115 protein-coding genes and 1 riboswitch (1 of these 116 running past the window's edge) are annotated in these 115,343 nt (G+C 43.9%); of the genes, 51 read left to right on the top strand and 64 right to left on the bottom strand.

Translation table 11 applies throughout. The features are described from left to right. From zupT to AE2B122_RS05855, 7 genes are all read right to left on the bottom strand, one after another. Nucleotides 1–233 carry the 5' portion of a zinc transporter ZupT gene (gene zupT / locus AE2B122_RS05885; protein ID WP_095219175.1) on the bottom strand. Its footprint begins 568 nt before the window's first position, so only the first 233 of its 801 coding nucleotides appear in the window; the start codon lies at nt 231–233; its stop codon lies off the left edge, out of view. Nucleotides 234–405: 172 nt separating this feature from the next. Then, on the bottom strand, nt 406–1,413 hold the full coding sequence (locus AE2B122_RS05880; RefSeq protein ID WP_175073362.1) for an ABC transporter substrate-binding protein: 1,008 nt from the start codon (nt 1,411–1,413) through the stop codon (nt 406–408). Between the two features lie 10 nt (nt 1,414–1,423). Further along, nucleotides 1,424–2,239, bottom strand: a complete 816-nt coding sequence (locus AE2B122_RS05875; protein WP_175073361.1) for an ABC transporter permease — start codon at nt 2,237–2,239, stop codon at nt 1,424–1,426. Further along, complete coding sequence (locus AE2B122_RS05870) at nt 2,226–3,002, bottom strand: ABC transporter ATP-binding protein (protein ID WP_175073360.1); 777 nt, start codon at nt 3,000–3,002, stop codon at nt 2,226–2,228. Before AE2B122_RS05870 ends, AE2B122_RS05875 begins: the two co-directional genes overlap by 14 nt. Nucleotides 3,003–3,690: 688 nt before the next feature. Continuing rightward, the gene (locus tag AE2B122_RS05865; RefSeq protein ID WP_175073359.1) at nt 3,691–4,413 is read right to left on the bottom strand and encodes an amino acid ABC transporter ATP-binding protein; all 723 of its coding nucleotides are present in this window, start codon (nt 4,411–4,413) and stop codon (nt 3,691–3,693) included. Continuing rightward, complete coding sequence (locus tag AE2B122_RS05860; RefSeq protein ID WP_095219170.1) at nt 4,352–5,065, bottom strand: amino acid ABC transporter permease; 714 nt, start codon at nt 5,063–5,065, stop codon at nt 4,352–4,354. Before AE2B122_RS05860 ends, AE2B122_RS05865 begins: the two co-directional genes overlap by 62 nt. A 78-nt stretch (nt 5,066–5,143) precedes the next feature. Continuing rightward, a complete protein-coding gene (locus AE2B122_RS05855) occupies nt 5,144–5,953 on the bottom strand; it encodes a basic amino acid ABC transporter substrate-binding protein (protein ID WP_175073358.1) in 810 nt (269 codons plus the stop codon). 211 nt (nt 5,954–6,164) lie between these two features. Between AE2B122_RS05855 and AE2B122_RS05850 the strand changes: the two genes are divergently transcribed. After that, nucleotides 6,165–7,409, top strand: a complete 1,245-nt coding sequence (locus AE2B122_RS05850) for a M20/M25/M40 family metallo-hydrolase (protein WP_175073357.1) — start codon at nt 6,165–6,167, stop codon at nt 7,407–7,409. A gap of 39 nt (nt 7,410–7,448) precedes the next feature. Here AE2B122_RS05850 and AE2B122_RS05845 read toward each other — a convergent pair whose 3' ends face one another. Further along, nucleotides 7,449–7,745 (bottom strand): HesB/YadR/YfhF family protein, encoded by a 297-nt coding sequence (locus tag AE2B122_RS05845; RefSeq protein WP_095219167.1) that lies wholly within the window; start codon nt 7,743–7,745, stop codon nt 7,449–7,451. Nucleotides 7,746–7,930: 185 nt separating this feature from the next. Here AE2B122_RS05845 and AE2B122_RS05840 point away from each other — a divergent pair, with 185 nt between their 5' ends. Then, the gene (locus tag AE2B122_RS05840; protein WP_175073356.1) at nt 7,931–8,548 is read left to right on the top strand and encodes a DUF47 domain-containing protein; all 618 of its coding nucleotides are present in this window, start codon (nt 7,931–7,933) and stop codon (nt 8,546–8,548) included. 10 nt (nt 8,549–8,558) lie between these two features. Next, complete coding sequence (locus AE2B122_RS05835; protein WP_095219165.1) at nt 8,559–9,557, top strand: inorganic phosphate transporter; 999 nt, start codon at nt 8,559–8,561, stop codon at nt 9,555–9,557. 43 nt (nt 9,558–9,600) lie between these two features. Here the strand turns inward: AE2B122_RS05835 and AE2B122_RS05830 are convergent, their stop codons facing one another. From AE2B122_RS05830 to AE2B122_RS05815, 4 genes are all read right to left on the bottom strand, one after another. After that, nucleotides 9,601–10,263, bottom strand: coding sequence for a methionine ABC transporter permease (locus AE2B122_RS05830; RefSeq protein ID WP_095219164.1), 663 nt, complete (start codon nt 10,261–10,263; stop codon nt 9,601–9,603). Further along, complete coding sequence (locus AE2B122_RS05825) at nt 10,260–11,273, bottom strand: methionine ABC transporter ATP-binding protein (protein ID WP_175073355.1); 1,014 nt, start codon at nt 11,271–11,273, stop codon at nt 10,260–10,262. Before AE2B122_RS05825 ends, AE2B122_RS05830 begins: the two co-directional genes overlap by 4 nt. A 12-nt stretch (nt 11,274–11,285) precedes the next feature. Beyond that, entirely contained in the window at nt 11,286–12,095 is an 810-nt protein-coding gene (locus AE2B122_RS05820) for a MetQ/NlpA family ABC transporter substrate-binding protein (RefSeq protein WP_095219162.1), read from the bottom strand. A gap of 94 nt (nt 12,096–12,189) precedes the next feature. Then, nucleotides 12,190–12,297, bottom strand: a riboswitch (SAM riboswitch). 497 nt (nt 12,298–12,794) lie between these two features. Beyond that, nucleotides 12,795–13,121: a MerR family transcriptional regulator gene (locus AE2B122_RS05815; protein ID WP_038563668.1), complete on the bottom strand. Its 327-nt coding sequence runs from the start codon at nt 13,119–13,121 to the stop codon at nt 12,795–12,797. Nucleotides 13,122–13,317: 196 nt separating this feature from the next. Here AE2B122_RS05815 and AE2B122_RS05810 point away from each other — a divergent pair, with 196 nt between their 5' ends. Then, entirely contained in the window at nt 13,318–13,458 is a 141-nt protein-coding gene (locus AE2B122_RS05810) for a hypothetical protein (protein ID WP_175073354.1), read from the top strand. Nucleotides 13,459–13,496: 38 nt separating this feature from the next. On the opposite strand, the gene AE2B122_RS05805 is transcribed toward AE2B122_RS05810, so the two are convergent. Further along, a complete protein-coding gene (locus AE2B122_RS05805) occupies nt 13,497–14,309 on the bottom strand; it encodes a glycerophosphodiester phosphodiesterase family protein (RefSeq protein WP_175073353.1) in 813 nt (270 codons plus the stop codon). Nucleotides 14,310–14,576: 267 nt separating this feature from the next. Between AE2B122_RS05805 and AE2B122_RS05800 the strand changes: the two genes are divergently transcribed. The 5 genes from AE2B122_RS05800 to AE2B122_RS05780 all read left to right on the top strand — a co-directional run bounded on the left by AE2B122_RS05800 (nt 14,577) and on the right by AE2B122_RS05780 (nt 19,220). Then, on the top strand, nt 14,577–14,828 hold the full coding sequence (locus AE2B122_RS05800; protein ID WP_095219160.1) for a GlsB/YeaQ/YmgE family stress response membrane protein: 252 nt from the start codon (nt 14,577–14,579) through the stop codon (nt 14,826–14,828). Nucleotides 14,829–15,015: 187 nt separating this feature from the next. Then, nucleotides 15,016–16,140 carry an ABC transporter ATP-binding protein gene (locus AE2B122_RS05795; RefSeq protein WP_095268899.1) on the top strand — a complete coding sequence of 375 codons (1,125 nt, stop codon included), beginning with the start codon at nt 15,016–15,018 and terminating at the stop codon, nt 16,138–16,140. Next, on the top strand, nt 16,137–17,063 hold the full coding sequence (locus AE2B122_RS05790; protein WP_175073352.1) for a carbohydrate ABC transporter permease: 927 nt from the start codon (nt 16,137–16,139) through the stop codon (nt 17,061–17,063). The genes AE2B122_RS05795 and AE2B122_RS05790 overlap by 4 nt, the downstream gene beginning before the upstream one ends. Beyond that, nucleotides 17,060–17,872 (top strand): carbohydrate ABC transporter permease, encoded by an 813-nt coding sequence (locus tag AE2B122_RS05785; RefSeq protein WP_095219157.1) that lies wholly within the window; start codon nt 17,060–17,062, stop codon nt 17,870–17,872. The genes AE2B122_RS05790 and AE2B122_RS05785 overlap by 4 nt, the downstream gene beginning before the upstream one ends. A gap of 19 nt (nt 17,873–17,891) precedes the next feature. Then, nucleotides 17,892–19,220 carry an ABC transporter substrate-binding protein gene (locus tag AE2B122_RS05780; protein ID WP_175073351.1) on the top strand — a complete coding sequence of 443 codons (1,329 nt, stop codon included), beginning with the start codon at nt 17,892–17,894 and terminating at the stop codon, nt 19,218–19,220. Between the two features lie 195 nt (nt 19,221–19,415). On the opposite strand, the gene AE2B122_RS05775 is transcribed toward AE2B122_RS05780, so the two are convergent. The 3 genes from AE2B122_RS05775 to AE2B122_RS05765 all read right to left on the bottom strand — a co-directional run bounded on the left by AE2B122_RS05775 (nt 19,416) and on the right by AE2B122_RS05765 (nt 22,339). Continuing rightward, entirely contained in the window at nt 19,416–20,159 is a 744-nt protein-coding gene (locus AE2B122_RS05775) for a ZIP family metal transporter (RefSeq protein WP_175073350.1), read from the bottom strand. Between the two features lie 109 nt (nt 20,160–20,268). Next, nucleotides 20,269–21,216 carry a bile acid:sodium symporter family protein gene (locus tag AE2B122_RS05770; protein WP_245840361.1) on the bottom strand — a complete coding sequence of 316 codons (948 nt, stop codon included), beginning with the start codon at nt 21,214–21,216 and terminating at the stop codon, nt 20,269–20,271. 103 nt (nt 21,217–21,319) lie between these two features. Then, the gene (locus tag AE2B122_RS05765) at nt 21,320–22,339 is read right to left on the bottom strand and encodes a PTS transporter subunit IIC (RefSeq protein WP_095219154.1); all 1,020 of its coding nucleotides are present in this window, start codon (nt 22,337–22,339) and stop codon (nt 21,320–21,322) included. Between the two features lie 415 nt (nt 22,340–22,754). On the opposite strand from AE2B122_RS05765, the gene AE2B122_RS05760 reads away from it, so the two are divergent. The 5 genes from AE2B122_RS05760 to AE2B122_RS05740 all read left to right on the top strand — a co-directional run bounded on the left by AE2B122_RS05760 (nt 22,755) and on the right by AE2B122_RS05740 (nt 26,510). Beyond that, nucleotides 22,755–23,438: an ABC transporter permease gene (locus AE2B122_RS05760; protein ID WP_281252940.1), complete on the top strand. Its 684-nt coding sequence runs from the start codon at nt 22,755–22,757 to the stop codon at nt 23,436–23,438. A 13-nt stretch (nt 23,439–23,451) separates the two neighbouring features. After that, complete coding sequence (locus AE2B122_RS05755) at nt 23,452–24,423, top strand: ABC transporter ATP-binding protein (RefSeq protein WP_095219153.1); 972 nt, start codon at nt 23,452–23,454, stop codon at nt 24,421–24,423. Between the two features lie 13 nt (nt 24,424–24,436). Further along, nucleotides 24,437–25,186 carry an ABC transporter permease gene (locus AE2B122_RS05750; protein ID WP_095268904.1) on the top strand — a complete coding sequence of 250 codons (750 nt, stop codon included), beginning with the start codon at nt 24,437–24,439 and terminating at the stop codon, nt 25,184–25,186. A gap of 19 nt (nt 25,187–25,205) precedes the next feature. Next, nucleotides 25,206–26,105 carry a glycine betaine ABC transporter substrate-binding protein gene (locus tag AE2B122_RS05745; protein WP_095267113.1) on the top strand — a complete coding sequence of 300 codons (900 nt, stop codon included), beginning with the start codon at nt 25,206–25,208 and terminating at the stop codon, nt 26,103–26,105. 78 nt (nt 26,106–26,183) lie between these two features. Continuing rightward, a complete protein-coding gene (locus AE2B122_RS05740; protein ID WP_095219150.1) occupies nt 26,184–26,510 on the top strand; it encodes a YnfA family protein in 327 nt (108 codons plus the stop codon). Between the two features lie 33 nt (nt 26,511–26,543). Here the strand turns inward: AE2B122_RS05740 and aguB are convergent, their stop codons facing one another. The 4 genes from aguB to AE2B122_RS05720 form a co-directional block, all read right to left on the bottom strand. Beyond that, entirely contained in the window at nt 26,544–27,419 is an 876-nt protein-coding gene (gene aguB / locus AE2B122_RS05735; protein WP_095268906.1) for an N-carbamoylputrescine amidase, read from the bottom strand. Between the two features lie 5 nt (nt 27,420–27,424). Further along, nucleotides 27,425–28,456, bottom strand: coding sequence for an agmatine deiminase family protein (locus AE2B122_RS05730; protein WP_095268908.1), 1,032 nt, complete (start codon nt 28,454–28,456; stop codon nt 27,425–27,427). 77 nt (nt 28,457–28,533) lie between these two features. Further along, complete coding sequence (locus AE2B122_RS05725; RefSeq protein WP_095268910.1) at nt 28,534–29,349, bottom strand: DUF2785 domain-containing protein; 816 nt, start codon at nt 29,347–29,349, stop codon at nt 28,534–28,536. Nucleotides 29,350–29,409: 60 nt separating this feature from the next. After that, nucleotides 29,410–30,021: a YitT family protein gene (locus AE2B122_RS05720; protein ID WP_095219146.1), complete on the bottom strand. Its 612-nt coding sequence runs from the start codon at nt 30,019–30,021 to the stop codon at nt 29,410–29,412. A 213-nt stretch (nt 30,022–30,234) separates the two neighbouring features. Between AE2B122_RS05720 and AE2B122_RS05715 the strand changes: the two genes are divergently transcribed. Then, a complete protein-coding gene (locus AE2B122_RS05715) occupies nt 30,235–30,678 on the top strand; it encodes an Lrp/AsnC family transcriptional regulator (protein ID WP_095219145.1) in 444 nt (147 codons plus the stop codon). On the opposite strand, the gene AE2B122_RS05710 is transcribed toward AE2B122_RS05715, so the two are convergent. The 5 genes from AE2B122_RS05710 to AE2B122_RS05690 all read right to left on the bottom strand — a co-directional run bounded on the left by AE2B122_RS05710 (nt 30,672) and on the right by AE2B122_RS05690 (nt 34,623). Next, complete coding sequence (locus AE2B122_RS05710; RefSeq protein WP_254593431.1) at nt 30,672–32,222, bottom strand: polyamine aminopropyltransferase; 1,551 nt, start codon at nt 32,220–32,222, stop codon at nt 30,672–30,674. The two genes, AE2B122_RS05715 and AE2B122_RS05710, sit on opposite strands and share 7 nt — an antisense overlap. Before the next feature lie 27 nt (nt 32,223–32,249). After that, nucleotides 32,250–32,645, bottom strand: coding sequence for a DUF350 domain-containing protein (locus AE2B122_RS05705; RefSeq protein WP_095219143.1), 396 nt, complete (start codon nt 32,643–32,645; stop codon nt 32,250–32,252). A gap of 26 nt (nt 32,646–32,671) precedes the next feature. Continuing rightward, a complete protein-coding gene (locus AE2B122_RS05700; RefSeq protein WP_175073349.1) occupies nt 32,672–33,322 on the bottom strand; it encodes a DUF4247 domain-containing protein in 651 nt (216 codons plus the stop codon). A 96-nt stretch (nt 33,323–33,418) separates the two neighbouring features. After that, nucleotides 33,419–34,087: a PspA/IM30 family protein gene (locus AE2B122_RS05695; RefSeq protein WP_095219141.1), complete on the bottom strand. Its 669-nt coding sequence runs from the start codon at nt 34,085–34,087 to the stop codon at nt 33,419–33,421. A 23-nt stretch (nt 34,088–34,110) separates the two neighbouring features. Then, complete coding sequence (locus tag AE2B122_RS05690) at nt 34,111–34,623, bottom strand: DUF4178 domain-containing protein (RefSeq protein ID WP_095219140.1); 513 nt, start codon at nt 34,621–34,623, stop codon at nt 34,111–34,113. A 191-nt stretch (nt 34,624–34,814) separates the two neighbouring features. Between AE2B122_RS05690 and uvsE the strand changes: the two genes are divergently transcribed. After that, the gene (gene uvsE, locus AE2B122_RS05685) at nt 34,815–35,771 is read left to right on the top strand and encodes a UV DNA damage repair endonuclease UvsE (protein ID WP_095219139.1); all 957 of its coding nucleotides are present in this window, start codon (nt 34,815–34,817) and stop codon (nt 35,769–35,771) included. A 311-nt stretch (nt 35,772–36,082) separates the two neighbouring features. Here uvsE and AE2B122_RS05680 read toward each other — a convergent pair whose 3' ends face one another. Beyond that, nucleotides 36,083–37,999, bottom strand: a complete 1,917-nt coding sequence (locus AE2B122_RS05680) for a S8 family serine peptidase (RefSeq protein ID WP_175073348.1) — start codon at nt 37,997–37,999, stop codon at nt 36,083–36,085. A gap of 159 nt (nt 38,000–38,158) precedes the next feature. Continuing rightward, complete coding sequence (locus tag AE2B122_RS05675; RefSeq protein ID WP_095219265.1) at nt 38,159–39,748, bottom strand: SulP family inorganic anion transporter; 1,590 nt, start codon at nt 39,746–39,748, stop codon at nt 38,159–38,161. Between the two features lie 480 nt (nt 39,749–40,228). Between AE2B122_RS05675 and AE2B122_RS05670 the strand changes: the two genes are divergently transcribed. Together AE2B122_RS05670 and AE2B122_RS05665 are read left to right on the top strand one after the other, a co-directional pair. Continuing rightward, entirely contained in the window at nt 40,229–40,537 is a 309-nt protein-coding gene (locus AE2B122_RS05670; protein WP_095219137.1) for a metalloregulator ArsR/SmtB family transcription factor, read from the top strand. Nucleotides 40,538–40,555: 18 nt separating this feature from the next. After that, nucleotides 40,556–41,524: a cation diffusion facilitator family transporter gene (locus AE2B122_RS05665; protein ID WP_095268920.1), complete on the top strand. Its 969-nt coding sequence runs from the start codon at nt 40,556–40,558 to the stop codon at nt 41,522–41,524. Nucleotides 41,525–41,642: 118 nt separating this feature from the next. Here AE2B122_RS05665 and AE2B122_RS05660 read toward each other — a convergent pair whose 3' ends face one another. The 3 genes from AE2B122_RS05660 to AE2B122_RS05650 all read right to left on the bottom strand — a co-directional run bounded on the left by AE2B122_RS05660 (nt 41,643) and on the right by AE2B122_RS05650 (nt 45,109). Further along, entirely contained in the window at nt 41,643–42,893 is a 1,251-nt protein-coding gene (locus tag AE2B122_RS05660) for an MFS transporter (protein WP_175073347.1), read from the bottom strand. A gap of 100 nt (nt 42,894–42,993) precedes the next feature. Beyond that, entirely contained in the window at nt 42,994–43,959 is a 966-nt protein-coding gene (locus AE2B122_RS05655; protein ID WP_175073346.1) for an alpha/beta hydrolase, read from the bottom strand. A gap of 52 nt (nt 43,960–44,011) precedes the next feature. After that, nucleotides 44,012–45,109 (bottom strand): FAD-binding oxidoreductase, encoded by a 1,098-nt coding sequence (locus AE2B122_RS05650; protein WP_095268926.1) that lies wholly within the window; start codon nt 45,107–45,109, stop codon nt 44,012–44,014. 109 nt (nt 45,110–45,218) lie between these two features. On the opposite strand from AE2B122_RS05650, the gene pepT reads away from it, so the two are divergent. The 3 genes from pepT (at nt 45,219) to AE2B122_RS05635 (ending at nt 47,625) form a co-directional block, all read left to right on the top strand. Continuing rightward, on the top strand, nt 45,219–46,454 hold the full coding sequence (gene pepT, locus AE2B122_RS05645) for a peptidase T (protein ID WP_095219132.1): 1,236 nt from the start codon (nt 45,219–45,221) through the stop codon (nt 46,452–46,454). A gap of 98 nt (nt 46,455–46,552) precedes the next feature. Continuing rightward, on the top strand, nt 46,553–47,005 hold the full coding sequence (locus tag AE2B122_RS05640; RefSeq protein WP_095219131.1) for a MarR family winged helix-turn-helix transcriptional regulator: 453 nt from the start codon (nt 46,553–46,555) through the stop codon (nt 47,003–47,005). Nucleotides 47,006–47,019: 14 nt separating this feature from the next. After that, complete coding sequence (locus AE2B122_RS05635) at nt 47,020–47,625, top strand: alpha/beta hydrolase (RefSeq protein ID WP_095219130.1); 606 nt, start codon at nt 47,020–47,022, stop codon at nt 47,623–47,625. Between the two features lie 71 nt (nt 47,626–47,696). Here the strand turns inward: AE2B122_RS05635 and AE2B122_RS05630 are convergent, their stop codons facing one another. Both AE2B122_RS05630 and AE2B122_RS05625 read right to left on the bottom strand, forming a co-directional pair. After that, nucleotides 47,697–49,181 (bottom strand): aldehyde dehydrogenase family protein, encoded by a 1,485-nt coding sequence (locus tag AE2B122_RS05630; protein WP_175073345.1) that lies wholly within the window; start codon nt 49,179–49,181, stop codon nt 47,697–47,699. Between the two features lie 162 nt (nt 49,182–49,343). Further along, nucleotides 49,344–50,279: an alpha/beta hydrolase gene (locus AE2B122_RS05625; protein ID WP_095219128.1), complete on the bottom strand. Its 936-nt coding sequence runs from the start codon at nt 50,277–50,279 to the stop codon at nt 49,344–49,346. A gap of 111 nt (nt 50,280–50,390) precedes the next feature. On the opposite strand from AE2B122_RS05625, the gene AE2B122_RS05620 reads away from it, so the two are divergent. The 3 genes from AE2B122_RS05620 to AE2B122_RS05610 all read left to right on the top strand — a co-directional run bounded on the left by AE2B122_RS05620 (nt 50,391) and on the right by AE2B122_RS05610 (nt 54,322). Beyond that, nucleotides 50,391–50,999: a TetR/AcrR family transcriptional regulator gene (locus AE2B122_RS05620; RefSeq protein ID WP_095219127.1), complete on the top strand. Its 609-nt coding sequence runs from the start codon at nt 50,391–50,393 to the stop codon at nt 50,997–50,999. Nucleotides 51,000–51,072: 73 nt separating this feature from the next. Continuing rightward, nucleotides 51,073–53,271: an MMPL family transporter gene (locus tag AE2B122_RS05615; RefSeq protein WP_175073344.1), complete on the top strand. Its 2,199-nt coding sequence runs from the start codon at nt 51,073–51,075 to the stop codon at nt 53,269–53,271. A gap of 118 nt (nt 53,272–53,389) precedes the next feature. After that, complete coding sequence (locus AE2B122_RS05610) at nt 53,390–54,322, top strand: aldo/keto reductase (RefSeq protein ID WP_175073343.1); 933 nt, start codon at nt 53,390–53,392, stop codon at nt 54,320–54,322. Nucleotides 54,323–54,357: 35 nt separating this feature from the next. Here AE2B122_RS05610 and AE2B122_RS05605 read toward each other — a convergent pair whose 3' ends face one another. Next, entirely contained in the window at nt 54,358–55,404 is a 1,047-nt protein-coding gene (locus AE2B122_RS05605; protein WP_175073342.1) for a 2,3-butanediol dehydrogenase, read from the bottom strand. A gap of 127 nt (nt 55,405–55,531) precedes the next feature. On the opposite strand from AE2B122_RS05605, the gene AE2B122_RS05600 reads away from it, so the two are divergent. Continuing rightward, nucleotides 55,532–56,494 carry a LysR family transcriptional regulator gene (locus AE2B122_RS05600; protein WP_175073341.1) on the top strand — a complete coding sequence of 321 codons (963 nt, stop codon included), beginning with the start codon at nt 55,532–55,534 and terminating at the stop codon, nt 56,492–56,494. A gap of 16 nt (nt 56,495–56,510) precedes the next feature. On the opposite strand, the gene AE2B122_RS05595 is transcribed toward AE2B122_RS05600, so the two are convergent. The 4 genes from AE2B122_RS05595 to AE2B122_RS05580 form a co-directional block, all read right to left on the bottom strand. After that, nucleotides 56,511–57,278, bottom strand: coding sequence for an SDR family NAD(P)-dependent oxidoreductase (locus AE2B122_RS05595; protein WP_095219122.1), 768 nt, complete (start codon nt 57,276–57,278; stop codon nt 56,511–56,513). Nucleotides 57,279–57,397: 119 nt separating this feature from the next. Next, nucleotides 57,398–58,144 (bottom strand): amino acid ABC transporter ATP-binding protein, encoded by a 747-nt coding sequence (locus AE2B122_RS05590; RefSeq protein WP_175073340.1) that lies wholly within the window; start codon nt 58,142–58,144, stop codon nt 57,398–57,400. Between the two features lie 12 nt (nt 58,145–58,156). Continuing rightward, nucleotides 58,157–58,855 (bottom strand): amino acid ABC transporter permease, encoded by a 699-nt coding sequence (locus AE2B122_RS05585; protein WP_095219120.1) that lies wholly within the window; start codon nt 58,853–58,855, stop codon nt 58,157–58,159. Further along, entirely contained in the window at nt 58,842–59,663 is an 822-nt protein-coding gene (locus AE2B122_RS05580) for an amino acid ABC transporter substrate-binding protein (protein WP_175073339.1), read from the bottom strand. The genes AE2B122_RS05585 and AE2B122_RS05580 overlap by 14 nt, the downstream gene beginning before the upstream one ends. A 392-nt stretch (nt 59,664–60,055) precedes the next feature. On the opposite strand from AE2B122_RS05580, the gene AE2B122_RS05575 reads away from it, so the two are divergent. The 3 genes from AE2B122_RS05575 (at nt 60,056) to garD (ending at nt 63,291) form a co-directional block, all read left to right on the top strand. Beyond that, on the top strand, nt 60,056–60,283 hold the full coding sequence (locus AE2B122_RS05575; protein WP_095219118.1) for a hypothetical protein: 228 nt from the start codon (nt 60,056–60,058) through the stop codon (nt 60,281–60,283). Next, nucleotides 60,280–61,638 (top strand): MFS transporter, encoded by a 1,359-nt coding sequence (locus tag AE2B122_RS05570; protein WP_175073338.1) that lies wholly within the window; start codon nt 60,280–60,282, stop codon nt 61,636–61,638. The genes AE2B122_RS05575 and AE2B122_RS05570 overlap by 4 nt, the downstream gene beginning before the upstream one ends. 123 nt (nt 61,639–61,761) lie before the next feature. Next, a complete protein-coding gene (garD, locus tag AE2B122_RS05565) occupies nt 61,762–63,291 on the top strand; it encodes a galactarate dehydratase (protein ID WP_175073743.1) in 1,530 nt (509 codons plus the stop codon). 42 nt (nt 63,292–63,333) lie between these two features. On the opposite strand, the gene AE2B122_RS05560 is transcribed toward garD, so the two are convergent. Both AE2B122_RS05560 and AE2B122_RS05555 read right to left on the bottom strand, forming a co-directional pair. Further along, on the bottom strand, nt 63,334–63,657 hold the full coding sequence (locus AE2B122_RS05560; RefSeq protein ID WP_175073337.1) for an AzlD domain-containing protein: 324 nt from the start codon (nt 63,655–63,657) through the stop codon (nt 63,334–63,336). Further along, nucleotides 63,654–64,382, bottom strand: coding sequence for an AzlC family ABC transporter permease (locus tag AE2B122_RS05555; protein ID WP_175073336.1), 729 nt, complete (start codon nt 64,380–64,382; stop codon nt 63,654–63,656). Before AE2B122_RS05555 ends, AE2B122_RS05560 begins: the two co-directional genes overlap by 4 nt. A gap of 313 nt (nt 64,383–64,695) precedes the next feature. Between AE2B122_RS05555 and AE2B122_RS19415 the strand changes: the two genes are divergently transcribed. After that, nucleotides 64,696–65,619 carry a methyl-accepting chemotaxis protein gene (locus AE2B122_RS19415; protein WP_371809507.1) on the top strand — a complete coding sequence of 308 codons (924 nt, stop codon included), beginning with the start codon at nt 64,696–64,698 and terminating at the stop codon, nt 65,617–65,619. A 182-nt stretch (nt 65,620–65,801) separates the two neighbouring features. Continuing rightward, nucleotides 65,802–66,155, top strand: coding sequence for a hypothetical protein (locus AE2B122_RS05545; RefSeq protein WP_095268955.1), 354 nt, complete (start codon nt 65,802–65,804; stop codon nt 66,153–66,155). Here the strand turns inward: AE2B122_RS05545 and AE2B122_RS05540 are convergent. After that, complete coding sequence (locus AE2B122_RS05540) at nt 66,152–67,477, bottom strand: MFS transporter (protein ID WP_175073334.1); 1,326 nt, start codon at nt 67,475–67,477, stop codon at nt 66,152–66,154. The genes AE2B122_RS05545 and AE2B122_RS05540 overlap by 4 nt on opposite strands. A gap of 148 nt (nt 67,478–67,625) precedes the next feature. Here AE2B122_RS05540 and AE2B122_RS05535 point away from each other — a divergent pair, with 148 nt between their 5' ends. Together AE2B122_RS05535 and AE2B122_RS05530 are read left to right on the top strand one after the other, a co-directional pair. Continuing rightward, nucleotides 67,626–67,958: a hypothetical protein gene (locus tag AE2B122_RS05535; RefSeq protein ID WP_095268960.1), complete on the top strand. Its 333-nt coding sequence runs from the start codon at nt 67,626–67,628 to the stop codon at nt 67,956–67,958. Nucleotides 67,959–67,990: 32 nt separating this feature from the next. Further along, a complete protein-coding gene (locus tag AE2B122_RS05530) occupies nt 67,991–68,650 on the top strand; it encodes a DUF4396 domain-containing protein (protein ID WP_254593430.1) in 660 nt (219 codons plus the stop codon). A 43-nt stretch (nt 68,651–68,693) separates the two neighbouring features. Here AE2B122_RS05530 and AE2B122_RS05525 read toward each other — a convergent pair whose 3' ends face one another. The 4 genes from AE2B122_RS05525 to purT all read right to left on the bottom strand — a co-directional run bounded on the left by AE2B122_RS05525 (nt 68,694) and on the right by purT (nt 71,669). After that, entirely contained in the window at nt 68,694–69,578 is an 885-nt protein-coding gene (locus tag AE2B122_RS05525) for a hypothetical protein (protein ID WP_175073333.1), read from the bottom strand. Continuing rightward, complete coding sequence (locus AE2B122_RS05520) at nt 69,563–70,084, bottom strand: hypothetical protein (protein WP_175073332.1); 522 nt, start codon at nt 70,082–70,084, stop codon at nt 69,563–69,565. The genes AE2B122_RS05525 and AE2B122_RS05520 overlap by 16 nt, the downstream gene beginning before the upstream one ends. A gap of 84 nt (nt 70,085–70,168) precedes the next feature. Continuing rightward, entirely contained in the window at nt 70,169–70,510 is a 342-nt protein-coding gene (locus tag AE2B122_RS05515) for a n-acetylglutamate synthase (protein ID WP_095219108.1), read from the bottom strand. Then, a complete protein-coding gene (gene purT / locus AE2B122_RS05510; protein ID WP_175073331.1) occupies nt 70,497–71,669 on the bottom strand; it encodes a phosphoribosylglycinamide formyltransferase 2 in 1,173 nt (390 codons plus the stop codon). Before purT ends, AE2B122_RS05515 begins: the two co-directional genes overlap by 14 nt. A 126-nt stretch (nt 71,670–71,795) precedes the next feature. Here purT and AE2B122_RS05505 point away from each other — a divergent pair, with 126 nt between their 5' ends. The 3 genes from AE2B122_RS05505 (at nt 71,796) to AE2B122_RS05495 (ending at nt 76,922) form a co-directional block, all read left to right on the top strand. Then, a complete protein-coding gene (locus tag AE2B122_RS05505; protein WP_175073330.1) occupies nt 71,796–74,153 on the top strand; it encodes a bifunctional diguanylate cyclase/phosphodiesterase in 2,358 nt (785 codons plus the stop codon). A gap of 68 nt (nt 74,154–74,221) precedes the next feature. Further along, the gene (locus tag AE2B122_RS05500; RefSeq protein WP_371809500.1) at nt 74,222–75,916 is read left to right on the top strand and encodes a DUF6044 family protein; all 1,695 of its coding nucleotides are present in this window, start codon (nt 74,222–74,224) and stop codon (nt 75,914–75,916) included. Between the two features lie 13 nt (nt 75,917–75,929). Beyond that, entirely contained in the window at nt 75,930–76,922 is a 993-nt protein-coding gene (locus AE2B122_RS05495; protein ID WP_254593429.1) for a glycosyltransferase family 2 protein, read from the top strand. A 139-nt stretch (nt 76,923–77,061) separates the two neighbouring features. Here the strand turns inward: AE2B122_RS05495 and AE2B122_RS05490 are convergent, their stop codons facing one another. From AE2B122_RS05490 to msrA, 9 genes are all read right to left on the bottom strand, one after another. After that, the gene (locus AE2B122_RS05490) at nt 77,062–78,852 is read right to left on the bottom strand and encodes a solute:sodium symporter family transporter (protein WP_095268972.1); all 1,791 of its coding nucleotides are present in this window, start codon (nt 78,850–78,852) and stop codon (nt 77,062–77,064) included. A 106-nt stretch (nt 78,853–78,958) separates the two neighbouring features. After that, nucleotides 78,959–80,149, bottom strand: coding sequence for a hypothetical protein (locus tag AE2B122_RS05485; RefSeq protein ID WP_175073328.1), 1,191 nt, complete (start codon nt 80,147–80,149; stop codon nt 78,959–78,961). Nucleotides 80,150–80,234: 85 nt separating this feature from the next. Continuing rightward, nucleotides 80,235–81,089: a VOC family protein gene (locus AE2B122_RS05480; protein ID WP_175073327.1), complete on the bottom strand. Its 855-nt coding sequence runs from the start codon at nt 81,087–81,089 to the stop codon at nt 80,235–80,237. A 106-nt stretch (nt 81,090–81,195) separates the two neighbouring features. Further along, nucleotides 81,196–82,380, bottom strand: a complete 1,185-nt coding sequence (locus tag AE2B122_RS05475; protein WP_175073326.1) for a NupC/NupG family nucleoside CNT transporter — start codon at nt 82,378–82,380, stop codon at nt 81,196–81,198. A gap of 197 nt (nt 82,381–82,577) precedes the next feature. Then, complete coding sequence (locus tag AE2B122_RS05470; RefSeq protein WP_175073325.1) at nt 82,578–84,653, bottom strand: Na+/H+ antiporter; 2,076 nt, start codon at nt 84,651–84,653, stop codon at nt 82,578–82,580. Between the two features lie 103 nt (nt 84,654–84,756). Then, nucleotides 84,757–85,635 carry an aldose 1-epimerase family protein gene (locus AE2B122_RS05465; RefSeq protein ID WP_175073324.1) on the bottom strand — a complete coding sequence of 293 codons (879 nt, stop codon included), beginning with the start codon at nt 85,633–85,635 and terminating at the stop codon, nt 84,757–84,759. Further along, nucleotides 85,632–86,453, bottom strand: coding sequence for a sugar-phosphatase (gene yidA, locus AE2B122_RS05460; protein WP_175073323.1), 822 nt, complete (start codon nt 86,451–86,453; stop codon nt 85,632–85,634). The genes AE2B122_RS05465 and yidA overlap by 4 nt, the downstream gene beginning before the upstream one ends. Before the next feature lie 73 nt (nt 86,454–86,526). Then, nucleotides 86,527–87,258 carry a GNAT family N-acetyltransferase gene (locus tag AE2B122_RS05455; RefSeq protein ID WP_175073322.1) on the bottom strand — a complete coding sequence of 244 codons (732 nt, stop codon included), beginning with the start codon at nt 87,256–87,258 and terminating at the stop codon, nt 86,527–86,529. Further along, on the bottom strand, nt 87,252–87,920 hold the full coding sequence (gene msrA / locus AE2B122_RS05450) for a peptide-methionine (S)-S-oxide reductase MsrA (protein WP_254593428.1): 669 nt from the start codon (nt 87,918–87,920) through the stop codon (nt 87,252–87,254). Before msrA ends, AE2B122_RS05455 begins: the two co-directional genes overlap by 7 nt. A gap of 257 nt (nt 87,921–88,177) precedes the next feature. Between msrA and AE2B122_RS05445 the strand changes: the two genes are divergently transcribed. Both AE2B122_RS05445 and hisA read left to right on the top strand, forming a co-directional pair. After that, on the top strand, nt 88,178–89,695 hold the full coding sequence (locus AE2B122_RS05445; protein ID WP_254593427.1) for a glycosyltransferase family 2 protein: 1,518 nt from the start codon (nt 88,178–88,180) through the stop codon (nt 89,693–89,695). Between the two features lie 80 nt (nt 89,696–89,775). After that, nucleotides 89,776–90,531, top strand: a complete 756-nt coding sequence (gene hisA / locus AE2B122_RS05440) for a phosphoribosylformimino-5-aminoimidazole carboxamide ribotide isomerase (protein ID WP_175073321.1) — start codon at nt 89,776–89,778, stop codon at nt 90,529–90,531. Nucleotides 90,532–90,561: 30 nt separating this feature from the next. Here the strand turns inward: hisA and AE2B122_RS05435 are convergent, their stop codons facing one another. The 6 genes from AE2B122_RS05435 to AE2B122_RS05410 form a co-directional block, all read right to left on the bottom strand. Then, complete coding sequence (locus AE2B122_RS05435) at nt 90,562–90,900, bottom strand: hypothetical protein (protein WP_095219095.1); 339 nt, start codon at nt 90,898–90,900, stop codon at nt 90,562–90,564. Nucleotides 90,901–90,991: 91 nt separating this feature from the next. Next, a complete protein-coding gene (locus AE2B122_RS05430) occupies nt 90,992–91,885 on the bottom strand; it encodes an NAD(P)-dependent oxidoreductase (RefSeq protein WP_175073320.1) in 894 nt (297 codons plus the stop codon). Nucleotides 91,886–91,897: 12 nt separating this feature from the next. Then, nucleotides 91,898–92,521: a DUF1796 family putative cysteine peptidase gene (locus tag AE2B122_RS05425; RefSeq protein WP_095219093.1), complete on the bottom strand. Its 624-nt coding sequence runs from the start codon at nt 92,519–92,521 to the stop codon at nt 91,898–91,900. A gap of 88 nt (nt 92,522–92,609) precedes the next feature. Further along, the gene (locus AE2B122_RS05420; RefSeq protein ID WP_175073319.1) at nt 92,610–93,512 is read right to left on the bottom strand and encodes an NAD-dependent epimerase/dehydratase family protein; all 903 of its coding nucleotides are present in this window, start codon (nt 93,510–93,512) and stop codon (nt 92,610–92,612) included. 15 nt (nt 93,513–93,527) lie between these two features. Continuing rightward, on the bottom strand, nt 93,528–94,736 hold the full coding sequence (locus tag AE2B122_RS05415) for a glycosyltransferase family 4 protein (protein ID WP_175073318.1): 1,209 nt from the start codon (nt 94,734–94,736) through the stop codon (nt 93,528–93,530). Between the two features lie 116 nt (nt 94,737–94,852). Further along, nucleotides 94,853–95,350: a hypothetical protein gene (locus tag AE2B122_RS05410; protein ID WP_175073317.1), complete on the bottom strand. Its 498-nt coding sequence runs from the start codon at nt 95,348–95,350 to the stop codon at nt 94,853–94,855. Nucleotides 95,351–95,520: 170 nt separating this feature from the next. On the opposite strand from AE2B122_RS05410, the gene wecB reads away from it, so the two are divergent. Genes wecB through AE2B122_RS05395 form a run of 3 tightly spaced genes read left to right on the top strand, consistent with a single transcriptional unit; the run spans nt 95,521 to nt 98,424 of the window. Continuing rightward, a complete protein-coding gene (gene wecB, locus AE2B122_RS05405; protein WP_175073316.1) occupies nt 95,521–96,612 on the top strand; it encodes a non-hydrolyzing UDP-N-acetylglucosamine 2-epimerase in 1,092 nt (363 codons plus the stop codon). Beyond that, on the top strand, nt 96,605–97,591 hold the full coding sequence (locus AE2B122_RS05400; RefSeq protein WP_175073315.1) for a polysaccharide biosynthesis protein: 987 nt from the start codon (nt 96,605–96,607) through the stop codon (nt 97,589–97,591). Before wecB ends, AE2B122_RS05400 begins: the two co-directional genes overlap by 8 nt. Then, nucleotides 97,591–98,424, top strand: a complete 834-nt coding sequence (locus AE2B122_RS05395; RefSeq protein ID WP_095219087.1) for an SDR family oxidoreductase — start codon at nt 97,591–97,593, stop codon at nt 98,422–98,424. Before AE2B122_RS05400 ends, AE2B122_RS05395 begins: the two co-directional genes overlap by 1 nt. Here AE2B122_RS05395 and AE2B122_RS05390 read toward each other — a convergent pair. Next, nucleotides 98,403–99,491 (bottom strand): glycosyltransferase family 4 protein, encoded by a 1,089-nt coding sequence (locus AE2B122_RS05390; protein ID WP_175073314.1) that lies wholly within the window; start codon nt 99,489–99,491, stop codon nt 98,403–98,405. The two genes, AE2B122_RS05395 and AE2B122_RS05390, sit on opposite strands and share 22 nt — an antisense overlap. A 90-nt stretch (nt 99,492–99,581) precedes the next feature. Between AE2B122_RS05390 and AE2B122_RS05385 the strand changes: the two genes are divergently transcribed. From AE2B122_RS05385 to AE2B122_RS05365, 5 genes are all read left to right on the top strand, one after another. Further along, on the top strand, nt 99,582–100,313 hold the full coding sequence (locus AE2B122_RS05385) for a glycosyltransferase (RefSeq protein ID WP_175073313.1): 732 nt from the start codon (nt 99,582–99,584) through the stop codon (nt 100,311–100,313). 126 nt (nt 100,314–100,439) lie between these two features. Next, a complete protein-coding gene (locus AE2B122_RS05380) occupies nt 100,440–101,681 on the top strand; it encodes a glycosyltransferase family 4 protein (RefSeq protein ID WP_371809499.1) in 1,242 nt (413 codons plus the stop codon). Nucleotides 101,682–101,778: 97 nt separating this feature from the next. Next, nucleotides 101,779–102,210 carry a hypothetical protein gene (locus tag AE2B122_RS05375; RefSeq protein ID WP_095219083.1) on the top strand — a complete coding sequence of 144 codons (432 nt, stop codon included), beginning with the start codon at nt 101,779–101,781 and terminating at the stop codon, nt 102,208–102,210. Nucleotides 102,211–102,307: 97 nt separating this feature from the next. Beyond that, the gene (locus tag AE2B122_RS05370) at nt 102,308–102,499 is read left to right on the top strand and encodes a hypothetical protein (RefSeq protein ID WP_095219082.1); all 192 of its coding nucleotides are present in this window, start codon (nt 102,308–102,310) and stop codon (nt 102,497–102,499) included. A gap of 199 nt (nt 102,500–102,698) precedes the next feature. Next, on the top strand, nt 102,699–103,025 hold the full coding sequence (locus AE2B122_RS05365) for a four-helix bundle copper-binding protein (protein WP_095219081.1): 327 nt from the start codon (nt 102,699–102,701) through the stop codon (nt 103,023–103,025). Between the two features lie 52 nt (nt 103,026–103,077). Here the strand turns inward: AE2B122_RS05365 and AE2B122_RS05360 are convergent, their stop codons facing one another. Beyond that, nucleotides 103,078–103,377 carry a hypothetical protein gene (locus AE2B122_RS05360; protein ID WP_175073311.1) on the bottom strand — a complete coding sequence of 100 codons (300 nt, stop codon included), beginning with the start codon at nt 103,375–103,377 and terminating at the stop codon, nt 103,078–103,080. Nucleotides 103,378–103,542: 165 nt separating this feature from the next. Between AE2B122_RS05360 and AE2B122_RS05355 the strand changes: the two genes are divergently transcribed. Genes AE2B122_RS05355 through AE2B122_RS05340 form a run of 4 tightly spaced genes read left to right on the top strand, consistent with a single transcriptional unit; the run spans nt 103,543 to nt 107,302 of the window. Next, a complete protein-coding gene (locus AE2B122_RS05355) occupies nt 103,543–104,640 on the top strand; it encodes an ABC transporter ATP-binding protein (protein WP_095219079.1) in 1,098 nt (365 codons plus the stop codon). Continuing rightward, nucleotides 104,630–105,439, top strand: a complete 810-nt coding sequence (locus AE2B122_RS05350) for an ABC transporter permease (RefSeq protein WP_095219078.1) — start codon at nt 104,630–104,632, stop codon at nt 105,437–105,439. Before AE2B122_RS05355 ends, AE2B122_RS05350 begins: the two co-directional genes overlap by 11 nt. After that, entirely contained in the window at nt 105,432–106,238 is an 807-nt protein-coding gene (locus AE2B122_RS05345; RefSeq protein ID WP_095219077.1) for an ABC transporter permease, read from the top strand. The genes AE2B122_RS05350 and AE2B122_RS05345 overlap by 8 nt, the downstream gene beginning before the upstream one ends. After that, a complete protein-coding gene (locus AE2B122_RS05340; protein ID WP_175073310.1) occupies nt 106,235–107,302 on the top strand; it encodes a PotD/PotF family extracellular solute-binding protein in 1,068 nt (355 codons plus the stop codon). The genes AE2B122_RS05345 and AE2B122_RS05340 overlap by 4 nt, the downstream gene beginning before the upstream one ends. Before the next feature lie 94 nt (nt 107,303–107,396). Here AE2B122_RS05340 and AE2B122_RS05335 read toward each other — a convergent pair whose 3' ends face one another. Together AE2B122_RS05335 and AE2B122_RS05330 are read right to left on the bottom strand one after the other, a co-directional pair. Continuing rightward, entirely contained in the window at nt 107,397–108,836 is a 1,440-nt protein-coding gene (locus AE2B122_RS05335) for a glycoside hydrolase family 1 protein (protein ID WP_175073309.1), read from the bottom strand. A 22-nt stretch (nt 108,837–108,858) separates the two neighbouring features. Then, on the bottom strand, nt 108,859–110,757 hold the full coding sequence (locus AE2B122_RS05330; protein ID WP_095219074.1) for a beta-glucoside-specific PTS transporter subunit IIABC: 1,899 nt from the start codon (nt 110,755–110,757) through the stop codon (nt 108,859–108,861). A 405-nt stretch (nt 110,758–111,162) separates the two neighbouring features. On the opposite strand from AE2B122_RS05330, the gene AE2B122_RS05325 reads away from it, so the two are divergent. Then, entirely contained in the window at nt 111,163–112,575 is a 1,413-nt protein-coding gene (locus AE2B122_RS05325) for a hypothetical protein (protein WP_254593426.1), read from the top strand. A 252-nt stretch (nt 112,576–112,827) separates the two neighbouring features. Here AE2B122_RS05325 and AE2B122_RS05320 read toward each other — a convergent pair whose 3' ends face one another. Then, nucleotides 112,828–113,751, bottom strand: a complete 924-nt coding sequence (locus AE2B122_RS05320; RefSeq protein ID WP_095219073.1) for an alpha/beta hydrolase — start codon at nt 113,749–113,751, stop codon at nt 112,828–112,830. Between the two features lie 126 nt (nt 113,752–113,877). Here AE2B122_RS05320 and AE2B122_RS05315 point away from each other — a divergent pair, with 126 nt between their 5' ends. Next, nucleotides 113,878–115,059 (top strand): CynX/NimT family MFS transporter, encoded by a 1,182-nt coding sequence (locus tag AE2B122_RS05315; protein ID WP_245840354.1) that lies wholly within the window; start codon nt 113,878–113,880, stop codon nt 115,057–115,059. Nucleotides 115,060–115,343: the final 284 nt, after the last annotated feature.

The following is a 115,343-nucleotide window of genomic DNA, read 5'->3' as shown; positions in this document are numbered from 1 at the left end:
ACAGTTGCCCAGTTACCTGCCTGGATGCCCATGGCACCAGTTAAAGCGTCTTTCGCTTTTATGAAGATTTCGACCATCGAGACATAAATCATTACCCCGGCAGAAAACCCGAGACTGAGTGATAGAAATTTTGTATTTGTTGTAGAAGTAAAAAATCCCATCAGACTGCCTATACCTGTTGCAAGGCCAGCCATCAAAGTCAAACCTAAGGCTAGTAATACATTTTCGTCCATCATTGCCCTCCTTGTTCTGCTGTCATTCTCTATTTCTCTTATTATGCACTATAACAATAAAGTTTCCTAGTAGAAACTTTTAAACATGAAAAAGCCCTTTCCATCCATACTATATGGCGATGTCCTGCCTAAGTTTCCAAGAAAAAAGCTGGCATCAATTGCCAGCCACAATTTATTCCAACGCCTCGACAAACTCCATATTAACCAGCTCTTCGTATTTATAATCTCCCTTGTACACACCTGTCTTCGTCACTACATCCATCGTCTTATCAGTTGCTTCCTCCGTTATATAGCCATCCTTGCTCCATAGCTCATCAGCATATGCTCGATCCAGTGATGCTTGCAGGCTCGCTTCTTCTGTTGTAGGGAACTCCTTCTTTAATACCCGCATCGCCAGCTCTTCATCCTCATCCACCGCTTTTAAAGCCTTTGTAATAGCTTCTACAAATTTCTGGACAGTTTCAGGATCCTCATCGATAGTGGATTGCTTTACACTGATAACGCTGTACGGATAATCTCCTAAACTAGGAAACCCATAGAAAGGTTCATTCCAAACCCCTTTTTCAATACCTTCGTATATTTGAGGTTCCGCTCCATTGGCAATATCCGCCTGACCATTCTCTACTAACGATACGACTGCACTTGCATCGGCAGGCTCCTCAAGCAAAACGTCTTTACCTGGCTCCATGCCAAGTTCCATGATTAAATAACGCGTCAGTAAGTTAGGGCTGCCGCCGTAGCGTCCAGCTGCAATCGTTTTTCCTTCCAGGTAAGCTGCCAATTCTTCCTCTGATGCTCCTGCGGGAGGTGTGTCTCCGTCTGCCATCAAGTAGACATTAGCACGGTTAACAACGTTAACGACTGATACGATTGGGTCATTAGAATCAATATTAGCAAGGGCATTCGAATCCGGACCAGCGATATTACCCCAGGCATCTCCGCTTACAACGGTTGTCACGTGCGCTCCGCCAGTTGCGGTTACTACTTCTACATCCAGTCCTTCTTCCTCAAAATATCCTTCATGGATTGCTGCATACAGTGGCAGGTAGCCAGTCAAATGCACTGGTTCTGCAATAGTAATTTTCTTCAGCTTCTCTTCCTCACCGCCACCCGTACATCCTGCCAGAATACCAAGCAAAACTGCCAAACAAATAACACCAAACAACCGTACTTTACTCATTGGACACCTCCTATTGTTTCGGCTCTTGACCGCGAAGCAATAACTTTTCTAAACTGACTGTCCCTGCGTACATGAGCATAGATAATAGAGACAATACAACGACACCTACCCAAACAAGGTCAATATCTAAAATCTGTCCTGCATAAAGGATCATCCTGCCGATCCCTTGGCGGGAACTGATGAATTCTCCGACAATTGTCCCTGCAAGCGCCAATGCGATATTGATTCGCAGACTGCTGACAATCCAAGGCATCGTTGTCGGGACAACTACTTTCATAAACACGTGTCTGCGTTTTGCTCCTAAGGAATAGAGCAGCTTTTCCAGATCATTATCAATTGCTTTGATTCCGCTATGAGCTGCCAGTGCAGTGACAATGACAGTCATCAGGAAGGCGAGCATCACTTTGGAAAAGAACCCGATGCCGAAAAGAATGACGATGACTGGACCAAGTGCCAGCTTCGGTATCGCATTGAAAGCAATCAGGTATGGTTCAGATATTCTGGAATAGTAAGCAGACCACCAAAAAGACAGTCCAATCAATGATCCAAAAAACGTTCCTGACACAAAGCCAGCAAGTGTGGCAAGCGACGTATAGACTAAATCATCCCAAAGCGAGCCTTCCAAAAAGGCGACCTTGGCAGTTTCATAGATTGTGCTTGGACTGCTCCAATAATAAGGATCCATCACTTCGTATCGTGTCAGAACCTCCCATAGTACAATCACCAGTATCCCAAGACCAATCTGACCGCCAAAAACAATTCGCTTCATTCGCTGCTGGCGTTTTTTCTCATCCTCGATGTATCGTTTCTTTTCAGGTTGTGCCATTGTCTTTCGGTTCCTCTCTAAGCAAATCCAGCAATTTTTGCTTTAATGATATGAAATTGTCCGACAGCAATGTCTCTTCCCCGCGCGGCCGCTCCAATTCCACGTGAATCTTTGCCTTCAGCTTGCCGGGGCGATGGGACAGAACATAAATATCATCTGATAAGTAAATAGCTTCATCTATATCGTGAGTGATGAATAGAATAGTCTTCTGAAAGTCTTCCCAAATACGGAGCAGCCACCCCTGCATCTGCAGCCTTGTCTGTGCATCCAGTGCCCCGAATGGTTCATCAAGCAGGATAACATCCTGGTCATAAAGCAGCGTTCGCAATAATGCTGCCCGCTGTCTCATACCGCCTGATAACTCTGGCGGATAATTGTTTTCAAATCCCTTTAAACCATATCTTTCTAGTAATGGCTGTGCCTTCTTTCTTGCCTCTCGTTTCGAAACACCCTTGATTTCCAAACCGAGAATCACATTATCCAAGATTGTCCGCCATGGCAGCAGCAGATCTTTTTGAAGCATATAACCAACATAACCACTCTTACCGACAATATTCTGCCCATCCAAAAGGATTTTTCCAGTGGTCGGTTTGATAAGCCCGGCAATCATATTAAAGAGTGTCGACTTGCCGCAGCCACTGGGGCCAATAATACCGACAAAGCGTCCAGCAGGTATTTGCATTGTTGTCTCTTGCAATGCAACAACTTCCTGTCCGTCGCGTCTGAATATCTTGCTAGCATCAACGACCTTTAATTTATACATTGCGCCACTCCTGTCATTTCTATAGACCCATCATACGCAGGAGTGTGCTAAATGATTACAAATTTATAGCATGTCCAGCACAATTTTCCTTATTTCTGCAAAAAGCACAAAAAAAACAGCCTGCACAGTCGGATATGCCACGCAACATATCACCTGTACAAGCTGTAAGACAAGCCGAACAATGCATTCTGCTTGCAAATGAGAGGGATTAACCGAGAACATGACGAATGTTGCCTATTGGTTACAGTTCGTTTGTTACCCGAAAATCTTACCCTTACTTTAGCATAGGAAATATAGGATAACAGTAATCTTGTAAGGTAATTTGACATCCTTTTTATAAAAAAACATGACTGATTCACAATAGTCACAACATGATTTTCACTCTGGATAAGAACCTAACAGAAGTTTTATAGATGGAGGAGCCGCTTCGGCAGAATCTCCGCTTTCCTGCGGGCGGCTGGTGAGCCTCCTCGCGCTTCGCACTCCGGGGTCTCACCTAGGCCTTCTTCACGCGGGAGTCTCCGTATACTGCCTGCGCTTATCGAGTGTATTTTCCTAAACCATAGAATCCTTCTACGAAATATAATAAAAAACAAAAAAACCGAACTCTAGGGCGATATCAATTCAGATTTCCCCTAAATTTCGGTTTTTAATGAGCTAGATTACTTTTTTCCCAGCATTGTAATTATCATAATACTTTACTTAAGAAAGCCTTTGTCCGTTCTTCCTTCGGATTATTGAAAATATCCTCCGGTTTTGCTTCCTCTACGATATAACCGCCATCCATGAATAGCACTCGATCGCCGACTTCGCGCGCAAAGCCCATTTCATGCGTCACAACAATCATTGTCATGCCTTCGTTCGCAAGCTGCTTCATGACTTCAAGCACCTCTCCGACCATTTCTGGATCTAGGGCAGATGTTGGTTCATCGAAGAGCATCACCTTCGGCTCCATGCACAAGGCGCGGGCAATAGCCACACGCTGCTTTTGTCCTCCGGAAAGCGATTCCGGATATACGCCAGCTTTATCTTCCAAACCGACCTTTCGAAGCAGTGATAATGCCTTTTCTTCCGCATCCTGCTTTTTCCACTTGCGGACGACCATCGGAGAAAGCATAATATTTTCCATTACTGTCTTATGTGGAAACAGGTTGAACTGTTGGAATACCATCCCAACATCTGTCCGCACTTTATTGATGTTCACTTTTCTCTGAGAGATATCAGTTCCTTCTATATAAACATGACCACCCGTAATATCCTCGATTCGGTTGAGACACCGAATGAAAGTGGACTTCCCGGAACCGGAAGGGCCGATAACGACGACTACTTCTTTTTCCTCTATTTCGACGTTAATGTCCCGCAGCACCTCGAGATCGCCGAACGACTTTTTTAGGTTTTTTACGCTGATCATCTGTCGCATACTTCCTTTCTAAAAAGCTCTGTACATATGATAATACTAAACAAACAACGAAATATAAAACGGCAACCGCCAAATATGGCTCCCAGACTCTCGAATACGCTCCAACTGCTACTCTTCCCCAGTAGAACAGTTCCGGTGCAGCAATGACAGCTCCAAGTGAAGAATCCTTCACCAACACAATAAATTCGTTGCCAAGCGGCGGAATCATCCGTTTGAATGCCTGCGGCAGCACGACATGCCGCAGCACCTGTGCATGGTTCATTCCAAGACTATATGCAGCTTCTCGCTGCCCCTTATCGATGGAGTTGATACCAGCGCGGAAGATTTCTGCAATATAAGCTGCTGAATTCAATGCCAATGCAACAATTAATGATATAAGCGGCTCCGGCGGCTTAATGAAAATCGGCATCACCGCAAAGTGAATCAAAAAGATCTGTACTAACAGCGGGGTACCTCTGAAAATATTCACATACCAAATGAACGGCAGCCGAAGTATTGGGTTAGACAAGCTTTTCCCCATCCCGATCACTAATCCAATTAAAGCCCCAACGAGGAATCCAATCAAGGACGCCAGGATTGTATATCCGAGACCTCTCATAAAGAAAGGTAAATATTCGCTAATGATTTCCCATCTAAAATCCATTTCTCTCACCTCAGTATAGCTGATAAATCAAAACATAAATATAGCGTAACGGTTATTCGTTACGCTATATGATTCTTCTTATGGCTGTGCGCTTTCCAGCGCTTCGATATCCGGTGTGCCTTCAAACCACTCTTGATAGATTTCCTCATACGTTCCGTTTTCCATGATCGTTTGAATAGCTTTATCTATTTGTTCTTTATACTCACTGTCCTTCGGAAGCAGCATACCGTAGTATTCCTGATCAAAGTTCTCGTCATCTTCAACTAAAGTAAGATTGGCATCAGGATTATTTTTTACATAATGCTGAGCTACTGCGATATCGGTCACTACAGCCTCTACGTCACCGTTTTGCAATGCCATCATAGTTGCTGCTGATGAATCATACTTAGAAAGATCGCTGCTGTTCTCCCCAACGAGTTTCTGTGCAGCTTCATCACCAGTAGTACCGTTCTGTACGCCGATCTTCATCCCTTGAAGATCCTCGGCTGATTGAATATCCGTTCCTTCCGGTACAGCGATAACCTGTGTTGCTTCGAAATAAGGCGCAGAGAAGTCATATGTTTCTTTTCTCTCATCCGTTATTGTAATACCAGCCATTCCAGCTTGCAGCGTCTCATCATCTACTCCGACTAGCATTGGATCCCAGCCAGTGTTTTCGTATTCATAATCGAGACCTGCTTCTTTCATAACCGCATCCAGCAAATCTGCATCAAATCCAACAATCTTATCACCTTCCATTGATTCAAAAGGAGCGAAAGTTGCTTCTGTTCCGATAGTAAGCTTCTCCTCACCGCCAGAACCGCTTGATTCGTTATTAGATATACATGCACTTAAGAATAAAACACTAACAAGTCCAGCAGCTGCCATAAGCTTTTTTACTGATTTCATAGTTGATCTCCCTTTTCTATCTATATTGTAAACTTACAATAAAATCTATAATTATTCATTCTGGTTCATTTATTTTACATAACATCTTATGCCTTGTAAATATAAAATTAGAACAAATCGTTACTTTTCGACTATTTACGCATTTTAAATTGTCAGTATATTGCGATTTTGTGTTACAGTACACGTATACCACAGGAAAGCAGGGGAATATATGACATCATCCAGCAAGGTATTTGCAAAGGAATTCGAGCAGCTTTTGGATCTGCAGCAAGTACGCGACGCACTGTATTTTCTCAAGCAAGATAATGAACAGACGACAAGGGATCAGATAGAAGTAACGGAAGTGGAGGCGCCTCCATTCAAAGAAGAAATCCGTGCATCCTTTTTTAAGGAGAAACTGGCAGCATTCGGCTTGGAAGACTTAAAGACTGATGACGAAGGAAATGTATATGGCATACGAAAAGGCAGCGGCAGCGGACCCACGGTTGTTATAGCAGCTCATTTGGATACCGTCTTCCCTGCAGGTACAAATGTGAAAGCCAAAGTAGAAGAAGGAATCGTCTACGCTCCTGGAATCGGTGATGACGGACGTGGTTTAGCAGTATTACTGACCTTGTTGCGTACTTTGGAAGAAAATAAGATCGAAACAGAAGGAGATATCGTCTTTCTCGCTGATGTCGGCGAAGAAGGTCTAGGCGATTTACGCGGTATGAAAGCATATTTCCGGGACAATACATATGTGGATGGCTTCATTTCTGTGGAGCCAGGTGCTCCTGGTGACTTGATTTATTGCGGCGTCGGCAGTAAACGCTATAACGTAACCTTCAAAGGAAAAGGCGGACACAGCTTTGGAGATTTCGGTACTTCAAGTGCCATCCATGCAGCAGGGCGCGCGATCGCTGCGTTAGCAGATTTGACTGTTCCTAAAGATCCGAAGACAACATATAATGTAGGCACGATTCATGGCGGTACATCCATCAATACTATTGCCCAGCACGCAGGATTTCAGCTGGATTTACGTTCTGTTTCTAGTGATGCTCTTGCAGAGTTAGAGGCTAATGCACTTGCAATTATTGAAGAAGCAGCACAAGCTGAAGGCGAAGCACGACAGCAGCCGGGCAGCATTTCAGTTACGACAGAGGTGGTTGGAGACAGACCTGCAGGCAGCCAGCCAAAAGATGCCCCGATTCGTCATATTGCTTTGCAAGCTGCTGAAGTTCTTGGAATTGAGGTCGAACGGGAAGAACCGCTAAGTACCGATGCAAATGTTCCGATCAGCCTGGGTATTCCTGCACTTACACTCGGCGGTGGCGGTAACAGCGGTGGACACCATACGCTGGAGGAGTTCTTCGATCCGACTGATGCCTTTTACGGCCCGCAGCGAATTCTGCTTGCCCTGCTTGGAATGGTTGGCATAAAAGATTCTGTCGCTTCCATGCTTCCTGTCCGAAACTAAAAAATGAGCAGGTGCCTCTTATGGCCCCTGCTCATTTTTTCAATTATGCGGAGGATATTCGTATTGGATATCGTCCCACTTACGTGAATACTTAACACTCAAGTCTACCCCTTCAAAATACCATGCATCTGATCGTTCGACGAAGAATGTGATTCCTTGTACTTCCTCGGTCGTAATTGGGTCATTTGGCTGTTCCGCAGTAATACCAAGTGAAAATCCTTCTTTAATGCCGCCAATTCCGCCATAACGAACATAAAAACGCACAGCACTGCCAGGTTCAAGGTCCATTTCTTGAACAAACCAGTTTGATGCGGGTTTTGTAATGGAGATCTGCATAATTTCACCCCTTCTATACAACTATAACAAATAGTGACAAAGTGTACCTCATTCGACAAAAATCAAAGTAAAACATTGATAATTATTAATAAAAAGTTTACAATCTCTAGAGGATAGTTTACAAAAATTTATCATTATATGTTCCCGGGAACATCCCTATTTAAACACCATTCGGAGGTTTTGTAATGTTCAAGAAGAAACAAGACAAATTCTCTTTGCTTTTATCCGATATAGCAAAGAATATTGATGAGACAGCTGACTTTTTTGTTACGTATAAAGTGAAGGATGCAGCGACTTTATCCGAGTTCTCCAATAAATTGAAGGAATTTGAGACAAAGGGTGATCAGCTTGTACATACGATCATCAAGGAATTGAACCACGCCTTTATCACACCTATCGAGCGCGAAGACATCCTTCAGCTTACGAACAGCTTGGACGATGTACTTGATGGAATAGAAGAATTCTCTGGAATGATGGATACATACGGCATCTATTCTTCCGATAGCTTCATCGATCAATTCACAGAAGAAATTCGTGCTTGTGCAAAAGAAATCTTGATTACAATCGATTTACTTTCTCACAACAAATTAAAAGAAATCCAAGAACATGCAATAAAAATCAAGGAACACGAGCAAAACTGTGACACAATCTTCCGTAAATCCTTGAAACAGCTATTCCAGAACGAAAAAGATCCAATCAAGGTAATTCAGTACAAAGAGTTGTACTACATCCTGGAAGAAATCGCAGACAGCTGCCAATCTGTTGCGAACAATCTTGAGACAATCATCATGAAGAATTCGTGAGGCGTAAACAATGGATGTTTTATTAGTATTAACTATTCTAACTGTCATTTTCGCTCTTGCATTCGACTTCATCAACGGATTTCATGATACTGCCAATGCTATCGCAACATCTGTTTCGACAAAAGCCTTGAAACCAAGACATGCTATTATCATGGCTGCAGTCATGAACTTCGTTGGTGCCATGACTTTTACTGGAGTTGCTAAAACAATCACTAGTGATATCGCAAATCCTAACGACATTGTCAACGGCTCTGTCGTTATCCTAGCTGCCTTGATTGCAGGAATTGCATGGAACTTGATTACATGGTATTACGGAATCCCGAGCAGTTCTTCCCATGCCATCATTGGTTCTCTTGCAGGTGCAGTCATTGCGTCAAGCGGATTTGCTATTCTTAATTTAGACGGATTCCTAAAGATCTTGCAAGCATTGATCATTTCTCCGATTTTGGCTTTTGTTGTAGGTTTCATATTATATAACATCATCAAGCTAATTTTCCGGGAAAAGAACTTACCGAAGACGAACAAGAATTTCCGTCGGGTACAGATTTTTACTGCGGCACTGCAATCATTCACCCATGGTACGAATGACGCCCAAAAAGCAATGGGAATCATCACGATGGCGTTAATTACAGCAGGTCTGCATACAACATCTGATATTCCATTCTGGGTTCAAGCTGCCTGTGCGACTGCTATGGGACTTGGTACTTCAATAGGTGGCTGGAAAATCATCAAAACTGTTGGCGGTAAGATCATGAAGATCCGTCCAGTGAACGGCGTTGCAGCTGATTTGACTGGAGCCTTCATCATTTTCGGTGCCACTTTTATTCACTTGCCAGTAAGTACAACGCACGTTATTTCTTCCTCTATCATGGGGGTTGGTGCAGCTCACCGACGTAAAGGTGTTAACTGGGGTACTGCGAAACGCATGATCATCACGTGGTTCATTACACTGCCGATTACAGCTTGTCTGGGTGGTCTGATTTATTACATCTTGAACATTTTCTTTTAAATATAACGAAAAGCACGCTTGGAATTAACCAAGCGTGCTTTTTTTAATCTTTTCGCAAGCGTCTTGCTAACACATTTCCGAATGTCTGCATTGCCTGTACAAGTATGATCAGGATGATGATAACGACATACATAACGACAGGCTCGAAACGCAAATGTCCATATTGATATGCCAAATCTCCAAGACCGCCAGCTCCGACAAGACCCGCCATTGCTGTGGCTCCAATCAAACCGATTGTCGCAATCGTCAAACCAAGGATCATCGTTGATCTGGCTTCTCTTATGATAACGCTCCAAATAATTTTAGTTGTGGAAATTCCCATCGATTCATAAGCCTCGATGACTCCTTTATTCACTTCAAGTAATGCTGACTCCATTAAACGCGCAATATAAGGCGCTGTATAGACAACAAGCGGAAGGATAACTCCTTCAACACCTATTGTAGTTCCGACCAAGGCTCTTGTCAGAGGCAATAGCAAGAACAAAAGGATGATGAAAGGAATAGATCGGATAACATTGATGATTGTATTCACTATTGAATAAAATACCCGGTTCTCTGCTTGTCCGCCTTTTCTTGTCATGACCAGTAAAATACCTAATGGCAATCCAATCAGGATTGAAATAGCTAAAGAAATACCTGTCATTAGCAGTGTCTGCCAAAATGCCTCGGTGATGTCAGTGCCCCATTCTGTCCAGAACTCAATCATGACGCCACCTCCTCAACCGTTACGTGCTGCGACTCCAAGTACGATATTGCTTTCTCCACTTCTGCTGGATCTCCTTGCAAATGGATAAGCAATTTACCAACGGAGCTAGCTTTCAGCTGATCGATTCCGCCCGCCAGTATACTTGGAACAACTTCAAATTTCTTTGTAATCGCTGCAAGAAACGGCTCATTCGAAGCTTCTCCGATAAACGTCAGTGAAACGAGACGCCCTGTAGCAGAAAGTCCTTTCTTCACGCTGTCCGGAACTTGGAAATTTGCATCATCAAAGACAAACTTCCGTGTCTGCGGATGTTGCGGTTTGGTGAAGACATCGATAACGGATCCTTCTTCCACCAGTTCTCCATGGTGCATAACACCAACACGATCGCAAATACGCTGGATGACATCCAGTTCATGTGTAATCAGGAAGATAGTGATGCCAAGTTCCTTGTTCACTCTGAGCAGCAGTTCAAGAATGGAAGACGTCGTATTCGGGTCCAAAGCACTTGTTGCTTCATCACTTAACAGCACTTCAGGTTCTTGAGCAAGTGCCCTTGCGATAGCTACCCGCTGTTTCTGACCACCTGATAATTGGGCCGGATAGACATTTTTCTTTTCTTCCAGACCTACAATCTTCAGATATTTATCAACACGTTCTTTAATTTCATGCTTCGGCACTTTACTAAGCTTCAGCGGTCTAGCAATGTTCTCATAAACTGTTGCTGTCGACAGCAAATTAAAATGCTGGAATATCATACCGATTTTCCCTCTTGCTTTACGAAGCTGCCATTTTTTAAGCTTAGTAAGATCTACACCGTCGATGAATACTTCGCCTTCAGTGGGACGCTCCAGTAAATTGGCACAGCGGATCAGGGTACTTTTCCCTGCTCCGCTGAATCCGATTACGCCATAGATTTCACCTTTATTTATTTTCAAGGAGACGTCTTTCAACGCCTCCACTTTCTTCTTGCCCGTGGTAAAGGTCTTCGATACATTTTTCAGTTCAATCATATTGCTTCCCCCTTACCAGCTTGGAACAACGGATCCTTGGAATTCATCTTCCACAAACTGTTTTACTTCATCAGATTGATAGATTTCTTGAATCTTCTTCACAACTTCATCGTCCGTGTTCGCTGATCTTACAACAAAGTAGTTGGACCATGGGTTGTTTGCAGATTCCTCTGCAAAGATAGCATCATCATTGATATTCAAATCAGCACCCATTGCAAAGTTCGTGTTGATTGCCGCTGCTGCTACTTCCGGAAGCTGAGCTGGCAGCTGAGAAGCATCCAATTCAACGATTTCCAGATTCAGTGGATTTTCAACGACATCTTTAGCCGTTGCAGAGTTCTCTGCTTCTGGATCTACTTTCAATACTCCTGCTGTCTCAAAGAGTTTCAACGCACGATATTCGTTGGCAGGATCATTCGGTACAGCGATTTTGTCGCCTTCTTTCAATTCGGAAATATCCGAAATCTTATCTGTATAGATACCCATTGGGAACGTAAGTGTCTTAAATACTTCTTTTAGTTCATATCCTTGATTCTTTACTTGATCTTCTAGAAAAGGAAGTGTTTGATAGCTGTTCGCATCCAGGCTTCCATCATCTAACGCACTGTTTGGTGTATTATAATCATTGAATGTTTTGATTTCTACATCGATACCTTCATCGGCTGCTAGTTCTTTCACTTTTTCCATCACTTGCTCATGAGGTCCGCCGCTGACGCCGACCAATATTTTGTCATTTGCTAGTGCAGCAGATTTATCATTGCCGCATGCCGCTAAGAATAATGCTAATAATCCGATAAGTCCAAAGCTTAAGATTTTTTTCATGTTGCTCTCCCCTTTTTTCTTCGCTGTCATCAACTACAATAAAAAAGCGCCTCTCTAGATTAAGAGAGGCGCATGGTATTCGTATGCACTAATTCTCTTATCTCTCAGTACGGCTTTCACCGTCTGCAGGAATTAGCACCTAGATCATTGATCTGGTTGCCGGGCTTCATAGGACCTGTTCCTCCACCGCTCTTGATAAGAATTTCATTATACTTTTGTTGTTGATCTGTTTGTTACTTTACCTTCCAATCTAGTTATTGTCAATATAATTTTAAAATTTATAGAAAAATCAATCTGTTTTTTTGTATTAGGATAGCAGGAGAGTATGCAGTCATTTGACTCAGCCGAAGAATACGAGAATATACGACCACAGACCTTTAAAACAAGCGATTGATCAAGCGGCAAAAATCAACAGAAGTTTACATCTATCCTTTGTTACCCCCTTAGATAACGCTTCCTCCCAAGTGAATTATGGCGATTTCAACGGATTTTTAAATCTATATATGTAATCTGAACATTTTACTTGGAGTATACTATTTCTCATTAAAAATTATTTAAAACTGGTTTAAATCACAGCATGCTTGAGAACTATGAATGATTTTAAAGACCGCAAATTATAATTTTTAACACAATAAAAAGCCGGATGAAAACATCCGGCTTTCCTGTGTACAAGGCCTCCCAACACATACGTACACACACTTACTCTCTCTGTATACCAAAGCGGGCATTGATTTGCCCACGCAGCATTTGCTGGCGGCTCTCTCTTTCCGCTTCCTTCCTTTTGTCTCTCAGCATCTGCTGACGGATTTCGAAGGTTTGCACACCCTCTTCCCTTTTGTTGGCGATCTCGATCAATTGCTCTACATCCGAAAAAGAGTACTTGCGATTTCCCTTCGCTGAACGTTCAGGAAAAATGAGCTTGCGTTCCTCGTAATAACGAATTTTACGTTCAGTCAGACCAGTCAGTTCACTCACAATTCCTATTGTGATCACTTTCCTGTTCTTGTAAGAAGGCTCATTACTCATCTGTTCACCTCATCACCATGTGCTGTTACTACACATTATACCGTATTTATCCAATCATCCTAGTGTTGTGTGAGGAAACCTAACAAACAACAAAATAGTTCGTCAGCATCGCTTACATGTTTAATGCAAAGTAATTCGGCTATAAGTATACTGAACGTAACAGTAAATAGGAAACACTGAAAGGAGCGTCAAGCACGTGGCACATGATCAGGAAGCCCTTGATTTAGCCCAACAGATTGTAGAACTCGACCTGAAGCGCGATGAGTACTGGGAGGATCTTGCAGCCCTTGCAGGAGACAGAGCATTCGAACTGCTTCGACTCGTTCAGAATAGATGACATGAAAAAAGGAGACCTGCGAAATAGGTCTCCTTTTTTTATTTCACGTAATTTGGATAGTCTGTAATGATACCATCGACACCTGCTCGAATTAAGGGTTGTACTTCGCCAGGAGCCCGAATTGTCCAAGGCATAATCCGCATGCCACGTGTATGAATCCTGCCAACCAACGTATCATCCTGCGTAACATTAGTGAAATGCGTATTCACATAGTCTGCATACGTAGATATTTTATCAAGTTTACGATTTGTAAGGTCTGCACTTCTTGACGTTAGTACACCAAGCGGAACTTGCGGCAACAGCTGCGACAGATATGCAACAGATCCGAAGTTAAAAGATTGCAGAATCACTTCTTCATAAAGAACATTAGCTAATTTATATCTTTCCAGCAGCTCAGCTACTGCTTCCTCTATTCCATCGTAAAGCTCTGGTGACTTTAATTCGATAAGGAATTTTGTTTTTCCTTTATACCTTCTGATTATATCTTCTAACAGTGGGATGCGCTGACCTTCATATACGGAATCATATCCAGCGCCTACATCATAAGATTGTAAGGCGGTAAATGCAAGATCCTTCACATATACAGTCTCTTCCGGGGCATCAGCAGCTGTACGATTGATTGATGTGTCATGTATGACGACAAGCTGACCATCCTTTGTCATTTGAACATCCAGCTCGATGAAATCGGCTTGCATCTCTACAGCCAAGTCAAAGGCTGCAATTGTATTTTCAGGTGCAAATCCGGAAGCACCGCGATGAGCAATGACTGGCAGGATACCATTTTGCACGGACTGACTATCAAGCGATCTTGTAGTTACGGACTCGTACGATGGACTAATCTGATTCATCATTCGATCATCTCCCTGTAAGTATCTGGATTGTAATCTTTGCAATATGGAAAGTACAAGAATTGGACGGTGATCTTTATTCATCTTCTTTGTACTTTCAATATAACGACCTTTTATTAAGGGGATGTTGAGCTGCTGTGTAGAATGATGCAGCTTATCTTAAGAACATGTAAACATGCAACAAAGCAATAGATGTTTGCAATCTTGTAAGTTCGGGAATGCTATTTCTACAACACACTAAATCACATCACTTATTTGGAGGTAGTTATTATGAGTTTTATCTTATATCTAATTATCGGTGGTATTATCGGCTGGCTAGCAGGCTTGATCCTTGGACGTGACGTTCCAGGCGGCATCATTGGTAATATCATTGCCGGTATTGTCGGAGCATGGCTTGGCGGACTTATCTTTGGAGACTTCGGTCCAGATCTAGCGGGGATGGCAATCATTCCAGCTTTAATCGGTGCCATTATCTTCGTCTTTGTATTAAGCCTTATCTTACGCAAAATGCGTAGAAAGTAATAGAACACAAAAAAAGGACTTGCAGGCAATATTGCCTGCAAGTCCTTTTTTTTTTCTGAGATTGTATGAGCTTTGTAAAATAAATAACCATTCCCCTCTTCTCTGTAAACGCTTTTTCACCCACACTTCACGTTAACTCAATTTTCACTCGTTATAGTATAGATGAATTCGCGGAAAGGAGCAGATTATGACACATGTAGAACTGGCTGGTTTAAAAAAGTCATATGATGGCAAAAAAAATGTAATTGAGCAAGTGAATCTGCAGCTGCAGCAAGGTGAGTTCTTCGTCCTTGTCGGGCCTTCAGGCTGCGGGAAGAGCACAATTCTCCGCATGATAGCTGGTCTTGAGCCAATAACGGACGGGGAATTGTTTGTGAATGGCAAGAGAATGAATGATGCACCACCGAATAAAAGGGATTTATCTATGGTTTTTCAAAATTATGCACTGTATCCGCATTTGAATGTAGAACAAAATATCACCTTCGGCTTACATACAAAGAAAATCTCACGCGAGGAACAAAGACGCCGCTGTCTTGAAGCTGCCGAGATGCTCGGCTTAGCTGATTACTTAAGACGTAAACCACGTCAATTATCAGGCGGCCAAAGACAGCGAGTTGCTCTTGCAAGAGCTATTGTGACGCAAGCTCCTCTTTGCCTCATGGATGAGCCATTATCCAATCTCGATGCGAAACTTCGAACCCGGATGCGCTCTGAAATCAGGCAGATACAGCGGAAGCTGGGAATTACGATGATCTATGTCACGCATGATCAGACCGAAGCGATGACGATGGCAGACCGGATGATGATCCTTCATGAAGGCGAAGCCATGCAAATCGGCAAACCGCTTAATATCTACAATCACCCTGCCAACACATTCGTTGCATCATTTATCGGATCACCTGCCATGAATGTAATGGAAGCTGACGTTTCTCCGAGCGGAATCGGTCTATCACCCCACTGCACATTGCCTAACCCGATGAAAGGCAATGTGAAAGCAGCAAGCAAAAATGTTCAAGTTGGTATCAGGCCAGAGCACATCCTGTTTTCCGCTCCCGAGCAAGCAGATGCTGTGGTAGAGGTCGTTAATACTGAGGTACTTGGTACAGAGACGCTCATCACTTTCATCCTGGATAATGCCAAAGATCAATGGATTGCCCGATGGAACGGTCAATGGCAATTCTCTGTCGGGGACAGGATACCAATCCGTTTCGACTTAGACGCTATCCACCTCTTTTCAAAAGACAATGGACGGATTCTATGGGCAGCCAATGATGGACAGCCAAACCAGACAGCCAGAGAGGTACTCAGATGAATGACAGCCGGGACCTGCAGCCTGTTCCATCTCAAGAAAGCCGCCGCCCAATGCGGAACCTATTCACCTTCCTTGAGGGCTGGCTCTATTTGCTTCCTTCTATCATCCTGTTCGGCGTGTTTGTTTTTTACCCCATGTTCCGAACTATATACTTGAGTTTCTTTTTAGCTGACCAAATGGGTCCATTCGAATTCGTCGGATTAGAAAACTACCAGTATATACTAAGCTCAGACAGTTTTCAGAGCAGCGTTAAAGCTACCATTCTTTTTGTACTATACACAGTACCTGCAGGTATCCTGCTCGCTCTCTTCCTTGCATTGCTGACAAATGAAAAAATTAAGGGAATCGGCATATTCCGTACGTTGTTTTCCTCCACAATGGGGATGAGCGTTGCCGCATCCAGTGTCATTTGGATGTTCATGTATAATCCTTCAATCGGCGTATTCAGCAGAATTGCTGAATGGTTAGGCTTTCCAGCCATTCAATGGCTGCAGGATCCTGATTATGCCTTGCTCGCAGTATCTTTATCCACAGTGTGGATGAATGCAGGCTTCGCATATCTGATCATACTTGGCGGATTACAGAACATCGATACCCATCTATACGAAAATGCAAAAGTAGCAGGTGTAAGTTATCTTTATCAGCTCCGCCGAATCACACTGCCCATGCTGTCCCCTACATTATTCTTTATCGTGACAGTATCGTTTATCAACTCTTTTCAGACATTCGGGCAAATTGACATTCTTACCAAGGGCGGACCAGTAGAATCAACAAATGTAATCGTCTATTCCATCTATAAGGATGCCTTCATTAATAATGATGTCGGCTCGGCGAGTGCACAGGCAGTTATCCTATTCTTCTGTGTCCTGCTGCTGACAGCCTTGCAGTTTAAGCTTGGCGAAAGGAAGGTGCATTACCAATGATTCTTGCAAAGCGGATCAGTCTTTATACCGTCCTGGTCATCTGCGCTATCATCATGATGTTTCCGATTTTCTATGCTTTCAGCATCTCCTTCATGGATGGCGGAGAAGTTATGGGCGGACAACTTCTTCCTAGCAGTCTATCATTGGATAATTACTTAGAGGTATTTCAAAAGGTGCCGCTGCTAACCTATCTGCTAAACAGTTTTGTCACATCTGCCATCGTTATGATCGGACAGCTGCTAGTCAGCAGTTTAGCTGCCTTCGCCTTTGTTTTCATGAAGTTCAAAGGCAGAGACTTTGTCTTCTTCCTGTTTATTTCAACCATGATGATACCTTGGGAAGCGACGATGGTACCGAATTTCATGACAATACAAAGCCTAGGTTGGACAAACAGCTATCTCGGGTTGACAATTCCGTTCTTTGCTTTGGCATTCGGAACCTTTCTATTACGCCAGCATTTCAAGACAATACCACAAGAACTCTATGAAGCTTCTCAGGTAGCTGGTATTTCCAGATTTCGTTTCTTCTGGAATGTCATCCTGCCCGTCAGCAGGTCGAGCTTAATCACCTTAGGTATTTACAGCTTTCTGACCAATTGGAACATGTATCTTTGGCCGCTGTTAGTCACAAACACAGAATCGGCAAGAACCGTCCAGATCGGGCTTAAGCAGCTGCAAACACAAGAAATCGCATCCGATTGGGGTATCGTCATGGCTGGTGTAGTCATCGTAATCCTGCCTACGCTGCTGCTGTTGTTCGCCGGACAGAAAAAACTGCAAAAAGGTCTCACGCAAGGTGCAATCAAATAAAATCGAAAGAGGTTATATGATGAAAAGACTATTAGCTGTTTTATCTGTTTTATTTGTACTGTTCCTTACCGCTTGTTCCAGTACGGATTCTGCGAGCGGTACAACTGAGGATGGCAAGACAGAAATCATCTTCTGGCATGCCATGGGCGGAGAATTAGAAGCAAGTGTCAATGAAATCGTAGACGAATACAATAGTTCACAGGATAAATATACTGTAAAGCCGGTTTATCAAGGTTCATATGAGGAATCTTTGACAAAATTGAATACTGTTGCGGGTACTGCAGATGCTCCCGCAGTTACACAGATTTTTGAAGCAGGTACAAAGCAAATGATAGACAGCGGAAATATCCAGCCTGTACAGAAATTCATCGATGAAGAAAACTACGATACATCACAATGGGAAGAGAATATTTCCTCCTATTATCAAGTGGATGGCGAGCAGTATTCTATGCCATTTAACTCCTCCACTCCTGTGCTTGCCTATAACAAGGATGCATTCAAGGAAGCCGGCCTTGATCCTGAGCAAGCGCCACGCACATACAGCGAGCTGAAGGATGCTGCAGAAAAGCTAACGATTAAAGAAGGAGATAAAACGTCACAATATGGTCTTTCCATTTTGAATTATGGATGGTTCTTCGAAGAATTGCTTGCCACACAGGGAGGTATGTTCGTCGATAATGAAAATGGACGCGAAGGCGAAGCAACAAAAGCTTCATTCAACGATGAAAAAGGTCAAAAGGTATTTGAATTAATACGTGATATGTACGAGGAAGGAACTTTTTATAATAGCGGTCAAAATTGGGATGATATGCGGGCATCCTTCCAAACTGGCACGATGGCAATGATGCTTGATTCCTCTGCCGGTATAAAAGGACTCGTCGATAATGCCGATTTCGAGGTTGGCGTAGCTTATCTGCCGCACCCGGATGATGTTGATCCGCAAGGCGTTATCATCGGAGGAGCTTCCCTCTGGATGGCGAAGGATATAGAAGAGAATCAGCAGCAAGCTGCTTGGGACTTCATGAAATACTTGTCAACAGCAGAGGTTCAGGCAAAATGGCATGTTGAATCTGGTTATTTCGCCATCAACCCAGCTGCTTATGAAAAAGATATCGTAAAACAAGAGTGGGAAAAATACCCACAGTTAAAAGTAACTGTTGACCAGCTGCACGATACAGTGCCAAGTACGGCAACACAAGGTGCTTTAATTTCCATCTTCCCAGAAGCACGGCAGCAGATTGTAACTGGTATGGAGAGTCTATACCAAGGTGAAGATCCAAAAGCTGCACTAGATAAAGCAGCCGCTGAAGTGGACACTGTCCTTGAAAAAGGCAGTCGCAGCAGATAAAGAAAACCGTGAGAGCATATGCTCTCACGGTTTTTTAATACGAAGCTCTTCCAGAACGCTTCGCTTTGCGTTTATTGATAATTTTCTTAACGATAGGATAGACGACAGGTCCATACTTGATCGCTTTCCGAATAAGGTTTTTCATGTTGAAACGCCTCCATTCTTTTGTTTGTATATCCCCTGCGTAAGCTATGCTTAAACATGCGCCAATGAAAAGGCGATGAACATCCCTACTGCAGTTACAATTCCTACAGCTGGTCCTCCCTCTTCATATGCCTCAGGCGCCATAGTGGATGCCACCATAGCAATAATTGCTCCTCCTGCAAATGAATTAAGTATCGCTCTTGTACTAGCGCTTGTATCCTGAAGTAATGCAGCTCCGATTAATGCACTCAAAGCGGAGATAACCATTACGGCTATCCACATGATAATGATGCGCTTCCGGCTATAGCCGCTGCTTTGCATTCCCGAGGTACTGGAAAGACCTTCAGGAAAGTTACTGATGAAAATGGATACGATCAAGGCAGTACTTGCACCTCCCCCGCTTGCCAAACTCAAGCCGATCATGGCCGATTCTGGTATCGCATCCATTACAGTTCCCGCAAATATCGCCAAGCCTGAACCTTTCTCCTCTTTATTATGTGTCTCGTGCAGACGGCTGCTTTTGCGATTCTTCCCGCCGCTGCGTGATATAACAATATCCAATATTGTAAAGATAACTGCTCCTCCAAGAAATCCTATTGCCTCTTCTTGCAAGCCACCGCTGATTTCATATGCTTCCTCCAATAGCTCATAGGAGGTAGAACCGATCAGCGCCCCTGTACCTAAGGCCATGATAAAACCGATAATTCGCTTCTTTACTGGAACAAGCATCAGTACAGCTGCACCGATTAAACTGGCAGATCCGGCGATGGCTCCCCATAAAATAGCTTCCCACATATGCATCTTCCTTTCCGTATCATGTAGAGCCATTGCCATAATGGAAAGAAATTAAACATGGGTGAAGCATTTCCAACATAAGAAAAGAAGACCGTCGAACGGTCTTCTTTTAAGCAGCTGCTTGCTGCGGTTCATATTTTTTCAGGAGGCTAGTGAATACTGCAGCCAATACCTGCTGAAACAGCATTCCAATGACAACAGGGATAGCGACAGGAGCTGGAAAAAAACTCACAGCAAGGACCACACCCGCGCTGATATTCCGCATCCCCCCAATAAAGGTTACACTGACAATCTCGGTTCTATCGTAACGGAATAATTTTCCGAGCAGCCAGCTTAGCAGATAGCCACAGAAGGATAAACAGAATACAAGCAACACAATTCCTAAGACTGTCATATCCATTCCCTTCAAATAAGGTGCGACTACGGAAGCATTAATGGAAACGACAGCCATGAGGCCAATCTTTGAAAATGGTGCCAGGTTCTTACTCAATGTGCTTGTAACGCTTTTGCTGCAGAGTTGATTGACAAGCATGCCTGCTATCGAAGGAATGACAATCATCCATAATAAGCCTTCCATCATCGGTAATATGTCCAGCTGGACGTCTCCTCCGACTAAGAAATGCAAGATCAAAGGAACTAGCATAGGAGAAAGCAATGTTCCTAAGAGTATTGTCGACAACGTAAGACCTATATCTCCTTTCTGCATGGCAACCCAGACAAATGCAGTAATACCAGTCGGAATGGCCGTCAGCAGCACAAGCCCCGTGATCGTGTTTACATCTCCAGAAAAGAACACGTGACCTAAACCAAGTGCAATCAAAGGCATGATGAAATGAAGCACGCCAAAAGCAAGCAGCATCGGTCCTGGCCTTTTAACAGCATGCAGCAGACTGTTGAAATTGGCTGATAGGCTTCCTGCGAATGTCATACATGCAAATATCCAAGGTACCAATGCTTCACCATAATGGAGAAAATCCGCGAAGAGAAAACCTGCCAGTACGCTTGCCGGGGTCAGAAAAGGCATGTATCTTGCAAGTACACGATTCAGTTGATCCATGGAAGGATATCCTTCTTTCTAATTTTGTATCTCCCATCAGTATATCAATAATATTCATAGCTGTATGATAAATAAAAACCGCAGCTTTAAGCTGCGGCTTTTATTATTGAATTTCCATACGCAAATCGCCGACCTTAGCCCATCCAATCGATTTCATCACATGATAAAGGCCAAGTGAAATGATCAGAGGCATGATAACGCCTGTTACTAAGTAGATCAAGAAAGCTTCCCAGCCTTGGCTGGCCAAGATATTAAGCGGGGCAATGAATGAATTCAAGCCCAATCCTGCCAGTTCGTAGGATGTTGTAAAACCTAGCAGCACTGTTGCAATCGGTGCACAAACAACTGCCGCTACAAATGGCGGGATGACGAGTGCTGGATTCTTTATTAAGTTAGGAAATTGTACTTTTGGTGTAATGACGAACTGTGCCAGGAAACCACCTAAATCGTTCTGACGGATACTCATGAATGTGAATCCGACAAATTGTGCCGTACAGCCGATCAAAGCTGCCGCACTGGATACCGGATCCAGCTGCAGTGCAATAGCCAATGCTGCTGAAGACGCCGGTGTCATCAACAAAATACTCCATACTAACGAAATGACAATAGATGCTAGCAGCGGCGAGCCAGTAACAGAGTTGGTAATCTGTCCGCTCATCCATGTCAGCAGCGGTGTTGTAACGGCAGCAAGTCCCGCTCCAGCGATCCCTCCTACAAGTACTGCTGCAAATGGGATAGCCATCATATCAAGCGGTGTCTTCCCTGCTACCCGTTTTCCTACAAATGTTGCAACGACAGCAGCAAGCACAGCACTGATTGGCTGTCCTGAGACCATCGATGTCAGTAAACCGTCATCGCCTACAGTCATTGCAGCTCCGCCGATAGTCGCACTGATCATAGCACTGAAGACAACTAACGTATTACCGCCTAGCTGAACAGCTATTCCTGCCCCTAAGGCTGGTGCTAACAACGCTTTTGCAACAGTACCGACAGCAATTAATGTTGGCCAGTTTAAAAATTCACCAAAAGTCTCCATTAATAAACCAATACCGAGGGTCACGAGGACTGCATTCGCCATTCCTTGTGATGCTTTGTACATTCGTTCGATAAAGTATTCCTTCATTCTTCTCGCTCCCTCTCCACTAAATAGTTATTAAATTCTGACTATTTAGCATTCCATTCTCTCTTTTTTTGTGTATAAGGGCGTGACTCCTTACAATCTTGTACATATTAAATGAGTACATATTAGTATTTAGATATACTACCATCATTTTTAGGAGGAAGTAAATATATTTTTTATAATGTTATTTAATTTTCAGTTTTTTTATATTTTTCCTTAGTCAAAACTTTGAGCTTATGTCGAGAAGGAAATCCCTTGATTTACAATGCTCAGCTATCCTCAAGCCTATTTTCCTCCTGTTTACTCCACCATACTTAGTGTTATAAGTTAATCCTATCTTTGTAATGGTTATTTTTTCATGTTAGGATGTTGGTTTATCTGGGTATAACAATAGGTAGCAAAAGTCTGACAAGAACCTTTGCATGACAAATTTAGGAGGTGCCCTCCCATTACGGATTTAATCGATTATTTCACTAGTAATTTTACATTTATACTTGGATATACATGGGATCACATCAAACTTGTTGGTTTAGCCATTATCATCGCGATTGTGATCGGTGTCCCATTAGGTATTTATTGCTCCGTCAATAAATACGCAGCCTCCACTATTCTCCAAATTGCTTCTATCATGATGACTATTCCAAGCCTTGCTTTATTTGGAATCATGATTCCAATTCTTTCACTCATAAACGAAGGAATCGGTACGTTACCGGCTGTCATCGCACTTGTACTTTACTCACAGCTGCCGATCATCCGGAATACGTACACAGCTATCAGCAATGTCGATCCTGATCTTCGCGACGCTGCAAATGGTATTGGACTGACTACATTCCAGCGTCTCTACAAAGTGGAGCTTCCAAACGCCATGCCATTAATAATGGCTGGTATCCGTACTGCTACCGTTCTAAATATCGGTGTCGGTGCTATCGCTACATTAATCGGTGCTGGAGGTCTGGGAGGCATTATCTATCAAGGAATCCTTCGTACGAACAATACGATGATCCTGGCAGGAGCAATTGCGGTTGCTGTTTTAGCATTGATTGCTGATTTGTTCCTTCGCTTAATCGAAAATATATTTACGCCTAAGGGTGTTAAAAAATAATAAGGGTGACATTATGATACATTTTAACGATGTAACAAAGGTATACAACGGCAATGTGAAAGCTATTGAAAATATGAATTTTACGGTCGAAGATGGTGAACTGGTTATCATGCTAGGTCCTTCCGGCTGCGGAAAGACGACTTTGCTTCGGATGGTGAACCAGCTGGAGAGCATTACTGACGGCGATATCATGCTCAACGGCAAGAGCGTGCGGCATTCCAATAAAATTGAAATGCGCCGCAATATTGGGTACGTCATTCAATCAAACGGACTATTCCCCAATATGAACATCGAGGATAATGCAATGATTGTTCCGAACCTGCTCGGCTGGGACAGAAAAAAAATGCGTGATCGCTTCAATATGCTAATGGAACTTGTAGGCTTGAAACCTGATGAATATCGGAAACGATACCCACATGAGCTTTCCGGAGGGCAGCAGCAGCGTGTCGGTGTAGCCCGTGCTTTGGCAGCAGATCCACCGGTTATGCTAATGGATGAACCATTCGGGGCACTTGATCCAATCATCCGTACTCACCTTCAAGAGGAATTCCTGCAAATTCAGAAGGAACTAAAGAAAACCATACTCTTTGTCAGCCATGACATTGATGAAGCAGTCAAGATGGCAGATAAGATTGCGCTTCTTAAAGGCGGAAAAATGATGCAATACGCGGAACCAGCAAAAATGCTTAACAAACCAGCCAACAGCTTTGTCGCAGAGTTTGTCGGTCAGGACCGTGTGCTGAAGAGCATGAGTCTGTATACAGTGAGAGATCTTGCAAATGCACTGACACTAAAGCCTGTGATGGAATCTCCTGATTCTCAGAATATCAACGAGAACCTTTCCTTGCGAGTGGCTATATCGAAGATCTTAAACCAGGAAGCTGATCAGCTGATTGTAGAGAACGACAATGGCACGCGCAAAGGAAGTATTACTTTAGACTTGATCGAGCAGTTCTTACACCGTGAGATCAAGGAGAGCGTCTGAGGGGGCTGTAATCATGGATAGGACAAACAAAACCATCGCCTTGATTATCAAGCTTATTTTCTGGGCACTGCTCATCGCTTTCTTTGTTTGGGCATTCGCTAACAATATGTTCAGCAAAATCTGGGAACAGCCGGATACTTTCCTACGCTTACTCGGTGAGCATATTACGATTGTACTCCTTTCAGGAGCTGCTGCTGTGCTGCTTGCAGTACCACTAGGCATCTTCGTTACACGGCCTAAGTTCCGTAAATCTGAATGGCTGATCGTAGGCATCGCAAATCTTGGGCAGACGATTCCAAGCTTAGCTGTACTTGCATTAGCCATGGGCTTCCTAGGTATTGGAATCAGCGCAGCAGTAGTTGCCTTATTCGTCTATTCCCTGCTGCCTATTTTACAAAATACGATAGCTGGCCTTGATTCCGTTGATGACAACATGATTGATGCAGCCAAAGGCATGGGACTAACCAATGCACAGATCCTTTGGAAAATAGAACTGCCGAATGCACTCACCTCCATTATTGCAGGAGTGCGTACAGCATTGGTCATCAATATCGGAACAGCTGCACTTGCTTATCTAATTGGCGCCGGCGGTCTGGGTGTATGGATTTTCACTGGTATCCGTCTCTTCGATAATGCTTTCTTAATGTCTGGAGCAGTTCCCGTCACTCTGCTTGCCATCGTGATTGACTATCTGTTCAAGTGGCTGCAGTTTGGTTTAGTGCCAAAAGGACTCCGACTTGCCAGAAAAGCACAAAATTCGTAAGGAAAGGATACCTGAATTCATGAGAAAACGATTAACTCTATTCGCCTTCTTAATGGCTCTGCTTGTCGTACTAAGCTCTTGCGGACCTGGTGGGAAAAGTATTACTGTAGGAGCAAAAACTTTTACTGAGCAGCTCGTAATAGCCAAAATGACGGCCTTCATATTAGAAGATAACGGTTATAATGTCGAAGAAATTCAAAATCTAGGCTCCTCCGCTATGCGTCAAGCGATCGAAACGCGCCAAGTCGATATGTCATGGGAGTATGTTGGTACAGCACTTGTCACCTATTTGGATCAAGAGCCGATTGCAGATAAAGATGAAGCGATGCAAAAGGTTAAGGAATTGGATAAGAATAACGGCATTGCCTGGACAAACTTAACTGATGCTAACAATACTTATGCATTGGTGATGGAACGTGACAAAGCCGATGAATTAGGCATAGAGACTTTAAGTGATTTGGCAGCTTATGATAAAGAAAACCCGGAAGATCTCCGATTCGGGATGGAGACGGAATTTAGAAATCGGAGAGATGGAATGCCCGGATTAGAAGAGCATTATGGATTCAAAGTTCCTGACTCCAATATCCGCGAAATGGAAATCGGTTTATATTACACAGCATTAGGAAATGATGAAATCGACGTCACCCAAGCTTTTGTAACCGATCCTCAGATTAATTCAATGGATCTAAAAATATTGGAAGATGATCAGAAGTTTTTCCCTTCCTACAATTATGCAGCCACCATCAATCAGGAAACTCTGGATGAGTATCCTGAACTGACAGAATTACTGGAGCCGCTCCAGAATGCCCTGACAGAGGATACCTTGCGTGAATTGAACTACCAAGTAGATATTGAGCAAAAGAGTGTAGAACGTGTAGCCAAGGACTTCCTCGACGAAAATAATTTACTCAAGGACTGAAAAAACGACCCGGACAGGGTCGTTTTTTGTATGTATCTTGCGCTACCATAGATGTATTACATACTAGGAGACGAAAGAATGTTATTATCGATTCTCATTTTCCTGCTCGCAGGTATTGCTGAAATTGGCGGAGGGTACTTGATCTGGATGTGGCTGCGTGATGGCCGCCCTGGCTATCTTGGTTTTCTCGGCGGCATTGCCTTGGTTATGTACGGAGTGATTGCCACTTTCCAGACCTTCCCTTCATTTGGACGTGTATATGCAGCATATGGAGGTGTTTTCATTGTATTGTCCATCCTATGGGGATGGTTCATTGACAAGGAAACACCGGATATGTATGACTGGATTGGTGCCGGATTATGTATAGCAGGTGTCGCGGTTATGCTTTGGGCACCGCGACATTAAAAAAGCTGCCAGCTTATGCTGGCAGCTTTCGTTCTATACAGTTGTTGAGCCATCGGAGCTTAAGATATTACGGTACATCGACGGACGGCGGTCACGGAATAATCCCCATTCCACACGCTGCATAGACAGCTCATCCAAATCGAATGTAGCAGTCAGGATCTCTTCTTCAGTGCGTCCTGCTTCCGCAAGCAAGTTCCCTTGCGGTCCAGCGATAAAGGAAGAACCATAGAACGTAATAGAGGAATCTTCGTCGGTTTCCACGCCAATCCGGTTTGATGCTAAAACAGGCATTAGATTGGTTGCTGCATGTCCGCGCATGCACATTTGCCAATGATCCTTCGAGTCAATGCTAGCATCCTCAGGCTCTGAGCCGATCGCTGTTGGGTACAGCAGGATTTCTGCTCCTTGAAGCGCCATGCTGCGCGCTGCTTCCGGGAACCACTGATCCCAGCAAATGCCCACGCCTATCTTTCCGAATTTCGTCTCCCACACTTTGAAACCAGTGTCCCCAGGGGAGAAGTAATATTTCTCTTCATAACCAGGTCCATCAGGAATATGTGTTTTTCGGTAGATACCAAGCACAGAGCCATCAGCATCGATCATGGCTACTGTATTATAGTTCGCATTGTTCTTTTTCTCATAGAAACTGATCGGCAGTACTACTCCAAGCTCCTTCGCTACTTGCTTAAAATGCTGCACTGCTTTGTTTTGATCCAGTTCTGTAGCAAACGCATAGTAAGCAGGCTTTTCCTTTTGACAGAAGTATGGTGTTTCAAACAACTCCTGCAGCAGGATGACATTCGCACCTTGAGCTGCTGCTTGGCGTACAAGCTTCTCAGCGTTCGCGATATTCTCCCCCACGACACTGGAACACGCCATCTGTGTTGCTGCTAATGTTACCTTTCTCAATTACTTCACTCCTTCACTGCAGGCATCTGCTGTGTTGTACAATGCACATTTCCGCCCTCTTTGATGATAGCTAATCCATCAATTGTACGAATTCGGCGATCCGGGTACTGCTCTTGCAGCAGCTTGATTGCCCGCTCATCCGTTCCTGTTGCTGTATTACCGAAAACAGGAAGTATGATTCCTCCATTTACAAAATAGAAATTGATATAGCTCAATGTCAAACGCGTATCGTTCCAGGTAGCCTTCGGCGGCTGCTGGATAGCGATTACTTCAATCTGACGTCCTCTTGCATCCTTGGTTTCATCGAGAATGCGAAGATTCTCTTGGGTGATTTCATAATTCTCGTCTTCAGGGTCATCTGTCACTTGCAGCAGCAGTTTACCTGGTGCTGCAAAGGAAGCGATATTATCGACATGTCCATCCGTTTCGTCCCCAGCTACACCACGTTTCAGCCAAATCACTTTCTCAATGCCGAGATATTGACGAAGGTATGCTTCGATATCTTCCTTAGAAAGATCTGAGTTGCGATTCGGATTTAAGAGACATTCCTCTGTAGTAATCAGTGTCCCTTCCCCATCTACGTGAATAGATCCACCTTCTAACACTAATGGTGCATCCAGTTGCTTCACGCCAAAGTGATCCAAAACAGCCGGAGCTACTGCATCATCTAGATCCCAAGGGAAGTATTTTTCACCCCATGCATTAAAACGCCAGTTCACACCAGCCAATTTGCCAGCTCCATCTCGGACGAATGTCGGACCGTTATCTCGAAGCCATGCATCGTTATGAGAAACCTCAAGTAATGTTACATTTTCATCTTGTCCTACATAAGCAGCTGCAGCATCGTGATCCTTTGCATTTACTAATACAGTGATTGGCTCGAATTCTGCAATCGCAAGAATTAGTTCTGCATAACCATTACAAACAGTTTCCCAATCCTCTGGGTAGACCATAGAATCTTTCACAGGCCAGCTGATCAGCGTACGCTCATGTTTCTCCCATTCAGGAGGCATTGTATATATTAAATGTTTTTCCATTTCGCATCACTCTTTATTATAGATTCTTTAAAACAGACTTTCCGGAATATCATATAACAAAAGTACCTGAACAACAATCAGGATGAAGGCTTTTTATGATAGATAGCAGAAAATAACTGTTCACATCCGTGTAACGTTTTCTTCAGGGATGGGAAGTCAGATAGACAAAAGTAAAGGCTGCGGATGAACTGCTTATAATTCGCACGGATATGCAGGTTCGCTTCGGTGACTTCAGGCCAGAAGGCAATTACTTCAGATGCCTTTTCCTTTACCATGCATCCAACTATATCCGGTGACAATCCATTCCGTAAAGCAGAATGAATCGCAATCGTCATACGCTCGTCCTCTTCATGTGAAAGGACATAATACGGGAAAGCCATCTTGTTAATAATCTCCCCTGCAACTGTCTGACGCTGATCATTTGTCAGTTCAGCTAATTGAATCAGTTCATCCAGTGCATCAGCAGCATGCGCTAACGTATGAACCCATCCGTATGTTTCATCATAACCTTCTCCAACAGTCTCCTGCTGGAAATAGGTGAGAAGCGCTTGGAAGACTCGTTCAATTGCGTCCGCAGACAGAAACGCTTCCTTTCTATGGCGATAAAGAATAGCTGCAATCCATAGTGTTGTAAAACTTCTAGTGTATTTTTCTTTTTTATAAAGGTATCGTTCTGTCAGGAGCTCCTCCAGAATTTGATTCATCGCGCTTGGCGAAACTAGTCCTTGTGTTATCCATTTGTTCGCCAATCCATAAATCAACCTATCACGTAATATTGGATCCAGATCACCGATATACGGCAGCATAGAAAATAATAAACCCTCTATATGAGTTGATGTTTTTTCGGTTTCAGCTAGTTCTGTAAGCTTTTGTTTCAAGGCTTCTCTTTCCATTCCACCATCCCCCTCACGAACCAAATTATACCATTAAAAAACGAAGGATTTCTCCTTCGTTCACTCTGCTGCTTGCGCAACTGGTACTGCATTCGGTTTTGGTAATGGTTTAGCGAACTTCTCTTTGAAGTAGCTGATAACAAATGAAGTAACTGCTATGGAAACAATGGAATAGATACCTTTGATAAGACCTACTGAATAAAGACTGACCATAACAACACAGAAATCAAAGATAAAGTTGATTGTTCCAGGATTTGTTCCGAAACGTTTCTGCAGGAACAAAGCGAGGATATTGGCTCCTCCTAATGATGCTTGGTTCGCAAAAAGGATGATCAAGCCAAATCCGATAATCAGGCCGCCAGCCACAGCTGAAACGATGCCCGGCAGTTCAATAGCGGGATAAAACGGATGGAGAAATGAGAATAACGTCAGGATTGATACGGATAGAATTGTAGTTACCGTAAAACGCCAACCCATATTGATAAATGAAAAGATATAGAATGGTATGTTGATAATAAAGAAGACGACACCGAAAGGCATAGACATTAGATATGATAATCCTAAGGAAAGCCCTGCTGTTCCTCCTGTCACCAGCTCAGCGCTTTTGAGCATATACAGACCAATGCTGGCCAGGAAACAGCCGAGAATAATTTTAAGATACTTTTGCGGCAAACGAATTGCTCCTCTCCAAGTTAAAATCCATGTTGAAACACGCCCGCAATTGACAATATGAGCGTTTAAAATCACGACATCCTGTTTATTCACTTTCTATGTTAGAATAAATAACATAAGAAATGAATAGATATTTGCAGGCAATATCATGATTCGGGTTTCATAATGAAAATTATATGCAGGGATCACCTGCAATGTGAAAGGAGAACAAATATGGATCACATCGATCGTACGCTGCTGGAGCTACTGCAGCATGATGGGAGGATAACAATAAGCGAATTATCCAAGAAGCTTGCACTGAGCAGACCGAGCGTTTCAGAACGGATAGCAAGGCTTGAGGAGCGCGGTGTCATCGAGCATTACACAGCCCGAGTAGCGCATGCGAAGGTTGGACTGGATATTTTGCTGTTCATCCAGGTTAGTGAATTGAAGATTCCTCATTTGGAGTTTGAAAATCTGATTGCAAAAGAAGAAGCTGTGCTTGAATGCCACCGGGTGACCGGACCGATCAATTATTTGCTGAAGGCAGCAGTCCCTGACATGAATGGCATGCGGGAATTGATCGATCGGCTGATTCCATATGGGGCATTCAATACATCAACTGTGCTGACATCTCCGGTAGCTTACCGGGCATTGCTGCCTAGGGAAGATCAGTAATGCTTCCATTCCTGTTGATAGATTTCAATCAAATGAGGATCAACCAATGTATTGGGACGAAGTGTTACTTTCTCTCCATCTGCATTGGTGATTTCCTTATCCTCATCCTTTCCGAATTCTGTCATTCCAGGAATCATAGACGACTTTAAGTATTCGGTTGGTACGGTAACGTCAAGATTTTCTGGATCGATTGGATTCCTGCTAGCCATAACAAATCCCCAGTTGCCAAAACTCGGCACATCCAGATGTAAATTTTCCGTTTCCAACCCTGTTGCACGAATTGTTTCGTCTATTGTCCAATAGGATTCAGTTGCGAACACCGGACTTGTTGCCTGAACGATCATCGCTCCCTCTGGATGCATGTGATTGCGCACTAAAGAGTAGAATTCCTCGGTATACAGCTTGTTCAAACTCTCATCATTCGGATCAGGCAAATCGACGATGATGACATCATAGACCTGGTCCGTTTCCTTTAAGTAAGTAAAGGCATCCTGATTATGGATGGTGACTTTGTCATTCAGCAGCGAGCGATTGTTCAAGTCGAGCAGCCTCGGCTCCGTCTCAGCCATTTTTGTAACAGCAGGGTCGAGGTCAACTAGTGTAATATCCTGAACATCATCATATTTCAGAATCTCATTCGCCGCTAAGCCATCCCCTCCCCCAAGTATGAGAACGTGTTCATGCTGTTTAGCTTGTGACATAACCGGGTGTACAAGTGCATCATGGTAGCGATGCTGATCGAACGAACTAAACTGTAATCCGCCATTCAAATACAGCCGCAAATCATCTCCATCCTGGGTTAGAATGATTTTCTGATATTGGCTTTGTTCCATGTGAATGATTGGATCCTCGTAAAGCTTCTGCTCAAATGAAAATGCAGTTGCTTCTCCAAAAAAGACACCAAGTATGAGCAGAATTCCGATGATTATACCGACTGTAGCGTGCAGTACAACCCGCTTCACTTCTTCCCGGAATAACCAAAGGACGACCAGTGCCACTATTAAATTGACTAGGCCAACTAAAAAAGCTGATTTGACGATTCCGAACTGCGGGCGCAGCAAGAAGGCGAAAAGCAGCCCACCAATAAGACCGCCTGCATAATCACTGAAAAGTACTCTTGCTGTACTGCGGCCAATTGTCTCCCCGATCTCATTCGCTTTCCTAATGAGAATCGGCAGCTCTACTCCGGTAAGCGCTCCAACGATAATGGTGACGAAATAGAGATAGAACGCATCTGTTCCGTCAGGAGTGTATGCTGTGATCCCAAACATAGTAAAACTCGAAAAGCCACCAATCAAAGCTACAAAGAATTCGATATAAATGAATGCGAGAATAAGTCGTTTCGTCACACGTTCACTTATGCTGGCGCCAATACCCATACCAGTCAAAAACAAAGAGATGGTGAGTGTATATTGCTTCACACCATCTCCGAGAATATAGGACCCAAGAGCCCCGAACAAGACTTCAAATATAATACCGCAAATGGAAACGATACCGGAAGCCCAATAAATGAATGAGGTTTTATTTGTTACTTTCTGCTGCATGTCTTTCATCTCCGAACTTCTTTTAGCTTACGTAATGGACGCCCCGATGACGAACCCAAGACCAATTGAAACAGCTAAAGAAATAATCCCAACTGCGACATTGTTTTCTTTCAGCTTGGATTGAACAGAAAAACGCCGTGTCACACCCTCAAATACGAAGTAGGCAATCATCTGCAGAACGACACCATACGCGCCCCAGATAAGTGTTTCCCAAAGTTCACTGCTGTGATAAATGGAGAATGACAGTACAAGACAGATTCCAATGATCTTACCGCCAATCGATAAAGCCACAGCTGTATTGCCCTTTTCAATTTCTTCCCAGTCCTTGTATTTATGTGTGATCAGCTCAAAAATGATAAGACCGATGATAACGATCACAACTGCAATGATAAAGTATAGAAAAGTCGATAAAAATGGATTCATGATTCTATGCCTCCTTATAGGTTTGTTTATTTACCAGCATCTGGTCCGCCGCCTCGATAGTTAGACGTACCGCGTCTCGTACTGCTGCCGCCCGAACCGCCATCATCATTCGACCGATATGTCGACGTGTAGCCGCCATAACAGCCGCCGCTCTGACAAGTATCCATTCTGTTCTGGCTCCAATTACTGCCAAAGAGAGAATTCAATAGAGCAAATGTAAAGAATGTATTTAAATAGTTCGGTGAGTAGTTATTCCGCACAAATGTCCGGTCCGCTACTTCTATCAATGTGACATCCTCATCATCCTCACTCGGTTTCAAGGTAATGAAGACATCGTCGTAAATCATTATCTGCTGTCCGTTCTTCTTATCGCTGATTTCATCCGGTCCTTCGGCTTGTTTGAACAGTTCTTCCAATTCGTCTACTGTATAAAGGCGCGTTGCATATACATTTGCACTGCCGCGTCTATCACCGGAAACAACATCAAGCAAATAGAAGTTATTATCAATCAATGTTTCGATTGATTCCCCTACGCTATTCTCAAACTCTGAAGTAACTGTCTCCTTATCAGGTTCATCCGGTATATCACTGACAGAAGCAGTTTGCTCCTCGGAATTACCGCACCCAGCCAAAATAAGAACAAATACCATGCAAAATCCAGCCAGCCAGTATTTCATGAAGGCTCCTCCCTTCTTATCGATTTCCATATGTAAAGCAGACAGACGAAGACCCTTGCTTCACGCAAGGGTCAGCCTGCCGATGGCAATGGCTGCTTATTCTTTACCCATTTTCTTTTTCAAAGCAGCTAACTCATCGTCGACACCATTCTTATCAAGTGCAGCAAATTCATCATCTAAGGAACGATTGGATCGGGACATATCCTCACTCGTCTCAGCTTCTGCTTCATACTGCAATACTTTTTCTTCCATACGTTCAAAGCCGCCGCGGGACTCGTCACTGCCAATATTGGACATTGTACGGTTCATCTTCGTACGTGTTTTGGCAGATTCCGCACGTGCTTTCAAGGAATCTTTCTTCAGCTTCATTTCAGCATATTCTTTTTTCATTTCATCCAATTTCTGACGGATGGACGCAACATCACTGGATGCGCGCTCCCAAGATGCGTAAAGTGAATCAGCTGTCTGCTGATGTGTCTGCTTATCTTCCAAAGCTCGGCGTGCTAAATCATCATTACCAGCTTCGATTGCTGTCTCAGCCTGTTGCTGACGTTTATCCGCCATAGCCTTGGCATCATCGTATTTGCGTTTCAGCATCTTTTCATTAGCAATTTGCTTCGCTACCGCAGTTTCCGCTTCACGAATATCCGCTTCCATGTCACGCATGAACTGATCCAGCATTTTCACCGGGTCTTCCGCTTTATCCAGCATTGCATTCAATTCTGAGTTTACGACTGTTTTTACACGGTTAAAAAATTTAAACATAATAATTCTCTCCTTTGATTAATTTAATTTGAACCCGCAATGATTTTAATTTCACGCGGTTTGATTTCATAGCCATAGCTGACTTCAACTTCGCTCCCCCAGCCTTCAAGGCCAAGGAAATGTTCTTCATCCTCATCATAATAATCCGCAAAATGGACGATCGAGCCGTTCACATTACGGCTTCTTCCTTCACCAACGACTCTAGCTTCACCCTGCTCATCAAGGAAGTAAGTCCGGCCTTCATGCGTCAGCTGCTTCGGATATGGTTTCGATACCGATAGCGGGATTTTTTTATATATTCCCAGCTCCAGTTCATCATCCATTTCAGCTGATAGCCATATGGTCGTATCCCCTTCCACCAGCTGGTAATCGAACCATTCATAGTTCCCTTGTCGGGAAGTGATTTTTCCGACTACTTCATAGGTGACCAAATCGTATTCGACGATGTCGCCCACTTGGATGGATAGTGCATGACGTTCCCTTACAGCAGGACGCTCAGGGGACTTTTTCTTGAATATACGGGAAAGAATACCCAAAACCTTTCACCATCCTCTTATCTTGTATCTTATATACGTGCAGGGATACAGAAGGTTTCAAACTTTTTTCCTGCTTATAACTAATTATACAGGTGTACAGCCGGACATGCATGGACTTACTACGCAAAACAGGATTATCAGAGTCAAAAGAAGGGGAAAATAGCTACAGATTGTCACAAAGGAGAAATTGTATGATCATCCGTTTCGGCTACGTATCTACTGCATTGAATTTATATGAAGCATCACCAGCAAAGACTATGACATTCGCCAGATGGTCGAAGCTAGAAAAAGAAGAAAGAACGGCACAGCTGCAAGCAATTACAAGGGAAAACCTGGAGCGTACAATCCGTATCCTTCACTATAATATTGCCCATCAAATCAAGCTTTACCGATTTTCTTCCTCCGTTGCGCCACTCGCGACCCACGAAGAAGTTGGATGGGACTATATCTCGCCCTTCACTGACTTATATGAGGAGATTGGACGGCTAGTGCGGGAATACGGCATCCGCGTAAGCTTTCATCCGAATCAGTTTACCCTTTTTACAAGCGATAAACCGCATATTACTTCAAATGCTGTCAAAGATATGCAATACCATTACAATATGCTGACTGCTATGGGATTAGAAGACGAAGCATATATCAACATCCATGTCGGCGGTGCATATGGAAACAAAGAACTTGCCCTGGAGCGTTTCCACGAAAACATCAAACAGCTTCCCGATCCGATTAAGAGACAAATGACGTTGGAGAACGACGACAAGACGTATACAACAACGGAAACATTGGAGGTATGCGAAAGACACCAGATCCCAATGATGTTCGATATCCATCATTACATGGCAAATCATACAGAAGAGGAGCCATTAGAAGAGATTCTCCCGCGTTTTATGGCTACATGGAAAGACCGTAAACATGTACCAAAAATCCATACTTCCTCTCCTAAGTCAGAGAAGGCATATCGCAGTCATGCTGACTATGTGGATGTAGAATTCCTGATGCCTTTAATTAAGCATTTAAAAGAAATTGGCCAATCAGTGGATTTCATGATTGAAGCAAAACAGAAGGATAAAGCCGCGTTACAGCTGGCAGAAGATGTCGCTCGCATACGGGGTGTGAAAAGAATAGGAGAAGCTACAGTAGAATTATAAGAAAACAGGCATTCCATCAGCGGAATGCCTGTTTTCATTTCAATTTAATTGCTCCTAGGTCTTTGCTATAGCGCAGTATACATTCGCGTAGCTGATTAATCGCTTCATTCAGTTATTACTTTAATAGCGCCAGCATTGCTTATACATGAGGTGTTGCTTGGGAGGTTCCGCTCATCATCGCATAATAATGGCGCTGATAGTTCCACCTTACTACCAACTGAGGAGAAAGAGGCGATCTTATTTTTTAAGTCAAAACTGAAACAGCAATCACTTTGTCGAAGTCTTCTGGATAATCCGATTGATAGCTTACATTACTTGCTTCTGAATTTAGTCCTTCGGTTCCTTAAATAAAGTACCAAACCTGTAGCAGCTAACATGACCCCTGCCACTATCATATTGCCGATTGGGGAGGCTGTATCAGGCAAATGCTTTCCTTGTTGGTCATCTTGATATGGTTTACCAGCTGATTTATATGTAAAAATAATTTCATCTGTTTCCCTATTCGAGTCGTCAGCCTGCTGCACAGTCCGTAAATTAATCTTCGCCTTTTCGTCAGAGTCAACCTGCTGCAGCACAGTTACTGAATCAACTTTCTCCTTTTCAGCAGAGTCAGCTTCAACTGGTGTATTAATTGGATTCACATCAGTCTGATCATCAGTTATGGGAATGTCCTGAGTTGTATTAACTTCTTCATCATTCCCTTCAGATGTACCTACCTCGTTTTCGATATGCTGTTCAAATTCCTTTATATATGCTGACAGTTCTTCAGGAGTATGAAAATCATCAAGCGTTAGATCTTCAGCAGCAAGCTGCTGATCAAGCTGCTCTCGATCCATTCCCGCTTTTTCTAAAAGGAAATGAACAGACACTTCATTTATATTTTGATAAATCATGTCATTTACTTCGTTCAGGTTATCGTAGTTGTATAAATCGAAGCCATATGCGGCAAACAAATCTGCCAGTTCATCTATTCTCAGTTTCAAATCATCTGCCAAAATACGTAATTCCTCAGTTGTAACTTTTTCTTCCTTCACTTCATCTCCTGCATTTTCTGACTCGCTTCTACCTGAGTCATTTGAGACAAGCTCTTCCTCTTGTACTGGAGCAGGAAATTGAATCAATCCATAACCATAGAGTACATCTCTTCCTTCCCGTCCCAGATCCTTACTGTACTGCTGGAGACGCGTCCTCAATTGCAAATTGGTATCATCAGGAAACTGCTGCTTCAACAACGCGAGCATGGCTGAAACATGCGCCGCGGCCTGAGACGTACCACTCATCACCCGATAATCAGAACCAAGATATGTACTTTGGATATCTGCTCCCGGAGCTGCAAATTCCACCTTGTCACCAATAGAAGAGAACGAGGCAATGTTGTCGTTCGAGTCGGTAGCAGAAACAGCAATGACAGCTTCATAAGCAGCAGGATAATCCAGCGGATGACCAGCTCCTTCATTTCCACTAGCAGCCACTAACAGGATTCCAGCTTGATAAGCTTTTTGTACGGCATCCTCCAGGGCATCACTTTCATCCGCAGCCCCCATGCTCAGATTAATGATGTCCATATTATTCGAAATGGCCCAATTTATTCCTTCTAACAAATCGGAAAGATATCCTTCCCCTGTATCATCCAGCACTTTAACAGCAAAAAGATCCGCATCCGGTGCTATGCCATCTGTTCCACGCTCATCATGCTCTGCACCAATAATTCCGGCCACATGAGTACCATGCCCCTCATCATCCTCGTAGGATGTTGTGTAATCAACAGCCGAATAGCCTCCTGTTATATGCAATTCCTGATGCGAATAAATTCCACTATCCATAATGGCGATTTTGACACCTTTACCTGTTAAGCCATCTTCCCAAGCTGCTGAAGCCTGAATGGAAGCGATATTCCATTGGTCCAGAACCGGCGTTTTAGACTTGTCAACCACATCGCTAGTTGAAATACTAATCTTGCTGTCAAGCTCTACATATTTAATATCAGGATTTTCTTTCAATACATCAATTGTTTCTGTATCCGCTGAGATTGCTGCAGCCGATAATTGTTCATACTGCTCCTCTATTGCAGCATCACTTTCCTGAACTGCTTCTTCTCCTTGTTTATTTTTATAGACGACAATGACTTGTTTTTCTTCTTCCGCATAGGAATGATTGACAGGAAATAAGCAAGTCAATCCTACTAATAGTGATACAAATACGACATTTCTTCTCAAAAGCTTATTCATTGCTAGTTTCCCCTCAACTAAGTAGATTCTCTCCTTTATATCGGCTGAAACCATTCAAACATGAAAACAACTAGTGTGATTTATATAAAAAGCTAACATGAAAAATCAAGCAACCTGTGCCCTAAGAGCATAAATTGCTTGATTCTCAAGTTAAAATATTCAAGAAGTACAAATACGTACAGCTTCCTCTCTCTTATTCACTGTATACTCCTCCCCTACCTTATCTAGCAGTCCAGTTTTTTGAAGCAATCGCTCTGGCTGCCCGTGAACACCAAGGAAAAGCAGCTGTTTACCATCAGCTTCATAATGATCGACGAGTTTATGCAAGGCAGCCTCGGCGGATGTATCCATATAGGAAACCTTTTGCAGGTCAAGGATAAGGGAATCTGGTTCCTCATTTATTGTCTTTTCCACTACTTCCTCCAATATATCAGTGGATCCGAAGAACAACGGACCTTCGAATTGCCACATCCGCACGCCATCTGTTTCCTTTACATGAATTTGTTCGTCTTTCACAAAGAGCACGGTGCTCATACGTTTGACGAAAACAACAAAGGCGAGTAATAGTCCGCAGCCGACACCGACAGTCAGATCAGCAAGTACCGTCAACGCAAAAGTGACAATCAGGATGAAGGAATCGAATGTACGCATTTTGATAATATGGGCTACTTCTTTACGTTCACTCATATTCCAAGCAACAACCATAAGAATTGGCGCCATGCTGGCTAGCGGGATGGCAGAAGCATAAGGAGCAAGCAGAAGCAGGATGATCAGGACAAAAGCACAATGCACCACTCCGGATACAGGCGAGAAGGCATTACTCCGTATATTTGTTGCAGTCCGGGCTATTGCTCCAGTGGCTGGAATACCTCCGAATAGCGGGACAGCGATATTCGCCACACCTTGACCGATCAATTCCCGGTTGCTATGATGTTTTGTTTTCGCCATATTATCAGCAACTGTAGCAGACAGGAGTGATTCCACCCCGCCCAATAAGGCAATAGCCACAGCAGATGGCAGCAGGTAGAGAATCTTGTCCAAAGTAAAAGCCGGTAACTGGAGTTGTGGCAGCTGGCTCGGTATATCACCATACACACTGCCGATGGTTGCCACCTGTCCTTGGAAAAACAGGACTGCTACAACTGTCGATAGAATCAAGCCTGCGAGTGCTCCAGGTACTTTCGGCAAGATTTTAGGCGTGAGGAGAATGGCAGCAAGGGACACACCTGCGATGATCAGGCTGTATAGATTGATTGTATCCGCAGCTGCAAGCAGTGCTTGCATTTTCGGAAGGAATCCCTCTTCTTGTTCAGCCTGAATACCCGTGAAATTCCCGATTTGCCCAGAAAAGATAATGACCGCGATTCCTGCTGTGAAACCGACTACTACTGGACGCGGGATGAATTTGATCAAACTCCCGAGCTTGAGCAGACCGAAAATGACGAGCAATATCCCAGCCATTATGCCTGCCACCAAAAGATCCTGATAGCCAAATTGAATGACAACACCTAAGAGAATCGGAACAAATGCTCCAGTTGGCCCGCCGATTTGGAACCTCGATCCGCCCAGCAATGAAATAAGCAGACCGCCGATGATGACTGTATACAGTCCATATTCAGGATTTACTCCCGATGCAATAGCAAAAGACATCCCAAGCGGAATGGCGACGATGCCAACGATAATTCCCGCAATGATATCCCGACGCAGCGTTTGCAGATTATAACCGCTGTATCTTCCAAGCCTTTTCATTTCATCACTACCCTTCATTTTGTTGTCACCTTGCTTTTTTGTTTGCATACATTGCAAGAAGCGCCCTGCTGCAACCTCCTTTACAGATTCATTGGAATTAAGTATTCGACAAATGCCGAAATTTGTATATCGTACCCATAGGCTATAAATCTTGCTATTCTCATAAATGTGCCCTTGCTTTCTTTAGTTTCTTAATCCTAACTATCTTCCTGCTCACATAGAAGCTAGGTTCGTAAAATCTTAGTAAACGCCGTTATATATAGGCTTGTTTGTAAAATGTTTGTAAGCTTATTATTTTGCCCATACTTTCTGCCTGTCCCTTTCTGCCCGTGACTAATCACATGTTCTGATGCTAGTTATCAATCTAATCTCCTCTTTAGATTATTAGAATTCTTATATATAAGAGAAAGATTAGAATTTGCTTAGAGTATTTATATATGCTAATATACGCATATAAGCATATAAGAGGAGCGTCTATATATGAAGTACGATACACACTTGGAACTGACAGATGAGCGATTGACACATGTTTCGCAAATCTTCAAAGCCCTCGGCGATCCGACTAGAATCCGAATCCTGCACTTGCTGCTCGATAAGGAATACAGCGTAAATGAAATCGCAGAGAAGCTCGAGATGCATCAGTCCACTGTCTCTCATCAGCTGAGCTCAATGAAAAAAATTCGGCTCGTTAAATCGAGACGCGAAGGCACGACGATTTATTATTCCCACGATGACAAGCATGTCATCGATCTACTGACAGAAGCTATCAACCACGCCTGCCATAACTAACTAATCGGAGGAATATGTATGGGACACGGACATGCACACGATCATGGACATGATCATCACCACCATCACGGACATAATGCGAATAAAAAAGCCTTACTGATCAGTTTTATTTTGACAGCTGGATTCATGCTGATTGAAGCAATAGGAGGCTTCCTGACGAATAGTCTTGCTTTGCTGTCAGATGCCGGTCATATGCTAAGTGACGCTGTATCTCTCGGAGTCGGTCTGTTTGCCTTTATACTAGGTGAGCGAGTAGCTAATTACAGTAAGACATACGGTTATAAGCGATTTGAAATATTGGCTGCCTTATTCAATGGAGTCACGCTCATCCTTGTGTCCCTCTACATTTTCTATGAAGCAATCCAGCGTTTCCGCGAACCTGCAGAAATTGCTTCCGGGGGCATGCTGATCATTGCTGTCATCGGTTTCCTTGTTAATATTCTAGTTGCCTGGATTCTGATGCGCGGTGATACGAGTGAGAATCTGAACGTACGCGCAGCCTTCCTTCATGTAATCGGCGATTTGCTCGGATCTGTCGGCGCTATCGCTGCTGCGTTGCTCGTGCTTCTATTCGGCTGGAATTGGGCCGACCCAGTCGCAAGTGTCATTGTAGCTGCCCTAGTAATTATAAGTGGCTGGCGTGTAACAAAGGATGCCATTCATGTGCTGATGGAAGGAACGCCGCGGAATGTGGAAATGAGTAAAATCATTGATTGTATCGAGAAAGCACCCGGTATAATTTCCATTCATGATCTGCATGTGTGGAGCATCACCAGCGGTCAGAACGCTCTTTCCTGTCACGCTGTAGTTCAAGGTGACTTGCTAGTCGAGCAAAGCCAAGCAATGCTGCGGAAAATTGAGCATGATCTAGAGCATTTAGGAATCGGTCATGTGACGATCCAAATGGAAACAGCAACCCACACGCATGAGGAATCACTCATGTGCCAGCATGACACCAGCGCCCATATACATGTCCATGAACATTGAGAAGACGGGGATAATATCCCGTCTTTTTTCTGTCATTTCGATTGCTTTTTTCCTAAACACGAAAAAAGCGCCCTAATGTTAGGAACGCTTTCCAGGTCGCTTTTATAACTATTCACATCTAGACTGCCTTTTGTTCCGCATCCAGCTTCCTAATATCAAGCTGCGGGGTAATCATATACAAAATGAAAGTACCAGCCAGACCAATCATTGTAAGTAATATCCCCATCGTAATTGATGACAGAAATCCACTGAGTGTAACAGTCAAGGAAACAATCAACATGGAGAGATTGTACTGAAGACCTCCGAATGCCATGTATGCACTGCGCTTGTCATCCGGGGGAATTGCTGCCATATAGGACTGCTCCACTGGCACCCGGAATACCTCACCGATTGTTAGTACTGCCATCATGATGAACAGCACCCAAATCTGATTCGAAAATGACAGCGCAGCATATCCCATTGTAAAGATGAGACAGCTGGCAACGAGAACGAATCTGTCCTTCATCCCAACAATAAGCTTGGCAGCAAATAAGGCAAGCAAGGCAACTAAGATCGTATTTTCACTTCGTAACAAACCCATCATTTTTACGCCATCTATTTCCCAAAACAAGAATTGCTGTGTCGGCATTTCTTCCGACAATCGGATTCCGATATAACTTGTCAGCTGGAATTCCATGCTCAGCACTAGGATTCCGCCAGCAATGAACCAGACAAACAGTCGATCCTGCATGACTGATTGATAGGTCCCGAAAATCTGTGTCACGTGCTGTAACGGTTTGACCTCCACTTTCTTTGGAAAATGCGTCTCCGTGATAAAGAAGTACACGACAAACAACGTTCCTGCTGCGGCGATTGTCAGCGCCATGAATAATTGGAATAAATAGTTCTCAAACATGAAGGCTCCAGCGATACCACCTAGGGCGATGGATAAGTTACTAGCCCAATATCCAATAGAATAAATGAGACGTCGCTGATCTGGTGTACTAACATCAATCAGCATGGCATCATTAGCCGGCCCAGCTAATCCCCAGCAAATACTATTGAGCATGATCATCGCATACGTTATCTCAGCTGATTCGAACCATGGTGAATTACTAACCATCATCATGAAAAATGCTACCAGCCGGAGTGTTTCAGCTAGCAGCATGATTTTGCGCCGTCCGAATAAATCACTAAAGTAACCTCCAAGCAAGGACATCCCGATTCCGAGGAATACATTGACAAGCAGCAAGAGACCTGCCACTTTCGCTCCGAAATGCATCGCCAAGTAAATGGTCATAAATGGGGTTACCATACTGCCGATCAAGCTGGACACGAAGGATTCCACGAGCCTTATCTTTATATTTGGATGAAAATCCCTAAAACGCATCGTATCCCCCCTTTTTCTATATTTTCTAATTATATAGATATTTTACAGGAAATTCCACGGGGTATTAAAATAAAAAATGACCCCAGACTTTAGCCTGAGGTCATTCCGAATGTGCTTGCAAAAAATTGATCATATGATCAAAGCTGTATTGTGCTTCTTCCAAATATAATTTTCGCTGGTATTCATGCCCGGCAGCTGGATGCGAGGAGTCAAAGAACATTCTCTCTACATCCACTCCTGCCTTCTCAAGTTCATCTGCCATCTCTACGCTTTGGGGGTGCAGTTTATCAGACTCACCTGATGAAATGAAAGTAGGCGGATAATCCGACGTAATCTGAAAGACTGGAGACATATCTCGCAGCCGAGGATCATGCGTATAATTTTTGTTTCCTGTATATGACCACAAGAATGTCGTCATATTGTTGAAGCCCGTCTGCTGGGCATCCTCCAAGTTCAATACACCATTATAAAGCAGTGTACCCCGAATCTGATCCGATTGTAGTGCTGAATTCTCCCCAATAATTGATTCCGTAGTTGGATTGGTAGCCATTGCTGCAACCATACCGGCTAGGTTTGCACCCGCCGATCCCCCGCCAATGAATACTTGTTCCGTATCTCCGTGGTAACGGGATGCTTCTCGCAATGCAAAGCTGATAGCATCATTCAACTGATAGAGTTGTGTCGGAAAGTTATATTCCGGTGCCAACCCGTAGTTAACGTTCACGACCAGATAGCCTTTTGATGCAATCCACATTGTGAATGGATTTTGGGCTGCCTTGTCGCCTCCAATCCATCCGCCGCCATGGATATAGATAACGATTGGAAGTGTTCCCTGGGCATCCTCGGGATAATAAAAGTCCAATTTACCATCATAGTTTTCGGTCGGATAGGCAATATCCTTCACAGCTACGACATTTTCCGGATCGGGTATATTCGGCTGTTTATTGCTTTGATCAATTGCCATAAATGCTCTAATCTCAGAAGAAAAGAGACTGCCGATGAGGAGCAGGATTCCAATTGCCAAAATGATGACACCTGAAATCCACACTCTTTTTCTCCGCAACATGCTATCTCTTTCCTCCCCTCTGTTCGCTCATACGCTGTCTCATGCTATTAGCTTATAATAAATACGGTGTAATATCCAAGCCTTGCGTCTGTCCAAGTATTACCTCTGCTACCAGTTTCCCAGAAAATGGCGCAAGGTTGAGCCCAGCAGGACCAAATCCTGCAGCCAAGTGAAGTCCGTCAACGTCCTTCACTGGACCTAGAATTGGGTATGGGTTCGGACCCGCAGGACGAAGACCTATGCGGAATTCTGTCACTTCCTCATCTGCAAGACCTGGTGCGACCTTCAGTGCTTCCCGTAATACTTCCTGCATGCCGGCAGCTGTCTGCTTTGTATCGTAACCAGAACCCACTTCTCTCGTAGCACCCGCCACAACCTTTCCGTCATCAAAGCCGAGCAGATAGTGGCTGCTTTTCGGTAGGATGACAGGCCAGTTGCTTGTATCAGCGTCAACATGCATATGCATGATTTGACCTTTTTGTGGCTCTACCGGAAGTTTGATATTAACTGTTTCCAACAGCGTATTAATCCACGCTCCAGCTGCTGCAACAACAGTATCAGCTTCGATTATTTCTTCGTTGACACGTACACCGATGACCTTGTTTCCTTTATGAAGCAATGACGCTTCTCCCTGCACGTATTGAACACCGTGTTTTTCTCCTGCATCCAGTAAAGCCTGAAGCAGTTGTCGTCCATCAACACGCGCCGCTCCTTCAAGGAAGAGGGCTGTCATATCTTCCCGCAATGGTGGGAATTTAACTCGCGCTTCTTCTGCACTCAGTCTTTTGATTTCCCCGATTTCCGGTGTCTCAACCCGCTGTTTATAAGCAAGTTTTTCCAGCTCATCCAGACGCTTCTTACTTGCACTCACATACAATGCCCCTACTTGCTTATAACTCACATTATCCTGACCATCTTCCTTGAGCATCTCAAGCAGCTCAGGATAATAGATAGCACCTGCTTTGGCTAAACTGAAATAAGGCTTGACTCTTACACGCTTTGACAGCCAAGGAGAAATGATACCTGCTCCAGCAGCGGTGGCTTGCCCTTTTGCTTTTGAATCGACTATCGTCACTTTGGCTCCTGATCTGGCCAAATGATAGGCTGTACTGGCTCCGGCGATTCCTCCGCCCACAACAACGATATGCATAACGTTTCCCCCATTTTCTTTTCTACCTATTATACACGCATGCAGCATCTGTTTCAGTGTATACCTTTCATGCTAAACTAGTAATATAAACTCCAAGGAGATGAAAATGATGAAGCAAACATTGATCGACCGCCTTACTACATACGCAAAAGTGGATACACAATCAAACGAAGACATCGAAACAACCCCTTCTACCACGGGACAGCTTGAGCTGGCAAATATGCTTGTTGAAGAGCTGAAACAAATTGGGATGGAAGAAGTCACAATTGACGACAATGGTTATGTGATGGCAACACTGCCAGCTACCACAGACAAAGACGTTCCAGTTATTGGTTTTATGGCACACGTTGATACAGCGACAGATTTCACTGGCAAGAATGTCAACCCACAGGTGATCGAAAACTTTGACGGAAATGATATCACACTCAACGAAAAGCTAGATGTTGTACTGTCCGCAGCTGAATTTCCTGAATTGCCTGGCTACAAAGGACATACACTGATGACGACAGATGGAACAACACTTCTTGGGGCAGATAACAAAGCCGGTATTGCAGAGATCATGACTGCAATGGAGTATTTGATCCAGCATCCTGAAATCAAGCATGGCAAAATACGCGTTGCCTTCACACCGGATGAAGAAATCGGCCGCGGTCCGCATAAATTCGATGTAGAAGCATTCGGTGCTACATACGCTTATACAATGGATGGCGGTCCACTAGGTGAATTGGAATATGAAAACTTCAATGGTGCACAAGCCAAAGTTACTTTCAACGGTAACAATGTACATCCAGGAACAGCTAAAAACAAGATGGTAAACAGCATGAAGATAGCGATGGAATTCCATGACAAGCTGCCAGAAGATGAAGCACCAGAATATACAGAAGGACGCGAAGGTTTCTTCCACCTGCTTTCTATCCAAGGAGACGTCGAACAGACGAAGCTGCAGTATATTCTGCGGGACCATGATCGAGAAAAATTTGAGGCGAAAAAAGCGTTGTTCGAAGAAATCACTGCAGAAATCAAAGCAGAATATGGTGACAAGAGCATTCAGCTTGATATGCATGACCAATATTACAACATGCGTGAGAAAATCGAGCCCGTCATGGAAATCGTTGATATTGCATCCGATGCGATGAAGCGCCTGGACATTGAACCAGTGATCAAACCGATTCGCGGTGCGACAGATGGATCGCAGATTTCTTATAAAGGCTTACCGACACCAAACGTCTTTACAGGCGGAGAAAACTACCATGGTAAGTTCGAATATATTAGCGTCGACAATATGGAAAAAGCAACAAAGGTTATTATTGAAATTGTAAAACTGTACGAAGAACAAGCAAAATAAACAAGGAGCCGGTTTCCGGCTCCCCCATTATTGACATTCTTTCATTTATTGCATATAATTATCTCGAATTCGAGATAAAAAAGGAAGCGTGAAAGACTATGGCAAATGATAACGTAGGTTTATCGTTGAAACTATTCATTGTACTGACAAGAGCACTACAGTCCATTAAGAAACGGATCGAGGAAGATATTAAGAAGCAAGGAATCAACTTGACGGAATTCGCGGTGATGGAGCTGCTATTCCATAAAGGAGATCAGCCCATCCAGAAAATCGGCAGTAAAGTCCTGTTATCCAGCAGCAGCATCAGCTATGTTGTAGATCGCCTTGTGCAAAAAGAAATGATCAGAAGACGTCCATGTCCAGATGATCGACGCATTACGTTCGCTACTTTGACCGAAAAAGGACGTGCTTTCATGGAGGATTATTTCCCGAAGCACGAACAAGCGATTCACAGCATTTTAGCAGGTCTTGACGATGATGAAAAAGCCCAAGTCATTGAACATATTAAAACATTAGGTTTACATGCCGAGGGTACTTCGACTGACAAATAAAAGGAGGAACAAACATGATACACGTCTTCAAAGCTGCTAAACAAGCAGACAAACCGACATTTTTACTGCTGCACGGTACTGGTGGAACGGAAAAGGATCTTTTGCCGCTAGCTGATATGATCGATCCTGATGCAGCCGTATTAAGCGTACGGGGAAATGTTTCCGAAAATGGCATGCCCCGCTTCTTCAAACGTCTGGCTGAAGGTGTTTTTGATGAAGAGGATTTGATTTTCCGCACGGAAGAACTTCGCAGCTTCCTGGATGAAGCAGCAGCGAAATACGAATTCAATCGAGACAATATTATCGCAATTGGTTATTCCAATGGTGCCAATATTGCCGCCAGCCTCCTCTATCATTATACTGATTCACTAAAAGGAGCAATCTTGCATCATCCAATGGTGCCAAGACGAAATATCACACTTGCCCAGCAGCAAGGAACACCTGTGTTCATTACTGCTGGAGATAACGATCCAATCTGCCCGAAATCCGAAGCAATAGAACTTGAACAGATGCTTGGGGAATCTGGTGCTGACGCATCCATTCACTGGGAAAGTAACGGTCACAGCCTTACCCATACAGAAGTTCAAGCAGCTGCTGTATGGTATCGTAAACACTTTTAAGCATACGCCTAAGGCGTATGCTTTTTTTGTGCATTAAGGAGCGTGCACTAACTAGCACAGGCTCCTTTACATTATTCCATCCCGATCCAGACACTCTTTACTTCTGTATAGTTATTTAACGCGTATGATCCCATTTCTCTCCCTATACCGGATTGTTTGTATCCGCCGAAAGGAGATGCAGCATCGAAAGCATTGTAGCAGTTTACCCATACCGTTCCAGCCCGAAGACGGTTTGCAATATAATGTGCTTTGGTGACGTCCTGCGTCCATACCCCTGCTGCTAGGCCGTATTCGCTAGCATTCGCACGGCGAATCAATTCATCCAAATCATCATAAGGCATTGCTGAGATGACTGGCCCGAAGATTTCTTCTTTGGCGATCGTCATTTCATCCCGTACATCTGCGAAGATCGTCGGGGAAACAAAATAGCCTTGCTCTTGTGGCTTGGTGCCTCCGGTGATGAGCTCTGCTCCTTCATTTCTTCCCTTCTCAATATATCCAAGCACTCGCTCCTGCTGCTCCAATGATACGAGCGGACCGATTTCTGTATCTGCATGAATACCAGCACCTTGCTTAATTTTCTCTGCGTGAGATGCCATGTCGGCGATAACATTATCGAATTGCTTTTTCTGGATAAAGACACGCGATCCGGCGCAGCAGACTTGTCCTTGGTTGAACATGACCCCATTTAATGTACCAGGAATTGCCTTTGTCAGATCGGCATCTGGCAGAACAATATTCGGTGATTTACCGCCAAGTTCTAATGTTACTCGTTTCAGTGTTTTAGAAGCATTCGCCATGATTTGTTTCCCGACGCTTGTGGATCCAGTGAAAGCTATCTTATCAACCTGCGGATGATCGACAAGCGGCTGACCTGCCGTTTCTCCGAATCCAGGTACAATATTGAGAACACCGGATGGGAATCCTGCTTCCTCTGCTAGTTCTGCTAAGTATAGTGCAGACAATGGCGTCTGCTCGGCAGGCTTCAGTACAACTGTACAGCCCGTTGCGAGAGCTGCTCCAAGCTTCCACATTGCCATTAATAGCGGGAAGTTCCATGGAATGATCTGTCCTACCACACCAAGTGCTTCATGCCTTGTATAGTTGAAATATGGGCCATTGACGGGAATTGTCTGTCCGACAATCTTAGTCGACCAGCCCGCATAATAGCGCATATGTTCAATCGCCAGCGGAATATCCGCATTGCTCGTTTCCCTGATCGGTTTCCCATTGTCCAATGTCTCGAGCTGGGCAAGTACATCTGCATGTTCTTCCATCAAGTCAGCCAGCTTGTACATGATTCTGCTTCGCTCTGCTGCCGTCATCGTCGACCAAGGGCCTTCATCGAATGCAAGTCGCGCTGCTTTCACTGCACGGTCGATATCCTCTGCTCCCGCTTCATAAACAGTCGCGAGTACTTCGCCTGTTGCTGGGTTATACGAATCGAAAGTCTTCTCTGTCGCACTCGCCACGAACTCCCCATTGATATACAGCTTCTTCGTCTCATTCAGAAAACGCTCCACTTTCTCGTGCATACCTGCTGCTAATTGACTCATAGAAATCCTCCTCAGATTGTATTCTAGTTTTGTCTAAGCGTCGTGATGCAAGATTATAGACTATAGGAAACCGCTTACAGTTGATATGGTAGCATCTAAAGGTTATAGAAAGCAATTGATAGCACAGAAGAATAGTACGCTATATTTCGACATAGAGAAAGCTCAGCCAACAGGCTGAGCTTTTATGTTGATCTCTTGCAGGAACTGCTTTACGACTTGCTCATAATCCTGCTTATTATCGGCTAATGACATCGCATGGTCGCCTTTTTCAAACAGATGCAATTGCTTGTACCCACTTTGCTTCTTCGCGTACAAGTCCTTCGTCATTTGCACAGGAATGTAGGAGTCTGGCAAGCTGCTGATAAAGAGAACCGGTTTTTCGATATTCGCCACAGAGTGGATCGGAGAAACATCCCGAAAACGATAGCCATCCAATTTACGTACGAATAATTCTGCAGCGGGCAAAAACACTTGCCTTGGCAGATGGAATTGGACTTTCAACCTATAGGCGACCTGTTCTGCGAAATCACTGTAAGGGCAATCGGCGATATAGAAATCGGCTCCATCTTCCACCGTGCCTGCATAAAGCAAAGCAGTTGCTGCCCCCATTGATTCGCCATGTACACCAAGCTTCAAGTCGTAATCATATCTTTCCTTCGTCCATTGAATTACCCGAGCGAGATCGTGCCTTTCCTGATAACCATACGTAATGCTTTTGCCGTCAGATAGTCCATGCCTTCTCTGATCGTACAATACGACATTGAAACCGAGTGCCAGGAATACATTCATGTATTTAATGGAATTATATTTGTTTACAGCTACTCCGTGCGAGATAACCATCACATGGCGGGAATCGGGATCTCCTACATAATGTGTACCGTAAATCTTCCCTTCTCCTGAAAGTACACTGAATTCCTCTTTACGCAGTGCATCATAAGCCGCTTTGTTGTAGCGCCCAGCCTCCACTTCCCGGCTGATCGTCTCTTCCTCCGTGAAGGCTTTCATTTGCCTTAGTTCCTTGTTCACAAGTGTCGCAACAAGCGCTGTGTACCCTCCAAGCAAGCCGGCAACGGAAAGAAATAACCCTTTTCTCCCCATATCACTACCCCCTTTTTATATTCTATTTTACAATAAGTAAGACAATCATTGCTTTTCTAAACAAAATGAGTTAACTTATCAAGTGATAAGTTATTAAAGAGGGCAGACACTATGGCTAGAAAAAAAGAAGTTTCCGCTGAACAGACCCAGCGCACTATTATCGCGACAGCTGAACGGCTTTTCATGACACATGGCTACCGGGCGATCTCAACTCGCCGGATAGCAGAGGAATGCAACATTACGCAGCCAGCTTTATATCATCATTTCCCGAATAAACAGGCCATCTACCTCGAAGTCGTCCGCTCCATTATGGTCCAGACAGAGGAAGCGATGACACACGTACTTCAGGATCACGCCAACAGCAAGGATCGTATTCGTCAAATAGCCTATTTTATGATTATGAACCATCAAGGTGACATGACGCAGATGTTTCATGATCTGCAATACGAGATTGAGGAAGAACATCGGAATACGATTCAGGACTGGTGGCTGCGCAGTTACTTCAATCCTGTGATGCAGACTTTGACAGAAGGAATTGCCAAAGGTGACATTAAAACGATACCTACCGTTCCCCCGATGGAGCTAACCTTTTTCGTCCTCGAGATGATGAAGTCCTTTCTGCCTCCATCCAAAGAGGATCATGAAGCCCGACGTGCGTTCGCAGACAAGAAATCAAAGATGCTTGTAGACATCCTTTTTGATGGAATCCAGAAAAAATAAAAGATTATGTGCATAATCTTTTATTTTTTGGGTATAACTTATCAGTTGATAAATTAATTAGGAGGAATCATTCATGAAAAAATTAGGCGCATTTATAAGCGGCAAATCTGGGCGGTGGATTATCTTGGCTGCTTGGATTGTCCTTGCCCTCGTATTAAATTTAACCTTACCGCAAGCAAATTCACAGGAGGACGAGCAAGCCGAAACATTCCTCAATGACACAAACAGCGAGGAAGCTGCCCGTATTATTGAAGAAGAATTCTCTGATAACAGCGGTCTGCCCGCCTTGCTTACCTGGTATCAGGAGGATGGCCTTACAGATGAAGATTTGCAATCGATCCAGCAGTTCAGTGCTGATTTGCAGGAAGCTGACATTGAAGCAGCAACCGTAACACCATTTCAAGAAATCCCCCTGCCAGCATTAAAAGAACAGCTTTCCGATGATGGTACGACGCTCGTCATGCCAATCCTATTTGATAATGGAACAGCAACAGATACAGTCGAAGCTGGCCTTAAAAAAATTCAAGATACAGCAAATGATGCATTCACGCAGAATCCATTTGAACAAGACTTGAATAGCGGCGATCTGCTTGTCCGAGCAACCGGTCCTGCTGGTATTTCGGTGGATGCTGTCGGTCTATTCTCTCAAGGAGATACAACGCTTCTGTTTGGAACCGTACTGATCGTACTTATCTTCCTTCTCGTTATCTATCGATCTCCGATACTGGCACTAGTGCCGCTTATCGGCGTAGGTTTTGCTTATTTAGTTATCAGTCCGATTCTTGGCGCATTAGGAAAAGCCGAATTGATTTCGTTTGATTCTCAAGGGCTTGCGATTATGACCGTACTGCTCTTCGGCGCAGGTACCGATTACTGCTTATTCCTGATCACCCGCTTCCGGGAAAATCTATGGGAAATTAAGAGCAAGAAAACAGCAATTGTCCGTTCCCTATCATCTGCTAGTGGTGCAATTGCAATGAGCGGATTGACTGTCATCGTTGCTATGCTGGTACTGCTTGTGGCTGATTATGGATCGATTAATCGGTTCGCTATTCCATTCGGCATCGCCATTTTCATCATGCTGCTTGCAAGTCTTACACTCGTACCAGCATTGCTTACTATCATCGGACGCGCATCCTTCTTCCCGTTCATTCCCAGAACAGAGGATATGCAGGAGGAACGTGCAAAAGAAAAAGGTAAACCAGTTCGTACGAAGAAACCGCAAAATAAAATTGGCAATAGCGTGGGCAGACTTGTCATCCGTCACCCATGGAAGATAGCCATTGCTACAATCGTTGTACTTGGAATTCTTGCCGGAATCTCATCCCGCATTACGTATACGTATGATACGCTATCATCTTTCCCAGATGATATGCCGTCAAAAGAAGGCTTTGAGATACTGACAGATCACGTCAATGCTGGTGAGCTTGCACCTGTTTCTGTTATCACTGAGACAGATGATCCAGAAGCTGTCCGTGCCGCTCTGGAAGAACTGCCTTATGCAGCTACTGTAATGGACCCGGAGCAGTCAGAATCAAACGATCAGTTAATCCGCATCCAACTCGAGCTGGATGAAAATCCTTACTCAAATGAAGCAATGGCTCACATTCCTGATATAAAAGAAGCTGTATCCGATACAACTGGAAATGCCGATAGTGTTTGGATTGGCGGTCAGACAGCAGAACAGTATGATACACAACAAGTGACAAAGCACGATGAAAAGTGGATTATTCCAATCGTTATTGGCTTTATCACCCTGTTATTACTCACGTATCTGCGATCTGTAACGGCAACAATCTACTTGGTCGCTACCGTTTTGCTCTCTTTCTTCAGTGCATTGGGCCTCGGCTGGCTCATCCTGCATTACGGATTCGGTGTCGAAGCAATTCAAGGCTTCATCCCGCTGTATGCTTTTGTGTTCATCGTTGCGCTTGGAGAAGACTATAATATTTTCATGATCTCAAGCATTTGGAAACGCAGTAAGACGATGCCGCTTAAACAAGCTATCGCTGACGGTGTTGCCCATACCGGCGGTGTTATTACGTCTGCCGGGTTGATTCTGGCAGCAACATTTGCTGTATTGACGACACTGCCTATTCAAATACTTGTCCATTTCGGAACAATTACAGCAATAGGTGTATTGCTCGACACCTTCCTTGTCCGTCCTTTCCTTGTACCTGCTATTACTGCAATTCTTGGTAAATGGGCGTTCTGGCCTTGGAAGAAGCGAATTCAGCAAACAGAAGAGAATGAACAAAAGGCACATGGCTAAAATTAGCCGGGACAGCATAGTTGTCCCGGCTTCTGTTTTATTCAAGCAAATCTTTTCCATACCACCCTGTGAATTTGCTACAGTTAAGACAGACTTATAAAAAGGAGCTGAGCAAGAAATGACAGAACGTGTGCAATTAGGAAAATCCGGTTTGTATGTTAATCCGATTGGAGTCGGTACGAATGCAGTCGGAGGCCATAACCTCTATCCAAATCTAGATGAGGAACAAGGCAAGGAGGTTGTCCGCCAAGCGATTGAAAATGGGATGAATTTCTTTGATACAGCTTATATTTACGGTCCGGAAAGATCTGAGGAGCTCGTCGGTCAGGTGATCAAGGAAAGCGGCAAACGCGATGACATCGTAATCGCAACCAAAGCTGCTCACAAAATTATCAATGGCGAAACACTGATGGACAACTCTCCGCAATTCCTGAAAGACTCTGTGGATAGCGCATTGAAGCGCCTGCAAACAGATTATATTGATTTGTTCTACATCCACTTCCCTGACGCAGATACACCAAAAGCGGAAGCTGTCGGTGCACTGAAGGAATTGAAGGATCAAGGCAAAATCAAAAGCATTGGTGTTTCCAACTTCTCAATCGAACAGCTGAAGGAAGCAAATGTTGATGGTTACGTTGATGTTTTGCAGTCTGAGTATAATTTGTTCAAACGCGGTGCAGAAAACGACCTTCTCCCGTATACAGCTGAAAACAATATCTCCTTCGTACCTTACTTCCCGCTTGCATCTGGCTTGCTTGGCGGTAAATACGACGAAAATACAAAGTTTGATGATCTGCGGGCAAATGATCCCCTTTTCCAAGGTGAAACGTTCAAGCAAAACTTGAAAAAAGTAGATCAGCTGCGAAATATCGCTTCTAAGAAGGATGCAGAGGTTGCTCACGTCGTGCTGGCTTGGTACCTAACACGAGACAGCATTGATGCAATTATCCCTGGAGCGAAACGCCCGGAACAAGTACTCAATAACCTAAGAACCCTCGACGTGAAACTGTCAGCAGATGATATCGAAGCGATTGACAAGATTTTCAGATAAGAAAAAAAGCGGATGCGCATGCATCCGCTTTTCCTTTATTCTTGTTCAGATTGAACAAGGATCTTCACTTGGCTCTTCTCTTTGATCAAGCTTTCGAATCCTTCTTCAACTACTTCATCCAGCTTGATTTTCTTTGTGACTAGCTTCTCAGCAGAGAAGTAGCCTTTTTCCATTAAGGAAAGCACTTGCGGGAATACATCACGATAACCAATGATACCTTTAATGGAACGTTCCTGAATAACAATATCATTTGGCATGATTTCAGCTGGTTTTTCCCAGATGCTCACGATCATCGTTTCCCCGCCGATATCCGTAGACTGGATCGCCTGACGCAAGACAACTGGTACGCCAGTTACTTCAAAGGCAACTTCTACACCACCATCAGTCAATCTTCTGATTTCCTCAACTGTATCATCCACCTTGCTTGGATCTACGATAATTGCACCTAATTCTTCTGCTTTTGCTTGACGTTCCGGTGATAGTTCAACTGCATAAATTTCCGTTGCACCTGCTGCTTTCAAGGCTTCAATAACAAGCAAGCCGATTGGACCACATCCAAAAACAGCTACCTTGTCCCCTGCTTTTACCTTACTGGAACGCACCGCGTACAACGCAACTGCAGATGGCTCTACCAGCGCTCCTTGCTCATAGCTTAAAGAATCCGGAAGCTTGAACAGAAGCTCTTCATCAACGGCAACATATTCGCTCAAGCCGCCGCCACCGCCAGCAAGTCCGAGGAATCCCATTTGCTTGTCCAAGTTATATGCACCTTGATGTCCATGTGTTGCAAAGATTGGTTCCACAACCACACGGTCGCCAACCTCGTAATCTTTTACCTCTGGTCCTACTTCGACTACTTCACCAGAAAATTCATGACCCATTGTAACTGGAGCCACTTCACCAGTCAGTGGATGCGGATTATCAACTGGAATGAAAATTGGTCCACCAAGATATTCGTGCAAGTCGCTTCCGCAAATACCGCACCATTTAACCTTCATTTTCACCTGATTCGGTTTGATGATAGGTTCATCAATATCTTCTAATCTAACATCCTTCTGATTATGCCAACGTAATGCTTTCATTTGTTCCATCCCCTTTTTGCAGCATTTCTTTCTACATTCCTAGTATACTGCTGGAAAATGATATAATAAATTTCGGGTTATTTAACTTAAATAAACGTTTGCTTAACTAAACGAATGAGGGATAGACATGACTATCGAACAATTGAAATATATAGTAGCTATCGCACGATCAGGATCATTAAAAGCTGCTGCAGCTGAACAGCATGTAACGCTCCCTGCACTGAGCCAGGCGCTGACTAACCTGGAAAGAGAATTGAATATCAGCCTTTTCCGCCGATCGCGTACAGGCACGACGCCAACTGAGGAAGGCCGTAAGCTTATACAGCATGCGGAGGCTGTCTTAGAGAAACTGCAGGAATTCAGCGAAGAAGCAGAGACATACACGGAATCACTAAATGGAGAACTGAAAATTGCAAGCTTTCCCGGACCGATGGAGATTTTGGTTGAGCTTTTCTCAAATTTCCGCAAGCTTCATCCAAATATTAAAGCTTCCCTATTTGAGAACACATCTCAGCGCATCATGAGAAAAGTAGATGCGGAAGCTGTCGATATCGGACTTGTCATTTATACTGAAAAGGAAGTCCAAAAATACCGTAATCTCGTCTTCAAAAAACTACTTGACGGGCACATGGTGACAGCTGTCAATAACAAACATCCTTTGGCAAGGGAAGAATTAATCACTGAAGAGATGCTCCTTAAACAGCCGATTGTTCTTTATAATGATGCCTACATTCAGGCTTTTATGCGCCAATTCAAATCGCTTCAATATGATATCCTGTTTACTACGAACAATGTACAGACCATACGGAATATGGTAGAAAATGAAACAGCTATCAACATCGGCTTCGACTATGCCTTTCGGACCGATGCCGAACTATCAAGAAGCAAAGACATCACACTGCTTCATTTTGCACCGCCTTTTTTTCAGACCTACTCCTTCGGCTATGTGTACCACGGAAACAATACACTTTCCCGTGTAGCCAGAACATTTTTACGCGAATTGGAAGAAACTATCCTTGCTAAGGAAGAATCACATGCTAAGTCGGATCCATCGTTGTACACGCATATAAAAAACACGCCTGTCATATGACAGGCGTGTTTTAAAATTAAGCAGATGTTGTTCCTTGTCCGCCATCGATTCGGTAATAAGAACCAGTGATGAAGGATGCTTTTTCAGATGATAGGAATAACATCAAATCAGCAATTTCTTCCGCAGTAGCATAGCGCTTCATCGGTACACTCGCTTCAAAGCCTTTTCTAGCTTCTTCTTCATGTCCTTGAGCAGCATTTGTTTCAATAGAGCGCATCATTGCTGTATCCACACCAGATGGAGCAACAGCGTTTACACGTACGCCATAGTCTGCCACTTCCAAAGCTGCTGTTTTGTTGATACCAATAAGTGCATGCTTCGAAGCAATATAAGCACTCATACCTGGAGCACCAAGCAATCCGCCGTTGGAAGCTGTATTTACAACAGCGCCGCTTTTTTGTTCTGTCATTACTTTCAATACATGTTTCAATCCAAGGAAGGCCCCTACTACATTGACAGCCAATACCTTTTCTAAGTTCTCAACAGTTGAATCAACGATATTTTTGAATTCTCCATTGATACCAGCGTTATTGATAAAAACATCAATGCGACCGAACTGATCTTTGGTTTTTTGCACGTAATCAATTACTTCTTCTTCTTTCGTAGCATTTGCTGCCAGCAGGATTTTCTCTGCGTCAATGGATGCCGCAGCTTTCTCTAGCGCTTCTTGGGAAAGGTCTACAAGAGCCAGTTTAGCGCCCTCTGCTGCAAATTTCTTAGCAGCTGCAATCCCGATTCCGCCTGCTGCTCCTGTAATAAGTACCACTTTGTCTTTGAATTCCATCTCTTAAGTCCCCTCTCAGAATATGTACTATCATACTTATTATCGGTAACTATATTACTATTTTCAACTAAGATGCTTAAAATATACACAAAAAAACAGGAGAACAATTTGTTCTCCTGTTACTCTATTGGATTCAAAATTCGATGCAGGAAGCGCTGTGTACGCTCCTCTTTAGGATGCGTAAGCACGTCTTCCGGCGGTCCTTGCTCAACAATGAAGCCGCCATCAATGAAGATTACTTCGTCAGCGATTTCCTGGGCAAATTTAATTTCATGAGTTACGACAACCATTGTCCAGCCCTCGCTCGCCAGATCCCTCATAACTCGGAGTACTTCTCCAATCAGCTCTGGATCAAGTGCTGAAGTAGGTTCATCAAAAAGCATAAGTTCCGGCTTGATTGCAAGCGCACGGGCAATACCGACCCGCTGCTGCTGTCCGCCTGATAGTTGATACGGATAAAGATCCTTCTTATCCTTCAATCCTACTTTATTAAGCAATTCAATTGCTTCCGCTCTTACCGTTTGTTTGTCCCGTTTCTGAACCTGAATAGGTCCTTCCATGACATTTTCCAGAACGGTGCGATGCGGGAATAGATTATAAGATTGGAATACCATACCTGATTTACGACGCAGCTTGATCAATTCCTGCTGTTTAACCTCTTGGCTGAAATCCACTTGATGGTCTTCAAAACCAACAATACCTTCATCCGGAATCTCCAGTGCATTCAGGCAGCGAAGCAAGGTTGTCTTTCCGGAACCGGATGGTCCAAGAATTGCTATTACCTTTCCTTTATCGACTTGCATATCAATAGATTTCAGTACTGTATTTGTACCGAAAGTTTTCTTTAAACCTTTCACTGCTAGCATAGCTACACCTCCTTATCTTGCTGTATAGCGGTCTAATCTGCGTTCGAGCTGATGCTGAGCCAGCGACAGGACGAAACAGATAATCCAATAAATGAAGGCAGCCAATATATAGATGTAAACAATCTGATCCAGATTCGTTGCACCGATTTGCTGAGATTTACGAAACAGCTCGGTTACGAGAATCTGAGATGCTAATGACGTTTCCTTCACTAAGCCAATAAAACTATTGGATAAAGGCGGTACGGAAACTCGTAACGCCTGGGGCAGAATGACACGAAACAACGTTTTTCGATAAGTCATTCCGATTGTAAAGCCTGCCTCCCATTGCCCCTTAGGAACTGAGAGGATGGATGCTCGGAAGATTTCGGAAGCATAAGCCCCGACATTTAAGGAAAACGCGATAATAGCTGTCGGATACGGATCAATCATAATATTTAATTCCGGCAGTAAGTAGAAAATGATGAACAACTGAACAAGCAGAGGCGTTCCGCGGATAGCAGAAACATAGACAGAAAAAATCCACCGCAAAGGCTTGATATTTGAGATCCTTACCAATGCCGTGATGAGTGCGATGATGATACCAAAAAAGAACGAAATAAGAGTCAAGGGGATCGTGACTTTGATCCCCTCAATCAGTATCGGCCAGAATGACTGCTGCAACAGCTCCCAAGGGATGACAATCCCGCCGAATACCATATTACTTGTTAACATCTTCGCCAAACCATTTCGTTGAGATTTCTGCTAAAGTACCATCTTCACGCATCTCATCAAGTGCTTTGTTGAACTGTTCGACTATTTCACCGCTGTCCTTGCGGAAAGTGAAGTACGTCTCGTTTGGTTCTCCAGTTTCAAAAGCGATTTTTACTGGAGCATCCTTTTCTGTATTGTTCAAATAGTCAAGGACTGCAAGTTTATCGTTGAAAGTAAGATCAACGCGTCCTTGTTCAATCAGCTGAATCGATTGTGCCAATCCTTCTACACCCTCGATTTGTGCGCCAGCTTCTGTGGCCACTGCATTGTAGTTACTTGTTAGAGATTGTGCAGATGTTTTACCTTCAACATCTTCGATTGCTGTAATGTCATTGTTATCTGCAGATGTTACGACAACGGACTGGGATTTAGTATAAGGATCAGAGAAATCATACTGCCCAACGCGATTGTCGTTTTCCCCTTTACCCACTTGATTCGCAATCACATCGAAACGAGCACTGTTCAAACCAGAGAACATGGAATCCCATTGTGTCTCTTCAAATTTCACATCAAGATCCAAACGCTTACCGACTTCCTTCATCACTTCCACGTCGTATCCTGTAAGTTCACCGCTATCATCATGGAATGTGAAAGGAGCGTATGTTCCTTCTGTTCCGACTGTAATTTCACCTTTATCTTGAACTTCTTGCCACAAATCGCCATTACTGCCATTTTCGCCAGAATCGGAAGCGGAATCATCTCCGTTACCGCAGGCAGCAAGAATTGCAAATATCGACATAAATAGTAGACCTAATAGTGCTTTCTTCATGTACCAAACCCACTTTTCTATAATTTTTAACTTTCATCAGTTTAAGGCCATCCACAGGAAAAGTAAAGAAATAAGTCTGAGTAAACTAATCAGGATTAAATCACCCTTCTATCGCTTATTATAAACGTATCTGCGCCTCATCATTCAGCTTTATTCTCCATCACAACCTTATATCTAAACGGTTATTCAATGTTACAATACCCAGCTAGCGAATGGATGGAACATATTTATCGAAAATGAAAAATTAAATGCATCTATCCCGTGTGGAAGAAAGTACATGAAAGCTAACATGCATCTATCCCGTGTGGAAGAAAGTACATGAAAGCTAACATGTGTAAAGAAACAGAAGGATGGTCAAATTAACAGCAGAGCGAAAGTTGGAGGTAACAGGAATGTCCAATATAATTAACTTCAGTAAAACAGCATTAGAACTAATTGACTCACAAAAACGGATCGCCATTTTACCTAGCATGGACAAGCTATTAGAGAATAATCATTTTCTTAATACCGATGCTATAACCCGAATCTCGAGAGAAGCCTTTACAGAAGTCAGTAAAATAATTCCCCCTTACATTGCCCAGATGCGGACTACAGATCTCTTTCTCGGTACGGTGGAATGAACAAAAAGCAACGCGGCTTTTTCCTGACAGCTATCGCTACAGGGACAATGCTCAATCCGCTGAATTCCTCGATGATTTCATTGGCTCTTCATGCTATCCAGCATGAATTTTCGCTCAGCTTTGCAACAGTTTCCTGGCTTATTTCTACCTATTATTTAGCCAGCGCGATTGTTGTGCCAATTGCCGGCAAAGTCGGGGATCTGATTGGTCGGCGTAAGATGCTTTTGATCGGTCTGCTGCTTGTTGCTGTGTCTGCTGTTGGTGCTCCATTTGCAGGTACATTCCTAATCTTATTAGGCATGCGGCTTTTTCAGGCAGTCGGCAGCAGTTCCATTTATCCAGCCGGTATGGCACTTGTGCGTACACATATCCATGAAAAACAAGCGTCAGCACTTGCCATATTATCCATCTTCACATCCTCTATGTCAGCGTTCGGGCCGACTGCCGGCGGATTTCTGATCGACTTTGCTGGCTGGCAGTCAATCTTTACGGTCAATGCTCCATTTATTCTGCTTAGTTTTCTGCTGACTTGGTTTGCCGTCCCTAAGGATCCAGAAACTACGCACTATACTTTCCGTGAATTCTGGAAACAACTCGATAGCATTGGAATTATCCTTTTTGCAATCGGTATGAGCTTTTCTTTATATTTTCTACTATCTTTTGAGCACGGTATCCATTTAATACCCTTGGGGATAGGGATTATATTTCTAGCAGCATTTATTGTGCGTGAATTGCGTGCCGGATACCCTTTTATAGATGTACGTTTATTGCGGAGCAACAAACAACTGACACTCGTCTACATCCAGTTCATACTATTGAATATCTTTAACTATAGTCTCTTCTTCGGACTGCCGAGCTTCTTCCAGGATGTCTTGCATTACAGCCTGAAGACGAGCGGACTGATGATGATTTTCCTTTCTGGTGCAAGTACTTTTGTGTCATTCCTGATGGGACGCTGGATCGACCGTTCCGGTACAAGTATTCCTACAATTGTCGGGGCTGTGCTCATGATTGGCGGAACTGCAGCATTAGCTCTTATATCCCAGCATCTTACTCTTGGAAACATCGGTGCTGTCCTCATTTTTCTTGGTATCAGCTACGGAATTGGAAATGTCACCTTGCAAGCAGCAATGTTGCATGCTTCCCCTGAACCTATTATCGGGACAAGCTCAGGTCTTTTCCAAACATGCAGATATCTCGGTTCAATTCTTTCTTCGGTTGTCTTAGCGATAGTTTTCGGTTCTGACTTATCTCTGCCCGGTTTCCGGATCCTAATGATAGTCCTTGTCATCACCGGCCTGGCTTTCTTAGTTACAGCTATCTATTCAAAACAGATGGAAAAAGCAGCGGTATGATTTTCTGCTGCTTTTTCCATCTTCTATTGACAGTCACCTCTAATGGTCATACAATTAAACAAAATAACAAATAGTTCCATCTTTTTTATTGCTTCTAATTGAAATCGCTTACAATAAGGAGGAATACAATTGAAATCAACGACTAACCCTTATTTTGTTAAGGTACATGAACAAGATAATGTTGCTATCGCTGTTGCTGATGGTGGTCTTGCTGCTGGTACTTCTCTTGCAGATAACATTGTTGCGCAGGAGCACATTCCACAGGGTCACAAGCTTTCCTTGCAACCTATCCATACAGGCGAACCGGTTATCCGCTACGGCGAAGTGATTGGGCATGCTACAACAGATATTCCCACCGGAAGCTGGGTACAGGAACGCCACTTGCTCCTGCCGACGCCACCGCCGCTGGATGAACTCTCTCTTTCTCCTGATCCCGCTGCCCCCCTTCCTTCATTAGAAGGTTATACATTCGAAGGCTACCGTAATCCCGATGGATCAGTCGGCACCAAAAACATACTCGGCATTATAACTAGTGTCCAATGTGTCGTCGGGGTAATGGATCATGCAGTGAAACGACTGAAAGAGGATATCCTGCCTAACTATCCAAATGTCGATGATATTATCGGTCTTCACCACGCTTACGGCTGTGGGGTTGCTATTCAGGCACCGGAAGCAATCATCCCGATCCGTACTGTTCAAAACCTGGCACGCCATCCGAACTTTGGCGGAGAGACACTAGTTATCGGTCTTGGCTGCGAGAAACTCATTCCATCACGAGTAAACCCAAGCGGAAACGATGAAGATATCATTATGCTGCAAGATCAGCATGGCTTTCATGTAATGGTTGACAAAATTATAGAAAAGGCCGAGGCAAAGCTGGTCACGTTGAATAAGCGAAAACGAGAAACCTGTCCTGTCTCTGAATTGGTTATTGGCACACAATGCGGCGGAAGTGATGCGTTTTCCGGCGTCACCGCGAACCCTGCCGTAGGTTATGCATCGGATCTACTAGTCCGTGCTGGTGCAACCGTAATGTTTTCCGAAGTGACAGAAGTGCGGGATGCAATCCATTTACTCACACCTCGGGCTGCCAGTGAGGAAGTCGCCGAAAAGCTAGTGCGGGAAATGGATTGGTATGACCGCTATCTAGCTTCCGGCCAGGCCGATCGGAGCGCCAATCCGTCGCCTGGGAACAAAAAAGGCGGCTTATCCAATGTTGTAGAAAAGGCGTTGGGATCTGTCGCCAAGTCTGGACAAAGCACAATTGCAAATGTCCTCGCACCAGGAGAACGTGCTGAAACGAAGGGCTTACTATTTGCCGCCACTCCTGCCAGCGATTTTGTCTGCGGTACACTTCAGCTTGCTTCCGGCATACACCTGCAGCTCTTTACAACAGGCCGCGGCACGCCATACAGTCTGGCAATGGCACCTGTCGTGAAGATATCGACTCGAACTGCCCTGCACCAGCAATGGAAGGATTTAATAGATATAAATGCTGGTACGATCGCTACCGGGGAAGCAACATTGGAAGAAGTAGGCTGGGAAATATTCCACTTTATACTGGATGTAGCAAGCGGCAGGAAACAGACTTGGGCAGATCATTGGGGCACCCATAACGATCTAGCTCTGTTCAATCCAGCCCCTGTTACATGAAAAAGGAAAAATCCCGATGCATAGAGCGTCGGGATTTTTTTGTTATCCTATGAAAAATCGTAGAGCAGCCATAAGCACTACACCTATTACTACCGTTAACAATAGGCTCTTCGTCCATAATGCGAAAAGAATGGTAGGAATCATAATTGCGATAACCTCCCAGTCGAAAGAAAGCGGTCCCTTTTCTCCTAGTACATTCGAGACAACTAGTGCAGTCAGTATACATATAGGTATATAGGACAGCCACCTCATGGCAAGCACCGGCAATTTCAGGTTTCTGATAATGAGAAAAGGCAGGACGCGCGGCACTATCGTCACTGCCGCGCAAGCAGCAATCAGCAGCAGCATGGATAAAGAAACGTTCATTTTTCAGTTACCACTCCAATCGTTGCACCGAGAATGGTCGCCAGAAGTACAGCCATATGGGAACTTACAAAGAAGGAGAAACCTATCATCAGAATGACAATACATAGTATTAGTCGAATATAGTGCTTTATTTTCGTCGATTCAACTGCATCCAGCTGCAGCACAAGCAGCGCAATAAACATACTGGTCAGAGCAAAATCCAGACCAAACGTCTCCGGATCTGCTATCCAGTTCCCGAATATTGCACCGACAGCACAAGAAATAATCCAGCAAATATAAGCCGTCACATTTAACCCGTTCATCCAGCTTGCTCTCATCCCTTGTTTCTGCTGTGTCTTTACCGAGGCAACACCGAATGTCTCATCTGTCAGCAGTATGCCAAATCCAATGTTCCGCCAAACAGAATACTGTGTAAAATGCGGAGCCAGCGTCGCACTCATAAGAAAATGACGTAAATTCACGATGAAAATCGTTAAAATAATTGCAGCAGCCGGGCTTCCCTCAAGTACTAATGCAGCAAATATAAATTGAGCTGATCCAGCATATACAAGCACTGCCAGTAACACTACCTCCAGCGCACTAAGTCCTGCTGCAATACCGATTACTCCAGCAGCAATCCCAATGCTGATATACCCAAGCAGTGTAGGGATACAATCCCTCACTCCCTGCCTAAAATTCATCTCATTGTTTTCCTCTGCTCCAATCGATGCATGCACATCGGCCATTCTGCTCCCACCTATCAATCTTCTCTAGTATTGGTAGACAGTATACCAAAAGCAGGCACGTAATGGGAATCACAGAAATAACTTAAAAGACTTCAGCCAGGAGTTCTATTCGTATGTTTTTTTCTCTGGATAGAATAAGATAAGACTAGTCAAGATTACATATTCCCATAGCAGTTCTATATGAGCTATAGATAATAAAGTAAAGTACCTGCAATTATTAACTTTTTAAAAAAGGATATATATATAAGTATAAAAAGTTTTTCACCGCTTAAATCTGGGTATAAATACTTAGTTTCGAAAAGAATAGGAGTAGATTCCAATAATAAATAATCCACCATCAACGACACAAGTCCTGGATAACAATGCTGTCTTAAGCGCAGCAGAGAAGTCCTTAGCCATGATAGAGTTCACACCATTTGGCGAGGTATTATGGGCTAATGAAAATTTTGCTGCAACCATTGGCTATCACAAGGCAGAGCTGCCTGGTATGCATCACCGGCAATTCTGCACACCAGATTTTGCTCATAGCGCAGATTATAATCAGTTCTGGAGCCGACTGCGCAGCGGTCAATCTTTCCAGGATAAGATCATGCGAATTGCCAGAAATGGTGATGTAATCTGGCTGGAAGCTACCTACATGCCTGTCTGCGGCGGTGACGGAAGTGTGGGAGCCGTCCTGAAAATTGCAACTGATATTACTGCAAGGGAAATTGGCACAAAAACAATTACATCCGACCTGCAGCAGATGGCAAATGACTTACGTGACCGAACGAGTTCCGGAATCGAAAAAAATAATGGAGCCGCCGATTCAATACAGTCCATCGTTGCTGCGACGACCGCCAATATTGATGCAACTAAAGCCTTAATTAAACAAACAGGCTCCATTCAATCGCTTGTCCAAACCATTAGAGACATTGCAAACCAGACGAATCTATTAGCGTTGAATGCCGCCATTCAAGCAGCCCATGCTGGCGAACATGGCAGAGGTTTCAATGTTGTTGCGGATGAAGTCCGGAAGCTTGCATCACAAGCAGCAGAAGCAACAAAGCAGGCTCAAGAGAATATCGGGAAGATGACTGAGCATATTAAACGGATTGAAGCCGTTTCGCATCAGGCTCAACAGCGGAGTATGGATGGGAAAACCCGCGTGCAAGAGGTTATAGAAGAACTTTATACCTTGGAACAAGCGGCCCAGAATCTGGATAAACAAGCAAATGAACTAAGTCTCCTTATTTAAGGAACCGCATTATTGCGGGATTTTTTATCTATAGGAAAAAAGTCTAGTATAATATTCACAAGTACTTGATTCCTAAATTATACTGACCTGGTATATTGAGGAGAAATGGTTAATTGACATAAACCGGTAAAGCTAGTACGCTTAAGTCCCGTTAAGGAATGAAGTTTGGGGAGTAATTCAGTATGTACAAATTCGAGATTGATGACAAAGAGAAAGTACTTCATATAACAGCAGAAGGGTTCTTTAAGAATGATGAATCCACAGAATTCATGGAGGTACTTTATGAAACATTCGGGTCTATCCAAGCCACCGAATATGATCTGATTGTAGACCTTATTCATTTGAATGTTATAAAGCAGGATCTGGTTTATAGAATTGCTGATGCTTTTGAATTATATGATGAACTCGGTTTCCGTAACATTGTCATCGTCAATCCAATTTCCATTTTAGCGAAAGTACAGCTTTTCAATATCGCAAGAAGCGTGCATTTCTCCGGCACCTTCGTAGATTCATTGGAGGAATGGCAGCCGCGTTAACGCACTGCCATCCTGTCCGGAGTCTTCTTTTTTGCCACATGGACAATCAAACCTATCAGTGTGAGTACGATGAGCGAGGTCAAAGCAATTCTGCTTGCCAAATCTCCATAACCTCTTAAAACAAGTGTAATACTTCCATAAATCATCGGCCCAATAATGGAGGACACCTTTCCAGAGAATGCAAACAGGCCGAAGAACTGCCCTCTTTTTTCAACTGGAGATAGATCCACAATTAAAATCCTCGATGTAACCCAAATAGATCCTAAAGCGATCCCGAAAAGACTGCCCGCTATCCAAAACATCCATTGCGCTGTTGCCAACACGCCGACCGTTAAAGCTATCACCATAATTAATGCCACAAATGAAAATGATCGATGCGCCCCTACCCGATTAGCTATCTGGCCAAAGCAAAATGAACCTATGATTGCTGTAACCGTTGAAACTAAATACAGAATGATGAACTGTCCGGAACTGAACCCAACAACCGTGACAGCATAAACACTCATTACAGCAATGGTTGTCGCTATTGCATCATTAACAAAGAAATAAGCTACCATGAACCGAAAGATGGATTGATGCTTGCGGATTTCCTTGAATGTTGCGATGATTTCTTTATATCCGATCAACAGACTCATACGTGGCCGCTTCTGCACTGACTGCTTGTCTTTCAGGAAAAACAGCAGCGGGAGCGTAAATATGAGATAGAGACCTGCTGTAGCCAAGAAGACGTATTCATAGCCGTCATCCAGCAAAAAGTAGACAAGCAAGCCGACTAGCGTCCCCATATACCCCACTGCTACACCGAATCCCGACAATGTCGACAGCCGGTTGCGCGGTACCAAATCACTGATTTTCGCATCATAAAATATAAGACTGCTATTATAGAAGAACTTCGCCAGTACAAATACAAGAACTGTAGCTACAAACGGCGCTGGAAGTCCCCATAGGGTTGCGTCCAAATTCCATCCCGCAAATACGCCCATTAAAACTGTACATAGAATGGAGACGCCAGCAAATCGGATAATATAGCGCTGTTTATAGCCAGTCTGGTCGATCCAGACGCCAAACAACGGTGAGAAGATAACTAGAAAAAAACTCGCCAGTGCATTTGCATAAGCAATCAGGGTATTCCCAAGCTGTTCCAATTCTGCTGTATTGCCGATTGTATCAGTAACATAGAATGGGAAGAAGACAGTTGTGATATTGGAAGAAAAAATAGTATTGGCAAAGTCATATAAAGCCCACGACAAAATAGGCAAGGACAGCAAAAATCCGAATCCCCTACCTTGGTCGGGTGTCTGCCTTTCGTGTTTGCTTTCCATAGGAAACCTCCTTTTTCTTCCACTATACCTTATGCTTGCTGACATGCATGCTTATTTACAAAAAAATTACAGTGCGCATTTTTTGTCAAAAATTTCTTGCTCGTAAAGCATTGCTATCGATTTTAGGTATGCCAAAGGAGGTAATGAGATGGATACTTTCGCTAATTCTCCAGCTATATTCTTTATCCTTTACTTTGTATTTCTCTTGGCAACTCTGGTCGCAAGCATCATTTCACTAGTTATCCATAAACATGGCCGCTTATTCTCACTCCTGACCATCCTTCTGGTGCCCGTATTATTTATCACAAGCTTCTACAACGCCCTCATGCGATCAGGCGGAACAACGGAAATTCAGTTCTTTTTTATCAGTCTATCAAGAGGTGATGGCTCCACGCTCATCATGACTGCTTGCTGGATCTTACTTTTATGCTGGTGGATATGGATGATCTCATTTCGTTTTCACTTAAGGAAGAAAGGGTAAAGCTTCTAAGAACATTTTAGGGGTGATTCAGTTTGCAGCTTATCGCAACAATTGGGGTCTTGATTGGTATTCTCCAAGCTATCATGATAGTTTTCGATTTTCGCAGCCGTCGCCAGATGATGAAGATTATGTATATCGTTTGGCCAATGATCGGTCTCTACTTCCCTATAATTGGCCTTTGGGCTTATTATAAGATCGGCAGGAAAGACAGTATGAAGGTAAATAAAAAACACGATCAGATGCAACATGCCGACAAACCTTTCTGGCAGCAGGTTTTCGTCTCGACTACCCACTGCAGCAGCGGGTGTGCGCTTGGCGATATAATCGGTGCTCCGATAGTTTTCTGGGCTGGTCTGACAATCGCAGGAAGTACCTTGTATGCTGACTTTGCCGTTGAATTCATCCTGGCCTTCTTATTTGGGATTGTATTCCAGTACTACGGTATGGGAATGAACAAAGCAAAAGACAGTCATATAGCTGATGCAATCAAGACAGATGCACTTTCGCTTATTGCGTTTGAAATAGGCATGTTCGGATTCATGCTATTGGCGCATTCCGTATTCTTTGAAGGGTTGCATCCGAATAGTGTACTATTTTGGTTCATGATGCAAATTGCCATGATAATCGGATTTGCTACTAGCTACCCTGTCAATTGGATTATGGTGAAAAAAGGCATGAAACACGCGATGTGAAAAAGACACGGAAACAACATACCTGTTGTTTCCGTGTCTTTTATCATGAAGCATTCTCTTTCAGTTTCTTCATTTCTTCCACCCATGCCATCACTTCTACACGGATTTCTTCTTGCTTTTCATTTACCTGGTCAATCTTTTCTTGTTCCAGGTCGCTTAACTCTTCTTTTGCCATATCAAAGCGTTCCTGGATAAGCTGGGATACAGCAACTTTCACTTCCTCTGTGATAACCTCATCTTCTGCAAGATTTGTAAGCGCAGCTTCGTATCGCACCTCTTCATTACCCATTATATTCTTTATCTTAGCAAGCACTTGCCGCTGGCGATCGTATTCATCGCCTACTTCCCACCCATTCGGGGGTATATTGACAGGCGCCCATGCCAAGTCCAAATTTGATGGCAGCCATTCATATTCAATGGTAGTCTGAAGATCTGCTGCACTATCTGCAGCGTAATATTTTCCTCTGCCTGCTTCTGCTACATCAGCTAGTTGATTTTCTGATTCCTCATCGACATCAAATCCAATAACGTTAACAATGCCCGATTCATCCGATGCAGCTTGCTCGGCTGCCTTGATTGGATCACCGTCGCATGTCTCTTTCCCATCGCTGACAATATAAATTGCGGTTGCACCATCCATCGAACTGCTTTTGTCTGCTGCTGCTTCAATTGCTCCTGCAAGCGGCGTCCAGCCTTTTGCCTCGATTTGGTCTGTTGCTTTACTGAATTTCTGATTATCATATGCTTCAGAGGTATAGACCTCTTCAATACCTGAACAAGATTCATCCATATCTGTATCCGATTCAGACCCTTTATGACCATAAACGATCAAAGATATTTCACTTGAGCTTCCCAGTGTTTTAGCGAAGCTCTTGACGGCATCTTTAGCCACTTTCATCTTCTGCTCGCCATCTACATCCAAAAGCATGCTGGAGCTGGCATCCAGCAAGATAATGGCGTTCTCAGCTTCAGATGATGCATCAGCATCTTCTTCAGCTCCGGATGCGGCAGGTATGGATCCTCGAAAGCTGGTTTCATATTCTCCGCGTCCTGAATCGTTTGCCCATAATATGGACTCCCTAAAACAGCTATCAGAGCCTTATGCAGTGTTTCAGGGTTATCATCAGACTCGATTGCTTCCTTCAAGGATGGAATTGCTGCATCTATAATGTCCTCGTCTTTTACATTTCCATCGCTTTTAGCTGTGTCAGTTTCTATCGGAATATCAGAAGTCTCTTTTCCACCCTGCTGTTCTTTAAGCACCGACAGCGATCCTTCCGTGCTGACTTCCTGTATCGTACTTATATCCATTGTTTCATCTGCTTCTATAGTCGCTTCTTCTGGAGCAGATTCTTCATCTGGAGCACTATTCGGACTGCATGCTGCCAATACGATAAGCGAAACCAAAAGCAGGAAAATGGAGGTGTTTTTCATTCGAACCTAACTCCTCTCCTTTGTTGCTATTAGTACGAATTATCAACAGCTTAGTTTCAAAATTCAGGAAATCCAAACCGCGCTCTACTCCTTAACCTGTTCTACAATGGACTCCCCAGCGGAATCATCATCGTACATCCATTGCCACTGTTCATGCAGCCGTATTCGGCCGTCTGCCAATATTTCCGGCACAGAAACACACTGTCCGCTCCGCAGCTCGCACTTATCATTAATATGATGATAACGAAAACGAAGCTTTCCATCTGTTTCCACCAAACCAATCAGCCTTCCTTCCAGAATCGAACCGCCGCTATATGCTGCGGTAAGAATCTGTCCATCCTGCTTGTAATGAAAGATGGTTTCACTTGAGGTTTCACCATTGTCTGTATTTGTGACGGCGCGAAAAGTCAGGTTATGATAATTCATCCTGTCCCTCCACTTTAAGCCGTTTTCTTGCCTGTTCTGCGCGTTCCCTTGCTTCTTCCACAGTTTCAGCAACGGATAAAGCTACAGCAACTCTGCGGCCTACTGTTGTCGATGGCTTGCGAAAGACACGAATCTGCGTTTGGGGCTCTTGCAGTGCTTCTCTTAAACCCGATATATGATAGGATTCCAAAGCTGTGCCCGCTTTTAACGGACTGGTTGCACCAGGCTGCACCAGCTTGATTTCTGTAATCGGCAAGCCTAATATTGCTCGCACGTGCAAGGCAAATTGGGACAACTGCTGTGTCACCATCGTCACCATTCCCGTGTCATGCGGGCGTGGTGACACTTCACTGAAGTATACTTGCTCCCCTGCAAGGAAGAGCTCTACCCCGAATAAGCCATAGCCGCCTAATCCGGTTGTAATACGCTCTGCTATCTCCTGTGCTTCTTCAAGCTGCGAATCTGTCAGCTGATGAGGCTGCCATGAAGCGGTATAGTCGCCATTTTCCTGCTCATGCCCAATCGGCTCGCAGAAGAAGGTACCGTTTACTGCACGGACTGTCAGCAGTGTGACTTCCGCATCAAAGTGAATGAATTCTTCTACAATGACTCGCGGTTTCTGCACTCTTCCGCCTTCCATGGCAATTTGCCAGCTTCGCTCGATATCCTCCGGTTTCCGGCAGACACTTTGTCCTTTACCAGATGAACTCATCAAAGGCTTGATGACACAAGGAAAACCGATTTTCTCCACCGCTTCCTGAAATTCCTCGTATGTATCTGCAAAACGATAGCCAGCTGTCGGAATATCCAATGTTTCAGAAGCAAATCTGCGGATTCCTTCCCGATCCATTGTTAGCTGTGCAGCTTTCGCAGTCGGTACGACATGATAGCCTTCCCTCTCTAGTTCAACTAATTCATCTGTAGCGATTGCCTCAATCTCCGGAACAATAAAATCTGGTTTTTCCCATTCTACTATCTGTCTGAGCTTTTCACGATCCAGCATATCAATAACATAGCTGCGATCGGCAACAGACATTGCCGGAGCCCCATCGTACCGGTCCACTGCAATTGTCTCTACGCCAAGCCTCTGCGCTTCGATTACAACCTCTTTTCCCAGTTCTCCAGAACCGAGCAGCAGCAGTTTTTTCGTTTGATACATACTATCGCCTCCTGAGTTGCAATTAGTAAAAAGTTTTGCGCCATGATTCGACTTTATCTGATAAACTTATGTTACCATGCCTGTCCAATTCAGGTAATCCTTACTTTTGTCGCAGGAGGAAAAACGTTGCTTCCGTTCATTGATATACCGGGTATCCATCTTCTCTACACTATCACTAGCGTATTGCTCATAAGCGTACTCACCAGGCTTGTATTATATGTGAGCCAGAATATGATGCGGACTGCCGTCAGTACATGGAAAGTGATTTTAGTATCACTAGGAACTGGCTTAAGTGCCATTCTGGCTACATATTCGTTTACCCTATCGATTGATGCGGGCCCTGCTCCTCAAGCGACATGGCTTTTCTTCATTGTCAATTTTCTCTTAAGTTCCGTAAGCGGCGCTCTTATTCTGCGTGTCGTACGCAGTCCGATAGGAAACACCAGACATGATTTGCTTATCAGCCTTCTTTTAGCCGCCTTAATTTACTTATTACATATGTTAACACCGATTTCCTTATATCCGAATTTGCTCGATGTCCACTTTATAGAAGTACTTACTTCAATGATGTTGACACAATCGACTATATTCACCTTATTCCGTTTTCTTAATATGTATACGAATGGAGAACAAATGAAGTGGAGCAAGCTATTGTTATTATTCGGAAGTCTGATGTCTGGAATTGCTATTGTCGGTTTAGGTTATTGCATCTTTGCAGCTTTCACTTCTTATCAATCAGCAATGTCTTATAACCTTCATTTCATGCTTCCTACTGTTATCGTTTTAACTTCTAATACAGTCTTGACTGTCATTCCGTTGCTTTATAGGAACAGGGCACTAGTGACGACACAGCAGCTCTATCAATCTCTGTTCAATGACAATCCTAATGCTGTATTGGCAGTTGAGAAGTATGGTTCGATTCTGCATGCTAATAAAGAAAGTGAATTTTTGACCGGCTATAACGGGGATGCTATCAAAAGAATGGATGCAGCAGCTCTGTTCCTTAATAAAGAGATATTCCGGAATCACCTTAATATCCTTAAGAATGGCGGATCACATCAATGGGACACTAAAATAATTAGCCGATCAGGTGTACAAATAGATGTTCATGTTACTGGCATCCCTACGATTGTGAAACATCATATTGTTGGTTACTTTCTCGTCATCAAGGACATATCGCAGACGATAGAGACAGCCAAACAAGTTGAATTTCTTGCCTATCATGACGATTTGACCAAACTGCCGAATCGCCGCCTGATGCAGAAGCAGATGCAGGAATACGCAGGCAAAGGAACCTCCTTCAGTATTCTGTTAATTGATTATGATTTGTTCAAACGAATTAATGATATTTTTGGACATTCCTTTGGCGATAAGGTCCTAGTGGAAACAGCAGCTCGTCTGGAAAGAATCTTGGATGGTAAAGGCACCGTCAACCGGGTTGGAGGAGATGAATTCCTACTCATCGTACCCGGAGAGTCCGCAACTCGACTCGCTCAATACATTGTCGAGCAGTTCCGACAGCCAATGCGGCTTCAAGATTACGAGCACGTTTTGCAAGCCAGTATCGGCATTGCTTCCTTCCCGGAGCATGCGGAAGATATGGATAATCTCTATAAGTACGCTGATATTGCGATGTATCAGACGAAAGAAAACGGTGGAAATAATTACACTGTCTTTCAGCCGGAGATGGCAGAAAAACAGGTGCTTCGGTTCGAGATTGAACATGAGCTGCAGGAAGCGATCGAAACACAGGCTTTTGATTTGTACTTTCAGCCAAAATTCCACAGCTTCAAACGTACAATAACCGGAGCAGAAGTGTTGCTGCGCTGGAACCATCCCGAACGCGGCTTCATTCCTCCGAATATATTCATTCCGATTGCCGAGGAAAGCGGTCTGATAGTCGCTATCGAGCGCAGTGTCATTGAGCGGATAATGGCTTGCTTAGCGAAATGGCTGGAAGAAACCGACGAATGCACTATTCCTTGCATCTCCATCAACGTATCTGTTATTACGTTCCTGCAGGATGATTTCTCAAGTTTCTTCCGAGATCGACTGAATCATTACAATCTGGATGGCAGCTTGCTGGAACTGGAAATCACAGAACGTGTTGTCATGCAGAATGAAACCAAAATAAATTCCATCCTCCAGAAATTGCGTAAAACAGGGGTTAAAATTAGTATCGACGATTTCGGAACCGGGTATAGTTCCTTGAACTATCTGGATAAACTCGAAGTCGATATCTTAAAAATTGATCAAACGTTCATTCAACATATCGAGTATAATCAATCCATTGTCGCCACCATCCAGTCTCTGGCTGAAAACCTAAAGCTTCATACTATAGCTGAGGGCGTCGAAACGGAAGCTCAGCTGCAAGCACTTCAAGAGCTTGGTTGCACAGAGGTACAAGGTTATCTATTTTCCAAGCCGCTGCCTCAACCTGATTTCGAGTCAGCTTATATAATGCATATACCCGTGGATGCCTAGCATTCCGGGTATTTTTTGTATAGATCTTTATCTGCTGCCGCATACTAACAGCATTACTTTGGGAGGATGTGGGAATATTGCGGAACTATGCAGACAGAAAAGCCATCCTGCTATGCGTGGCAGCGATACTTATCTTCGTCTCTCCCCTATTCCTGCTGGGAGATCACGCCCATATCCGAGTCCATGACAATCTTGACTCCAATCTTGCTTGGTATAAAGTACTTGCTGCAAGCGGGCAGATGTTTGGCGGTGTCCATGCGGTCATCCCTCAAATTATTGGCGGACTGCCTCGGGATGCACTCGGCACAGAATGGACACTTATCGTTTGGCTGCATGCTTGGTTTCCGACAATGACTGCTTACGCAATCAGCCAGCTGCTTACCCGGCTGATTGCGTTTCTTGGGATGTATTTACTCCTTCGTACTCATATCATCCGGAATATGAAGGCACATTGGATTGCTGCTCTCGTTTCACTTGCATTTGCTCTGACACCATTCTGGCCGTCTGGCATGCTTAGCACCATGGGACATCCTTTAGCACTTTGGGCTTTCCTATCTATCCGATCCCAAAAAGCGAATTGGAAGCATTGGACTGCTATTACTTTATTACCGTTATACGCTAGTTTTGTTCTTGGATTTTTCTTCTTCCTCGCACTTATGGGAATTATATGGCTGGTCGACCTGCTTCGATATCGCAGACTGAATCTGCTGTTCTTGGCAAGCATCATCTGGATGACAGCTGTTTTCCTAGCAACGGATTACCGGCTTGTCTATACAATGATAGCTGGTTCTGAAACCATGCATCGTGTTGAATTCGTGTCCTCCAGACAGGATTTTGCCCAAACGCTCCGCTTGTTCTGGAAGAACTTCACGTTGGGACATAATCACGTTATGACCCTCCACACCTTCGTGATTCTGCCAGTGCTGGTGATAGCTTTAATTGTGGTCCTCTTCAACCGAGGCCGTACAAGACCAATGAACATTTATCTCGGCCTGACTGGATTGAATCTGCTGTTATCGTTTTGGTATGCCCTTTGGTTCAATAAGATTTGGAGATTACCGAAAGAGCATATCGACCTGCTTTCAGCCTTTAATTTTGCCCGCTTCCATTTCCTTCGTCCACTCGTTATTTATGTTAGTTTCGGGCTGGCTTGTTATCTGCTATGGCAGCTTGGAAAACGCAGCATACGAGTTTTTGTGTATGCTTGCCTCTGTCTCCAGCTTGTCATATTAGCTCTATCCAACGAAGAAATTGTTTATGGTCTTTATCAGCATACGCCTTCTGTGGAAGCCTTCTATGCTGTTGATCAATTCAAGGAAATCCGTGATTATATCGGCAAGCCTCAAGACACATATAAAGTGGCAAGCATCGGCTTGCATCCTGCTATTGCACAATACAATGGTTTCTATACTGTCGATACATACAACAATATTATTCCTTTAAGCTATAAACATCAGTTCCGTGAAGTCATTGCTGGAGAACTGGCCAAAAGTAAAAATCTGACACGTTACTTTGATGAATGGGGCAGCCGGCTGTATATTTTTTCAGCAGAGCTTGGAAAGCACTATGACTTTCGGAAAGACACCGGCCGCAGCATCCAGAATCTTGATTTGAATGCAGAGGCTTTACGGGAGCTGGGCGGAACCTATATCCTATCTTCCATTTGGATCGAGAATGTGGCCGACAATGATTTGCACTATGAACGAAGCTTCCATCATCCCGACTCTGCTTGGAAAGTCCATCTATACCGGGTACAACCATAAAGGAGGGAATCCATTGACTACATCTTTGCCTGTTCTTACATTAGTGATTCCTTGTTATAACGAAGAAGAGATCCTGACTGATACTTGCTCCAAGCTCACATCGACTCTAGCCGCCTTAATGCAGGAGCAGCTTATTTCACCTTCAAGCAGTATCTTGTTCGTAGATGATGGCAGCAAGGATCATACTTGGCAGCTGATCAAAATAGAGCATTTGGCCAATCGTTTCGTCACGGGAATAAAGCTCGCAGCTAATGCAGGACATCAGCGGGCACTTCTTGCCGGAATGCTCCATGCGAAGGATTATTCCGATTGCGTCATCACATTGGATGCAGATTTGCAGGACGACATCTCTGTTATCCGGACTTTTGTACTGCGCTATCTGGAAGGCTATGAAATTGTGTATGGCGTACGAAATGACCGCACATCGGATACCGGTTTCAAGCGTAATACTGCATCACTCTTCTATCGGACAATGGAGATGCTCGGAATCCGGCTCATTTCCAATCATGCCGACTATCGATTGCTGAATAACCGAGCCTTAACAGAACTAAGTCGCTACAACGAATCCAAACTATTCCTTAGGGGCATCATTCCACAAATAGGATTTCGATCTGATATCGTAACTTATGAACGAAAGCCGCGACTAGCTGGAGAAACAAAATACCCTCTGAAAAAAATGCTCAGTTTTGCATTCGAAGGTATCACTTCTTTCAGCATCGCTCCTATCCGTATTATTGCAGCAGTTGGCTTCGCCCTGTTTCTTATTAGCCTGCTCGCTGCATGTTATGCTGCTATGCAGAAAATATTCGGGGAGCCCGATGCCGGCTGGACTTCCTTGATTATTTCTATCTGGCTGCTCGGAGGTCTGCAACTCATGGCCATTGGTATTATTGGTGAGTATATTGGTACAATTTTTGCAGAAGTAAAAAAGCGCCCCTTATATACAATCGATAGCATCTTGAAGCAATTGAATCCGCAAGATAGCACGCACTTTACGAAAACTTAACAAATATTTTGCATTGGTGCAGGTTTTCTGTTAGAATATCTTACAAACAGGATACCCCCAAAATATTTCTGTTTTATTTGCTGCTGTGTGCTCAGCAGCAATAAAAAAGCCACTCATCTGAGTGGCTTTTTTGCTTTTATCAATCCCCGCTTAGTCGTGCTTTACGAGCAGTCTCTGTTTGCTTTTCAACATAATTATGATACTTCTGATGCCAAATTTTAATTGATACGATATAGAGAACCACGTTTGCAGCAATGAGTATGGCGATAACCGGCCAGAACCAGTTCGAAACCGCCGCTTCCTCGTAAGCCAATCCAATTGGCGAGAAGATGACATAGAAAATGACAATCGAGAAAATTAACGTAATGGATACACCAATGGCGTGCTTCCAAGGGACAAGATGATCTTTCCCATTTTCCTCATAAAAGACTGGTTTGATCACTTTCAACGGCTTAATTTTTGCCATGATAAGCATGAACCCGACCTCGATAGCTAACAAGATTCCGTATACGTGGATATAGTTGATACCAGGATCCCAATCGAATATCTGCCGGAAACCCCACACCATCATATAGTAAGCAATAACGTGGAATATGATGACCACTTTAGCAGCTGAAGCTGGTACGCGTTTAAAGATCATTCCCATCAATACGATAACAAGGATAGGTATATTAAAGAATCCAGTAAACTGTCGGATCAGATTCCACAAGCCATCTGGTGCGTACATGAGAAATGGTGCAACAAAGAAGGATACAAGGGCTATGATAATGCCAAGGATCTTGCTGACCTTAATTAATTTCTCATCAGAAGCACCCGGTTCGAATACAGGCTGGTAGATATCAAGCACCAGCAAAGTAGCGACACTATTTAAGATAGAGTTGAAGCTGCTTAGCACAGCCCCAAATAATACGGCAAGGAAAAAGCCGAGCATCCATACTGGCAGCACATCACTGACAAGTGTCGGGTAGCTTAAGTCTCCATTTTGAATAGAATCACCATATAAATGAAACGCGATAATACCAGGTATCAGCATAAAGATCGGTACTAACAGCTTCAAATACCCTGTAAACAGGACTCCTTTTTGCCCCTCTGCCAGGTTTTTCGCACCTAAAACACGTTGAATGACATATTGATTTAATGCCCAATAGAATAAGTTGGCAAAGAGGATTCCTGTAAAAATAGAGAAGAATGGAACATTATCTGTGCTGCTGCCAATAGCATTCAGCTTCTCGGGGCTATTCTGGACGATGTGCTTCATTCCATCTACCATATTTCCATTACCCAGCAGAACGAAACCGAGTATCGGAACTAGGAAACCGATGATGACCAAACCGATGCCATTCAACGTATCAGATACTGCCACAGCCCTCAAGCCGCCAAAAATCGCATAAACTGCACCAATGATACCGACGAACCAGACTGTCAGCCATAACGCCTGCGTATATGTAATATCGAGAAGTTCCGGTAAATCGAATAATTGAAGGACGGATACACCGCCGGAATAGAGCATGGAAGGAATCGTCACACACATGTACCCGAGCAAGAACAAAATGACGGTCAATCGCCGAACAGTTTCATCATACCGTTTGCTCAGAAATTCCGGTATGGTGGAAATACCAATTCCAAGGAACTTTGGCAACAGAAAGATTGCCATAATGATTGCAGCAAGACCAGCTGTCACTTCCCAGGCCATGCCAGACATATTATTGGTAAAGCTCTGCCCATTCAAGCCAATCAGCTGCTCTGCAGATAGATTCGTTAGCAGCAAGGAACCAGCTATGAACAGACCGGTCAATCCGCGGCCGGCAAGGAAATATTCATCTGCCGTACTGACATTCCCTTTTGTCATATAGTAGGATACCACTGCGACCAACGCCATAAAAAAGGCACAAGAAACCAAGATAAAAATAATTTCTCCAATACTGAACATGCGATCACCCTTTATGTAAAATAGCCTGTAATTTGTCAATTTGTCAGGCTTCTTTTAAGTAACCGTTATCATGCCTCGGGAAACCTCTTTTAAAGAAATATTTTTCTTATTCTGTTCTCACATATACGAGTTCATATCGATTTTCCTCGTGGAGTGAAACCCATGCTAATTCAAGCTGCAGCAAATCCCCAAGCTGCTGCTTTGCTTTCTTTCCAGGCATCCATTGTTTTTCAAATCTAACTGCATCGGGTACGCGGTCTACTATACACTCTCTAATAAGACCAGAATGTATTCCAACGTGTATACTGGCCTCTATTCCTTCTACAGGGATACCTAATTTGGTGTAAGCAAAAAGAAAAATATATGTTGGTTCAAGCTCGTCCTCAATAGCAGCATCTGGGGCTAGCTGCTCTTCTGCATGCTTCCATTCTCCGAGTGGATAATCGGTTACAGCTGAAAGAAAATGTACTGCTTGCTGCTTAAGCTCCTCCTCTGTATATCTCCTGTCTTTATTCCATGGCGTAGCTCCTGAATAAAACAGTACTTCCGCATTCTTTCGGACCGCAACTTGATCAGGGATTTCATCAATAGGGTGATTATCTACAAGGGCGCTTTCTGCCCAAAGCTGCACACCATCTTCGTTATAATAGTTTACAAAATCTTCCGTCATCCCCATTAAGCTTGCCCAATCCTTATGGTCGGCTGCAGCCTCTATATCTTTGAGAACCGGTGGGAGTTCGGTGAATAATACTGTACCATCTGCATGCACGCCAATAACCTGATCTGAAAGCTTATATACTGTACTTCCACCTTCCACTGCAATCGCAACAGGTGTTTCGGAAAGCAGTTTTTGTTTTGCCTCCGCCGCATCTATCAACTCATCGCTATCAATCAATGTATATGTATTTCGATATAGCTGCGCTGCCGTAACAAAACCCGAATCATGGACCTCTACAGCTAATCCTGCACCAGGAATTGGTAAATGGTGAACTGCATCTTTTTCAGCCAGACGGATTAACGTGCTCTGGATCTGTACAGCATAATCCTCCTGAATTACTTCCGCTGCTTCCGGATAAAAAACTGCAGCAAACTGCTGTGCAATTACACGAGCATCCCTGCCTTCTTCATCTGGCAGCTTCATCTGCAAGTCAAACCCAATAAGATTTTCATCTTCATCTAGATCTACTATACCGCATGGCTCTCCTTCTGCTGTCAAAAGACGCAGCAAACTTCCTTCTGTTGCGACCTGCACTTTTGCAGGAAGAAATTGCTTAAGCTTCTGTATTAGTTGTTTCATCCGTAAACTCCTTTTATCTCGTTCCCATTATTATGGCACAGAAATAAGAAGACACACAACAGCAGCTGCTGTTGTGTGTAGTTAATTAATGCCCGTGTGCGGTTAATCTAACTTTTGACCCTACCGGATCTATAAGTGTATAACTGTTCATTTCCAGTTTTATCGGTAATCCGACTGACTCTGCTCTTTTAATCGCTGCTTGAAGATTCTCTTCATCCGGGAAGACAATTGTGAACCATTCCATGCCTGCTTCCTCTGGACTAACAGATGGTGCATTGGCACCGTGCCATGTATTAAGGCCAATATGGTGATGATAACTTCCCGTCGATACGAATAAAGCTCCTGGATAGCTAGAAACGACTGACTGGAAGCCAAGTACATTGTTATAAAAAGCAGCAGCTTCACCTAGATGACGCATATATAAGTGAATATGACCCATAACAGTTCCATCCGGAAGGCCAGTCCATTCTTCTTCAGATGCTTCCTTTAATAAACTATCCCCATCAAGTGGATCAGTTGTCATCTGTATTTCTCCATCGATCCATTTCCAGCCTTTGTCTGGTTTGTCCGCATAAATCTCAATGCCATTACCATCGGGATCATTTAGATAAATAGCTTCACTAACCCCATGATCTGATGCTCCAAATGGCACTCGATTCAGCACATAAAATTTCACAACATCAGCCAAATCAGCTCTGGTAGGAAGAAGCAAGGCAAAATGATACAATCCTGCATGCCGATCCGGCATTCTTTGAAGGTTTTGACCTTCCTCCAGATAAAGCAGGATTTTGTTTCCAGTTCCAAGCGATACCTTTCCTTGTTCTTCTTCTATAATGTGTAAGCCGATCACTTTTGTATAATAGGCAACAGATTGCGCCAAATCTGCCACACGTAATTTTACTTGCCCAATGTATGTCTGTGGTGGTTGTTGGTAGTGCATACACGCTCCCCCTCTATACTTACTTTATGTAAGTAAGTATATTTTAGATATCTATTTACGTCAAGTAACAAAAAAGAACACCACGTTTACGTGGTGTTCTTCTTATTTATGGCATTAATAGACCAACAATCGTTGCAGATAGGAAGCTAACAAGTGTAGCACCATAAAGCAGTTTCAAACCGAATTTCGCTACAACATTTCCTTGTTTTTCATTCAAACCTTTTACTGCTCCGGCAATAATACCGATAGAGGAGAAGTTCGCAAAGGAAACAAGGAATACAGATACGATGGCGATAACGCGTTCACTCAAAACAAACTCTCCGCCAGATAGAATCTGCATCGCTACGAATTCATTGGATACCATCTTCGTAGCCATGATGCTTCCTGCATCAACAGCTTCTGACCAAGGCACACCCATAAGGAATGCGAATGGAGAAAATACATAACCAAGCAAGTCTTGGAAGCTGATGCCGAAAATTCCTGAGAAGATACTGTTAATCATAGCAATCAGCGCAACGAAACCGATCAGCATTGCAGCAACAACAATAGCTACTTTGAAACCGTCCATGATATATTCCCCGAGCATTTCGAAGAAGGATTGCTTCTCGCCTTTTTCCTCCTCAATCATATCTTCCTTAGGATCCACTTCATAAGGATTGATGATAGAGGCGATGATGAATCCGCCAAACAGATTCAATACTAGCGCTGTTACGACATAACGCGGATCTAGCATTGTCATATACGATCCAACAATAGACATAGAAACAGTGGACATTGCAGATGCACAAAGCGTATACAGACGATGACGCGGCAGCAAGCCAAGCTGTTTTTTCAAAGAAATGAATACTTCTGACTGACCTAGAATCGCTGATGCAACAGCATTATAGGATTCCAGTTTTCCCAGTCCATTAACTTTGCTAAGCGCAAGACCGATATATCTGATGATGAAAGGAAGAATCCGCCAATATTGAAGGATTCCGATCAATGCCGAGATGAATACAATCGGCAGCAACACATTCATAAAGAATGCGGATTCTTCTACATTCACTAATCCACCGAAGACGAAGTTAATTCCTTCAGCTGCGTAGCCAAGCAATAGATTGAACCCATCTGAAATACCTTTGACCAAGTAGTTACCTACTTCTGTATTCAATAGAATGAATCCAAGTACAAGCTGTAGGATGATCATGATAATGATCGGGCGAATCTTAATCATTTTTTTATTCGAACTAGCAATCCAAGCTAATCCTAGAAACACGAATAAACCGATGATGCCGATAATATAACTCATGTTGTTCCCCTTTCGCGTATATAGCCAAAACTGCGACGATGTTAATCATCAAAGTAAAACATATTTTTCACAACGAGTCCTATTATGCCATATTAATTACACATTACGTAGAACTAAATTAAAAGTAATTCTATTAACAATATTCTAACTACTCCCTTATGTGTACAGCCTTGTCTTATGAAAGACAAGGCTGTACATTAATGGGATGAATCTACGCTTAAAACGACCATTTCATCATAAGTAACAGCTTCTCTTAGTTTAGCTGCTGTCGCCACAGATATACGTTCTTCTTGTATATATTCATGAATCGCATCTCTTTCCATTCGGATTGCACGCATCCGGAACTTATGAAGCTGCTCTTGAAATGCTTCATCGCTTTCGAAGGAACGATAGCGTCCGGCTAGTTTCTTATTGTATAACTGTGTCACAATCAAGGATTCATGACGGTTTGAAGAATTAGTCTGCTCTCTTATCGCATCAATAGCTGCTTGAGCACCGGCAGCTCGCAACTGTTTCAGCTCATTGCCAACCTCCGGATTTTTGCTTAGGATCTGTTCTGCATGCAGCTTCCAGTTTTCTTTCCATTGCTTACGGAATTTGTGTCGGATCCTCGCAATCTGGAATGCTCGTTTAAACCTGCTGAAGGTAGTATTGACGAGGTATTGCTCTGGCTGGGTGCTAAGTACCTGGTACAATTGATAAGCTTCCTCAGAAACGACATTTCCTGCTCCTATATCTTCAATACGTCTATGTTCTGCTTCTCTGCCGACTTTAATCAAGGATTCAATTGTCTGCTTGTTCGGATCCTGCAATATACCTTTTTCCAGGTCGACAAGCTGCTCCTCCAAGTCGCGCACTACCACGTTTACAGCCAGCTGTGTTTCCCGGACGGCGTCTGCCTGGAGCTGATTAATCGTCTGCTTAAGGATAAGGCGATACACCTCTTTGAAGGGAAGCAGCCCATCATCTCTTTTTTCCGGCTTCGGAATCATGATCGGCAAACCAACAGCGGCAAAAATCAGGCTGAGCAGTATTACTCCTGTTGCGACAAATAATACCGTATTTCGCATTGGGAACAGTGACCCATTATCTAAATAAAAAGGAATGGATAAAGCAGTTGCCAGTGTAATTGTTCCATGAATTCCGCTCGTAGCCATAATGAGCGCATAATAAGCGCGCCCGACGGTTTCCGTATCCTCTGCAATAGCTTTGTTCGGATAGTTCCTGGACATAAAACGCTCCATCCGGCTTTTTGGAAGTGTTGTAAAAGGTTTGTACAAGCTGTACACCCATAGGAAACGGATAACGAACAAAGCGATAAAGACAATGATAATAACTCCAAACAATCTGCCCATACCGATTTCATCCGTATCCTGAATTCCCTGATACACTTCAGGTAATAGGAACCCTAATAGGACGAAAACAAGACCATTCAATACATACTCTACAATTGTCCACGTATTATTGGATAGGATTTGCAGCTTGGTTGTCGTCTGCTGCAGACGATCTCGTTCAATACCATGAATGATACTAGCGGCTACCACAGCCAGAATCCCGGAAACATGCACCTCTTCTGCCAGTACATATAGGAAGAATGGCGTCATCACCTGCAGGACAATGAGCATGGAATCATCCTGGAAGCCATGTTTCATCAGCTGCAGCCGGATGGTGACGATCACATATCCAGCTACTACACCGATGACCAAGCCACCAATTGAGACGAACAAAAATTCTACTGATGCTCCCCCGAACGAAAAGACACCAGTCAGCGCAGCAGCAAGCGCCACTTTGAAAGATACGATACCAGCTGCATCATTTAGCAAGGATTCTCCTTCTAATATAGGCATTACATTTGATGGAAGCTTCAATCCACGCGTAATGGACTTTACTGCCACATTATCCGTCGGCGATATCGTAGCAGCCAATGCGAATGCAACGGCCAGAGGCATGGATGGAATAAGCCAGTGGATCAAATAGCCGCCTAGTCCGACTGTAAGAAATACAAGTCCAAAAGCTAACAGTATAATTGGCGTTCTCAGCTGCCATAACTCTTTTCGAGATGCTTTTTGACCCTCACTGAATAGGAGCGGAGCAATGACACAGATCATGAATAATTCAGGCTCGAATTCAAGTGATAAATGTAGGGGAAGTATAGATGCGGCCAAACCAAGGATAATCTGGATTAGTGCAAGCGGCAGAGGCAGTATTTTACTGACTGCAGTCGAAAGGAGAACCGCTAATAATAATACGAACAATGCTGTAAAGAAACTCATGCTGTGTGCCAAACCTACTTTCAATAATATAAACTAGTTTACGTCAATTCATCTTTTTCACTCGTTTAGAAAAGACCGCTTCCTGCAGGGAGCGGTCTTTCATTTAGAAGAAAGTCATTCGATAAGAACTGTTAAACTCAGCTTCCGGAGCAAGCTTCTGAATCCCAGCCTTTTGTGATAACAAACCTGTTGAATCCGTTGTATCTGCAATTCCAAACCACGGCTCGATACATACGAAAGGAGCCATCGTACCTGTTGCCGTATCATATTTGGACCAAATTCCCACATACGGAAAGCCTGGCAGTGAAACAGCCACACCATTTCCTTCACTGGATTGGAGACGTACTTCTTCGATATGATCGTAAACAAGGGCATCATTCTCGAAAAGTGCTGCCTGAATCGACATAGCCGGCAATACAGCCGGCTGTTCTTTCTCTTGGATTAATCCATCAACCAACTCATAAGTTGTGACTTGTTTGTCTTGTACTGGCTTCAAGTGAAGCTTATAATCAGCGGCATGTTCACCTGATTGAAGCGGGATACGAAAAGCTGGATGAGCACCTATAGAAAAGTACATCGCATCTTCCTTTTCCAAACTGTTCACCTTCCAGTCTACATGCAGCTGATCCGCTTCCAGCCGGTAACGAATTTCCACTCGAAATTCGTAAGGATACACATCTAGGTATTCCCCGTTGGATTCTTTTGCAAATGTAACGGAATCGCCTTGTGCGTCTGACACTTGAAAAGCAGCATCCCGCAGGAAACCATGCTGGGGAAGCTCGTATGTGTTACCCTCCGCTGTATACCGCCCATCCTTCAAACGCCCGACAATCGGGAACAAAACAGGAGAAACGCGCCCCCAATAGGCAGCATCGCCGCTCCACATATAGGAAAGCTGCGTATCTTTATGCAGCACATTTCTCACTTCTGCTCCTAATTCTGCTATTTCGACACTAAGAGATTCATTTTCGATTCGAATCATGCTTGTCCCACCTGTAAAATTTTCTTTCGGATTGCTTCTGCAACACCATGAGCATTATTGGAGGTTGTTATAAAATCAGCAGCTTCTTTTATAGCTGGAATGGCATTGTCCATCGCCACTCCGCAGCCGGCGTACTGGATCATGGATAAATCATTTCCATTATCTCCAATTGCCATTACCTCTTCCCGCTTGATTCCAAGCTGCTCGGCCAGCTGTTTCACTGCGTTGCCTTTGCTAGCTTCCGGATGGAGTATTTCATAGAAGTATGGAGCGCTTTGCACCATCGTGAAACGAGCCTTCCATTCATCAGGCACATTAGCTATTGACTCGCTCAACCGCTCCGGCTCATCTATGAACATCACTTTCGGAACAAGCACATTCCGGGGAATTTCATCGACAGTTCGATAATGCAGCGGCATCTTCGTCATAAAGGACTCTAGGACTGTATAATTGCTGATATTTCGGTTCGATGTATATAAGAATTTAGAGTCAAAGTAATGCATTGGCGTATCAAGTTTCAAACTAAGCTGATGTAAGTCGATGAAGTCATCGTAAGATAAGGATAATTGCGATACTACTTCATTTGTATGAGCATTCTGAACAAGTGCTCCGTTGAAGGCAATGACAAAATCTCCGTCCTCATTCAGAATCAATTCTTCTAGATATCGGTAAACTCCGTGAATTGGTCTGCCTGTACACAGAACAATTTTAACCCCGAGCTTTTTCGCTTCCTGGAGTGTCTCATGCACTTCCATTGTCACTTCATGCTGATCATTCAATAACGTTCCATCCATATCTATTGCTACAAGCTTATACATACTTCATCCCCCTTTATTTTTTGATTGCTATGTATCTCTTTACTAGTATATCGAAAGTGGACGTGCTTCGGTGCTATAAACCTTTATAGTAAGTTGCAATTTCCCTGATAACTTTACAGCCATTCTTTTCGAATACGCGCTGCATCGGCAAATTATCTGCATGGGTACTGCCTTCATATATGACAGCACCCATCTCTTTTAGCATCATAAGGCTGGCCGCATGGACGATTTTTCCTAAACCCTTCCCGCGAGCTGCAGGCACGGTGCCAATATAATATATACGACCTTCTTTATTTCTCCCCGGCTCCAGATGCGGTATCGTCATGGCGATTGGGATATTGTCCTGAAAGATGATTCGACAGCTAGTTTGCCATTTCTCGCCAAGAAGAGCCTTCACATCATCCAGCTGATTCTCTATAGAACGTGCAGAGGCACGATTAGCGGACTGTTCCATACAGGACTTCCAAATCTCCAGAAATCTTTTTTCATCCGTTTCACCCATTCCGATAGCTTCCCAACGATAATTAGAAGAAAGTGGCTGTTTCTCTGCCAGCTGTTTACGATACAGGTGCTTCCTTGCAAATAAATCATATCTATAATCGGACAAAAGCGAATGAAGGGTGTCATAATTTTTATCTTCTGTACATACAGTTACTCGAGTATGGATAGAGGAATTTTTACCCATGACACTTTCCGCATGTTCAAGCAGCTTGCGCAATTCGTCTACGGAAGCTGCTTCTATTTGCTCGATATCGACTTGGTTCGAAAAATAAGCTAGCTGAAAATGAGCTGTGGTCTCTACCATCTCAACCCATCCAGCATTTCCTGAATTCTGATTGCTTCATCTTCAGAGATATTCCATTGCGCTATTTCTTCCTTGATGGATGCTAATGTGCCATATTCTCTGACAAATCCATTTAAACGCGATGTGATTGTGGATGTATGAAATGCTGCTTCACTTGGAAAATGAGTCATCAGCTGCTCCGTCGCCTTTTTAAAGCGTTTCAAGTAGTACTTCTGATGATGCGGTTCTGCTTCAGTAAAATCGTGCAAGGGAGCTATTTCTGTATAAATCGTATTCTTTCGTTCAACTTCCAGCTGCTGTTTTACAGCTTCCATTATTGTTTTCTGTTCTGCATTCTGATACAGCAGAAGGCTGATATACTGTCTTTCTTTATAAGCTGGCCGGTTCGGATTATGATCATTCCAAAATTTGCGTAGCAGCTGTTCAAGTGAAATTGCATCCGGATCGTAGGTAACCTCAACCGTTTCGGTGTGATCTCCCATCTGCCGATAAGTAGGATCCGATTTCGTTCCGCCTGCAAATCCGACTCTTGTGCGGAGGACACCTGGCAACTGCCCGAAATTTGCCTCTGGACTCCAGAAGCATCCCATGCCAAATACAAGTGTATCTATTCGTCTTTCTTCTAACATGTACTGTTCAATAGCTGCTATGTTTATGTCCATTTACCTATCTGCTCCTTCTATAATAGAGAATAAGAACTGTAAATAAATCCCACACAGTTCGTCATGAGTTGACCTTCTCATGCGAATATTCCCTTTATTTGACTAACGAATCATCATTCCAACAAGGTTTTACTATGCTATCATGTGACTTATGAACCAGGTTAGAAGCAATAGCAATACTAATTTTTAAAGAATGCGACAACACGTGTTAACTTCCTGTAAGACTGCTCGTTATAAAAAAGGAGGAAGAAAGTAAGATGATGACAATTCCTGGCAGCATGGAAACACGTGCATTGCCACGTATCAAGCGCACGTATATGCGTCCGCGGATCGTAGCGTTCATTCCCGCCCATAATGAAGAAAAAGCGATTTATGACTGCCTGACTGGTCTGAAAGAGCAGGTACTGCCAAGCGGAGTTGAGCTTGACGTTTTTGTTGTAGCAGACAATTGCACCGACCGGACTGAAGAAGTAGCGAAAGAAACCGGCGAAGAGCTTGGATTATCTATTGAAATAATCGTAACAGAAAACAATAAACAGAGAAAAGTCGGAGCGCTTAACGCCGTTTGGAAAGCTATCTATGGAGACAACATGGACATTTACGAAATGGAACGGACTGATTACCAAATTGCCTATCAGCGTTCTGTCAAGGGCATCCTCGGAATGGACGCTGACAGCCGATTAGCACCGCGTGCCTTGCAGCACTTATGGGATGGAATGATGAGTTCCCGGAATATAGGCGGTGTGATGGCAAAATATACAATGCGAATGCCGAAAAAGAAAAGCCTGCTATCCAAAGATGATCCTTATTACGAGGAAAAGCTTGCTAGCGGCGAGTATGGCGGTGCTATGTCCAGATGGTGGACACATCAGCAAAAGCAGGATATGGCAAGCTGGCTTCTCAGTCTACAATACCGCGGCGGAAGCACGTATGTGCTTGGCGGCCAAGCTACCCTTTTCCGACCAGAAGCTTTATACGAGGTAATGCAGAGCAACAAGCTGGATGGACCTTGGCAGAATGACACAGATGTTGAGGATATGCTGCTCACTTGGCAGCTTCAGAAAAACGGATGGAAAACACTCATCAGTCCGAATGCTCGCTGCTTTGTTGATGCCATGCGCTCTTATCACACCTTCCGGAATCAGCGGGTAAAATGGAGTTCCGGCACTGTAAATTTGCTAACCGATCGCGATTTGATGTTGAAAACGAGACATACTGGTTATTTATGGCGTTCACAGCTAAAGACGATGATGGATTTGCTTGTGCGCGTACTCTTCGTTCTTCTCTTGGGAGCTGCCATTGCAACAGATCAATTCCTGTGGTCATGGGTATGGTTGATACCAATCGCACTTGCTTCGGTTCTCAACACAATCCTGGCATTGAAGACACCGATGCATCGACCCATAGATATTATCCTTGCCGTCCTGCTGATAAGCCCAGAGCTTTACTTATGGGTCAATTTAATGACCTTTGCACAGGTCTGGGCTGAAAAACTGTCAAACGATAAAAAAGATGGCTGGGCTAATCAGTATCAAGCAGAGGCAGGTAAAACGAGAAGCAAACTTCTGCAAGGTGTCCTTGCCTTGCTGTTGTTCCTTAGCATTGCCGTTTTCGCTTGCTACTATTTCCGAGATTATCTGACAAGTGAAGCTGTCCAGCAAGCGACGAATCCATACTTGATGGCCGGCTGGATCGGACTCACTGGATTGACCATCTTCATGTCCTGCATTATGCTCTATCAGATCTGGACTTTGCGCGGCAGACACCGCGCGTGAATTTGACAGGCTGCCCTTTCCTTAGGCAGTCTGTTTGCTTTATACTTGGAGCAATAGATAGAAAGAAAGAAGGGATTCCTTTGTTGTTCCGGCCATGCATTGATTTACATAATGGACAAGTGAAACAGATCGTCGGCTCGTCAATTACAGCTGAAAGTGATCATGTTGTTGAAAATTTCGTATCCGCTCATGATTCAGCCTACTATGCTGATCTTTTCAAGGAAAAACAAATTACCGGAGGGCATGTCATCATGCTTGGTCCTGGTAATGAGTTGGCTGCAATGAAAGCCTTAAAAGCTTATCCTGGAGGCCTGCAGATCGGCGGAGGCATTCGACCGGAGAACGCAGCAGACTTTCTTGAAGCCGGAGCCAGCCATGTTATCGTCACCTCTTATATTTTCCATGACGGCAAGCTTGATGAGGATCGGCTGCGTAAAATTAATGAAGCTGTCGGCAAAGAACGACTCGTCATTGATTTAAGCTGCACATACCATGACGGCAAATGGTTTGTAGCAACTGACCGCTGGACGAAGCGAAGCAGCTTTGAAGTCAATGCGGAGAATTTAGAGATGCTAGCAGAGTTCTGCGATGAATTTCTCATCCATGCAGTAGATGTGGAAGGAAAACGGAATGGAATTCAAGAAGAGCTAGTCTCTCATTTGGCCGCACATATGCCCATTCCCGCAACATACGCTGGAGGAATACGTTCCCTTGACGATATCGACCTTTTCCGCCAGCTGACAGATGATCGTATGTGCTATACCATCGGCAGCGCGCTCGATTTATTCGGTGGTGATATTCCTTTGGAAGCTGTAGAAAACAAGGAAAAAAGCTAAGACCCTACCGAAAGTCGGAAGGGCCTTTTTTTATTTCAGTTTATCTGTAAAATTCGATAGGAAACCTTGTGCTTTCTCAGTCAGATTTCCGACGACATCATTAGCTTGGTCCGTTAAGCCTTGTGCAGCTTCTGTACCTTGATCAACTGCTTCCTGCCCTAATGCTGTCCCTTGTTCTGTCAGCTCAGCAGCCTGATCTGCTAAATTATCGACGCCTGCTGCTTCTGTCACTTGGTCGACAGCTTGCTGTGCTTGCTCGGTTACTTGCTCACCGTTTAGCAGCTCACCTGCTTTATTCACAAGCTCTTCTGGTGCTATATCACTTATCTTGTTGCCGATAAGCTCTTTAAAGGAATCAAAAAGACCCATACATACACCTCCTATGGGTTCACTATATGGCATCAGTGTTCTATATACAACTTTCACACAGCAATTTTCATGTAAAGAATCTGTGAACATTCTATAGCTGCGCTGTATAATCCCATACATCCGCCAAAGATGCTTCTAAGGAGCGATTCGGCTGCCATCTGAGCGCTCTGATTTTCTCTGCCTTCATCGGCAGCTTCATTTCCATTGCTTCTTCTGTCTCTGACTGAATGGTAAAGTCAATGCTGCTCACTTGGCGTAAGATAGACAGAATTTCACCTAAAGAAACCCAACGCCCAGAAGTAATTTCATACGTTTCTCCAGCAGTTCCTTCGATAAATAGTGTCTCGTAAGCATTGACCAAATCTCTGACATCGATAAAATCTCGTGTCACCGCTGCATTACCGACCTGAAATTGTGATTTTCCTGATACCTGCAGTTGTCTTAACTGTTTCGCAAATAAGGTACAAACACCATTCGAAACTCCAGGTCCAATAATATTGGAAGGTTTGGCGATCATCACATCGACTTGAAAAAGATTATGCCACGCCAGCCCAACCGTCGTCTGCATTGTTTTCGTAAGACTGTATGGATGAGTCGGAGATGCTGCACTGCTTAGTTCATCCTGCAATACACTTCCAGCGATTACCACACGCGCCGATAGTCCAAGGGCCCGTACAGATTCAACGAGATGAAGCGTTGAATCCACATTTGCCTGCCAGCTTTTGAAAGGCGTTTTCCATGATGCAGGTACACTGTTCTCCCCTGCAAGATGGAGGACATAGTCCGGTTTAGCATCCTCCATCAACTTATGAACAGCAGTCTTATCACTTAGGTCAAGGGAATGGATATGCAACGCCTCTTGATTCATGTTCAATTTGGTATTCCGAATAACTGCGTCAACGATATAGCCTTTGTCCAGAAAATACTGTACTGCATGTCGACCGGTAAATCCACTTGCTCCTGTAATCAAGATCCGCTTACTCATACGTACCTCCTATCAGATAAGGTGGACATCCTGAAACAGTTGCGACCAAAGCGCATTGTTTCCTTCCCAAATTTCAAGGTTCGGCAGCTCCACACTGTAGACGTGATTGATTGGCCAATGCTTTTCGACAATACCTGAGACAGGACCATGGTTCACAACCAAGATCCGGAAATCATTGGCAATGATAGTGCGGAGTACTCGCTCAAGCTCTGCTGTTTCTTCCAAAGAGGCATTTGTCCTGACAAACAAAATGCGCTGGGCCGTTATCAACTTCTCCAAAAGACGATTGACCCGACGATCCAGCTTCTCTTTAACCTGCGGATACATAGCCAAATGCGTCAAGCTGTTATGCGCTGTATCAAAATCGTGACTGGACATAACAAAATTCCTGTCATCCGACACAAGCAGCATTTGCTCTGTCGCCTTACCTACAATTCGCAGGTTTTCCTGAAGCATGAAATCGGCAAACCGTTTCTCGAACAACTGCGTTACTTTAGGCAACAGTGGTGTTCCCATCCAGTCAAGCGGACCAGAGAATGGGCGAAGATTATTCTTTTTCATCTGTATTGCTCCAAGACATAAATCGCCCAAACTGAACACCGCATCATATCCGCCTTTTATCAGCTCATTTCCCAACTGGCATCACTCCTTCCTAACCTCCCCTACCTTATATAATTCGCGTCCCGTATCTTACGGAAGAGCAAACTGTCCAATCTGAGGAGAATTAAGTTTGATGCCAGGTCCTTTTTATGCCTTCCGCCACATCCGTATGGGGCTTCCAGTTTAGTTGTTTCTGGGTCTTTTCGTTGCAAAGGCAGCTATGGGAAATGTCACCGGCCCTTTCTGATGTGAATTGAACGTCCAAAGCAGGATACAACTGTCTAAAACATTCCACCAAATCCAAAATGCTCGTACTTTTGCCAGTACTGGCATGAAAAATTCCATTTTGCTGCTGACGCATGGCCGCAAGATTGGCAGTCACGATATCCTTCACAAAAATAAAATCCCGAGATTGGGAACCATCTCCATTAATCGTAATCGGTTCCTTCCGTTTCAGCTTTTCGGAAAAGACAGCTACAACACCACCTTCTCCCTTTGGTTTTTGTCTGGATCCATACACATTTCCGTAGCGCAGAATCACATACGGTAACTGATAGAATTTATGGAATAGCTGAATATATTTCTCTGCTGACAGTTTTGAAGTGCCATAGAAAGAAATCGGATCCGGGATATCATCTTCTTTAATCAATTGCTTTTGGATATTACCGTAAACAGCGGATGTGGATGCAAAAATGAATCGCTTCACCCCGGCCGTCCGGCTCGCTTCCAGCATATTGATCGTACCGCCGATATTGACATCCGCGTCGTGAACCGGAGCAAGGATACTTTTCGTCACATCTGCTTGCGCTGCAAGATGAAACATGACATCCGGCTGTTCCTCGATAACTGCTCGGTACGCATCTGCACTTTTGACATCGAACTGATATAGCTTCACATCCTGCGGTATGTTCGCCTCATCACCTGCAGAAAGATCATCTAGGATAACTACTTCGACCCCTTCATTCCGTAATGCTTCCACAAGATGGGAACCAATGAACCCTGCTCCTCCAGTCACGATTGCTTTCATCTTCATCCTCCCTAATCAGCTGCTTGGCACAAACCGCTTATAGATTTCCAGAAGACGATCCACACCAGCTTCCATCGACCAGTGGTTTACTCCCCATTCACGTGCCTGCTCCCCTAGAACTTGGCGATAAGCATCATCATCCAGAAGTGTCTGGACTGCGCTCAGCAGCGCAGCTGTATTAGCTTTTGGCACTATCAAGCCAGTCACCCCGTGATTCACCATTTCAGAAAGCCCTCCTGCATCTGTGACGATAACTGCTTTCCCGCTGATCTGTGCCTCGATAACACTCAATGGTTGGTTATCCATCAGGCTAGGGAGTACGCAAATATCCGCAAGCTTCAAAAGGACTGGCACATCCTCCCTCTTTCCAAGGAATAGTACTTGCTTGTGCATACCAAGTTCTTTCACACGCGCTTCGAGATGCTGCTTCCATTCGCCTTCTCCAATGATCCAGCAAACCCAATCGTCGCGATCCTTCAACGAAGCCAGCGAATCAATCAGATAGTCTAAGCCTTTTAGTTCTATCAGTCTTCCAGCATAAACGATTACCTTCTTATCAGGGGGAGGCTGTATTGTAGTAGGTTTAGCTTGCTCTTCTAGGAAAGTGTCAACAGTGAACCCATAATGGAGCTTTTCGAATTGTTCTTTAGGTACACCGAATTCCTCTATCATTACTTCCTGCAGCCAGTCATTTGCCGTTATTGTTACGTCTGCACTGGAAGCTCCCAATCTTTCAATCTCGTCAAAGTAGGGTCTTGCTAGATCAGATGTAGGGGATTTATGGATTGTCTGCAGCTGATGCCGGATTTCGTGTGACACCAATCCATGCAAGGTAGCTACAAGTGGCACCCCCTCCGGTCGCACCCGATCGATTGCTACGGTAGAAATGACGTCGTGTGTGTGGATGATGTCATATTCACCCAGCCCAAATTCTGCCGCTGCGAGTTCATACGTGTAGCGCTGAACTTCGGTATATTCCACCAGATGGTTTTGATAGACCTTAGGAAATTTCTCTTTCTGAAGAATGCTATACACATAGGGAGACCAACGATCCCGAGCTATTGTCTTACCACCGGAAAGCTGTACATAGGTGTTCTCTCCGCCGTACCCCATAATATCCGCTGTATGCCCTAACTCTTCCAATCGGCTTTTCAATTGAGATAAATATTTCCATACTCCGCCAAGATGCGGAATGGACCAATAAGTTGCCAGTAAAATCTTCACTCTTATACCTCCATTACGTTAAAAATACCCGTTTATAAGCTCTACCAGTATATGGTTCACATCAAAGCATGTGCCTGGCATATGAAAAAGCCTCCTGCATCAGCAGGAAGCTCCAATCAATCAGGGATGACCGCAAGTATGTCTGAATCCGGTATGGTTATACGACTGTTATTGATTAAGATTGTTCTAGTCCCATCAGCATTCAATTCTGTTTGGAAACCATGTATGTGATCAGGATGGAATGGAACAGGCGTGGCAGGAATGAGCTTCGGTGGGGTCGGTACCTGAGCATCTTCCGCAGGTGCAGGTGGTGCAGCTGCTGTTACAGCCGGTTTAACAATATCATTTACTTCTGTTACAGGAAGCTCCGCTAATGGAGTCGGTGCCATATCCACTATAGGTATAGGCGTTTCTTCTACTGAAGAAATCGGCCCAATCTCTGTCTGCATTAACGGCTGTGCTTCCTCCACTATTTCAACTGGGGTTACTGCAGGAGTCAGAAACGAAGCTGGGAATCCTCTGCCAGGAGATAAAGCCCCTCCCCAGATGGTACCGCCTGACCATGCACCTTCCTGCCTCCTGCGATATATACGTGTAAGAATTTGATTTGACACAATTATCATCCTTTCCACAGCCAGTATATGAGCATGATTCACCTTTGCCACCAAACGTAAAAAAACACCTCACTCTGTGTTTCCATCCAATCCATTTGGCTAAGCTTCCATATACTAATCTACGAAACTACGATTTTGAAACAAAACTTTGATTTTGAAGGAGGTTAATTGTGAAGGTCTTAACTGTGTTAGGAACACGTCCGGAAATTATTAGATTATCACTAATAATTAAGAAGCTTGATACACTCGCAGATTCGCATATCCTCGTTCACACCGGCCAGAACTACACCTCAACCTTAAGTGATGTGTTTTTTGACGAAATGCAAATCCGCAAACCGGACTATATTCTGTCCCAGAGCCAGCAGACATTAGGAGAACAGCTGGCCACTATGTATAAGGAACTGGAAATCATCCTGAATCAGGAACTTCCTGATAAAGTATTAGTTCTTGGAGATACAAATAGCGCCTTAAGTGCATTGCTTGCTGAGCGAATGCGAATACCTGTCGTTCATATGGAAGCTGGGAATCGCTGCTTTGATTTGGAAGTTCCAGAAGAGAAAAACCGTCGTGTCATCGATGCGATTTCGACTCTCAATCTTCCTTATACACCGGGCAGCAGAGAAAACCTGCTCCGAGAAGGACTGCCTACACAACGTGTAATTATATCCGGCAATCCAATCTACGAAGTATTGAAACATTATGAGTCTGACATCCGAAGTAGCCGCATTCTGAAAGAACTCAAGCTGAGAAAAAATGATTATCTGCTATCAACCATCCATAGAGCAGAAAATGTCGATCACATTGATAGACTTCAAGAAATTCTACTAGGCCTTAGTGAAACAGCTGAGAAGCTTCAAAAACGTTTGATTTGCAGCATCCACCCGCGTACAAAATCTAAGATAACCAAAACCGACGAATTGACACTTAGTCCACTCGTCGAATTCCATGAACCTTTCGGCTTTTTCGATTTTGTCACACTTGAAAAGCACGCTTATCTGGCTCTGACTGACAGCGGCACTGTACAAGAAGAATGTTGTCTATTTCACACACCGACCGTAACGGTTCGAAAAACGACCGAACGTCCTGAGACCGTAGCGTGCGGAAGCAATATGGTGTCTGGCATTAGCGCTGAAGCTATCCAACGCTGTGCAACGATAATGGCATCGGCCTCAAAAAATTGGGAGTTTCCTTCAGGATATGCAGACCTGCATGTCTCGGATAAAGTGATTAAAATTCTTTTAGGAGGTTTGGAAATTGTTTAAGGATAAGACGATTTTCATTACAGGGGGTACAGGTTCGTGGGGATACGAGCTTGTAAGGCAGCTTCTGCAGCACCATCCCAAGGAGATCCGCATATTTTCCCGTAACGAATCCCACCAGTTTACGATGAAACAGGAATTCGATAATAACCCGAAGCTTCACTTCAAGATCGGGGATATTCGTGATCGCGAAGCCTTAATCGAAGCAACAGACGGCGTGGACTATCTATTCCATCTGGCTGCACTCAAACATGTACCTGTTTGTGAAGATCAGCCGCTGGAGGCATTAAAGACCAATGTAATCGGAACTCAGCATGTCATTGATGCAGCTATTCATCATAAGATCGATAAAGTCATCTATATATCTACAGACAAGGCATCTGATCCAGCTAACTTCTATGGACTATCAAAAGCCATGGGTGAACGACTGATTACACATGCTAATACGCTTCACGCCAATACAACGTTCGTTTGTATCCGCGGGGGGAATGTACTCGGGACAAATGGCAGTGTCATACATGTATTTAAGAAGGCTATTCGACAGAACGGAAAGATCGGGATAACCGATCCGGAAATGACCCGCTTCTTTCTAACTGTAGAGGATGCTATCAAGCTTGTTTTCAAAGCGACTTTCGAAGCCGTTGGAGGAGAAATCTTCATCATGAAGATGCCAGCTATCAAAATCACAGATCTGGCCAAAGTTTTAATGGAGGCATCCGGAGCGAAAAATGTAGATTTTGAAATACTAGGTATTCGTCCTGGTGAGAAAATCCACGAGCTGCTGCTGACAGTGAATGAAAGTCATTCTGCCATCCTCTACGATGATCGTTATTTCGTCATTCTCCCCGACATCAAGTCAGAGGATATCAAAAAATATTACAAAGACTATAAAAAAGTGGAAATAACAAATTACAACTCTAGTCAGAACCTTTTATCTCTGGACGAGATAAAAACCATGCTTGCCAAAGGTGGTTTTATTTAATGAAAATACTTATCCTCGGCGGAAAGGGTATGGCAGGGCATGTAATGTACAGCTATTTACGCAAACAGGCTGATTATGATGTGTTCTATACTTCCCGCGATCGAACGGATAAGGACAGCATATATCTTGATGTTGTCGACACATCTGCCTTAGAGCAGCTGATTAATTCTCTTGAACCAGATATCGTTATCAACTGTACCGGTATTCTGAATGAAGCTGCAGAGCAAAATCCGCTTTTAGCCTTCCGTATCAACAGCCTGCTTCCACATCAGCTTGCTGCCTTTATGAGTCGAAAAAAGGGTCGCTTGATCCAAATCAGCACAGATTGTGTGTTTTCCGGTAAGAAAGGCGGATATACAGAGTCAGACTTTCGTGACGGGAATTCCGTTTATGCTCAAACCAAGCAGCTTGGAGAAATAACGGCAAATCCACACCTTACAATTCGCACCTCTATCATAGGCCCAGAACTGAAAAAAGATGGAATCGGACTCTTCCATTGGTTCATGAACCAAAGTGGCACAATCAAAGGATTCGAAAGGGTCTATTGGAATGGCGTCACAACACTCGAATTGGCTAAAGCAACTGATTTCTTTATCCAGCAGGAGACGAGCGGACTGTTTCATCTCTGTCCGCCAAATAAAATCAGCAAGTACGATTTGCTCCAGTTATTCAAGGAAATATATCAAAAAGACGACATCCAGATCATTCCGGATGCCGTACAAGAGTTAGATCGGACAATTTTGAACACAAGAAATTCACCTGCATATGCTGTACCAACATTTCGTGACATGCTGGAAGAACAAAAACAAATTTATCCTTTATTAGTATCCTGAAGACCTAGATTCAGCAGCATTTGCTTAAAAGAACCTGCATATGCTGCATAACCAAATCTCTCTTTTACATGAATGCGGGCATTCTCACGGATATAAGCACGCTGCTCCGTATTCGTCATGAGTTCCTTTGCTTCTTTCAGCGCAGATTCAGGATCACCTATTTGATAATATTTCCCTGTTTGGTTGTGGATCACTGCCCGTCGTACACCGTCAGAATCCGTTGTCAACACCGGGCAGCCGCAGCTGATAGCTTCCAAAACCGCATACCCTGCTCCTTCAACTTTCGATGTTGCCAAAAGAAAACCACCTGAATCACCGACCATAGAAAAATAATATGGCATATCTGTATGAGGTACATCAGGAAGAATGGAAACATGGTTTCGTAATTGTAAGTCATCCAGCATCTGTTCAAAAGCAATGTTTTCATTTGGATCTGCTAAAGAAGGGTCATGGAACATATATAGCCGCAAGTCCGGGCGAAGTTCTGACAGCAGCTTGCGGCCAATTTGAAGAAACTCACGCCAGTTTTTGTTATCTTCAATTCTCCCAATCCATGCAATGATCGGCTTTTCAGCAGAGGTCCCGTCAATGTAGGAAAATCCATCTGAATCAAAGCAGTTGTCAAATGCGAATGTAGGCGTATGCGGGTAAAATTGCTCATATATTTCAGCTATGTGTTCCGTCTTCGGATGCAGCAACGCATTTGCATAATTATTTACAATCGGTACAGCCATCCGTAGCTGGGAGTATGCGAGTTCCTTTGGTCCAAACCCTTGTACTTCCAATATTAGTTTCCCCTTGAATCCGAGACGTCTGAATCTGGGGAAACTCAAAAAGTCTGAAGTCACGACTGCAGCATCAAAGTTGTTTGCATCAAATATCTCTTTTATTTCTGCATCCTCATTGGTTATATACAAAGGAGCACCATGATCATTGACCAATTCACGACGTTTTCCGTAATACAAAAAGTGCGAAGAGATGCCCTCCAGCTCCAGGGCTGCTCTCCGCTGCCGATTAAGCGTCTCTACGCCCCCGCTTGGTACGTAAAATACGAATAACACCTTCATGTTCTGCCTCCTTCACTAGACGTGCAATATTCATCCTTACTATGCCTATGTTGGAGACAGAAAAATTATGATAATTAGGAGGAAGCAGCAATGCTGCCGAAAGTTACGATCATCATCCCTTTTTATAATGACAAGTATGTACCTATTGCCATTCAAAGTGCCTTGGATCAAACATATCCGAATATCGAAGTTTTAGTAGTTGACGATGGTTCCACATCAGAAATGGAAAAAATACAGCCTTATTTGGATCACATCACATATGTACGTAAAGAGAATGGCGGCACAGCCACTGCTCTGAATTATGGAATTGAAATGTGCACAGGTGAATACATTGCTTGGCTCAGTTCCGATGACATGTTCCTTCCGCACAAAATCCAAGTCCAGATGGATTATATGCTGGCAAACAATGCTTCTGTAAGCTTTGCAAACTACCATTTGATAGATAAAGATAATCAAGTTTTCATTGAATGGTGCGGAAAGCGATTCTCCCCTGTCAACAATGCGAAAGAAGTTTATGAATCATTCCGTACAGAAAACCCTGTCAACGGTTGTACGATTGTCGCCCGAAAGGATGTATTTGAGACTGCCGGAACCTTTAATCCTGGCTTTCTATATACCCATGATTATGACCTTTGGTTCCGGATGCTGCTTAATGGCGTCCATATGCATTATATAGACCAAGTGCTCATTCATTTCCGTTCACATGAAGAATCAGGTACATCCAGATTTCAGCCTCGAATCCGTCATGAAATTAAGACGATTGAAGAGTATTATCGACCGATCCTTGACGAATACCTGGAGAAGTATGCATCCTTCCATTAAAGGAGGCTCAACCATGCAGAAAAAACAGATAATCTCGTTTATAAAACGGGCACCTGACGGCTATAGCATCCCGGATCCCCGTTTGGTAGAACTTATGAAACAACATCGTAAATCACTATAAAGGGAATGGTGAACTTGAGAATCCTGCTCGTTTCTTATTATCCCATGCCCCATGTAGGTGGGTTGTGGACAGTAGTGAATAACCTTCAGAATGAACTGACGAGGCTCGGCCATGAAGTCGATGTTTTAGCACAGACAGAATCACTGACGGAATACCGTATTCTCGGTCAGGAAGCACCCTTCAAAATAGCCGATGTCCGTCCCTATATCGAAGGAGAAATTGCAGCAGCTTACCCTAATCTCGAACCTGGTTCTTGGATTCATACAACAGAAGTCCTCCGTTACAGCCTTGAACTGACAGCACTCGCTACTGGACTAGATCAATACGACGTCATTCACGCGCAGGATGTAATAGCCGCTAGCTCTATAGAACGTGTAAAACCGACACACATCCCTCTCGTCACAAGCGTCCATGGTTATTTGACAAAGGAGATTTTCTTAGCTCTTCAAGGTATTTATCCAAATAAATCAGCCGAGGAACTATATAGCAGCTTTGAATACCAATATCATGAACACATTGAACATATAGGCTGCCACGTCAGTGAATTCATCCATACACAAGCTGATATAACGAAAAACAGCTTGATCGAACAGCACCGAATTCCGGAAAACCGTTTTGTCCAGTTTCCTTATGGGATGGATATAACATCTTTTCGCAGTACGCAGCCTCAACTAGACAATATACCTGTTAAAACCAAGCCTATCATCTTATTTGTCGGCAGGCTCGTCCAGCTAAAAGGAGTCCACATTTTGATTGAAGCCTTATACCAATTAAAAGAACATACACCAGACTGGGAATGCTGGATGCTTGGTGACGGATACGAGGAAGCAATTAAACGATTCACCGATTTGATGGAAGACAGAGGATTGCTGTCAGACATTCGCTTGCTTGGATCGGTAACCAATGTGAAAGATTTCCTGGAAACAGCGGATATTTTCGTTCTTCCAAGCCTGCAGGATACCCAACCCCATTCCGTCATGGAAGCTCAGCTTTCCGGGATCCCTGTCGTCGTAAGCAATGCTGGAGGGTTACCCGAGATGGTCCAAGAAGGCGTAACAGGACTTGTATCTGAAGCAGGCAACCCTGCAAGTTTTGCTAATCAGCTGGCACGTCTCCTCGAGGATGCCAACCTGCGCAAGCAAATAGCTAGTCAGGCGCAAGCATGGGCGAATCAGCAATGGTCGCTCGTGAACATGGGCAAAAACACGGAAGATTTATATAAGAAGGCAATTCCCGTCTCAAACTGACAGAATCGATGAATTTGCATCAGGGTGGCTGTCCTTTACAATAAAAATTACCATTCATATCTTATAGTATCTTCTTTTTTGAAAGGAGGACACATTCATGGTAACCGTACTTGATGCAAGAACATCACAGAATGCAAGCACTTCAGGATCCATTTCCATCCCAGTCACAGCCGGCACCCCGCAGCTGTTTGGTCAAATCGGGCTCATCACTACGGGCGCAACGACACCTATTCGTGTTCAGATGAGCGGAATCATATCCTTACAGCTTCCGCTTCTTCCAGCGCTTACATCTGTAACAATCACAGTTGTACGGGGAACGGCACCGACAGATCCAGTCGTCTTTTCTGCTTCATCCAACTTGGATCTTGAAATTCTCGGTCCGCAGGCCTTCACCTTTATTGCCGCCGATTTCAACGTACCACCTCCAGCCGGCGGTCAGCTGACGTACACTGCGTTCATTTCGTCTAACTTGCTCGGAACTGTTCGAGTAGGACCCGAAAGTTTTTACGGCATCGCCTTCACCGGCTAAACAAAAGGAGAATCATTAAATATTCCTCATCCTCCTACATTCGCCGTGCCTGTACCAATACCTCGTTCATACAATATTCCAGGAAGGTGGTGAGCATATGGCGAAAAAATACAAATACGAAGAAGGAAGCTATATGGGTGTAGCTCAATCAAATAGAGAAAATGATAGTAATGATAATAACTCCGACAAAGACAAAAACAATGATTGCCAACTCTGTTGTGTAGGCGGTACACGATGGGGAGGATCATTCCTTTCCCCTCAAGATCCTCCATTCCCTCCATATTTATAAGTATTAAAGCGACATACCCAATCGGTATGTCGCTTTTTTCAATTTACTGCAGCAATATCAAATATCTTAGCCAATTGCCAGCCGGCTTCAAAAAGGTGCATTTTCTTTAAGCATCTTTGCACCTTCATCCATCACGTTATGTTATAAAACTTGAATTCAGGGTAAACAACAATTGATAATTTTACGGGAGGTAAAGTGGATGAATCCAGATTACGAGAAATGTATTCAGGCTTGTTTAGAATGTATGCAAGCATGCAATTCATGCTATGATGCGTGTCTTTTGGAAGATAACGTAAAGATGATGGCCGATTGCATCCGGATGGACCGGGAATGTGCAGATATGTGTGCATTTGCTATCCAGGCGATGCAGCGGAACAGTCCATTTGCCGAACAGATTTGTACACTATGTGCAGAAGTATGCCAAGCCTGCGGCGAAATCTGCAGACAGCATGAAGTGAAACATTGTCAGGATTGCGCGGATGCATGCTTTGCCTGCGCTGACGCATGCCGATCTATGGCTGCATAAGAAAAGACTGCCTTGATACGGCAGTCTTTTTCGTTCTTTGGGCATGCTATTATTATCTGTGCTGCAGTCGTCTGGAGTAAACCTCAATCAGCAATACAATTGCTGCGGCTGCATGCAGCATCCAGCCGACGAAAGGTATCCAGCCAAGACAGGATGCGACGATTCCGACAACGCTTCCGGCAAGAGGTCCTTTAACCCGGACTGCAAGCGCCAGCGTAATGATATGCAGCACAAGCATGATGATTAACGGCATCCAGCTGTTTGATAAAATAATAAGAGCACCAAGAAAAGGAATTGCCAAAATAGCTTCTAGGATTCCCGTAATCAGCTTCATAGTTCTTGTTGTAGACATAATATGTTCGCCCTTTCTATACGTACGCGGTTTCCTACATATACGTATCATACCGGAAAATGTTTCATCTGAAAAAAGTTCTATTCAACGTGTCTTTTTTTGTCGTATAATGGAACGTCAAGATTTTTAGAATCAAAATACGGAAAAGAAACAAGGGAGATGACAATGACAAAGAAACCGATCATTCAATTCAACAATGTAATGAAGCAGTACGATAAAGATACCACCGTTTTGGACAATGTCAGCTTTGAAATCGAGCGTGGTAAATTCTATACCCTACTGGGACCTTCCGGGTGCGGAAAAACGACGATTTTGCGTCTGATTGCAGGGTTCACAGAATTAACTTCCGGAGAGATGCTATTCGATGGGAAACCTTTGAATAAGATCCCTGCCAATAAAAGATCTGTGAACACAGTATTTCAGGATTATGCTCTATTCCCTCATCTAAATGTATATGAAAACGTCGCCTTTGGCTTGCGCATCAAAAAGATGCCTCAGAAGCAAATCGACGAAAAGGTGAAGGAATCCTTGCGTTTTGTTAACCTGGCTGGTTATGAAAAGCGGGAAATCAGTGAAATGTCCGGCGGACAGCGTCAGCGTGTTGCCATTGCACGTGCTGTCGTGAACGAACCCGAAGTAATTTTACTGGATGAACCATTATCCGCTCTAGACCTGAAATTACGTACAGAAATGCAATACGAATTACGTGAGATGCAGCAGCGTCTGGGCATCACATTCATCTTCGTAACGCATGACCAGGAAGAGGCCCTCGCTCTCTCGGATGAGATATTTGTCCTAAATAATGGTAAAATTGAACAAAGCGGCACACCAACTGATATATACGATGAGCCAATCAACCGTTTTGTGGCTGACTTTATCGGAGAATCCAACATTGTTGATGGCCGGATGATTCGGGATTACGAAGTGGAGTTCACCGGCAAACGTTTCGCTTGTGTTGACCAAGGTCTTCAGCCGAATGAGCCCATTGAAATTGTCATCCGCCCCGAGGATTTGCATATAACAAGCGCAGAAGCCGGAAACCTGCGCGTAAAGGTGGATTCCCAGCTATTCCGCGGGGTCCATTACGAAATCTCCAGCTACGATGATGCTGGTAACGAATGGCTGGTTCACTCTACGAAGAAAGCTGTTGTAGGAGAGGAAATCGGACTTGCCTTCGAGCCAGAAGCTATTCATGTCATGCGTCTGAATGAGACGGAGGAAGAATTCGATAAACGACTTGAGGCGTACGACGATGGAGAATAAGACGACTCGCAACCTGTATACGATCCCTTATGTTATTTGGGTCGCTTTCTTTGTCATCGCACCGATATTATTAGTGCTGTACTACTCTTTTCAGGATCTGGAAGGTAATTTTTCCTTAACCAACTATCGTAACTTCTTTACACCTATCTATTTGGAGATGACATTAAGCTCCTTCTGGTATGCTTTCCTGATTACACTAATTACACTGCTGTTTGCTTACCCGATAGCTTATTTACTGACAAAATTGAAGCATAAGCAGCTGTGGCTCTTATTAATCATAGTGCCCAGCTGGATTAACTTGCTATTGAAAGCTTATGCTTTCCTCGGCATCTTTGGCACATATGGAATGGCGAATAAATTCTTGGAAACAATCGGGATTGGATCGAAGCAGCTTTTGTTCACCGATTTCAGCTTTGTATTTGTTTCCGTCTATATATTCATTCCGTTCATGATTCTGCCTATCTTCAATGCTTTGGATAAATTGAATCCAACTTATCTAGATGCAGCGAATGATCTGGGAGCATCGCGCTGGACAACGTTCCGCCGGGTTGTCTTCCCATTAACGATTGATGGTGTAAAAGCAGGCTGTCAGATTACGTTTATTCCAGCTCTGTCATTGTTCATGCTTACTCGTCTTATCGCCGGCAGCCAAGTTATTACCCTTGGTACGGCAATAGAGCAGCAATTCCTAGTTACACAGAACTGGGGCATGGGATCGACTATTGCTGTCTTCCTGATCATTTTCATGTTCATCATCATGTTTGCAACCGGAACGAAAAGGAGGAGAGCACGTGGATAAGAGAATTTCTCCCCTGTCACGGATTTTTCTGATCGTTATGTTCGCTCTATTGTACTTGCCTATCTTTTACTTGATTTTCTATTCGTTTAACAGCGGTGGCAATATGTATGACTTTGAGAACTTTACTTTTGATTGGTACAAAGAGCTGTTCCAAGATACTCGGCTTTTGATTATCGTTTTGAATACCATCGTCATTGCCCTTCTATCCGCTTTGATCTCAACGGTAATCGGTGTGCTTGGGGCGATGATGATCTATAAAATACGTTCTAGCAGGACAAAGAATGCCCTGCTGTCATTGAACAATATCTTGATTGTCAGCCCGGATGTCATCATTGGTGCCTCGTTCTTGATTCTATTCACGATTGCAGGTATTCAGCTTGGCTTCTATTCGGTGCTGCTATCGCATATCGCGTTCAGTATTCCGATTGTTGTCTTAATGGTATTGCCGAAGTTGTCCGAGATGAGCCCTTCTCTGCTTGATGCAGCAAGAGATCTTGGAGCATCACGCTGGGAAGTCATCACAAAAGTAGTGATTCCTTATATCACGCCAGGTATTTTCGCCGGCTTTTTCATGGCGCTTACCTACTCACTTGACGACTTTGCTGTTACGTTCTTTGTAACAGGGAATGGTTTCACAACATTGTCCGTCGAGATTTATTCCCTAGCGAGACAAGGTATTTCCTTGTCTATCAATGCACTTTCAGCAATAATTTTCATTGTTACGATGCTGATAGTCGTTATTTATTATTTCCTTACCCGACGTGGCAAGAAATCGCCTGATCTGGAGGTGCTCAAATGAAGCAGCTGATACGTTTAGCTGTTGTGATCATTGCTGTGAGCGCTATTTTGCTCGTTACGATTTCGCGCTTAAATGCGTCACAAGGCTACTCTGGCGGCAATACGCTTACCGTTTATAACTGGGGCGACTATATTGATCCGGCAGTAATCGACGAATTCGAAAAACAAACAGGTATTACCATCGTCTATGAAACATTCGATTCGAATGAAGCAATGATGACAAAAATTCAGCAGGGTGGTACAAGCTATGATGTCGCGGTTCCTTCCGAGTATACGATTGAAAAAATGAAGGAAGAGGATTTGCTGCTGCCGATTGATCACAGCAAGGTACCAAACCTGAAAAATATCGATTCCAGGTTCATGGATCTGGCGTTTGATCCTGGCAACGAATATTCTGTACCGTATTTCTGGGGAACCGTTGGTATTGTGTATAACACGAAGCAAATTGACGGCATCGAGTTCAACAGCTGGGAAGATCTTTGGAATCCTGCCTTGAAAAATGAAATTGTGTTGATCGATGGCGCGCGTGAAATCGTGGGAATGGGGTTGAACAGCCTTCATTACTCCCTTAACGATACAGATCCAGAACGTTTACAAGAAGCATATGACAAACTTGTCAGCTTAAAACCGAACGTCAGAGCACTGCTTGGGGACGAAAACAAGCTGCTGATGGCATCCGGAGAGGTGTCCATCGGTATAACATGGTCTGGGGATGCTTCCGAAATCATGGCAGAAAATGAGGATCTTGACTATGTTGTACCAGAAGAAGGCTCCAATCTATGGTTCGATAATATGGTCATTCCGAAGACAGCCAAAAATATCGACGCTGCGCATGAATTCATCAACTTCATGCTCGATCCAAAAATTGCTGCCCAAAATACCGAGTATGTAAGTTACTCCACTCCGAATAAGGAAGCATTGCAATATATGCCGGAGGAAATGGTCAATGATGAACGCTTCTACCCGCCGCCAGAATTGACAGATCGTCTCGAAGTATATGAGAACCTTGGCAAGGAAAACCTTGCAAAGTATAATGAATTATTCCTGAAATTCAAGATGGAATAAGCAAAGGCATGCGTTACGGCGCATGCCTTTTTATTTCTATGTATACTAAACAAGAAAACCTTATCCAGAAAATCTAGATAAGGTTTTCATCAACTTAAAGTTGTGCACCATTCGTTTCAATCACATTCTTATACCAATGGAACGATTTTTTCCGGCTCCGTTCCAATGTACCGCTCCCATCATCATGCTTATCGACATAGATGAAACCATAACGCTTAGAGTACTCTCCTGTAGAAGCACTTACCAAGTCGATGCAGCCCCAGCTTGTATAGCCCATCAAGTCCACGCCATCCTCAATTGCTTCCTCCATCGCCACAATATGATCACGAAGGTATTCGATGCGGTAATCATCGTTGATGCTTCCATCTGCCTCGACTTTATCATATGCTCCCAGTCCGTTTTCCACGATGAACAACGGCACTTGATAGCGATCATACATATCATTCAATGCAATGCGCAGGCCCAACGGATCGATTTCCCAGCCCCAGTCACTCGCTTTTAAGAATGGGTTCTTCACACCAGACATGATATTGCCCTGTGAAAGCTCTTCTTCACTCTTTTCCGCTTTCTCTGTACGGGACATGTAATAGCTGAAGCCGATGTAATCAACTGTTCCCGCTTGAATTGTTTCCAAGTCACCTTCTTCTATTTTCAGCTCTACACCTTGTTCCTTGAAGAAACGTTTAGCGAAAGCTGGATAAGCACCTCGCACCATTACATCGCCGCAATAGTTGTTGAACATGCGAGCTTCCTGATCTGCGTAGAAGATATTTTCCGGCTTACTGTCGTACGCATATACCGGTGCATAAATGATCATGCAGCCAATTTGCGCTTCAGGACTTATTTCGTGACAGTATTGAACAGCTTTCGCACTGGCAATAAACTGATGGTGCAGCCCTTGGACAACGGATTGATACTTATGTTCACCCGGTTGGATGGAGAAACCAAGACTCATGATCGGCATGATAAGTCCGCTATTGATTTCATTGAATGTCATCCAATATTTCACTTTATCTTTATAACGATCCAGAACAGCTTTTGCATAGCGCTCGAAGAAAGTGATAACCTCACGGCTCTTCCAGCCGCCATATTCTTTCACTAGGTTAACAGGCATCTCATAGTGAGAGATTGTAACAACCGGCTCAATACCGTGTTGAAGCAACTCATCGAACACACGATCATAGAATGCAAGTCCTTCCTCATTCGGCTCAAGTTCATCGCCTTTCGGGAAGATACGAGTCCAAGCAATGGACATACGAAATACTTTGAAGCCCATCTCTGCAAGTAGCGCAATATCTTCTTTATAACGATGATAGAAGTCGATTGCCTCGTGGTTCGGGTACGTGTATTTATCCGTATCGATTTCGAAATCAAATCCTGGCTCTGCCAAGATGCGCAGACGCTCTTTTCCGCCTGGAAGTACATCCGCGATATTCAAGCCCTTATTGCCTTCATGGAAGCCTCCTTCCATTTGGTTAGCAGCTGTTGCGCCGCCCCATAGGAATCCTTTTGGAAATGCTGTTTGATTTGTCATAGTCTATCTCTCCTTTTATGATTTATGATGCTTCTTTTGATGTAGTTGCCGGAACTGCTAAATCCAGTATTGCTTCACCACCGTTAACCGTGCCTTCTGTAAGTGCTGTAATATCTTCATATTCAGCTGTATTTGTGATGATAACCGGTGTAATTACGTCATATCCTGCTGCTTGAATGGCTTCTATATCGAAGGATACCAGCTTCTGTCCTTTTTGGACTTTATCGCCTGATACGATATGAGCTGTGAAATGCTCCCCATTCAATTTCACCGTATCAATACCGACATGAATCAGCACTTCTGCGCCATCTGTACTTCTTAAGCCAATAGCATGCTTTGTTGCAAATAATGTAACTACTTCACCATCTATCGGAGATACAACTTCACCTTTTGATGGGAAGATTGCTATCCCTTTGCCCATGATTTCCTGTGCAAATGTCGGATCACTTACTTCTGCAAGCGGGCGTACCTCTCCTGTCAGTGGACTAGCGATGACTTCAGATACTTTCTCTGAATCTGTTTCTTCTGCTGTATCTACTGCTTTTTCTTCTGTCGTTGTTGTTTCTTCAGCAGGTGCAAGGACATCTTCAAAGCCGATGATCCATGTCACCACAGCTGCTGCAACAAATGCTAGGACAAGGCCAAGAACAGCAAAGATGAACTCTGGTCCTACGAAAGTCGGAAGACCTGGAAGCCCTGCCATTCCAGCAACGATGTAAGCTTTTACATCTGTAAGTGCATATAGTACTCCACCAGCAGCAGCACCGATCAAAGCTGCAACGAATGGCTTCTTCAATCGCATATTAACCCCGTACATAGCAGGCTCTGTAACACCCATTGTTGCTGTCAAAGCGGTCGTGAAGGACAACGACTTGAATTTTTTGTTTTTGGATCGCATTGCAACCGCGAAAGCAGCACCAGCTTGCCCAAAGTTGGCAAGGAACATGGCTGGCATCATGTAATCATAGCCATTTACTGCAATATTATTCAGCATGATCGGAACAAGCGCGTAATGCATACCAGTTATAATGATAAGCGAGAACGTACCTGCAAGCAGGATCATGGCAATAATTCCAGCGTTTTGGAACAAGAAGTTTGTTCCCGTAGAAAGATAGTTACCTGCGATAGCTCCAAGTGGCCCTACTGTAATCAAAGTAACTGGCACTACGACTAATAATGTTACGGATGGGACAACGATTAGCTTCAAGGAAGCGTGTGTTATACGGTCAACCCATTTTTCTACATAAGACGCAATCCAGATAGCCAGCAAGATTGGTATAACCGTAGATGAATAGGTCGCAATTGTTACTGGCAATCCGATAAAGCTGATGGATCCTCCTTCTGCGAACATGGCTGTCAGCGTCGGATGCAGGATGGCTGCTCCTATCGCAGCTGCCACATAGGGATTAGACCCGAATTTACGTGCTGCACTGATTGCCAGAAGTATCGGCAGGAAGTAGAATGCACCGTCTCCGATTACAGTCAGAATTTGATATGTTTGGGAGGCTTCTTGCAGCCAGCCAAATGTCACCAGCAACGCCGCAATACCCTTGATCATACCGGCACCAGCGATAGCTGGCAGAATCGGTGTGAATACACCGGAAATAACGTCGAAGATAGAGCTGATTACATTTTTCTTTTGTTTCGATTCGCCTTCTGTACTCTTTGACTCACTTAAATTGCTATTTGCTATAATTTCCTTATACACCTTTGGCACTTCATTGCCGATGATCAGCTGAAACTGACTGCCGCTGATATTGGAACCTAGAACACCATCTACCTGCTCCAGTGCTTGGCGATCTGCTTTACTGTTATCGTACAAGTTGAAGCGAAGGCGTGTCATACAATGGATGACATTTTGTACGTTTGATTCTCCGCCTACTAATTGCAAAATTTCTTCTGCTGTTTTACGATGGTTCATGATAGACCCTCCATTCGGGGATATTATGTGATGAGGATAAAGGGTGCCACCTTTATCCTTTTTTCTTTGATAAGGTCAGGTTTGGTACACAAAAAAACCCAAACTACACCCCGTGCACAGAGTCGCCTCTGTTTTCGGAACATAATTTAGGTTTTGCCTGCTTATCAGTAACAATCCTAAAGGATAGTTGTATGCGGTTGTCTTGTATTACACACTCAATTTATCATGTAAGCGGATTATTGTCAACGCTTTCAATCTATGTTTTTTATTCATTATTTACGGATATCATTTGTGGTGGCGTATATAGAAAACAGAATTCATTAAACGATCCAATTAAGCAATAGTCACCGGTTTCTTCTGTCATACATAGGCTATGGCACATGATGAGATGAAGGAGGAACCCGCTTGACAGACTTGACGATGGCCCACTGGATGTATTTGGCAGGAACACTTTTGATTATTTTAACGATGCTTTTTCGGCAGAATGTGCTGGTTCCATCATTATTGATGACCTTCTTAGTAGGTTGGATGTACTCGGGGACGCTTGTAGAGGGCCTGCAGGCAACCTTCAGTGCAAGTCTCACAGCTGCCTCAGAGCTATTTAATATCTTCTTAATTATTACCGTTATGACTGCTCTGCTGCAGTCTTTAAAAGCATTGCGGGCTGATGAGCGGATGATTCGCCCTTTTGGTTATATTATGACTAACGGCCATACTTCCTTTTGGGTATTGGCATTCATTACGTACTGTATTTCCCTATTTTTTTGGCCTACACCTGCAGTGCCGCTCGTAGGTGCAATTCTGCTCCCAGTTGCTATCAAGGCTGGTCTGCCTCCACTAGCAACCGGTGTGGCAATGGCGATTTCCGGTCAGGGTATGGCGCTTTCTGCCGACTATATTATTAAAATTGCACCGATGCTGAGTGCATCTGCAGCTGGTGTAGATACTGCTGCGGTGGCAGACAAAGCGCTTATTTTATCGCTTATTACCGGTATCACAGCCTTGCTGCTGGCCTACTTCCGGATTCGAAAAAAAATCTCTTCTCCTTCCATAGTGCACCTGGAAAGATGGAACGGAAACGATGCGCCTAGCGAAGCTCATTCAGGTAAAAAACCGAGATTCAGTATCTTGTTTGCGATTTTAGTGCCCGCAGCCTTTCTTGTTGTTGTTATCTACATGGCCTATACGGCCTTCAGCAATACCGCTTCTCTTGAGGGCGGAGCTGGGGCTGCTTTAATCGGAGGTGCTGCTATCCTGCTCATGATTGCAGCAGCGATCGCTTACAATTGGAAACAGTCCTTGCATAATGTAAGTGACCACTTGGTAGATGGCTTTACCTTTGCTTTTCGGGCAATGGGACCGGTTATTCCGATTGCAGGTTTTTTCTTTTTAGGAAGCGGAGAAATATCTGCCAGGATATTCGGTCTGGAAGATGCGGCACAGGCTCCTTCCTTTCTTTTTGATTTAGTGGAGGCTGGTCAGCACTATATTCCAGAGAATCCTATTTTCGCAGGATTCGGTTTGCTGATAGTCGGCATGGTAACTGGGCTGGACGGTTCAGGCTTTTCCGGACTCCCTCTCGTCGGAGCCCTTTCAGGTGCCCTGGCACCCGCTGTCGGCATGGATGCCTCCACACTTGCTGCAATTGGGCAAATGGGAGCGGTTTGGGTTGGCGGCGGCACACTGATTGCCTGGTCCTCTATTGTAGCAATCGCTGGATTTGCACGAGTGCCGGTGATGGAATTAGTGCGGCAATGTTTTATCCCAGTCGTTATCGGACTTTTACTTTCTACCACCATCGGAATTTGGTTACTGTAAGAGATACAGAGTCTTGGAGATAAGTGTTTTAGCCAAATCGAAAACTGTACTTAAATCTTCTTTGTGAAGATTTAAGTACAGTTTTTCTATTATGAGATCCGACCTTTTAACCAACAACCTAAGAATGGCCTATCTGCGTTTAGAGTGTATTCAAATGCTGGTGGACCGATAAGAAATAATGCAGAACCAGAAGACCAATGTTTTTCTAGATTTCTCCCAGCATCTACCGGGAAGGGTAACGGTGCATCACGGTCATTTATACAAAGCTTGTCTCAGCTGAGCAGCTCCTTCTGCCACAGCTTGATACGCTTCTTCTACTTCAGCTGTAAAACCAGCAAAGCCATGAATCAACCCTTCGTAATTCTTCACAAAAACATCTACACCCACCTGTTTTAAACGTTCAGCATACGCCTGTGCTTCGTCTCGCAGCGGGTCATATTGAGCTGTCAAAATAGCCGCAGGCGGCAATGCATGGAGCAGCTCAGAACGAATTGGCGATGCATATGGATGAGATCGATCCGCTTCCGACCTGTAATAATGGCTTCGGAACCAGTTCATCAAACGTTTGGTCAATAAATATCCTTCTGCATTCTCCTGTAAAGAAGCAGGTTCGTCTCCGATATAACCTGTCGATGGGTATAAAAGTAATTGAAATACAGGTTTTTGGCCGTTTTTTTCTTCTGCCAGCAGACATACTACTGTTGCGAGATTCCCCCCTGCACTATCTCCTCCAACAGCGATCTTGTCTTGTTCGATTCCCAATCGATCTGCATTGGCGGCTATCCATTGAAAGGAATCATAAGCATCTTCCACTGCTGTCGGGAATTTATTTTCTGGTGCCAGCCTGTATTCTACAGAGATTACTGTGCAATCTGCCAAATTGGCAATCTCGCGGCAAGTAGCATCGTGCGATTCAATGCTGCCAACAACCCAACCGCCGCCATGATAAAAGACAAGTGCAGGCTGCGTCTTATTATCAGAACGATAGATACGGATCGGCAGCGTCCGACCATTTAATTCAATCTGGCTGTCTTCTACTTTAGCCACTTCTTGTTTCGGTCCATCTTCCTGCATTCTAGCTTGATCGCGAAATTGCTCAGGTGAGACCGATTCAAGCGGTATCGGATGGGCATTTACTTCTTTCAAAAATGCCTGTATTTTTGGATTCAATCCCATAGTACTTCCCCCTTTTTATACCTATTCATTTTCCACAATATAACTGCAATTTAAACATCGGTGCATTGCAGCTGCCTACCACAAGGTTTACAATAAGATAATTCGATACTGATGGGGGTACAGCATGTGAAGAAATCAACGTATATCTGGTTAGGCATCGCTTTATTCGTAGCAGCACTTAACTTACGTCCTGCAATCAATTCCATTTCTCCGCTTATTGAAATCATACAATCTGAATTACATATGAATGCATCTAGTGCAAGCCTGCTCACCTCCATACCCGTTTTATGTATGGGGATCTTCTCGCCGGTTGCCGCTAAGTTGGCCAATCGCTTCTCGCTTGAATATGTGATCGGCTGGTCCTTAGCCGTCATTGGCATCGGTACTATCATTCGCCTGTTCACTCATACTTCCATCTTTCTTCTGATTACAGCTTTCTTGGCAGGTATCGGTATTGCAGCTGCGAGCCCCCTGCTTTCCGGTTTCATAAAAAAATACTTCCCTAATAGTAGTGCGTTCATGATCAGCATCTATACTGCTGCCTTAGCTGTTGGTGCTGGCATGGCCTCCGGGGGTGTAGCGCCAATTCAGCATCTAGTTGATTCCTGGCAAATCGCTTTGGCTGCCTGGTCATTATTAGCACTGATAGCAATCATAATATGGATACTCGTCGTATTGCCTCAGAAAAAGAAAGACAGGGCAATTCAAACATTCGGCGGCGCAGCGAAACTGCCTTGGAACCAGTGGAATGCCTGGCTGCTTACCTTTTCCTTCGGCGGTATGTCGTTTATTTTCTATTCGTTGACTGCTTGGCTCCCCCCTATTGTAGAAAATATGGGGTACAGCAAAATCTATGCAGCCAACTTGCTCGTCATATTCATGCTTCTGCAAGTACCAGCTAACTTAGCAATACCTTATCTGCTAAAGAAAATTCCCAGTCGTCTGTTCTGGCTTGTGACGGCCGCCATATTCGAATTGATCGGCTTTGCGATGATTTCTTTATCCTTCCTTCCTTGGCTGGCAGCTTGCTTCATCGGTCTCGGTGCTGGCGGTTTGTTTGCAATGAATCTGCTGCTTCCGATTGATGTAACTACTACCCATCAGGAAGCTGCCTCCTGGTCGGCCATGGTGCAGGCAGTCGGTTACATCATCGGATCATTTGGCCCTATTATTCTAGGGACTGTCAACGATATGACCGGAAGCTTCTCTTATTCCATCTTTGTATTGATAGCTGTGAACCTATTAATGATCGTGATGCAGTTTCTCTCCGTCAAACGGAACTTCAAACAAGAAAAAGTAGCCTCCTGACTAAAATTGGATGATTAGCAGTTTGCTAGATTGGGTATCTTATTACTACAAACCCAATCACAAGGAGGATTCCAATCATGAGTTCATTAACAAAAGACGTTTTCACCACATATGCCGAGGAAAATACATTCGAGTTAGAGCCATACTTAGACCATCTGTTTGAATTGAATGAAGAAGAATCCGATAACGAATAAAATAAAAAAGAAGCAGCGGCTGTGGAACGGGACTGACCCCCTAGGCTGAGACAAATAAAAACACCTTCAAGCTTGAAAACGGATCGTTGT

This window comes from Terribacillus sp. AE2B 122 (genome assembly GCF_902497585.1).
Classification (GTDB): domain Bacteria; phylum Bacillota; class Bacilli; order Bacillales; family Amphibacillaceae; genus Terribacillus; species Terribacillus saccharophilus_A.
This window is presented reverse-complemented; position numbering and strand designations above follow the sequence as displayed.

Bases quoted from the DNA above. Each gene is read 5' to 3' on its own strand.
- AE2B122_RS05430 (WP_175073320.1), bottom strand. From the start codon at position 91,885: ATGAGTAAGCGGATCTTGATTACAGGAGCAAGTGGATTTACCGGTCGA.
- AE2B122_RS05600 (WP_175073341.1), top strand. From the start codon at position 55,532: ATGACTATCGAACAATTGAAATATATAGTAGCTATCGCACGATCAGGA.
- AE2B122_RS05350 (WP_095219078.1), top strand. From the start codon at position 104,630: ATGGAGAATAAGACGACTCGCAACCTGTATACGATCCCTTATGTTATT.
- AE2B122_RS05675 (WP_095219265.1), bottom strand. From the start codon at position 39,748: ATGAAAAGGCTTGGAAGATACAGCGGTTATAATCTGCAAACGCTGCGT.
- AE2B122_RS05475 (WP_175073326.1), bottom strand. From the start codon at position 82,380: ATGAGTTATATTATCGGCATCATCGGTTTATTCGTGTTTCTAGGATTA.
- AE2B122_RS05710 (WP_254593431.1), bottom strand. From the start codon at position 32,222: ATGCAGCAGAAAGTAACAAATAAAACCTCATTCATTTATTGGGCTTCC.
- AE2B122_RS05560 (WP_175073337.1), bottom strand. From the start codon at position 63,657: ATGAACGTTTCTTTATCCATGCTGCTGCTGATTGCTGCTTGCGCGGCA.
- AE2B122_RS05385 (WP_175073313.1), top strand. From the start codon at position 99,582: ATGCTGCCGAAAGTTACGATCATCATCCCTTTTTATAATGACAAGTAT.
- AE2B122_RS05750 (WP_095268904.1), top strand. From the start codon at position 24,437: ATGGATAGGACAAACAAAACCATCGCCTTGATTATCAAGCTTATTTTC.
- AE2B122_RS05615 (WP_175073344.1), top strand. From the start codon at position 51,073: ATGAAAAAATTAGGCGCATTTATAAGCGGCAAATCTGGGCGGTGGATT.
- AE2B122_RS05320 (WP_095219073.1), bottom strand. From the start codon at position 113,751: ATGGGATTGAATCCAAAAATACAGGCATTTTTGAAAGAAGTAAATGCC.
- AE2B122_RS05815 (WP_038563668.1), bottom strand. From the start codon at position 13,121: ATGAGTAATGAGCCTTCTTACAAGAACAGGAAAGTGATCACAATAGGA.
- AE2B122_RS05680 (WP_175073348.1), bottom strand. From the start codon at position 37,999: ATGAATAAGCTTTTGAGAAGAAATGTCGTATTTGTATCACTATTAGTA.
- AE2B122_RS05330 (WP_095219074.1), bottom strand. From the start codon at position 110,757: ATGAACCATCGTAAAACAGCAGAAGAAATTTTGCAATTAGTAGGCGGA.
- AE2B122_RS05480 (WP_175073327.1), bottom strand. From the start codon at position 81,089: ATGCACTACCAACAACCACCACAGACATACATTGGGCAAGTAAAATTA.
- AE2B122_RS05455 (WP_175073322.1), bottom strand. From the start codon at position 87,258: ATGGTAGAGACCACAGCTCATTTTCAGCTAGCTTATTTTTCGAACCAA.
- AE2B122_RS05730 (WP_095268908.1), bottom strand. From the start codon at position 28,456: ATGGAAAAACATTTAATATATACAATGCCTCCTGAATGGGAGAAACAT.
- AE2B122_RS05700 (WP_175073349.1), bottom strand. From the start codon at position 33,322: ATGAAATACTGGCTGGCTGGATTTTGCATGGTATTTGTTCTTATTTTG.
- AE2B122_RS05525 (WP_175073333.1), bottom strand. From the start codon at position 69,578: ATGCTTTTGGATGTAGATGGCGAGCAGAAGATGAAAGTGGCTAAAGAT.
- AE2B122_RS05650 (WP_095268926.1), bottom strand. From the start codon at position 45,109: ATGCATATCGTTGTTGTGGGCGGAGGAATCGCCGGAGCCAGTACAGCC.
- AE2B122_RS05595 (WP_095219122.1), bottom strand. From the start codon at position 57,278: ATGGAATTCAAAGACAAAGTGGTACTTATTACAGGAGCAGCAGGCGGA.
- AE2B122_RS05695 (WP_095219141.1), bottom strand. From the start codon at position 34,087: ATGTTTAAATTTTTTAACCGTGTAAAAACAGTCGTAAACTCAGAATTG.
- AE2B122_RS05880 (WP_175073362.1), bottom strand. From the start codon at position 1,413: ATGAGTAAAGTACGGTTGTTTGGTGTTATTTGTTTGGCAGTTTTGCTT.
- AE2B122_RS05340 (WP_175073310.1), top strand. From the start codon at position 106,235: ATGAAGCAGCTGATACGTTTAGCTGTTGTGATCATTGCTGTGAGCGCT.
- AE2B122_RS05795 (WP_095268899.1), top strand. From the start codon at position 15,016: ATGACACATGTAGAACTGGCTGGTTTAAAAAAGTCATATGATGGCAAA.
- AE2B122_RS05780 (WP_175073351.1), top strand. From the start codon at position 17,892: ATGAAAAGACTATTAGCTGTTTTATCTGTTTTATTTGTACTGTTCCTT.
- AE2B122_RS05470 (WP_175073325.1), bottom strand. From the start codon at position 84,653: ATGAGTTTCTTTACAGCATTGTTCGTATTATTATTAGCGGTTCTCCTT.
- AE2B122_RS05765 (WP_095219154.1), bottom strand. From the start codon at position 22,339: ATGAAGGAATACTTTATCGAACGAATGTACAAAGCATCACAAGGAATG.
- AE2B122_RS05335 (WP_175073309.1), bottom strand. From the start codon at position 108,836: ATGACAAATCAAACAGCATTTCCAAAAGGATTCCTATGGGGCGGCGCA.
- AE2B122_RS05555 (WP_175073336.1), bottom strand. From the start codon at position 64,382: ATGGCCGATGTGCATGCATCGATTGGAGCAGAGGAAAACAATGAGATG.
- AE2B122_RS05785 (WP_095219157.1), top strand. From the start codon at position 17,060: ATGATTCTTGCAAAGCGGATCAGTCTTTATACCGTCCTGGTCATCTGC.
- AE2B122_RS05395 (WP_095219087.1), top strand. From the start codon at position 97,591: ATGAAAATACTTATCCTCGGCGGAAAGGGTATGGCAGGGCATGTAATG.
- AE2B122_RS05775 (WP_175073350.1), bottom strand. From the start codon at position 20,159: ATGTGGGAAGCTATTTTATGGGGAGCCATCGCCGGATCTGCCAGTTTA.
- AE2B122_RS05380 (WP_371809499.1), top strand. From the start codon at position 100,440: ATGGTGAACTTGAGAATCCTGCTCGTTTCTTATTATCCCATGCCCCAT.
- AE2B122_RS05585 (WP_095219120.1), bottom strand. From the start codon at position 58,855: ATGTTAACAAGTAATATGGTATTCGGCGGGATTGTCATCCCTTGGGAG.
- AE2B122_RS05570 (WP_175073338.1), top strand. From the start codon at position 60,280: ATGAACAAAAAGCAACGCGGCTTTTTCCTGACAGCTATCGCTACAGGG.
- pepT (WP_095219132.1), top strand. From the start codon at position 45,219: ATGAAGCAAACATTGATCGACCGCCTTACTACATACGCAAAAGTGGAT.
- AE2B122_RS05420 (WP_175073319.1), bottom strand. From the start codon at position 93,512: ATGAAAGCAATCGTGACTGGAGGAGCAGGGTTCATTGGTTCCCATCTT.
- AE2B122_RS05370 (WP_095219082.1), top strand. From the start codon at position 102,308: ATGGCGAAAAAATACAAATACGAAGAAGGAAGCTATATGGGTGTAGCT.
- AE2B122_RS05630 (WP_175073345.1), bottom strand. From the start codon at position 49,181: ATGAGTCAATTAGCAGCAGGTATGCACGAGAAAGTGGAGCGTTTTCTG.
- AE2B122_RS05575 (WP_095219118.1), top strand. From the start codon at position 60,056: ATGTCCAATATAATTAACTTCAGTAAAACAGCATTAGAACTAATTGAC.
- AE2B122_RS05545 (WP_095268955.1), top strand. From the start codon at position 65,802: ATGTACAAATTCGAGATTGATGACAAAGAGAAAGTACTTCATATAACA.
- AE2B122_RS05490 (WP_095268972.1), bottom strand. From the start codon at position 78,852: ATGTTCAGTATTGGAGAAATTATTTTTATCTTGGTTTCTTGTGCCTTT.
- AE2B122_RS05670 (WP_095219137.1), top strand. From the start codon at position 40,229: ATGAAGTACGATACACACTTGGAACTGACAGATGAGCGATTGACACAT.
- AE2B122_RS05625 (WP_095219128.1), bottom strand. From the start codon at position 50,279: ATGGGGAGAAAAGGGTTATTTCTTTCCGTTGCCGGCTTGCTTGGAGGG.
- AE2B122_RS05540 (WP_175073334.1), bottom strand. From the start codon at position 67,477: ATGGAAAGCAAACACGAAAGGCAGACACCCGACCAAGGTAGGGGATTC.
- AE2B122_RS05590 (WP_175073340.1), bottom strand. From the start codon at position 58,144: ATGCTAGCAGTGAAAGGTTTAAAGAAAACTTTCGGTACAAATACAGTA.
- msrA (WP_254593428.1), bottom strand. From the start codon at position 87,920: ATGGACATAAACATAGCAGCTATTGAACAGTACATGTTAGAAGAAAGA.
- AE2B122_RS05610 (WP_175073343.1), top strand. From the start codon at position 53,390: ATGACAGAACGTGTGCAATTAGGAAAATCCGGTTTGTATGTTAATCCG.
- AE2B122_RS05655 (WP_175073346.1), bottom strand. From the start codon at position 43,959: ATGTTGCGGAGAAAAAGAGTGTGGATTTCAGGTGTCATCATTTTGGCA.
- AE2B122_RS05375 (WP_095219083.1), top strand. From the start codon at position 101,779: ATGGTAACCGTACTTGATGCAAGAACATCACAGAATGCAAGCACTTCA.
- AE2B122_RS05620 (WP_095219127.1), top strand. From the start codon at position 50,391: ATGGCTAGAAAAAAAGAAGTTTCCGCTGAACAGACCCAGCGCACTATT.
- AE2B122_RS05870 (WP_175073360.1), bottom strand. From the start codon at position 3,002: ATGTATAAATTAAAGGTCGTTGATGCTAGCAAGATATTCAGACGCGAC.
- AE2B122_RS05640 (WP_095219131.1), top strand. From the start codon at position 46,553: ATGGCAAATGATAACGTAGGTTTATCGTTGAAACTATTCATTGTACTG.
- AE2B122_RS05855 (WP_175073358.1), bottom strand. From the start codon at position 5,953: ATGAAATCAGTAAAAAAGCTTATGGCAGCTGCTGGACTTGTTAGTGTT.
- AE2B122_RS05840 (WP_175073356.1), top strand. From the start codon at position 7,931: ATGTTCAAGAAGAAACAAGACAAATTCTCTTTGCTTTTATCCGATATA.
- AE2B122_RS05805 (WP_175073353.1), bottom strand. From the start codon at position 14,309: ATGATGAATCAGATTAGTCCATCGTACGAGTCCGTAACTACAAGATCG.
- AE2B122_RS05715 (WP_095219145.1), top strand. From the start codon at position 30,235: ATGGATCACATCGATCGTACGCTGCTGGAGCTACTGCAGCATGATGGG.
- AE2B122_RS05445 (WP_254593427.1), top strand. From the start codon at position 88,178: ATGATGACAATTCCTGGCAGCATGGAAACACGTGCATTGCCACGTATC.
- AE2B122_RS05360 (WP_175073311.1), bottom strand. From the start codon at position 103,377: ATGTCTACAACAAGAACTATGAAGCTGATTACGGGAATCCTAGAAGCT.
- AE2B122_RS05365 (WP_095219081.1), top strand. From the start codon at position 102,699: ATGAATCCAGATTACGAGAAATGTATTCAGGCTTGTTTAGAATGTATG.
- AE2B122_RS05535 (WP_095268960.1), top strand. From the start codon at position 67,626: ATGGATACTTTCGCTAATTCTCCAGCTATATTCTTTATCCTTTACTTT.
- yidA (WP_175073323.1), bottom strand. From the start codon at position 86,453: ATGTATAAGCTTGTAGCAATAGATATGGATGGAACGTTATTGAATGAT.
- AE2B122_RS05520 (WP_175073332.1), bottom strand. From the start codon at position 70,084: ATGAAAAACACCTCCATTTTCCTGCTTTTGGTTTCGCTTATCGTATTG.
- AE2B122_RS05660 (WP_175073347.1), bottom strand. From the start codon at position 42,893: ATGCGTTTTAGGGATTTTCATCCAAATATAAAGATAAGGCTCGTGGAA.
- AE2B122_RS05580 (WP_175073339.1), bottom strand. From the start codon at position 59,663: ATGAAGAAAGCACTATTAGGTCTACTATTTATGTCGATATTTGCAATT.
- AE2B122_RS05465 (WP_175073324.1), bottom strand. From the start codon at position 85,635: ATGATTCGAATCGAAAATGAATCTCTTAGTGTCGAAATAGCAGAATTA.
- AE2B122_RS05835 (WP_095219165.1), top strand. From the start codon at position 8,559: ATGGATGTTTTATTAGTATTAACTATTCTAACTGTCATTTTCGCTCTT.
- AE2B122_RS05860 (WP_095219170.1), bottom strand. From the start codon at position 5,065: ATGGATTTTAGATGGGAAATCATTAGCGAATATTTACCTTTCTTTATG.
- AE2B122_RS05865 (WP_175073359.1), bottom strand. From the start codon at position 4,413: ATGATCAGCGTAAAAAACCTAAAAAAGTCGTTCGGCGATCTCGAGGTG.
- AE2B122_RS05725 (WP_095268910.1), bottom strand. From the start codon at position 29,349: ATGGAAAGAGAAGCCTTGAAACAAAAGCTTACAGAACTAGCTGAAACC.
- AE2B122_RS05740 (WP_095219150.1), top strand. From the start codon at position 26,184: ATGTTATTATCGATTCTCATTTTCCTGCTCGCAGGTATTGCTGAAATT.
- AE2B122_RS05665 (WP_095268920.1), top strand. From the start codon at position 40,556: ATGGGACACGGACATGCACACGATCATGGACATGATCATCACCACCAT.
- purT (WP_175073331.1), bottom strand. From the start codon at position 71,669: ATGTATCAAACGAAAAAACTGCTGCTGCTCGGTTCTGGAGAACTGGGA.
- AE2B122_RS05745 (WP_095267113.1), top strand. From the start codon at position 25,206: ATGAGAAAACGATTAACTCTATTCGCCTTCTTAATGGCTCTGCTTGTC.
- AE2B122_RS05755 (WP_095219153.1), top strand. From the start codon at position 23,452: ATGATACATTTTAACGATGTAACAAAGGTATACAACGGCAATGTGAAA.
- AE2B122_RS05635 (WP_095219130.1), top strand. From the start codon at position 47,020: ATGATACACGTCTTCAAAGCTGCTAAACAAGCAGACAAACCGACATTT.
- AE2B122_RS05820 (WP_095219162.1), bottom strand. From the start codon at position 12,095: ATGAAAAAAATCTTAAGCTTTGGACTTATCGGATTATTAGCATTATTC.
- AE2B122_RS05800 (WP_095219160.1), top strand. From the start codon at position 14,577: ATGAGTTTTATCTTATATCTAATTATCGGTGGTATTATCGGCTGGCTA.
- AE2B122_RS05435 (WP_095219095.1), bottom strand. From the start codon at position 90,900: ATGGGTCTTTTTGATTCCTTTAAAGAGCTTATCGGCAACAAGATAAGT.
- AE2B122_RS05825 (WP_175073355.1), bottom strand. From the start codon at position 11,273: ATGATTGAACTGAAAAATGTATCGAAGACCTTTACCACGGGCAAGAAG.
- AE2B122_RS05355 (WP_095219079.1), top strand. From the start codon at position 103,543: ATGACAAAGAAACCGATCATTCAATTCAACAATGTAATGAAGCAGTAC.
- uvsE (WP_095219139.1), top strand. From the start codon at position 34,815: ATGATCATCCGTTTCGGCTACGTATCTACTGCATTGAATTTATATGAA.
- AE2B122_RS05790 (WP_175073352.1), top strand. From the start codon at position 16,137: ATGAATGACAGCCGGGACCTGCAGCCTGTTCCATCTCAAGAAAGCCGC.
- AE2B122_RS05875 (WP_175073361.1), bottom strand. From the start codon at position 2,239: ATGGCACAACCTGAAAAGAAACGATACATCGAGGATGAGAAAAAACGC.
- AE2B122_RS05845 (WP_095219167.1), bottom strand. From the start codon at position 7,745: ATGCAGATCTCCATTACAAAACCCGCATCAAACTGGTTTGTTCAAGAA.
- AE2B122_RS05485 (WP_175073328.1), bottom strand. From the start codon at position 80,149: ATGAAACAACTAATACAGAAGCTTAAGCAATTTCTTCCTGCAAAAGTG.
- AE2B122_RS05390 (WP_175073314.1), bottom strand. From the start codon at position 99,491: ATGAAGGTGTTATTCGTATTTTACGTACCAAGCGGGGGCGTAGAGACG.
- AE2B122_RS05515 (WP_095219108.1), bottom strand. From the start codon at position 70,510: ATGAATTATCATAACCTGACTTTTCGCGCCGTCACAAATACAGACAAT.
- AE2B122_RS05705 (WP_095219143.1), bottom strand. From the start codon at position 32,645: ATGAATCCATTTTTATCGACTTTTCTATACTTTATCATTGCAGTTGTG.
- AE2B122_RS05850 (WP_175073357.1), top strand. From the start codon at position 6,165: ATGACATCATCCAGCAAGGTATTTGCAAAGGAATTCGAGCAGCTTTTG.
- AE2B122_RS05770 (WP_245840361.1), bottom strand. From the start codon at position 21,216: ATGGATCAACTGAATCGTGTACTTGCAAGATACATGCCTTTTCTGACC.
- AE2B122_RS05830 (WP_095219164.1), bottom strand. From the start codon at position 10,263: ATGATTGAGTTCTGGACAGAATGGGGCACTGACATCACCGAGGCATTT.
- AE2B122_RS05605 (WP_175073342.1), bottom strand. From the start codon at position 55,404: ATGAAAGCATTACGTTGGCATAATCAGAAGGATGTTAGATTAGAAGAT.